At 72.4% G+C, this 114628-nt stretch carries 96 protein-coding genes and 1 riboswitch (1 of these 97 running past the window's edge); of the genes, 58 read left to right on the top strand and 38 right to left on the bottom strand.

The window, feature by feature from the left end; translation table 11 throughout:
* Positions 1–2439, bottom strand: partial view of a DNA topoisomerase (ATP-hydrolyzing) subunit A gene (locus tag ACFVYX_RS13355; protein WP_389681454.1) — the 5' portion only. 21 nt of this gene lie to the left of the window's left edge; the window shows 2439 of its 2460 coding nt (coding positions 1–2439); its start codon is at positions 2437–2439; the stop codon falls past the left edge of the window.
* 181 nt (positions 2440–2620) lie between these two features.
* On the opposite strand from ACFVYX_RS13355, the gene ACFVYX_RS13350 reads away from it, so the two are divergent.
* From ACFVYX_RS13350 to ACFVYX_RS13335, 4 genes are all read left to right on the top strand, one after another.
* Positions 2621–3979, top strand: a complete 1359-nt coding sequence (locus tag ACFVYX_RS13350) for a M16 family metallopeptidase (RefSeq protein ID WP_389681453.1) — start codon at positions 2621–2623, stop codon at positions 3977–3979.
* On the top strand, positions 3976–5373 hold the full coding sequence (locus ACFVYX_RS13345) for a M16 family metallopeptidase (RefSeq protein ID WP_389681452.1): 1398 nt from the start codon (positions 3976–3978) through the stop codon (positions 5371–5373). Before ACFVYX_RS13350 ends, ACFVYX_RS13345 begins: the two co-directional genes overlap by 4 nt.
* A 225-nt stretch (positions 5374–5598) precedes the next feature.
* Positions 5599–5763: riboswitch (cyclic di-AMP (ydaO/yuaA leader) on the top strand.
* Positions 5764–5775: 12 nt separating this feature from the next.
* Complete coding sequence (locus ACFVYX_RS13340) at positions 5776–6546, top strand: M23 family metallopeptidase (protein ID WP_389681451.1); 771 nt, start codon at positions 5776–5778, stop codon at positions 6544–6546.
* 202 nt (positions 6547–6748) lie between these two features.
* Positions 6749–7432: a GntR family transcriptional regulator gene (locus ACFVYX_RS13335; protein WP_389681450.1), complete on the top strand. Its 684-nt coding sequence runs from the start codon at positions 6749–6751 to the stop codon at positions 7430–7432.
* 142 nt (positions 7433–7574) lie between these two features.
* On the opposite strand, the gene ACFVYX_RS13330 is transcribed toward ACFVYX_RS13335, so the two are convergent.
* Entirely contained in the window at positions 7575–7856 is a 282-nt protein-coding gene (locus tag ACFVYX_RS13330; protein WP_030211756.1) for an HPr family phosphocarrier protein, read from the bottom strand.
* 263 nt (positions 7857–8119) lie between these two features.
* Here ACFVYX_RS13330 and ACFVYX_RS13325 point away from each other — a divergent pair, with 263 nt between their 5' ends.
* The 6 genes from ACFVYX_RS13325 to ACFVYX_RS13300 all read left to right on the top strand — a co-directional run bounded on the left by ACFVYX_RS13325 (position 8120) and on the right by ACFVYX_RS13300 (position 15141).
* Positions 8120–11245: a GNAT family N-acetyltransferase gene (locus ACFVYX_RS13325; RefSeq protein ID WP_389681449.1), complete on the top strand. Its 3126-nt coding sequence runs from the start codon at positions 8120–8122 to the stop codon at positions 11243–11245.
* 31 nt (positions 11246–11276) lie between these two features.
* Positions 11277–11873: a DUF5998 family protein gene (locus tag ACFVYX_RS13320; RefSeq protein ID WP_073819664.1), complete on the top strand. Its 597-nt coding sequence runs from the start codon at positions 11277–11279 to the stop codon at positions 11871–11873.
* On the top strand, positions 11873–13078 hold the full coding sequence (locus tag ACFVYX_RS13315) for an alkaline phosphatase family protein (RefSeq protein ID WP_389681448.1): 1206 nt from the start codon (positions 11873–11875) through the stop codon (positions 13076–13078). Before ACFVYX_RS13320 ends, ACFVYX_RS13315 begins: the two co-directional genes overlap by 1 nt.
* A 53-nt stretch (positions 13079–13131) precedes the next feature.
* The gene (locus ACFVYX_RS13310) at positions 13132–13782 is read left to right on the top strand and encodes a thymidine kinase (RefSeq protein ID WP_389681447.1); all 651 of its coding nucleotides are present in this window, start codon (positions 13132–13134) and stop codon (positions 13780–13782) included.
* Positions 13783–14030: 248 nt separating this feature from the next.
* On the top strand, positions 14031–14231 hold the full coding sequence (locus ACFVYX_RS13305; protein ID WP_389681446.1) for a hypothetical protein: 201 nt from the start codon (positions 14031–14033) through the stop codon (positions 14229–14231).
* Between the two features lie 112 nt (positions 14232–14343).
* The gene (locus tag ACFVYX_RS13300) at positions 14344–15141 is read left to right on the top strand and encodes a helix-turn-helix transcriptional regulator (protein ID WP_389681445.1); all 798 of its coding nucleotides are present in this window, start codon (positions 14344–14346) and stop codon (positions 15139–15141) included.
* 38 nt (positions 15142–15179) lie between these two features.
* Here the strand turns inward: ACFVYX_RS13300 and ACFVYX_RS13295 are convergent, their stop codons facing one another.
* The gene (locus tag ACFVYX_RS13295; protein WP_389681546.1) at positions 15180–16175 is read right to left on the bottom strand and encodes a helix-turn-helix transcriptional regulator; all 996 of its coding nucleotides are present in this window, start codon (positions 16173–16175) and stop codon (positions 15180–15182) included.
* A gap of 351 nt (positions 16176–16526) precedes the next feature.
* Here ACFVYX_RS13295 and ACFVYX_RS13290 point away from each other — a divergent pair, with 351 nt between their 5' ends.
* Both ACFVYX_RS13290 and ACFVYX_RS13285 read left to right on the top strand, forming a co-directional pair.
* Positions 16527–17312 (top strand): BTAD domain-containing putative transcriptional regulator, encoded by a 786-nt coding sequence (locus tag ACFVYX_RS13290; RefSeq protein WP_389681444.1) that lies wholly within the window; start codon positions 16527–16529, stop codon positions 17310–17312.
* A 74-nt stretch (positions 17313–17386) separates the two neighbouring features.
* Complete coding sequence (locus ACFVYX_RS13285; protein ID WP_389681443.1) at positions 17387–17854, top strand: hypothetical protein; 468 nt, start codon at positions 17387–17389, stop codon at positions 17852–17854.
* A 28-nt stretch (positions 17855–17882) separates the two neighbouring features.
* Here ACFVYX_RS13285 and ACFVYX_RS13280 read toward each other — a convergent pair whose 3' ends face one another.
* From ACFVYX_RS13280 to ACFVYX_RS13230, 11 genes are all read right to left on the bottom strand, one after another.
* Positions 17883–18839, bottom strand: a complete 957-nt coding sequence (locus ACFVYX_RS13280) for an LLM class flavin-dependent oxidoreductase (protein ID WP_389681442.1) — start codon at positions 18837–18839, stop codon at positions 17883–17885.
* A gap of 47 nt (positions 18840–18886) precedes the next feature.
* The gene (lanM, locus tag ACFVYX_RS13275; protein WP_389681441.1) at positions 18887–21706 is read right to left on the bottom strand and encodes a type 2 lanthipeptide synthetase LanM; all 2820 of its coding nucleotides are present in this window, start codon (positions 21704–21706) and stop codon (positions 18887–18889) included.
* Complete coding sequence (locus ACFVYX_RS13270) at positions 21703–23868, bottom strand: peptidase domain-containing ABC transporter (protein WP_389681440.1); 2166 nt, start codon at positions 23866–23868, stop codon at positions 21703–21705. The genes lanM and ACFVYX_RS13270 overlap by 4 nt, the downstream gene beginning before the upstream one ends.
* Before the next feature lie 233 nt (positions 23869–24101).
* Positions 24102–24275 carry a class II lanthipeptide, LchA2/BrtA2 family gene (locus ACFVYX_RS13265; protein WP_167346869.1) on the bottom strand — a complete coding sequence of 58 codons (174 nt, stop codon included), beginning with the start codon at positions 24273–24275 and terminating at the stop codon, positions 24102–24104.
* Between the two features lie 233 nt (positions 24276–24508).
* Complete coding sequence (locus tag ACFVYX_RS13260; protein WP_389681439.1) at positions 24509–25246, bottom strand: hypothetical protein; 738 nt, start codon at positions 25244–25246, stop codon at positions 24509–24511.
* Positions 25246–26160, bottom strand: coding sequence for an ABC transporter ATP-binding protein (locus ACFVYX_RS13255; RefSeq protein WP_389681438.1), 915 nt, complete (start codon positions 26158–26160; stop codon positions 25246–25248). Before ACFVYX_RS13255 ends, ACFVYX_RS13260 begins: the two co-directional genes overlap by 1 nt.
* 55 nt (positions 26161–26215) lie before the next feature.
* Positions 26216–28357: a peptidase domain-containing ABC transporter gene (locus ACFVYX_RS13250; protein ID WP_389681437.1), complete on the bottom strand. Its 2142-nt coding sequence runs from the start codon at positions 28355–28357 to the stop codon at positions 26216–26218.
* A complete protein-coding gene (locus tag ACFVYX_RS13245) occupies positions 28357–31296 on the bottom strand; it encodes a type 2 lanthipeptide synthetase LanM family protein (protein ID WP_389681436.1) in 2940 nt (979 codons plus the stop codon). Before ACFVYX_RS13245 ends, ACFVYX_RS13250 begins: the two co-directional genes overlap by 1 nt.
* Before the next feature lie 102 nt (positions 31297–31398).
* On the bottom strand, positions 31399–31569 hold the full coding sequence (locus ACFVYX_RS13240; protein ID WP_389681435.1) for a plantaricin C family lantibiotic: 171 nt from the start codon (positions 31567–31569) through the stop codon (positions 31399–31401).
* Positions 31570–32120: 551 nt separating this feature from the next.
* Positions 32121–33308: a PucR family transcriptional regulator gene (locus ACFVYX_RS13235; protein ID WP_389681434.1), complete on the bottom strand. Its 1188-nt coding sequence runs from the start codon at positions 33306–33308 to the stop codon at positions 32121–32123.
* 82 nt (positions 33309–33390) lie between these two features.
* Complete coding sequence (locus tag ACFVYX_RS13230) at positions 33391–33573, bottom strand: hypothetical protein (RefSeq protein WP_389681433.1); 183 nt, start codon at positions 33571–33573, stop codon at positions 33391–33393.
* A 239-nt stretch (positions 33574–33812) separates the two neighbouring features.
* Between ACFVYX_RS13230 and ACFVYX_RS13225 the strand changes: the two genes are divergently transcribed.
* The 8 genes from ACFVYX_RS13225 (at position 33813) to ACFVYX_RS13190 (ending at position 44768) form a co-directional block, all read left to right on the top strand.
* Positions 33813–34769 (top strand): DUF3068 domain-containing protein, encoded by a 957-nt coding sequence (locus ACFVYX_RS13225; RefSeq protein WP_389681432.1) that lies wholly within the window; start codon positions 33813–33815, stop codon positions 34767–34769.
* 256 nt (positions 34770–35025) lie between these two features.
* Positions 35026–36252, top strand: coding sequence for a glycosyltransferase family 4 protein (locus ACFVYX_RS13220; RefSeq protein WP_389681431.1), 1227 nt, complete (start codon positions 35026–35028; stop codon positions 36250–36252).
* A 64-nt stretch (positions 36253–36316) separates the two neighbouring features.
* Positions 36317–36994, top strand: coding sequence for a class I SAM-dependent methyltransferase (locus ACFVYX_RS13215; RefSeq protein ID WP_389681545.1), 678 nt, complete (start codon positions 36317–36319; stop codon positions 36992–36994).
* A gap of 22 nt (positions 36995–37016) precedes the next feature.
* On the top strand, positions 37017–41315 hold the full coding sequence (locus ACFVYX_RS13210; protein ID WP_389681430.1) for an alpha-(1->3)-arabinofuranosyltransferase family protein: 4299 nt from the start codon (positions 37017–37019) through the stop codon (positions 41313–41315).
* On the top strand, positions 41312–42865 hold the full coding sequence (locus ACFVYX_RS13205) for a condensation protein (protein ID WP_389681429.1): 1554 nt from the start codon (positions 41312–41314) through the stop codon (positions 42863–42865). The genes ACFVYX_RS13210 and ACFVYX_RS13205 overlap by 4 nt, the downstream gene beginning before the upstream one ends.
* Positions 42862–43656, top strand: a complete 795-nt coding sequence (locus ACFVYX_RS13200; protein ID WP_389681428.1) for a class I SAM-dependent methyltransferase — start codon at positions 42862–42864, stop codon at positions 43654–43656. The genes ACFVYX_RS13205 and ACFVYX_RS13200 overlap by 4 nt, the downstream gene beginning before the upstream one ends.
* Before the next feature lie 3 nt (positions 43657–43659).
* Positions 43660–44565, top strand: coding sequence for a DMT family transporter (locus tag ACFVYX_RS13195; protein WP_389681427.1), 906 nt, complete (start codon positions 43660–43662; stop codon positions 44563–44565).
* Positions 44562–44768: a Trm112 family protein gene (locus tag ACFVYX_RS13190; protein WP_389681426.1), complete on the top strand. Its 207-nt coding sequence runs from the start codon at positions 44562–44564 to the stop codon at positions 44766–44768. Before ACFVYX_RS13195 ends, ACFVYX_RS13190 begins: the two co-directional genes overlap by 4 nt.
* Positions 44769–44783: 15 nt before the next feature.
* Here the strand turns inward: ACFVYX_RS13190 and ACFVYX_RS13185 are convergent, their stop codons facing one another.
* A complete protein-coding gene (locus ACFVYX_RS13185) occupies positions 44784–45713 on the bottom strand; it encodes a LuxR C-terminal-related transcriptional regulator (RefSeq protein ID WP_389681425.1) in 930 nt (309 codons plus the stop codon).
* 483 nt (positions 45714–46196) lie between these two features.
* Here ACFVYX_RS13185 and ACFVYX_RS13180 point away from each other — a divergent pair, with 483 nt between their 5' ends.
* The 4 genes from ACFVYX_RS13180 to ACFVYX_RS13165 all read left to right on the top strand — a co-directional run bounded on the left by ACFVYX_RS13180 (position 46197) and on the right by ACFVYX_RS13165 (position 50537).
* Positions 46197–47081 (top strand): phytanoyl-CoA dioxygenase family protein, encoded by an 885-nt coding sequence (locus ACFVYX_RS13180; RefSeq protein ID WP_389681424.1) that lies wholly within the window; start codon positions 46197–46199, stop codon positions 47079–47081.
* 513 nt (positions 47082–47594) lie between these two features.
* The gene (locus ACFVYX_RS13175; RefSeq protein WP_389681423.1) at positions 47595–49007 is read left to right on the top strand and encodes a cation:proton antiporter; all 1413 of its coding nucleotides are present in this window, start codon (positions 47595–47597) and stop codon (positions 49005–49007) included.
* Between the two features lie 81 nt (positions 49008–49088).
* Positions 49089–49865 (top strand): diaminopimelate epimerase, encoded by a 777-nt coding sequence (gene dapF, locus ACFVYX_RS13170; RefSeq protein WP_389681422.1) that lies wholly within the window; start codon positions 49089–49091, stop codon positions 49863–49865.
* 105 nt (positions 49866–49970) lie between these two features.
* The gene (locus ACFVYX_RS13165) at positions 49971–50537 is read left to right on the top strand and encodes a nitroreductase family protein (RefSeq protein ID WP_389681421.1); all 567 of its coding nucleotides are present in this window, start codon (positions 49971–49973) and stop codon (positions 50535–50537) included.
* Between the two features lie 143 nt (positions 50538–50680).
* On the opposite strand, the gene ACFVYX_RS13160 is transcribed toward ACFVYX_RS13165, so the two are convergent.
* The 5 genes from ACFVYX_RS13160 to ACFVYX_RS13140 form a co-directional block, all read right to left on the bottom strand.
* On the bottom strand, positions 50681–51955 hold the full coding sequence (locus tag ACFVYX_RS13160; RefSeq protein ID WP_389681420.1) for an ATP-grasp domain-containing protein: 1275 nt from the start codon (positions 51953–51955) through the stop codon (positions 50681–50683).
* A 2-nt stretch (positions 51956–51957) separates the two neighbouring features.
* Entirely contained in the window at positions 51958–53163 is a 1206-nt protein-coding gene (locus ACFVYX_RS13155) for a hypothetical protein (protein ID WP_389681419.1), read from the bottom strand.
* A gap of 119 nt (positions 53164–53282) precedes the next feature.
* On the bottom strand, positions 53283–54401 hold the full coding sequence (locus tag ACFVYX_RS13150) for a M20 family metallopeptidase (RefSeq protein ID WP_389681418.1): 1119 nt from the start codon (positions 54399–54401) through the stop codon (positions 53283–53285).
* A gap of 9 nt (positions 54402–54410) precedes the next feature.
* Complete coding sequence (locus ACFVYX_RS13145) at positions 54411–54884, bottom strand: dCMP deaminase (protein WP_389681417.1); 474 nt, start codon at positions 54882–54884, stop codon at positions 54411–54413.
* The gene (locus ACFVYX_RS13140) at positions 54881–55564 is read right to left on the bottom strand and encodes a RibD family protein (RefSeq protein WP_389681416.1); all 684 of its coding nucleotides are present in this window, start codon (positions 55562–55564) and stop codon (positions 54881–54883) included. Before ACFVYX_RS13140 ends, ACFVYX_RS13145 begins: the two co-directional genes overlap by 4 nt.
* Before the next feature lie 105 nt (positions 55565–55669).
* Here ACFVYX_RS13140 and ACFVYX_RS13135 point away from each other — a divergent pair, with 105 nt between their 5' ends.
* From ACFVYX_RS13135 to ACFVYX_RS13085, 11 genes are all read left to right on the top strand, one after another.
* Positions 55670–56050, top strand: a complete 381-nt coding sequence (locus tag ACFVYX_RS13135) for an ACT domain-containing protein (RefSeq protein WP_389681415.1) — start codon at positions 55670–55672, stop codon at positions 56048–56050.
* A gap of 319 nt (positions 56051–56369) precedes the next feature.
* Positions 56370–57449 carry a guanitoxin biosynthesis L-enduracididine beta-hydroxylase GntD gene (gntD, locus tag ACFVYX_RS13130; RefSeq protein ID WP_389681414.1) on the top strand — a complete coding sequence of 360 codons (1080 nt, stop codon included), beginning with the start codon at positions 56370–56372 and terminating at the stop codon, positions 57447–57449.
* Complete coding sequence (locus ACFVYX_RS13125) at positions 57446–58240, top strand: hypothetical protein (protein WP_389681413.1); 795 nt, start codon at positions 57446–57448, stop codon at positions 58238–58240. The genes gntD and ACFVYX_RS13125 overlap by 4 nt, the downstream gene beginning before the upstream one ends.
* A complete protein-coding gene (locus ACFVYX_RS13120) occupies positions 58237–59256 on the top strand; it encodes a pyridoxal-phosphate dependent enzyme (RefSeq protein WP_389681412.1) in 1020 nt (339 codons plus the stop codon). Before ACFVYX_RS13125 ends, ACFVYX_RS13120 begins: the two co-directional genes overlap by 4 nt.
* An 18-nt stretch (positions 59257–59274) precedes the next feature.
* On the top strand, positions 59275–62892 hold the full coding sequence (locus ACFVYX_RS13115; RefSeq protein ID WP_389681411.1) for an ATP-grasp domain-containing protein: 3618 nt from the start codon (positions 59275–59277) through the stop codon (positions 62890–62892).
* Positions 62889–63623 carry a serine O-acetyltransferase gene (locus tag ACFVYX_RS13110; protein ID WP_389681410.1) on the top strand — a complete coding sequence of 245 codons (735 nt, stop codon included), beginning with the start codon at positions 62889–62891 and terminating at the stop codon, positions 63621–63623. Before ACFVYX_RS13115 ends, ACFVYX_RS13110 begins: the two co-directional genes overlap by 4 nt.
* Positions 63620–64918: an MFS transporter gene (locus tag ACFVYX_RS13105; RefSeq protein WP_389681409.1), complete on the top strand. Its 1299-nt coding sequence runs from the start codon at positions 63620–63622 to the stop codon at positions 64916–64918. The genes ACFVYX_RS13110 and ACFVYX_RS13105 overlap by 4 nt, the downstream gene beginning before the upstream one ends.
* Positions 64915–66186, top strand: a complete 1272-nt coding sequence (locus ACFVYX_RS13100; RefSeq protein WP_389681408.1) for an ATP-grasp domain-containing protein — start codon at positions 64915–64917, stop codon at positions 66184–66186. Before ACFVYX_RS13105 ends, ACFVYX_RS13100 begins: the two co-directional genes overlap by 4 nt.
* An 83-nt stretch (positions 66187–66269) precedes the next feature.
* On the top strand, positions 66270–66905 hold the full coding sequence (gene ribA / locus ACFVYX_RS13095) for a GTP cyclohydrolase II (RefSeq protein ID WP_389681407.1): 636 nt from the start codon (positions 66270–66272) through the stop codon (positions 66903–66905).
* A 22-nt stretch (positions 66906–66927) separates the two neighbouring features.
* Positions 66928–68082: a hypothetical protein gene (locus tag ACFVYX_RS13090; RefSeq protein WP_389681406.1), complete on the top strand. Its 1155-nt coding sequence runs from the start codon at positions 66928–66930 to the stop codon at positions 68080–68082.
* 38 nt (positions 68083–68120) lie between these two features.
* Entirely contained in the window at positions 68121–69350 is a 1230-nt protein-coding gene (locus ACFVYX_RS13085; RefSeq protein WP_389681405.1) for an amidohydrolase, read from the top strand.
* Positions 69351–69572: 222 nt separating this feature from the next.
* On the opposite strand, the gene ACFVYX_RS13080 is transcribed toward ACFVYX_RS13085, so the two are convergent.
* The 9 genes from ACFVYX_RS13080 to dapA form a co-directional block, all read right to left on the bottom strand.
* Positions 69573–70781 carry a 3-deoxy-7-phosphoheptulonate synthase gene (locus tag ACFVYX_RS13080; RefSeq protein WP_389681404.1) on the bottom strand — a complete coding sequence of 403 codons (1209 nt, stop codon included), beginning with the start codon at positions 70779–70781 and terminating at the stop codon, positions 69573–69575.
* 59 nt (positions 70782–70840) lie between these two features.
* On the bottom strand, positions 70841–72079 hold the full coding sequence (locus ACFVYX_RS13075; RefSeq protein ID WP_389681403.1) for an MFS transporter: 1239 nt from the start codon (positions 72077–72079) through the stop codon (positions 70841–70843).
* Positions 72079–73344, bottom strand: coding sequence for an ATP-grasp domain-containing protein (locus ACFVYX_RS13070; RefSeq protein ID WP_389681402.1), 1266 nt, complete (start codon positions 73342–73344; stop codon positions 72079–72081). Before ACFVYX_RS13070 ends, ACFVYX_RS13075 begins: the two co-directional genes overlap by 1 nt.
* A complete protein-coding gene (locus tag ACFVYX_RS13065; protein ID WP_389681401.1) occupies positions 73341–74552 on the bottom strand; it encodes an ATP-grasp domain-containing protein in 1212 nt (403 codons plus the stop codon). Before ACFVYX_RS13065 ends, ACFVYX_RS13070 begins: the two co-directional genes overlap by 4 nt.
* 74 nt (positions 74553–74626) lie before the next feature.
* Positions 74627–75655: a gentisate 1,2-dioxygenase gene (gene gtdA / locus ACFVYX_RS13060; RefSeq protein WP_389681400.1), complete on the bottom strand. Its 1029-nt coding sequence runs from the start codon at positions 75653–75655 to the stop codon at positions 74627–74629.
* A gap of 44 nt (positions 75656–75699) precedes the next feature.
* Positions 75700–76860: a 3-hydroxybenzoate 6-monooxygenase gene (locus ACFVYX_RS13055; protein WP_389681399.1), complete on the bottom strand. Its 1161-nt coding sequence runs from the start codon at positions 76858–76860 to the stop codon at positions 75700–75702.
* Complete coding sequence (locus tag ACFVYX_RS13050) at positions 76857–78080, bottom strand: aminotransferase class I/II-fold pyridoxal phosphate-dependent enzyme (protein ID WP_389681398.1); 1224 nt, start codon at positions 78078–78080, stop codon at positions 76857–76859. The genes ACFVYX_RS13055 and ACFVYX_RS13050 overlap by 4 nt, the downstream gene beginning before the upstream one ends.
* An 82-nt stretch (positions 78081–78162) precedes the next feature.
* Entirely contained in the window at positions 78163–79176 is a 1014-nt protein-coding gene (locus ACFVYX_RS13045) for an FkbO/Hyg5 family chorismatase (protein ID WP_389681397.1), read from the bottom strand.
* Positions 79177–79393: 217 nt separating this feature from the next.
* Positions 79394–80293, bottom strand: a complete 900-nt coding sequence (gene dapA / locus ACFVYX_RS13040) for a 4-hydroxy-tetrahydrodipicolinate synthase (RefSeq protein ID WP_389681396.1) — start codon at positions 80291–80293, stop codon at positions 79394–79396.
* A 72-nt stretch (positions 80294–80365) separates the two neighbouring features.
* Here dapA and ACFVYX_RS13035 point away from each other — a divergent pair, with 72 nt between their 5' ends.
* Positions 80366–81286 carry a LysR family transcriptional regulator gene (locus ACFVYX_RS13035; RefSeq protein WP_389681395.1) on the top strand — a complete coding sequence of 307 codons (921 nt, stop codon included), beginning with the start codon at positions 80366–80368 and terminating at the stop codon, positions 81284–81286.
* Positions 81287–81310: 24 nt separating this feature from the next.
* Here ACFVYX_RS13035 and ACFVYX_RS13030 read toward each other — a convergent pair whose 3' ends face one another.
* Positions 81311–81994, bottom strand: coding sequence for a TetR/AcrR family transcriptional regulator (locus ACFVYX_RS13030; RefSeq protein WP_389681394.1), 684 nt, complete (start codon positions 81992–81994; stop codon positions 81311–81313).
* 186 nt (positions 81995–82180) lie between these two features.
* Here ACFVYX_RS13030 and ACFVYX_RS13025 point away from each other — a divergent pair, with 186 nt between their 5' ends.
* The 5 genes from ACFVYX_RS13025 to ACFVYX_RS13005 all read left to right on the top strand — a co-directional run bounded on the left by ACFVYX_RS13025 (position 82181) and on the right by ACFVYX_RS13005 (position 89125).
* A complete protein-coding gene (locus ACFVYX_RS13025; RefSeq protein ID WP_389681393.1) occupies positions 82181–83101 on the top strand; it encodes an MBL fold metallo-hydrolase in 921 nt (306 codons plus the stop codon).
* 50 nt (positions 83102–83151) lie between these two features.
* The gene (locus ACFVYX_RS13020) at positions 83152–83769 is read left to right on the top strand and encodes an isochorismatase family protein (protein WP_389681392.1); all 618 of its coding nucleotides are present in this window, start codon (positions 83152–83154) and stop codon (positions 83767–83769) included.
* A gap of 255 nt (positions 83770–84024) precedes the next feature.
* A complete protein-coding gene (locus ACFVYX_RS13015; protein ID WP_389681391.1) occupies positions 84025–86559 on the top strand; it encodes a YfhO family protein in 2535 nt (844 codons plus the stop codon).
* A gap of 163 nt (positions 86560–86722) precedes the next feature.
* The gene (locus ACFVYX_RS13010; RefSeq protein ID WP_389681390.1) at positions 86723–87688 is read left to right on the top strand and encodes a glycosyltransferase family 2 protein; all 966 of its coding nucleotides are present in this window, start codon (positions 86723–86725) and stop codon (positions 87686–87688) included.
* A gap of 3 nt (positions 87689–87691) precedes the next feature.
* A complete protein-coding gene (locus ACFVYX_RS13005; RefSeq protein ID WP_389681389.1) occupies positions 87692–89125 on the top strand; it encodes a polysialyltransferase family glycosyltransferase in 1434 nt (477 codons plus the stop codon).
* 188 nt (positions 89126–89313) lie between these two features.
* Here ACFVYX_RS13005 and ACFVYX_RS13000 read toward each other — a convergent pair whose 3' ends face one another.
* Entirely contained in the window at positions 89314–90108 is a 795-nt protein-coding gene (locus ACFVYX_RS13000) for a VOC family protein (RefSeq protein WP_389681388.1), read from the bottom strand.
* A 170-nt stretch (positions 90109–90278) separates the two neighbouring features.
* On the opposite strand from ACFVYX_RS13000, the gene ACFVYX_RS12995 reads away from it, so the two are divergent.
* Positions 90279–91106 (top strand): sulfurtransferase, encoded by an 828-nt coding sequence (locus tag ACFVYX_RS12995; RefSeq protein ID WP_389681387.1) that lies wholly within the window; start codon positions 90279–90281, stop codon positions 91104–91106.
* Positions 91107–91203: 97 nt separating this feature from the next.
* Here ACFVYX_RS12995 and sepH read toward each other — a convergent pair whose 3' ends face one another.
* Complete coding sequence (gene sepH, locus ACFVYX_RS12990) at positions 91204–92256, bottom strand: septation protein SepH (RefSeq protein ID WP_389681386.1); 1053 nt, start codon at positions 92254–92256, stop codon at positions 91204–91206.
* Between the two features lie 558 nt (positions 92257–92814).
* Between sepH and ACFVYX_RS12985 the strand changes: the two genes are divergently transcribed.
* On the top strand, positions 92815–93636 hold the full coding sequence (locus tag ACFVYX_RS12985; RefSeq protein WP_389681385.1) for a hypothetical protein: 822 nt from the start codon (positions 92815–92817) through the stop codon (positions 93634–93636).
* Between the two features lie 3 nt (positions 93637–93639).
* Here ACFVYX_RS12985 and ACFVYX_RS12980 read toward each other — a convergent pair whose 3' ends face one another.
* Both ACFVYX_RS12980 and ACFVYX_RS12975 read right to left on the bottom strand, forming a co-directional pair.
* A complete protein-coding gene (locus tag ACFVYX_RS12980; protein WP_389681384.1) occupies positions 93640–94980 on the bottom strand; it encodes a D-arabinono-1,4-lactone oxidase in 1341 nt (446 codons plus the stop codon).
* Positions 94919–96184: an MFS transporter gene (locus tag ACFVYX_RS12975; RefSeq protein WP_389681383.1), complete on the bottom strand. Its 1266-nt coding sequence runs from the start codon at positions 96182–96184 to the stop codon at positions 94919–94921. Before ACFVYX_RS12975 ends, ACFVYX_RS12980 begins: the two co-directional genes overlap by 62 nt.
* A gap of 140 nt (positions 96185–96324) precedes the next feature.
* On the opposite strand from ACFVYX_RS12975, the gene ACFVYX_RS12970 reads away from it, so the two are divergent.
* Both ACFVYX_RS12970 and ACFVYX_RS12965 read left to right on the top strand, forming a co-directional pair.
* Positions 96325–97452 carry a ferrochelatase gene (locus ACFVYX_RS12970; protein WP_389681382.1) on the top strand — a complete coding sequence of 376 codons (1128 nt, stop codon included), beginning with the start codon at positions 96325–96327 and terminating at the stop codon, positions 97450–97452.
* 37 nt (positions 97453–97489) lie between these two features.
* Positions 97490–98290, top strand: a complete 801-nt coding sequence (locus ACFVYX_RS12965) for an inositol monophosphatase family protein (protein ID WP_389681544.1) — start codon at positions 97490–97492, stop codon at positions 98288–98290.
* Between the two features lie 255 nt (positions 98291–98545).
* Here the strand turns inward: ACFVYX_RS12965 and ACFVYX_RS12960 are convergent, their stop codons facing one another.
* Complete coding sequence (locus ACFVYX_RS12960; protein WP_384117957.1) at positions 98546–98722, bottom strand: hypothetical protein; 177 nt, start codon at positions 98720–98722, stop codon at positions 98546–98548.
* 359 nt (positions 98723–99081) lie between these two features.
* Here ACFVYX_RS12960 and ACFVYX_RS12955 point away from each other — a divergent pair, with 359 nt between their 5' ends.
* The 4 genes from ACFVYX_RS12955 (at position 99082) to ACFVYX_RS12940 (ending at position 102708) form a co-directional block, all read left to right on the top strand.
* Entirely contained in the window at positions 99082–99735 is a 654-nt protein-coding gene (locus ACFVYX_RS12955; protein ID WP_030146958.1) for a response regulator transcription factor, read from the top strand.
* A 4-nt stretch (positions 99736–99739) separates the two neighbouring features.
* Positions 99740–100978, top strand: a complete 1239-nt coding sequence (locus ACFVYX_RS12950; protein WP_389681381.1) for a sensor histidine kinase — start codon at positions 99740–99742, stop codon at positions 100976–100978.
* Between the two features lie 395 nt (positions 100979–101373).
* Positions 101374–101670 (top strand): DUF4193 domain-containing protein, encoded by a 297-nt coding sequence (locus tag ACFVYX_RS12945; protein ID WP_003955561.1) that lies wholly within the window; start codon positions 101374–101376, stop codon positions 101668–101670.
* A gap of 12 nt (positions 101671–101682) precedes the next feature.
* Positions 101683–102708 carry a hypothetical protein gene (locus ACFVYX_RS12940; RefSeq protein ID WP_389681380.1) on the top strand — a complete coding sequence of 342 codons (1026 nt, stop codon included), beginning with the start codon at positions 101683–101685 and terminating at the stop codon, positions 102706–102708.
* Positions 102709–102800: 92 nt separating this feature from the next.
* Here the strand turns inward: ACFVYX_RS12940 and ACFVYX_RS12935 are convergent, their stop codons facing one another.
* On the bottom strand, positions 102801–103304 hold the full coding sequence (locus ACFVYX_RS12935; RefSeq protein ID WP_389681379.1) for a DUF3093 domain-containing protein: 504 nt from the start codon (positions 103302–103304) through the stop codon (positions 102801–102803).
* Positions 103305–103362: 58 nt separating this feature from the next.
* Between ACFVYX_RS12935 and ACFVYX_RS12930 the strand changes: the two genes are divergently transcribed.
* The 8 genes from ACFVYX_RS12930 to ACFVYX_RS12895 all read left to right on the top strand — a co-directional run bounded on the left by ACFVYX_RS12930 (position 103363) and on the right by ACFVYX_RS12895 (position 110766).
* On the top strand, positions 103363–103947 hold the full coding sequence (locus ACFVYX_RS12930) for a PaaI family thioesterase (RefSeq protein WP_389681378.1): 585 nt from the start codon (positions 103363–103365) through the stop codon (positions 103945–103947).
* The gene (gene dut, locus ACFVYX_RS12925; protein WP_389681377.1) at positions 103947–104459 is read left to right on the top strand and encodes a dUTP diphosphatase; all 513 of its coding nucleotides are present in this window, start codon (positions 103947–103949) and stop codon (positions 104457–104459) included. Before ACFVYX_RS12930 ends, dut begins: the two co-directional genes overlap by 1 nt.
* 1 nt (position 104460) lies before the next feature.
* Positions 104461–105222, top strand: coding sequence for a DUF3710 domain-containing protein (locus tag ACFVYX_RS12920; protein ID WP_389681376.1), 762 nt, complete (start codon positions 104461–104463; stop codon positions 105220–105222).
* A gap of 225 nt (positions 105223–105447) precedes the next feature.
* The gene (locus ACFVYX_RS12915; protein WP_389681543.1) at positions 105448–106116 is read left to right on the top strand and encodes an ABC transporter ATP-binding protein; all 669 of its coding nucleotides are present in this window, start codon (positions 105448–105450) and stop codon (positions 106114–106116) included.
* Positions 106117–106233: 117 nt separating this feature from the next.
* The gene (locus ACFVYX_RS12910) at positions 106234–108780 is read left to right on the top strand and encodes an ATP-binding protein (RefSeq protein ID WP_389681375.1); all 2547 of its coding nucleotides are present in this window, start codon (positions 106234–106236) and stop codon (positions 108778–108780) included.
* A gap of 99 nt (positions 108781–108879) precedes the next feature.
* Positions 108880–109566, top strand: coding sequence for a response regulator (locus tag ACFVYX_RS12905; RefSeq protein ID WP_389681374.1), 687 nt, complete (start codon positions 108880–108882; stop codon positions 109564–109566).
* Positions 109567–109623: 57 nt separating this feature from the next.
* A complete protein-coding gene (locus tag ACFVYX_RS12900) occupies positions 109624–110022 on the top strand; it encodes an OB-fold nucleic acid binding domain-containing protein (protein WP_073906407.1) in 399 nt (132 codons plus the stop codon).
* A gap of 3 nt (positions 110023–110025) precedes the next feature.
* Positions 110026–110766, top strand: a complete 741-nt coding sequence (locus ACFVYX_RS12895; protein ID WP_389681373.1) for a DUF3159 domain-containing protein — start codon at positions 110026–110028, stop codon at positions 110764–110766.
* 86 nt (positions 110767–110852) lie between these two features.
* Here ACFVYX_RS12895 and ACFVYX_RS12890 read toward each other — a convergent pair whose 3' ends face one another.
* Together ACFVYX_RS12890 and ACFVYX_RS12885 are read right to left on the bottom strand one after the other, a co-directional pair.
* Positions 110853–111530, bottom strand: coding sequence for a potassium channel family protein (locus tag ACFVYX_RS12890; protein ID WP_389681372.1), 678 nt, complete (start codon positions 111528–111530; stop codon positions 110853–110855).
* Positions 111530–112198, bottom strand: a complete 669-nt coding sequence (locus tag ACFVYX_RS12885; RefSeq protein ID WP_351215763.1) for a TrkA family potassium uptake protein — start codon at positions 112196–112198, stop codon at positions 111530–111532. Before ACFVYX_RS12885 ends, ACFVYX_RS12890 begins: the two co-directional genes overlap by 1 nt.
* A gap of 244 nt (positions 112199–112442) precedes the next feature.
* On the opposite strand from ACFVYX_RS12885, the gene ACFVYX_RS12880 reads away from it, so the two are divergent.
* Positions 112443–114491, top strand: coding sequence for an APC family permease (locus tag ACFVYX_RS12880; protein ID WP_389681371.1), 2049 nt, complete (start codon positions 112443–112445; stop codon positions 114489–114491).
* The last annotated feature ends 137 nt before the right edge of the window (positions 114492–114628 follow it).

The following is a 114628-nucleotide window of genomic DNA, read 5'->3' as shown; positions in this document are numbered from 1 at the left end:
CACGTCCACCGGCTGGGGGAGCGGGACGCCCGAGCCGTCGCGGCGCGGGTCCGTCTCCGGGAGCTCCACCGGAGCGCCGTTCTTCTGCGCGGCGCGGGCCGGTGTGGTGCCCGCCCAGGCCAGGATCAGGACGTCCTCGCCCTTCAGGAAGCGCTGGCAGCGGACGCCGCCGGTCGCGCGGCCCTTGCGCGGGTACTGGTCGAAGGGCGTCAGCTTCGCCGACGTACCCGTCGAGGAGTCCAGGGTGCCCGTGGAGCCCGCGACGGTGAAGACGACGGCGTCCGCCGCCGGGTCGACGGCCGTGAACGAGAGCACCTCGGCGCCCGCCGAGAGCTTGACGCCCGCCATGCCGCCGGCCGGACGGCCCTGGGGCCGTACCTGCGAGGCCGGGTAACGCAGCAGCTGCGCGTCGGAGGTGATGAAGACCAGGTCCTCCTCACCCGTCCTCAGTTCCGTCGCGCCGACGATCCGGTCACCGTCCTTGAGGGTGATGACCTCCAGCTCGTCCTTGTTCGCCGGATAGTCGGGCACCACACGCTTCACCACGCCCTGGAGCGTGCCGAGGGCGAGCCCCGGAGAGGACTCGTCGAGCGTCGTGAGGCAGACCACGGTCTCGTCGGCCTCCAGGGACAGGAACTCGGACAGGGGCGCGCCACCCGCGAGGTTCGGGGCGCTCGCGGTGTCCGGGAGCTGCGGCAGGTCGATCACCGCGATCCGCAGCAGCCGTCCTTTCGAGGTCACCGCGCCGACGTCACCGCGCTGCGTGGCGGCCACCGCCGACAGGATCACGTCGTGCTTGACGCGCTTCGCGTCCGGGTCGGCCTCCGGCAGCTCCGCCGTCGCCGTACGGGCGAGGAGGCCCGTGGAGGACAGCAGAACCCGGCACGGGTCGTCCGCGACCTCCAGGGAGACGGCCGCGACGGGCGCGCCCGCCGATTCGAGCAGGACCGTCCGCCGGTCCGTGGCGAACTTCTTGGCGACCGCGGCCAGTTCCGCCGAGACCAGCTTGCGCAGCTCCGCGTCGGAGTCCAGGATCCCGGTGAGCTCGTCGATCTCGCCGTTGAGACGGTCGCGCTCGCTCTCCAGTTCAAGACGGTCGAACTTGGTGAGGCGGCGCAGCGGGGTGTCCAGGATGTACTGCGTCTGGATCTCGCTCAGCGAGAAGCGCTCCATCAGGCGCTCCTTGGCCTGCGCGGAGTTGTCGCTCTCCCGGATGAGGCGGATCACCTCGTCGATGTCGAGCAGCGCGATGAGCAGGCCGAGCACCAGATGGAGCCGGTCGCGCTTCTTGGACCTGCGGAACTCGGAGCGGCGCCGGACCACCTCGAAGCGGTGGTCGAGGTAGACCTCCAGGAGCTCCTTGAGGCCGAGGGTGAGCGGCTGGCCGTCGACCAGCGCGACGTTGTTGATGCCGAAGGACTCCTCCATCGGCGTCAGCTTGTACAGCTGCTCGAGGACCGCCTCCGGTACGAAACCGTTCTTGATCTCGATGACCAGGCGCAGTCCGTGGTTGCGGTCGGTGAGGTCCTTGACGTCGGCGATGCCCTGGAGCTTCTTGGAGCCGACCAGGTCCTTGATCTTGGAGATGACCTTCTCGGGGCCGACCGTGAAGGGCAGCTCGGTCACGACGATGCCCTTACGGCGCGCCGTCACGGTCTCCACGCTGGTCGTGGCGCGGATCTTGAACGAGCCGCGGCCCGACTCGTACGCGTCCTTGATCCCGGAGAGGCCGACGATCCGGCCGCCGGTCGGCAGGTCGGGTCCTGGCACGAAACGCATCAGCGTCTCGAGGTCGGCGCCGGGGTGGCGGATCAGATGACGGGCGGCGGCGATGACCTCGCCGAGGTTGTGCGGGGGCATGTTGGTCGCCATGCCGACCGCGATGCCGGAAGCGCCGTTGACCAGGAGGTTCGGGTAGGCGGCGGGCAGTGCCACCGGCTCCCGCTCCTGGCCGTCGTAGTTCGGCGTGAAGTCGACCGTGTCCTCGTCGATGGACTCGGTCATGAGCAGTGCCGCCGGGGCCATCCGCGACTCGGTGTACCGCATGGCGGCCGGCGGGTCGTCGTTGCCGAGGGAACCGAAGTTCCCGTGGCCGTCGACGAGGGGGAGGCGCATGGAGAACGGCTGCGCCATGCGCACCATCGCGTCGTAGATGGACGCGTCGCCGTGCGGGTGGAGCTTGCCCATCACCTCGCCGACGACACGGGCGCACTTGACGAAGCCGCGGTCGGGCCGGAGCCCCATCTCGCCCATCTGGTAGACGATGCGGCGCTGGACGGGCTTCATGCCGTCGCGGGCGTCGGGGAGGGCACGCGAGTAGATCACCGAGTACGCGTACTCGAGGAAGGAGCCCTGCATCTCGTCGACGACGTCGATGTCGAGGATTCGCTCCTCGAACGCGTCGTCCGGCGGCGGTGTCTTCGTGCTGCGGCGGGCCATCGCGGCTGCGGCTCCTTCACCAACAAGGTTGATCTGACGCGGACCATTGTGGACCGTGCCACCGACAACGCCGACCGCGACCCGGAAGAGGGACATCTCGCGGGGGCGGGAACTTCGCCAGGTGTCGGCGCGCTTGCATACAGTGGCAGGACTTTTTCACATCGCGATCGAAGGGACGTACATGCCCATGGGTCACACGGCCACGGCCGAGGCCGGCTCCGGCGGCCTGACAGCGACCGAGCACCGGTTGGCGAACGGCCTGCGCGTGGTGCTCTCGGAGGACCACCTGACCCCGGTCGCCGCGGTCTGCCTCTGGTACGACGTCGGCTCGCGCCACGAGGTTCCGGGCCGCACGGGCCTCGCCCACCTCTTCGAGCACCTGATGTTCCAGGGCTCGAAGCAGGTCCACGGCAACGGGCACTTCGAGCTCGTGCAGGGTGCGGGCGGCTCGCTCAACGGCACGACGAGCTTCGAGCGCACCAACTACTTCGAGACCATGCCCACCCACCAGCTGGAGCTCGCGCTCTGGCTGGAGGCCGACCGCATGGGCTCGCTGCTCGCCGCCCTGGACGACGAGTCCATGGAGAACCAGCGGGACGTCGTCAAGAACGAGCGCCGTCAGCGCTACGACAACGTGCCGTACGGCACGGCCTTCGAGAAGCTGACCGCCCTCGCCTACCCGGAGGGCCACCCGTACCACCACACGCCGATCGGCTCCATGGCCGACCTGGACGCGGCCACCCTGGAGGACGCGCGGAACTTCTTCCGCACGTACTACGCCCCGAACAACGCGGTGCTCTCGGTCGTCGGCGACATCGACCCGGAGCAGACCCTCGCCTGGGTCGAGAAGTACTTCGGCTCCATCCCCGGTCACGACGGCAAGCCCGCACCGCGCTCCGGCGACCTGCCCGAGGTCATCGGGGGGCAGCTCCGCGAGGTCGTCGAGGAGGAGGTCCCGGCGCGCGCGCTGATGGCCGCCTACCGGCTGCCGCACGACGGCACGCGTGAGTGCGACGCCGCCGACCTGGCTCTGACGGTCCTCGGCGGCGGGGAGTCCTCCCGGCTGCACAACCGTCTGGTCCGCCGCGACCGTACGGCCGTCGCCGCCGGCTTCGGCCTGCTGCGGCTCGCCGGAGCGCCCTCGCTCGGCTGGCTGGACGTGAAGACCTCCGGAGGCGTCGAGGTCCCGCAGATCGAGGCGGCCGTCGACGAGGAGCTCGCCCGCTTCGCCGCCGACGGCCCCACGCCCGAGGAGATGGAGCGCGCGCAGGCACAGTTGGAGCGCGAGTGGCTCGACCGCCTCGGCACCGTCGCGGGCCGCGCCGACGAACTGTGCCGGTACGCCGTGCTGTTCGGCGACCCGCAGCTCGCCCTCACGGCCGTCGACCGGGTCCTGGACATCACCGCCGACGAGGTGCGGGCGGCCGCCGCGGCCAGGCTGCGCCCCGACAACCGCGCGGTACTGGTCTACGAGCCCCTGACGACCGAGCAGAGCGACGAGGCCGACGGCGACGAACACGAAGAGGGAGCGGACCAGTGACCGACGCTGCCGTGTCTTTGACGAGCATGGACTTCCACCCGCAGCCGGCCCCCGGTGCCGCCAGGCCCTGGGCCTTCCCCGCCCCGGACCGCGGCAAGCTGGACAACGGCCTGACGCTGCTGACCAGCCACCGTCCCGGCCAGCAGGTCGTGGCCGTGGAGCTCTTCCTGCCGGCGCCGCTGGACGCCGAGCCCGCCGGTCTCGACGGTGTCGCCACCATCATGGCCCGCGCGCTCTCCGAGGGCACGGACCGGCGGAGCGCCGAGGAGTTCGCGGCCGAGCTCGAGCGCTGCGGCGCCACGCTGGACGCGCACGCCGACCACCCGGGCGTACGGGTCTCCCTCGAGGTGCCCGTCTCCCGGCTGCCCAAGGCCCTCGGGCTGCTCTCCGAGGCGCTGATCGCCCCGGCGTTCCTGGAGACCGAGATCGAGCGCCTGGTGCGCAACCGTCTCGACGAGATCCCGCACGAGACGGCCAACCCGTCCCGTCGCGCCGCCAAGCAGCTCTCCAAGGAGCTCTTCCCGGCGGAGTCGCGGATGTCCCGGCCCCGCCAGGGCACCGAGGAGACCGTCGAGGCGATCGACGCGGCCGCGGTCCGCGCCTTCTACGAGGCGTACGTCAGGCCCGCCACGGCCACCGCCGTGGTCGTCGGCGACCTGACCGGCGTCGACCTGGACAAGGTCCTCGCCGAGACCCTGGGCGCCTGGACCGGAGAGCCGGCCGAGCCGCTCCCGATGCCGCCGATCACCGCCGACGACACCGGACGGGTCGTCATCGTGGACCGGCCGGGCGCCGTCCAGACCCAGCTGCTGATCGGCCGGATCGGTGCCGACCGGCACGACCGCGTCTGGCCGGCCCAGGTCCTGGGCACGTACTGCCTCGGCGGCACCCTCACCTCGCGGCTCGACCGGGTCCTGCGCGAGGAGAAGGGCTACACGTACGGGGTGCGGGCCTTCGGGCAGGTGCTCCGCTCCGACGGCCAGGGGAACGGCGCCTCGATGCTCGCCATCAGCGGTTCCATCGACACCCCCAACACCGGCCCGGCCCTTGACGACCTGTGGAAGGTGCTGCGCACGCTGGCGGCCGAGGGCCTCACGGACGCCGAGCGTGAGACCGCGGTGCAGAACCTGGTGGGTGTCGCGCCGCTCAAGTACGAGACGGCCGCATCCGTCGCCGGGACGCTCGCCGACCAGGTCGAGCAGCACCTCCCGGACGACTACCAGGCCCAGTTGTACGCGCGGCTCGCCGAGACGGGCACGGTCGAGGCGACCGCCGCCGTGGTCAACGCCTTCCCGGTGGACCGGCTCGTCACCGTCCTCGTGGGCGACGCGGCGCAGATCGCGGAGCCGGTGCGCGCGCTCGGCATCGGTGAAGTCACCGTCGTGACCGGCTGATTCCGGCTCTCGACCGACTGTTCCCGGTTGCCGGGCGGCTGGAGCGGAGGACCCCGACGGCACATCGCGTCGGGGTCCTCCGCTTTGTCCGTATTGGTATCAAGCATGATCGTATGCCCTGTGGTATGTCTTACAAACTGGCGGGTCCGGTTGGTGATCGCCAGGCGATCCGCATAGCGTCGGTGCGTCTGTTCGGCAGTTGCACCCGCCGCACCCGCGGCATCCGGACAGTCATCGCCGAGTCCCCGTCAGGCGCGAGCCTGGGGAGCCGGGGACCCACACGTAGTCCCTGGGGTGAATCGGGCGCCTTCGTCTCGGCGGAGGGGCTCGTAGGAGACCTTCCTGCTCCGAACCCGTCAGCTAACCCGGTAGGCGAGAAGGAAGGAAAGGACCAGCCCCTACATGGCGTTCACCCGTGCCACCGGGAAGCATCGTGGACCGAGCCGGATGGCGCGCCGCAGCGTGGGCATCGCCGGCGCCGCGACGCTCGCCACCACCGGCGTCATCGGAACCCTCGCCTCCCCGGCGCTCGCCGCCGACGCGGAGAACCGCTCCCCCGAGGACACCGGTCTCACCAAGGTGATCACCGAGGACTCCCTCGTGGACCGGATCAACGCCCAGGCCGCCGCCCAGGAGGAGGAGGCCTTCGAGGCCGCCGCCAAGGCGAAGGCCGAGGCCGAGGCGAAGCGCAAGGCGGAAGCCCGCGCCAAGGAGATCCGCGAGGCCGAGGAGCGCGCCGCCCGTGAGGCCGAGCGCCGCCGTCTGAACTCCTTCCAGCTCCCCGTCGCCGGCTCGTACGTCTCCACCGGCTACCAGACCGGTGGCTCGCTCTGGTCCTCCGGCAGCCACTCCGGCGTCGACTTCCACGCCTCCTACGGCAGCAGCGTCGTCTCCGTCGGCTCCGGCACCGTCGTCGAGGCCGGCTGGGGCGGCGCCTACGGCAACAACATCGTCATCCGGATGAACGACGGCACGTACACCCAGTACGGTCACCTCTCCTCCATCGGCGTCTACGTCGGGCAGAGCGTCGAGCCGGGCCAGCAGATAGGCATCTCCGGCTCGACCGGCAACTCGACCGGCCCGCACCTCCACTTCGAGGCGCGCACGACCGCCGAGTACGGCTCCGACGTCAACCCGGTCGCCTACCTCCGCGCCCGCGGCGTCAACGTCTGACGCCCGGCGCGCACCACGGGGTCCCACCCCGTACCGCGTCGCAAAAGCCCCGGCTCATGCTGAGCCGGGGCTTTTCGTCGGTCAAAAGGCAGTCATATTCCGCTGAGGCATCGGAAATTCCGGCGCGCTGCAATAGAGTCGCAGACCGGGCGCAGAACAGGCGCCAAGAATTGTCTCGCGCAGACCAAGGCGGAGGTCGGACATGCGCATTCCCGCGCACTCGGTATGCACGGCGATCCGGGACGACATCGTCTCCGGCGTCTTCGAGCGGGGCAGCCGGCTGACCGAGGAACAGCTCGCCCGCCGGTACGGGGTCTCCCGCGTCCCGGTCCGCGAGGCCCTGCGCACCCTGGAGTCCGAGGGCTTCGTCGTCACCCGGCGCCACGCGGGCGCCCACGTCGCCGAGCCCACCGAGCAGGAGGCGGCCGACCTGCTCGACATGCGGGCGCTCCTTGAGCCGCTGGGGGCGGCGCGCGCCGCCCAGCGCCGCACCGAGGCGCACCTCAAGGTGCTGCGCGGCCTGGTCAGGCTGGGGCAGGAGCGGGCCAGGCGGGGACAGGGGGAGGATCTGCGCTCACTGGGCGGCTGGTTCCACGAGACGCTCGCGCAGGCCTCCGGAAGCCCGGCCCTGACGGCGCTGCTGACCCAGCTGCGCCACAAGATCGCCTGGATGTACGCGGTCGAGCAGCCCACCCAGCCGGTGGAGGCCTGGGCCGAGCACGGCGCGATCGTCGACGCCGTGGCGCGGGGGGACGCCGAGCGGGCGCGGGCGCTGACCGCCCTGCACGCGGAACGCTCGGGGCCGCTGCACCGCCTCAAAAGGCCGGAGCCGGGCCGTGTGAGGGTTTCGCAACATGCAGTCAACACGGCGAGTGCCCGGAATTAACGCGCACACCGTATACAAAGAATAGGAATTCCGCAGGCCTGTTCCGTGCTGCCCGAAAACAGTTACGTGGAAAAGTAAAAGGCCGTGTCCGCCGGAATTTCGGCGGACACGGCCTTTCGGGGTACGAGTGGGTCGGCCCGGCTCAGACGGTCTCGGGAAGCTCGTCGAGACCCTCGGCGACCAGCTTCGCCAGACGGTCCAGAGCTGCCTCGGCGCCCTCGGCCTCCGAAGCGAGGACGATCTCCTCGCCGCCCTGCGCGCCCAGGCCGAGCACCGCGAGCATGGAAGCGGCGTTCACCGGGGTGCCGTCGGACTTGGCGATCGTCACCGGAACGCCGGAAGCCGTGGCGGCACGGACGAAGATGGACGCGGGGCGGGCGTGCAGGCCCTCGGCCCAGCCGACGTTGACGCGGCGCTCAGCCATGGTGTTGCCCTTCAAGTCTCAAGCGGTTGTCTAGACCAGTCTCTCACGGGATGCTCGGTGCTCGCGCCGACCTCGGGCCCGGACCGGACCGCCCTTCGGCCCGCCCGCGCCGCGCCCGGCGTGCTCCCACCTTGCACGGGGTGCCCCCACCATGCACGGCGTACACCCCCCGCGCGACCGATGCCGACGGCCGTGTCGCGGCCTCGGGAAGCTCTTGCCGCCGAGGCCGGGCCCCTGGGCGAGTCACCCCCTAGGCTGACCCCATGGAGAGCGCGTCGGAGCAGTCGGAAGCGGCGGAACAGCCGGCGGCACCGGCGCGACCGGAAACACCGGACCACGACTACCCCGACCACTGGGAAGCCGACGTGGTGCTCCGCGACGGCGGCACCGCGCGCATCAGGCCCATCACCGCCGACGACGCCGACCGCCTCGTCAGCTTCTACGAGCAGGTCTCGGACGAGTCGAAGTACTACCGCTTCTTCGCCCCGTACCCCCGGCTCTCCGCCAAGGACGTCCACCGCTTCACCCACCACGACTTCGTGGACCGGGTCGGACTCGCGGCGACCGTGGGCGGCGAGTTCATCGCCACCGTGCGCTACGACCGCATCAACGACCGCGGACTGCCCGCCTCCGCACCCGCCGACGAGGCCGAGGTCGCCTTCCTCGTCCAGGACGCCCACCAGGGACGCGGAGTCGCCTCCGCGCTCCTCGAACACATCGCGGCGGTCGCACGCGAACGGGACATCCGGCGCTTCGCCGCCGAGGTCCTGCCCGCCAACACCAAGATGATCAAGGTCTTCACCGACGCGGGCTACACCCAGAAGCGCAGCTTCGAGGACGGGTCCGTACGGCTCCACCTCGACCTCGAACCCACCGACCGCTCCCTCGCCGTCCAGCGCGCACGGGAGCAGCGGGCCGAGGCCCGCTCCGTGCAGCGCCTCCTCACCCCCCGGTCCGTCGCCGTCGTCGGAGCCGGGCGCCTCCCCGGCGGTGTCGGCCGGACCGTCCTCCGCAACCTCCTGGGCGCCGGCTTCGCCGGCCGCGTGTACGCGGTGAACGCCGCGCTCCCCGCCGGCGAGGCGACGGAGCTCGACGGCGTCCCGGCCCACCCCTCCGTCGGTGCCATCGGCGAGCCGGTGGACCTCGCCATCGTCGCCGTCCCCGCCGAACGGGTGCCGGAGGCCGTCGCCGACTGCGGCGAACACGGCGTACGGGGGCTCGTCGTCCTCTCCGCCGGATACGCCGAGAGCGGGGCCGCCGGACGCGAGCGGCAGCGCGAGCTCGTCCGGCAGGCCCGCTCGTACGGCATGCGGATCATCGGCCCGAACGCCTTCGGGATCATCAACACCGCCGCCGACGTCCGGCTCAACGCCTCCCTCGCGCCGCAGATGCCGGGCACCGGGCGGATCGGGCTCTTCACCCAGTCCGGCGCGATCGGCATCGCCCTCCTCGCCGGACTCCACCGGCGGGGCGCGGGCCTCTCCTCCTTCATCTCCGCCGGCAACCGCGCCGACGTCTCCGGCAACGACTTCCTCCAGCACTGGTACGACGATCCCGGAACCGACGTCGTCCTCCTCTACCTGGAGTCGATCGGCAACCCCCGGAAGTTCACCCGGCTCGCCCGCCGCACCGCCGCCGTCAAGCCCGTCGTCGTGGTCAAGGGCGCCCGTCACAGCGGCAGCGCCCCGCCCGGCCACCGGGTGCCGGTCACCCGTATCCCGCACGCGACGGTCTCCGCGCTGCTCCGCCAGGCCGGTGTGATCCGGGTCGACACGGTCACCGAACTCGTCGACGCCGGACTCCTCCTCGCCGCCCAGCCGCTGCCCGCCGGGCCCCGGGTCGCGATCCTCGGCAACTCCGAGTCGCTCGGACTCCTCACGTACGACGCCTGTCTGACCGAGGGGCTGCGCCCGCTGCGGCCGCTCGACCTGACGACGGCGGCGGAACCGGCGGACTTCCGGGACGCGCTGGCGGCGGCGCTCGCGGACGAGACCTCCGACGCGGTCGTCGTCAACGCGATCCCCTGGGTCGGGGAGAACGGCGCGACCGAGTTCGGCGACGGCGAGGTCCTCGCCGCCTCCCTCCGCGAGGCCGTCGCCTCCGCGCCCGCCCCGACGAAGCCGGTCGTGGTCGTCCACGTCGAGATGGGCGGCCTCGCGGAGGCGCTCGCCATCGCGACGAGCACGAGGCCGGCGGCACAGGGCCGGGGCGGCGGCGCGGGCCCGGTGCCGCGAGCGGCGTCCGCTCCCCGGCCCGGCACACCGCCGCGCCAGGACCCCGAGCCGCCGCCCGGGCACGCGCCCGCTCCCGCGACCGCGTTCCGGCCCGGGGCGGCGGCCGCGCCGGGACCCGGGACTCCGGCCGAGTCCCCTGCCGGAGTGCCGGCCGAGGCCCCCGGAGCCGCGACCGCGTTCCGGCCCGGCGAGGTGACCGCGCAGGGACCCGGGGCTCCGGCCGGTGCGGCTCCGGGCGGGGGCGTCGTCGAGCCGGGGGTGACGGGGGGCGGGGTCACCATCCCCGCGTACCCCGCCGCCGAGCGGGCCGTGCGGGCCCTGGCCGAGGCCGTGCGGTACGGGCAGTGGCGGCGGCAGGCCGCCGAGCCCGGGCGGGTGCCCGAGTACGAGGACATCGACGAGGCCGGGGCCGCCGCGCTCATCGAGCGGGTCCTCGGCGGCGACGAGGCCGACCCGCGTGGTGTGACCCTCGACACCGAGCAGGCCTGTGAGCTGCTCGCGCGGTACGGGATCGCCGTCCTGCCGACCCTGTCCGCGCCGACCCCCGACGCCGCCGTCGCGGCCGCCGGCCGGCTCGGCTACCCGGTCGCCCTCAAGACGACCGCGCCCCACCTCCGCCACCGTCCCGACCTCGGCGGCGTCAGGCTCGACCTCGCCACCGAGGAACAGCTGCGCACGGCGTACGCCGAGATGACCGGGGTCCTCGGCAAGCCCGAGGAGCTCCAGCCGGTCGTGCAGGCCATGGTGCCGCGGGGCGTCGACACCGTGGTCCGTTCCGCCATCGACCCGGCCGTCGGGGCCGTCCTCTCCTTCGGCCTCTCAGGCGCCGCGTCCGAGCTGCTCGGCGACACGGCCCACCGGCTGGTTCCGGCCACGGACCGGGACGTCGCCGAACTCGTCCGCTCCCTCCGCACCGCCCCGCTGCTCTTCGGCTGGCGCGGCTCCGCCCCCGTCGACACCCCGGCCCTGGAGGAGATCCTGCTCCGGGTCTCCCGGCTCGTCGACGAGCACCCCGAGGTGGTCGCCGTCTCCCTGGAGCCCGTGGTCGTGGCGCCGCGCGGACTCTCCGTCCTCGGCGCCACCGTCCGACTGGCCCCGCCGCCGCCCCGGACCGACCTGGGGCCGCGCAGCCTGCCGAGTTACCGAAGGGCCTGAGGGGGCCCGGCCGCCCCGTAGGATGGAGTCCATGGCGAAGACCGGTACGACGACCCAGGGGCTGCGCGCGGCGATCGAGCGCAGCGGCTACTACCCGGCCCTCGTGGCCGAGGCGGTGGAGGCCGCCGTCGGCGGCGAGGCCGTCGCGTCGTACGTGGTGCACCAGGAGACCACCTTCGACGCGAACGAGGTCCGCCGCCATGTGACCGTCCTCGTTCTGACGCCGCACCGCTTCATCGTCAGCCACACCGACGAGCAGGCCGCCGACACCAGCTCCCCGACGCCGTACGCCACGACGTCCACCGAGTCCGTGAAGCTCGACCGGATCTCGTCCGTCGTCGTCAGCCGTGTGGTCGCCAACCCGGAGTCGTACACCCCGGGCACCCTGCCCCGCGAGGTGGTCCTCACCATCGGCTGGGGCGCCGTCTCCCGGATCGACCTGGAGCCCGCCGCCTGCGGCGACTCCAACTGCGACGCCGATCACGGCTACACCGGCAACGCCACGGCCGACGACCTCAGCCTGCGGGTGAGCGAGGCCGGGGACGGTCCGGACACCGTCCGGCAGACCCTCGCCTTCGCCCAGGCCCTCTCCGAAGCCATCGCGGCCACCGCCGCCCCCACCCGCTGATGGTGCAGCCCACCGCCGTCAGCCACGGCTGGCCCGACGATCCGGTCCCGCTCGCCCCGGCGACCGCCCCGGTCCCCGAGTACGGCTCAGGCTCCCTCGCCGACCTGCTGCCGACCCTGGTCGCCGGCCAGGGCGCGCCCGGTTTCACGCCGCGGATCGCCGAGCTGGCCCCGGCCGACCGGAACTGCGTCTTCCTGATCGACGGGCTCGGCTGGGAGCAGATCGCGGCCCACCCGGACGAGGCCCCGTATCTGACCTCGCTCCTCGGCTCCTCGCGCGGGGGCACCGGCCGCCCGGTCACCGCCGGTTTCCCCGCCACCACGGCGACCTCGCTCGCCTCCGTCGGCACCGGCCGCTACCCCGGTACGCACGGACTGCCCGGGTACACCGTGCGCGACCCCGCGACCGGCGGGCTGATGAACCAGCTGCGCTGGAAGCCGTGGACGCCGCCGCAGGTCTGGCAGCCGTACCCCACCGTCTTCCGGCTCGCGCACGAGGCGGGGATCCACACCGCCCAGGTGTCCTCCCCGATCTTCGAGCAGACCCCGCTCACCAAGGTCGCGCTCAGCGGCGGAACGTTTCACGGGCGGCTCTCCGGTGAGGAGCGCATGGACTTCTCCGCCGAGCAGCTCGCCGCCGGAGACCGCTCGCTCGTCTACACGTACTACAGCGAACTCGACGGCGCGGGGCACCGCTTCGGCATCGACTCCGACGCCTGGCGTGGCCAGCTGATGTTCGTCGACCGGCTCGTGCGGCGGCTCGCCGAGCAGCTGCCGCCCCGCTCCGCCCTGTACGTCACGGCTGACCACGGCATGGTGGACATCCCCTTCGACGAGCAGCACCGCATCGACTTCGACGAGGACTGGGAGCTGCGCGCGGGCGTCGCCCTCCTCGGCGGCGAGGGACGGGCCCGCCATGTCTACGCGGTCCCGGGCGCCGAGGCGGACGTCCTCACCTGCTGGCGCGAGGTGATCGGCGAGCAGTTCTGGGTCGCGAGCCGTGACGAGGCCATCTCCCTTGGCTGGTTCGGCGACGAGATCGACGAGCGCGTGTACGGCCGGATCGGCGACGTCGTCGCCGCGGCCCACGACGACGTGGCGATCACCGCCTCCGTCAACGAGCCCCATGAGTCCGCGATGGTCGGCATGCACGGGTCCATGACCCCCGCCGAGCAGCTCGTCCCGCTGCTCGAAGTCCGTTCCTGAGCCCTCCGGGCCCCTCACCTCCCCCCCACGACCTGAAAGGTCCCCGACCCGTCATGCCCGAGCTGGTCTTCTTCTCCGGAACCATGGACTGCGGGAAGAGCACCCTGGCGCTCCAGATCGCCCACAACCGCGACGCGCGGGGGCTCCAGGGCGTGATCTTCACCCGTGACGACCGGGCGGGCGAGGGCAAGCTGTCCTCCCGGCTCGGCCTGGTGACGGAGGCGGTCGAGGCGCCGCAGGGCATGGACGTGTACGCGTACCTCGTCGCGCAGCTCTCGCAGGGCGGCAAGGCCGACTACGTGATCGTCGACGAGGCGCAGTTCCTGGCTCCGGAGCAGATCGACCAGTTGGCGCGGGTCGTCGACGACCTCGGTCTCGACGTCTTCGCCTTCGGCATCACGACGGATTTCCGTACGAGGCTGTTTCCCGGCTCGCAGCGGCTGATCGAGCTGGCGGACCGGATCGAGCAGCTCCAGGTCGAGGCATTGTGCTGGTGCGGCGCCCGCGCCACCCACAACGCCCGTACGGTCGGCGGCGAGATGGTCGTCGAGGGCGAGCAGGTCGTCGTCGGCGACGTGAACCGTCCGGCCGAGGAGATCGGCTACGAGGTCCTCTGCCGCCGCCACCACCGCAAGCGGATGACGTCGGCCTCCTCACAGGCCGGCGCTCTTTCCCCGGACGTCCTGCCGGTCAACCACACCTGACGGCTCCGAGGCGCTCCTGTCGGTCACCTCTCGGACGGGTCTCCCCGCAGAAGGAGGGTGATCCCCTCACAGGCCACGAGCCCGGCCCACCGGCGGTGGCAGGATCGTGCACGGTGCGGAGGCAGGAGCATGCCACCGGGGAGCACTGTGGAGGAGGCGGTTCGCTGCGATGCTTCTGATGTGGTCGGGGAACTCGTCCCGGGCACCTCTGAGGAACGGCGCCCGGGGGCGCCGGGAGGGGAAGAACCATGATGCGTACCGCCACCAGCAAGGCTGCCCGAGGGATCGCGGCGGCGATGCTGTCCGCGCTGGCGACGGCAGGGGCGTTCGCCGCCCTCGCGGGGAGCGTCACACCGGCGAGCGGTGACGCCGTCGTCGTGGCGGACGGCTGTCTCGATCCCCGGAACGCGTGCTGGGTCAACGGCTGGCAGGAGAAGCCGGGCATCTGATCCTCGCGGCGAGACCGCCACGGGGGTGGGTCCGGCGGTCCGGGTGCCGAGCACGACGCGCGGACACCGCCTTTCCAGTACCTCGTCACCGACCGACCGTGGAGCACCGCCGATGCACCGCATGCAGATCCTGGGAATCACCCCTGCGGAGGAGGAGACGTACCGCCACCTGTTGAGGCATCCCGGCAGCGGCGTCGCCGAGACGGTCGCCGCGCCTTGGCACCCGTCCGGGACCGGGGCGGCCGCCGTGGGGCGACTGAAGGCTCTGGGAGCCGTGGCCGAGCGGGACGGGGCGCTGTGGCCGGAGGAGCCGAAGGCGGTGGTGGCCCTGCTGGCCGAGCGGCTGCTGGCCGAGCTGCACACCATCACCCGCAGCCTTGCCCAGGTCTACACGGTGGTGTGCTCCCTGGAGGACGAGGCGGCCGTCACCGGCCGGCCCGAGGAGGGTGACACGCCTCCGCCGGACAGCCGGCTGGTGGAGCGGATCACCGATCCCACCGTGCTGCGGGCAAGGGTGGAGGCCCTCGCCCTGAGCACCCGCTCCGAGATGCTGGTGGGTGGACTCTGCGAGGAGGCCGACCGCCGGGTCCTACGGTTGACCTTGCCGCTGGGCCTGCGGATGCTGGGCCGCGGCGTCACCGTGCGGCTCCTGGTGCGGCAGTCCGTGCTCGCCGACCCGGTGGTCGTCGCCCACCTGCGCCAACTGGCCGGAGCCGGCGCGCGGGTGCGGGTGCTGTCCTCCTCGGACAGCCCGATGGCGGTGTGCGACGGCGGGACCGCGCTGGTGCCCGTCGAGCCCTCGGACATCGCCAAGGGCGCGTTCGTGACGGCTGAACCCGGCATGGTGAGCACGGTCGTCAACCACTTCGAGCGGCTGTGGGCGGACGCCCGGGAACTCGGGGACGGCTGACGGCCGGCCACGCCCCGGCTGTTCGGACCCACCGGCTGTCAGACCCACCCTCGTTCTCGGGCCAGCAAGGCCGCATGGGCGCGGTTCTCCGCACCAAGGAGCCGCATCAGCTCCGATATGTGGCGGCGGTAGGTGCGCAGTGCGGTGCCCACCTGGCGGGCGCCGGTCTCGTCCTTGCCGACCGTGCACATCGCCCGCAGCACCTGTAGTTGCAGGTCGGTCAGTTCGGGTTCGCCCGCCGCGTCGTCGCCCTGCCCGACGAGGTCGGTGAAGTCCTCGGCCCCCGCCCACAGACGCTCGAAATTGTTGACGACGGTGGTGACGATCCCCTCCTCGCTCGAGCAGAGGGCGCCCTTGGAGGTGTTCTTCGGGTCCACCGGCACCAGCGTGGTGTGGTGGTCGTACACGATCATCAGCTCGCTCAGGTCCTCGACCACCCGGATCCGGGCCCCGGCGGCGGTCAGCTCCTGGAGGTAACCCCGCGTGGTGTCGTCCGCCACCGCGGAGGCGCGGACGAGGTTGCGCAGGACGACGCCACGGCGCAGGCAGCGCAGGTCGAGCGGGCGGGAGTGCTTGATGTTCTCCGGGGTGAGCGCGTCGTAGGGCTCGGAGGCCAGAACCTCCGTACGGGCGAAGAACGCCAGTTCGTCCAGACGCTCGCGGATGGCCGATAACCCCATCAGCCGTTCCACCGGGGCGTGTTCGGATTTCGGGCCCTGGTCGCGCGCGTCACGCGTCAGGGAGTCCACGATGGGTTTCAGGTCGGACAGCGTGCGGATGGTGCTGTAGAACTCCTCCAGGCGCTGCTGGGCCAGCCGGTTGACCACCAGGTCCGGCTTGTGCGGCCACGCCTTGCCGTCGTCCTCGCGGATGACGTGCAGTTCCCGCAGCCGACGCACCGCCGCCTCCAGGGTGAGGGGTTCCTGTCTCAACAGGACGTGCACTTCTTCGAGTTCGACGCCGGGGTTGCGCAGCAGGTGCCGGTAGAGCTCCTCTTCCGCCGCAGTGAGACCGAGGACCGCCATGTGGTGCACGAGCAAGAGGCACTCCCGTGGGAGAGGACATCGGGAAGGATCCGGGCGGCGTGTGCTGCCGGAATTGTAGAAGGGAGGTGCCCGAAGGGTAAAGGTTTCCCCAGGAGCCCCTGGTGACTCAGCAGTAGGATCTTCGGCGCAGTGACGATCAGGCCGGATCCTGCATCGGGTTGGCCGTATCTGGCCAGCAGGCTTTGTTCCTCCCCGCCTTGGGCGCTGCCATATTCGGTCGGGAGGGAGGCGTGGTGCTGGCCACACGACGCGCGGGGGGACACGATGCCGCCGCCGGCGGCTCCTGTGGCCCGGGCCGGTACCTGCCTCAGCACTCCACACGAGAGGTGGCAGAGCCAGATGCTTTTCCGACTGCTGGGGCCTGTGAGAATCGCGGGCGGTGCCGAGACGCAGTCGGCAGCCCGCCGCGCGCTGCTCACCGCGCTGCTCCTGCGCCGGGGACAGTTCGTCGGCATGGGCGAGCTGACCGAGCTGTTGTGGGACGACCCGCCGAGCTCGGCGGTGGCCAACATCAGGAGCCATCTCACCGGGCTCCGCCGCTGCCTGGACTCCGCGCAGCCGGGACTGAGCGAGCGGCTGACCACCAGCCGCGGCGCGGAGACCGGGTACGCCCTCAGCGTCGACGCGGACGAACTCGATCTGTCCTGCTTCCTCAAGCTCGCCCGGCAGGGCAGGGAACTGCTCGCCGCGGGCGACCACCTGGCCGCGGTCGGCCACCTGGACGAGGCGCTCGCCCTCTGGCGCGGCCCGTTCGGCCAACGGCTTCCGGCCACCCGGTGGTTCCACGCTCATACGGTGGGCCTCAGCAACACCCGCTTCGAGGCCTGCCAGGACTTCTTCACCGCGTGCCTGCTGACCCATCGGACCGAGATGCTGTCGTACCGCATCGAGACCGTGCTGGCCGAGGCCCCCTACCGGCAGCGGCTGTGGCAGCTGCTCGCCGCCACCTACTGCGCGCAGGGTGACGTGGCCGGCGCGCTGGGCGTGATCGAGCGCTGTCGGACCGTCTTCGCCGACGAACTGGGCCTGGACGTCCCTCCCGGCGTCGAGGCCATCCGGGCCGCCGCGCTCACCTGGGACACGGAGCGGGCGCACCGCCTGGTGGCCGAGATGGCGCGCCAGTGACGGCGGGCAGCCGGCCGGCCGGGGCTCGGGTACGACGGCGGCTTCGGTCGCTCGCGGTGGGGGAACTGGTCAACGTGCCGTTGCAGACGGTCATCTGGTTCGGCGTGGTCGGCGTGCCCGCGACCGCCGCCAACCTCCTCGGGTTCGCACTGGTCACGCTGCTCCTGCTGGAGGGCGCCGCGTACTGGACGGTCAAGCTCCGCGCCCTGTCCGCCGGCGGCGGCGCGCCGCTCCCCGGGGCGGCGGTGTTCGCCGCCGCTCGGGTGGTCAACCTGGTGCTGCTCGGGCTCGGCGTGCCGCTCACCGTCCTCGCGGTGGCCGACGACCCCGGGACCGGGAGCATCCCGGGCCTGCTCTTCACACTCTTCGCCGTCCTGGAGCACGTCAACTACTTTCATACCCAGCTGATGTACGACACCCCCGAGGACCGGCGCAGCCGCCGCACGAACGGGCGGCGCCGGGCACATCTCGCCCGTGACCTGGAGCGGGCTCGGACGCTCGGAACCGGGCAGCCATCCGCCGGTGGGACCGGTCGCTCCTGACGTCTCAGGTGAACAGTGACCTGCCCGGTCACGGCGCGGCCTTCAGGATCTCGTAGAGGTCGGACGCGGCGGCCCGGGGTCCGTGCACCGCGCCGACCCCCGTGACGTTGAGGACCACCTCGTCCACGCCGAGCGCCCGGTAGGCGTCAAGGCGCTGGTGGATCTCCTCGGCCGTCCCGTAGAGGAAGATTCCGCCGTCCACCAGCGCACGGACGTCGCCGGGCCCGCCGTCGCCGGTGATCCCGATACCGGCCCGCCGCAGGACGGCCTGGTAGTGGGGGAACTGGATGTGCCCCCCGCAGGTCGCCCGCAGCAGTTTCGCCATGTCCCGGTCGGGGCCGGCCAGCGCCACCGGAACATAGGCGGTGACCTTGACCGGCTGCTCCGGACGCCGCTCCTTCGCGCTCCGCAGAGCCGGGATCAGGAACTCCTCGAGGTACGCCGCCGAGGCCATCCAGGTGATGGCCACGTCGGCGAGTTCTCCGGCGAGTTCCGCCATCCGCTCCCGCAGGACGCCGAGGCCCAGTGACACCTCCGGCTTGTGGAACGGCATGAGCTGCGCCTTGGCGGAGAAGATCTCCCCCTCGCGGTCGCTGATCCCGCCGTCCAGCAGGTCCCGGACGATGGTGACGTACTCCCGGCAGGCGGTGAGCTGACTGGGGTAGGGCCGTCCCATGGCGCAGGTCTGCGCGGCGAGCGAGCCCGGACCGTAGCCGGCCACCACCTCGTGCCCGGTGGCCAGCGCCACCGACCGGGCCTCGATCGCCGCGTTGTACGGCGAGCGGTAGGGCATCAGCGACACCCCGAACCCGGCGGGCACCCTGATTCCGGAGCCGGCCAGCCAGCTCACGATCTGATGGCTGTCCAGAACGAGACCCTGGCCCTGCCACAGCCGGGCCGCGCCACCCCATTTGACGAGATTGGCGAAGGGGATCACCTGCTCGGGGCGGGTGGCGTTGACGGGGAGGAGGATCGAGTGCCGCATCCCGGCAGCCCTTTCGACGAGTGGTGGAGCGGATGACAGGCGGGCGGTCAGCTCGGGGAAGGCGCCGACAGCTCCAGCGGGAGGCGCAGAAGGGCCGGGTCCGCGCCGCCGAGCAGGGCATCGACCATCAGGTCGGTGTCGCCCACGCCGGCCCAGCCGAGCATGTAGCCGATCAGTGAGGTCCGGCCGGCCGCGCCGGTGAAGTAGCCGTCCTCGCGGATCCGGCCGAGGACCTCGGCCTGGTGGGCGGCGGCCCGCTCGAACAGGTCCGCGCGTCCCAGGGTGCGGCCCGCGCCGATCAGGCACTGGACGACGCCGCTGCTGCCGTGGCAGACGGAGAGGTCCACCGCGCGGCCGGGCGCCAGGGCGGTTGCCCGGCCGACCAGATCGGTCAGCCGGGACTCGGTCAGCCAGTCCTCCCGGCCCGCCGCGACGAGGATCTCCGAGCCGGCCAGGAGGAGGCCGGCCGCGCCCTTGCACCAGCCGTGCTCCGCCGGGACGCCGTCCCGCTCCCAGCGGCCGATCAGCCAGTCCGCAGCCTCCTTGGCGGTGCGATCGAGGCCCAGAACGGATCCGGTCCGGGCGGCCGCCCAGCGCAGTCCCAGTTCGCCGTGGGCCAGGTCCGACCAGTGGGTCTCCCGCTCCCTGCCCAGGTGGGACAGGGCCAGGTCGGTGAGCCGCTCGACCGTCGTGGCGTCGGCGGGGAAGGAGGAGCCGTCGCGGCGGAGACGGTCGAGCAGGACCATCAGCAGCCCGGCCGGGCCGTTGGAGAGGTCGGTCTCCAGGACGCCTTCCGCCGCGCGGTCCTGGAGGGCCTGGAGCAGGCCGGCCAGCCGGGCGGACGCGGCTGCCGGCTCCTCGGGGCGGACCAGCAGCAGCGAGGCGGCCCCTGTGAACACCGACTCGGGGCGCTGCAGCAGCGCCTCGCCGTACTCGGCGAGCAGGGTGGTGAGCCCCCGGTCGGCGCTGCCGGCCGGACCGGCCAGGCTCTCGTCGCGGGCGGCGGCGCGGTTGAGGAAGGAGACCACGCCGGCCGAGTCGTGGAAGGAGACGAAGTTGCCCGGGGTGATGGTGGAGGCGTCGCGGTCCGGGCCGATGCCGCCGACCCATCCGCACTCCTCCTGCCCGCCGGGAGCGGTGACCGGCACCCGCACCTCGGCGATCCGGCCGGCGATGGAGCGCCACCAGGCGCCGGGACGGGCCCCGGCCAGCAGGTGCCCGCCGAAGACCCCGGAGGCCGAGAGCCCGCCGGGCGTGTCCTCGCCGCACAGCTCGCCGAAGCACTCCTCAAGGAGGAAGTGGTGGTAGGCGTCGGTGCGGGCGGCGTTGTGGGCGACGCCGCGCCGGGCGAAGTCCAGCGCGGTCGCCGAATACACCCCGGGTGTCGACCCGTTGACCGTGCCGAGCGCGTCGGAGTCACCCCGGGTGACGAAGTACGGCACGTTGCCGCCGTGCAGCGAGGCGCGCTCCGCGTCCGCCGCGAAGCGTTCCGCCTCCGGGGACAGGTAGTCCTGGTGCATCTTCAGGAGTCCGAACAGCCGCTCGGCCTCCTTGGGGTCCACCAGGTACTTCGGGTGGGTGGAAGCGTCGATGAAACGACCGTAGATCATGGTGGAGCGCAGAAGGAGCCGCACCGGCACCCCGGGGTGGGCCTCAAGGACGCGGGTGACGACGCCGTCCCGCAGGGCCGTCAGGGCCGCGCGGCAGCCGGCCAGGATGGCGTCGAACCACTCGGTGGCGATCAGGTGCGTCTCGCCGAGCCGGGGCACGTTGTCGCCCTGCCGGTAGTTGAAGGGCTCCCGTGACACCGCGATGGCGTCCGTTCCCGGGTCGCGGATCACGGCGCTGGTCATGGACGACGGCTGGTCGCCCGCCACCCCGACGCCCGCCATGATGAAGTCGACCGGCGAGGTCGGGTTCACCATCGGCACCAGCATCGTGGAGGCGACGGACAGCTTGGTGTGGTTCATCAGCGCGTCGGGGAGCGAGTCGTCGCCCACCCCGGCGTCCGGCCGGAGCATGGTCTCGGTGTCGATGACGCACGGGTGCTCGCCGCAGGCCAGCAGGTTCTCGTCGTGCAGGTCGGTGGCACCGATGGAGCCGAACAGCACCGCCAGCGCGCCGATCCGGTAGAAGTAGCGGCCGGGCTGGTCCGCCCGCTCCATGGCGGCCGGCACGGTGAACTCCTGCCAGCCGTGCGTGCCCACGGTGAACGACCGGGGGACGCAGCGGGACAGCGGGTGCTCCAGGTACGGGGCGACCGCCCGGTACAGGTCGCGGACGAAGTCGTCCGCGGTGAGCGGCCGCGGCTTGAACACCAGCCGGGTTCCGTTGGCCAGGTGGAGAATGTGTACCTGACGGTTGTCGTTGTGCAGGTCGGAGCCGCTGGGCGAGATCGCGGACAGCAGCCGGCCGGCGTCGCCCGGCGCGCCGAGCAGTCCGGCCTCCGCAAGGAGCGGGTGGTCGTCGGCGAAGGCGGTGAGGAACTCGCGGTAGGCGTCCAGGGAGTGGGACAGCATCCCGGTCAGTCGCTGCCGCAGCACCGGGTACTTCTCCAGTAGGGCGTCCGGGACGCCGGGCTCCTCCAGACGGGCCGTGAAGCGGCGCAGGGCGGTGTCGCCGCCGGACTCCATCGGCAGGCCCAGCTGCTCGCGGAAGGCGTGGAACTCGCCGATGAGTATCCGATAGGACTGCGTCTCCACCGTCTTCAGCAGGGCCTCGTGGGCCTGGTCCAGCACGCTGCCGCGGCGGTCAGGGGCGGCAGCCCGCAGCAGCGGCTCGCGCAGCTCCTTCTCGACCGCGGACCGGGGGACCACATGGGAGTAGAAGGGGAGGAAGGCCTCGACGGCCACCATGCTCTCGCTCATGCCCCGGCACCTTCCACCAGCAGTTCGGCCGTCCGGCCGGCCTCATCGGCTGTCGCCGCGTACAGGTCCCGGTACACGCTGCCTCCGTCCATGAGTTCTGAATGTGTTCCTTGCTCGACGATCCGTCCCTGGTCGAACACGTAGATGAGGTCGGCGGACTCGATCGTCGACAGGCGGTGCGCGATGACGATCTGGGTGGCGCCGATTCCCTCGATCAGCCGGGTCACCCGGCGTTCGTTGACCGTGTCCAGGGAGGCGGTGGCCTCATCCATGACGAGGATGGAAGGCCGCTGCAGAAGGGTGCGCACGATGGCCAGCCGCTGCCGCTGCCCCCCGGAGAAGTTGGAGCCCATCTCGGCGACCAGGGTCTGCAGGCCCATCGGCAGGTCGTCGAGGAAGTCCAGGATGCCGGCCTCGCGGCAGAACTCCCGGACGGTCTCCTCGGGGATGTCCTGGCCCAGGGTGAGGTTCTCCAGGATCGACCGGTTGTGCAGGTGGACCTCCTGCGGGATGTAGCCGATCACTCGGCGCAGGGAGTCCCGGTCGTACTCGCCGGCGTCCCGGCCGCCGAAGCGGACCGAGCCGGAGGTGGGTTCGTGCAGGCCGCAGACGATCCGGGCCAGGGTGCTCTTGCCCGACCCGGAGGCGCCCACCAGGGCGACCCGGGCGCCGGCCGGGATGTCCATGGAGACGTCGCGGACCACCGGTTCGCTGTGCCGGGTGTAGCGGAAGGACACCTGGTCCAGTTCGACGGAAGCGGACGCCAGCTCCTCGCGGTCGCCGCCGGGGCCCTCGGGCTCGGTGCGGGTGATGTCGCTCAGACGGGACATGTAGCGGCTGGTCTCGGTGAACTCCGCGTACGCCTGGAACACGGAGGTGGAGATCGCGAAGTAGGTGGCGGCGACGGTCTGCACCGCGATCGCCCCGCCGATGCTGATGGTTCCCCGTCCGACGAAGTAGAGGCTGGCGAGCAGCAGCAGCAGCGGCCCGAACATCTGGATGGTGGCCGCCACGCCGGTCACCCGGCCCTGCTGCAGCCGCATCCGCGCCTTCATCGCGTCGAGGGAGGCGGCGTAGGTCTCGCGCCAGGTGTCCAGGTACTGCTCGGCGTAGCCGCCCATCTTGATGGTCGGGATGGAGACGATGGCGTCCAGTTGCAGCGACTGGCTCCTGCCCAGGTGGGTGATCTCCATGTCGACCGCCTCGAGGACCCGCAGTCGGGTGGCGGCCAGATAGCCGGCGTTGGCCAGCACCAGGGCGAGCGCCATCAGCCCGAGCCGCCATTCCACGTGCAGCAGGTAGCCGCTGACGCAGACCATGGTGCCGACGTCCAGGACGCCCTGGGCGACCCGGGAGGAGAGCATGTCGCGGACGGCGTTGACGCTGCCGAGCCGGAAGAGCAGCTCGCCGGGCTGACGGGTGGTGAAGAACCGGTACGGCAGCGACAGCAGCCGAGTGAAGGCGTGGTCCATCAGATGCCGTCCGAGCACCGCCACCAGCGAGGACAGCAGCAGGATCCTCAGGAGATGGAGCAAGTAGTAGCCGACGGCGGCGGCGGCCACCATGCCGATGACCCACAGATGGTCGCCGAGCTCCGTCCAGCCGGAGAACCGGTCCACGGACCACTCGGTGAGCAGCGGAATCCCCAGCACCGCGGCGTAGGCGGCCAGCGACAGCGCCCCGACACCGGCCATCCGGCGCCCCGCGCCCTCGGGCAGCAGGGGCATCGTCCGCCAGTCGGCGAAGGGCCGGCGGCGCAGCCGGCGGAACGCGGGGCCGGGCTCGGCGGTGATGACCACGCCGCTGAAGTGCCGGGCGAGTTCGTCCGAGGTCATCCGACGGCGGCCGACGGCCGGGTCCATGACGACGGCCTGATCGCCGTCGAAGCTCTCCAGGACCACGAAGTGGTGATCGTCCCAGAAGAGGATCACGGGCGAGTCGAACCGGGTGAGCGCCGCGACGCCCCGGGCGCTCAGCAGCCGGCTCCGCATGCCGCGGGACTCCAGGAACCGCGCGAGCTGCCGGGCGCTCAGGCCGTCCCGTCCCGCGTCCATGTCCTCGCGGACCTCGGAGATGCCTTCGTCCCGCCCGTAGTAACGGAGCAGGGCCACGCAGCAGCACAGACCGCACTCGGTCTGGGCGACCTGGGTGACGGCCGGCACGCGTCGCGCGGTCCGACGTGATTCCGGGCGAGCGCCCATGGCTACCGCACCTCCGGGTTGTGGGACGTCGGGCAAGGAGAGGGGGCCTGCGTTGACGGAGCGTCGGACGGGGCGGGAGGCCGGGAAGCCCGGCGCGGGTCGGACCTCGGTCCGGCCCACCCCCACCCCGTCCGTCGTGACCGACGCGGCGGTCCGGTTTCAGCGGGCCGCGCGTATCAGAGCCGTCAAGGGCTTCAGCACTGGCTGGTGCACTTGGTGGTCGGGCAGGCGGAGGCGGACACCAGGGTCGCCACGGCGGTGACGATGGCGCAGCTCCAGGTCGTACCGCCGTACACGTCCGCCTCGCCCATCTCGACGAGCTCGAACTCGTCGTAGCCGCCGAGGACGTCGGCCTGCATCTTCTCCATGGTCTTCTCCTTTTCGGTTTTCTCCCGTCGCGCGCCCGGAAATCGACAGGGGACATACGGAACGCGCATCCTCCGCCTTCGGAGGACGCCTCCCAGTCTGTCCGCCCTCAATTCGCCGAACGCATAGACCTGACGCCTTCGCACGCACACGCTGAAATGCACCGGAAAAAGCGTCGGGCCCCCACACATTCGTGTGGGGGCCCATTTCGCGGGGTCCGAGGCGCGTCGACCGGTCAGACATCCCGCCGCACAGTCATCCCATGGCCGAGCGCCACAGCCCCCACCGTCCACACGGCGAGCACGCCAAGACCGGACCGCGCTCCCAGCACCTCGTCGCCCCCCGAGCCGCGCAGCACCATCCCCCCCGCCACATCCGGCAGGAACCGTGCCACCTCCCCGACCCCCGGTATGTTGCTCAGGATCGTGGAGAGCATGAAGAACAGCGGAAGCAGAACGGAGAGCGCCGCCGCCCCCGACCGCAGCAGCGTCGCCACCCCCATGGAGAACGCCACCAGCAGCACCGTGTAGAGCACCGCCCCCGCCACATGCCCCGCCGTGGCGAGCCCCGCCGGTGCCCGGTGCTCCCCGATGGCGCTCTGCACGATCAGGAAGGCCGGCACCACGCCCACCACCGCCAGCGCCCCGCTGACCAGGCTGACAAGACCCACCTTGGCGTAGTAGAACCGGGCCCGGTCGGGGACGGCCAGCAGACTGCTCCTGATCGAGCCCGACGCGTACTCGCCCGTCACCGCGAGAATCCCCATGATCACCAGAACGATCATCCCGAGCGGTACGGCCGACAGGCCGAGCCCGACCGGGTCGAACCCCGGCGCCGTCAGCTGCCTTTCGCCGGGCACCATTCCGTAGACGAAGGCAAGTCCGATCATCAGGACGAGATAGACCGCCAGGGACCATTTCGGCGACCGCAGCGTCGTCAATTTGACCCATTCGGCGGCCACGGCGTGCTTCATCAGAATCCCCCCGTCGAAGCCCGGTATTCAGCGTGTTCCTCGGTCAGCTTCATAAACGCCTCTTCGAGTGAACCTTCGGAAGCGGTCAGCTCGAAAACGGCGATACGCTCCGCGCTCGCGACGAGCCCGACCTTCTCCACGGACACCCCGCTCACCGCCAGCGTCGCCGCGTCCCGCCGCACGGCCTCGATTCCCTGCTCCCGCAGCGCCCGCCGCATCCCCTCCGGATCGGCCACCCGGGCCAGTACGGTCCGGTCCGAGTGCGCGGCGATGAACGCGTCCACGGGGGTGTCCGCGAGCAGCCGGCCCCGGGCGACGACCACCAGATGGTCGGCGGTCACCGCCATCTCGTTCATCAGATGGGAGGAGACCAGCACCGTCCGTCCCTCCGCGGCCAGCCCCCGCATCAGCTCCCGGATCCACCGGACACCCTCGGGGTCGAGTCCGTTGACCGGCTCGTCGAACAGCAACACCTCGGGGTCGCCGAGCAGCGCCGCCGCGACGCCGAGCCGCTGCCCCATGCCGAGGGAGAATCCGCGCACCCTCTGCCGGGCCACCGCGAGCAGGCCGACCCGGTCCAGGACCTCGTCGGCCCGGGTGGCGGGCAGGCCGTGGGAAGCGGCAAGCACCCGCAGGTGGTCCCGGGCACTGCGGCCCGGGTGCGCGGCCCTGGTGTCGAGCAGTGCTCCCACCCGGGTCAGCGGGCGTGCCAGGCTCCGGTAGGGGACGCCGAGGACGGTGGCCCGGCCGGCGGTGGGCTCGTCCAGACCGAGGATCATGCGCAGGGTGGTGGACTTGCCGGCGCCGTTGGGGCCGAGGAACCCGGTGACCTTCCCCGCGGTCACGGAGAACGACAGACCGTCCACGGCGACCTTCGCGCCGTACCGTTTGGTGAGGTTCTCGACCTCGATCATCACAGCACCTCTCGTCCATGAACAGTCGTGACATGACGGCCAAGCCCACCGGCCCTCATACGGCCCCCGCCACCGGCTCCGCGTACAGCCCCGCGTACACCCCGCCCAGGGCGAGCAGTTCCTCGTGCGTCCCCCGCTCCACGATCCGGCCGCGGTCCAGGACGTGGATCAGGTCCGCGTCCTGGACCGTCGCCAGCCGGTGCGCGATGACGATCTGCGTGGCCCCGGTCTCCGCGATGATCCGGGAGACCCGCCGCTCGTTGGCGGTGTCCAGCGAGGCGGTCGCCTCGTCCAGGACGATGACCCTCGGCCGCTGCAGCAGTGTCCGCACGATGGCCAGCCGCTGCCGCTGCCCGCCGGAGAAGTTGGAGCCCATCTCGGACACCAGGGTCCGCAGCCCCATCGGCAGTTCCTCGACGAAGTCGAGGATCCCCACGGCCGCGCAGTACTCCCGGACCGTGGCCTCGCCGATGTCCTGGCCCAGGGTCAGGTTCTCGAGGATGGTCCGGTTGTGCAGGTGCACCTCCTGCGGGACGTACCCGATCTGCCCGCGCAGGAAGTCGGTCCGGTAGGCGCTCATGGGGTGGCCGGAGAACTCCACCACCCCTCCGGTCGGCTGGTGGAGCCCGCAGACGACGCGCCCGACGGTGGACTTGCCCGAACCCGACGCGCCGACGAACGCCACCTTCGCGCCGGCCGGGATCTCCAGCGAGACGTCCTCCAGCACCGGCCTGCTGTGCCGGGTGTAGCGGAACGACACCTCCCTCAGCCGTATGGAGGTGTCGTGGAGTTCCGTGCGGGGCCCGCCCTCCGGCTCGCTCTCGTGCGCCGTGATGTCGCTCAGCCGGCTCACGTAGCGGGAGGTCTCGGTGATCTCCGTCAGCATCTGGAAGACGGAGGTGCTCAGGGCGAAGAAGGTGCCCGCCACGGCCTGCACGGCGATGGCCGAGCCGATGGTCACCGTCCCCCGCGACACGAAGTGCAGGCCGGCGAGGAGCAGCGCCAGCGGGCCGAACATCTGCGTGGTGGCGGCGATTCCGGAGATCCAGCCCTGCTGGATACGCATCCGGGTGCGCATCGCGTCCAGCGAGGCGCTGTAGGTCGCCTCCCACTCGTCGGCGAACCGGCCGGCGTAGCCGCCCATCTTGATGGTGGGGACGGACACGATGGCGTCGAGCTGCGTGGACTGGGAGCGGGAGAGCAGCGCGAGCTCGGTGTCCGTCACCTCTTTCACCCGGTGCCGGCTCAACCACAGGAAGCCGCCGTTCAGCAGGAACAGCGCGAGCGCCAGGAGGCCGATGCGCCACTCGGTGACGAACAGGTAGACGCCGATGCAGGCCAGGGTCCCCACGTCCAGGACGCCCTGGGCGATCCGCGAGGAGAGCAGGTCCCGGACGCTGTTGACGGTGTTCAGGCGGAACAGAAGCTCGCCGGGCTGCCGGGTGGCGAAGAACTTGAAGGGCAGGGAGAGCAGTCTCCTGAAGACATGGCTCATCAGGTGATGGCCCGTCACGGCGATCAGCCCCGCCAGCGCGGCGGTGCGCAGCATCCACAACAGCAGGTAGCCGATCGCGGCCGCCGCCACCGCCCCCGCGATCAGCCCCGTCTGGGACAGGTCGCTCCAGGAGTCGTCCCGGTCGACGGCCCATTTGGTCAGCGCCGGTATGCCCAGCACCGCCGCGTAGGAGCCCAGGGACAGCAGGGCGACCAGGGCGATCCGGCGGCCCGCCCGGGCCGGGACCAGCGGCAGCGACCGCCAGTGCCGGAAAGCGGGGAGGGCCTGCCGGGTGAAGTCCGGGCCGGGGGAGGCCGCGATCACCACCTGGGAGAAGCCGGCCTCCAGCTCGTCGCGGGTGAGGCGTTTGCGGCCCACGGCCGGGTCCATCACCCAGGCCGTCGTGCCGTCGAAGCGCTCAAGGACCAGGAAGTGGTAGTCCTCCCAGAAGAGGATCACCGGCTCGGTGAAGCCCCGCAGGGCCTCCACGCTCCGGGCCCGGAACGCCTTGACCTCCATGCCCCGCGAGCGCAGGAAGTCCGCGAGCTGCTTGGCGCCGAGACCGTCACGGCCGGCCTCCAGGTCCTCCCGCACGGTCCGGAAGTCCTCGGTGCGGCCGTGGTACCCCATCACCGCGACGCAGCAGCACAGCCCGCACTCCGTCTGGGTGACCTGGGTGACGGAGGGAACCCGGAGGCCCATCAGAGGGCTCCGTGCCAGATCGGCGACACCCGGGGCCGGGCGTCGTCGAGGCGGCCGAGGAGGTGCAGCAGCACACCCGAGGAGCCCACCATGGCGCTGTCGGTGTGCGCGTAGCGGGAACCGGTGTCGGCGAGCTTCTCCGCGACCACGTCAGGACCCAGCCGGCGCGCCTCGACGGCGGCGGCCCGCTCAAGGAGCTCCTGGTCGTCGCCGGCGATCCTGCGGACCACGTCGATGTTGCCGAGGTCGCCGTGGCACCAGGTGAGGTTGCGTCCGAAGCCCTGCCGGAACGTGTTGTCGAGGGCCGCCTCCAGGCGCTCGGCGGTCCGTTCGTCCGCTGTCCGGGCGGTCACGGCGGACAGCGCCATGGCGATGCCGGCGGCGCCGTGGCACCAGCCGGTCGAGAACCGGCCCGGGAAGGCGGAGTTGGTGGACCAGTTCCGCTCCCGGGGCACGTAGAACGTCTCCAGACGGTCCGTCAGGAGGCCGATGGCGGCATCGACGCGGTGCCCGGTGTGGTCGGGCAGCGTGGCGAGGGCGTGCAGGACTCCCGCGACGCCGTGCGCGAAGCCCGACTGCTCCCACCAGGAGCCCGACGGCTCCTCCGCATGGCGCAGCAGCCGGCCGGTGAGCCCGTCCAGGGCCTTGTGGCTGTGGTCGCCGCCGATCGAGGCGATCATCGTGGTGATGCCGGAGATCCCGGAGATCACCTCCGGGGTGTTCGCGGGGCCGAGCTGCTCCACGACCAGCGGCACGGCGTCCTGTGCCGCCTTGACCCACCCCGGCTCCCGCAGGATTCGCCCGGCCTCGCACAGGGCGAACAGCAGGCCGGTGGTGCCGGTGTAGGCGCCGGCACCACTCTGCCGGATGCTGCGCAGCTCGTAGACGCCGTCGGTGAGGATGCCGGCGCTGCGCTCGAAGACCTGGCGTGCCACCCGTTCGTAGCGTTCGTCGCCGAAGTGGGCCGCGGCCGCGGCCAGGGCAAGGGCGGGGCCGGTGCGTCCGGTGTACAGGTCGTACCCCAGCACGCCGGAGGGCCAGGGCCGGGCGGCCTGCGCGGAGGCGAGCGGGCCGATCCAGGTGGCGGGGAGATGACCGTACTGGTCGGGGAGGCTGCCCGCGGTCAGGGCGTCGGCCAGCGACCGGGCGAGCCGCTCGAGGCTGGTGCGCTCGCCGGTGGGGGCCCGGCCGTTCAAGGCGGTCCCGCCGGAGAGGTGGTTGTCGGGGAAGCGGGAGCAGAAGGCCGAGTGGAGCAGCCGCAGCTGCCGCCGCACCGCCTGCTCGTCGAGCGCCGCGGCCTTGGCCAGCGCCCGGGAGAGCGGGGTGCGGCCGAGCCGGACGCCGGTGTCCTCGCCGTCGCAGTCGTGGACGGTGGTGCCGGTGGCGGGCACGGTGAAGTAGGGGACGTCGCGTTCGGCCATCTGCCGCAGCTCCGAGCCGACGAGCCTGCGGTCGGAGAACCGGGAGGGGATGGCGATCCTGTGGAGCAGGGCCTGGGCGAGCGCCGGGTCGGCCATCGCGGCGGCGGAGGCAGCCATCCGCAGGATCTGCGCGTACTGCGACGTCGGGTTGTGGATGTAGCGGAGGCGCATGGCAGGCGCGAGCCCCTCAAGGAGGGTGGTCCACCAGGAGGGCCGGCGCATCACCGCCTCGCAGACCTGCCGGAACCCGTCGGCCATCTGTCCGGCGAGCCCGTGGATCTCCCGCTCGGTGCTCTCCCGGACCACTGTGGAGCGCTGCTCGGACGGGCGGGCCTGGAGGTGCACCCGGATCCGGTCGGTGAAGGGGTGCTCGAAGACCATGGTCTTGAAGGGGGAGACGCCCTGGTTGTCGCCGCCGAGGAAACCGAGGTCGACATAGCCCGCGTCCTCGTCCTTGCCGGCCAGGACCAACGGGAGGATCCCGATGCCGTAGACGCTGCGGCCGATCTCGTCGTAGGCGTTGCCCTCGGCCTCCGGCGTGGGGCCGGTGTGCACCCGGGAGGGGTGCAGCAGCGTCTCGAGGTCGATCGCCACCGGGCCCCGGCGGGTGGGCAGGATGTTCTCGAAGTGCATGTCCCGCGCGTCCAGCAGGTAGAACACGGCGGCCAGCTGGCCGCAGGCCCGCATGAACGGCACGCTGAATCCGCCGATGTCCTCCTGTTCGACGTACTCGACGTATCCGTACCCGTCGCGCACCAGGGTGCGGGCGGCGGGCAGCGCGCATCCGGCCTCCGCGTTGACGCGCTCGACGACCGTCTCGAAGGCCGCCTCGCAGGAGACGTCCCGGGGCTTGTAGACCAGGCGGGCCCCCGAGGCGAACCTCAGGATGCTCACCGCCCTGCCGTGGGCGTGCGAGTCGCCGTCGGCCCCGCCGATGGACAGCAGCGGGTCGCCGGGGGAGACGCCGGAGAACCGGAAGACCTCGTCCCGGTCGGCGTGGAGGCGCCGGACGAGTTCGCGCGCGGCCTCGCGGGCGTTGCGCACCACATGGCCGGCCGCGGAGCGGAGCACCGGGAACGGCTCCAGGGCGTCTCTCCACGCCCGGGCGACGAAGTCCTGGTAGCGCTCGTGCGGGGTCGCCCCCCGCAGCAGCGCTTCGGCGGAGGCCTTGTTGACCGCGGCGACCAATGTACGGGTCGCCACGTCGCGGAGCCGGGCCTCGGCCCGGCCGAGCACCTGGAGGGTGAAGGCGTCCAGGTCAGCGACGGCCTCCGTGAGCTCCGCGGGGAGGAGCCCGCCGGCCGCCGGCAGTGCCAGCCGCCGAATCACGCGCTGGAACGGATACTCCTCCGGCTCCAGCGACCAGGCGAGCGCGGTCGGCGAGGGGGCCTCTGGAGCGACGTCGGACGGAGCCGAGAGCTTGACGTGGACGGCGGGCGCGAAAACGCTGAGGGGCTCGATGGTTTCGCGGATTTCGACGCTGTCGAGTTCTGGGTAAAGATTCGCGGGCGAGATCAATGCTCCGGCTCCCTGCGCGGAAGATGATAGATTGCCACGTTGCGCCGGGGGCGGGGAGCATGAGCCGCTCCCCGCCCCCGGTCCGTGCCCAGCCCTTCGGGCTCAGTTGCAGTTGGGCTGGCACTCCTTGGTCAGCGTGCACCAGCCGCCGTTGTTGCCGAGGAAGTCGGAGAGCGAGAACGTGTTGGTCGAGCACGCGCCATAGGCGACGCCGTCGAAGTCCTGCTCCGCGATCTCCTCGATGAGCGAGATGTCACCGTCGAAGTTGTTCATGTGAATTCACATCCAATCCGGCCGCGTATATCCGATGGGCCATTCTGCGGAAAAACCTTCGGCCCATGGTTCGTCGCCCGGCTGAGCGACGAGGGAAAGCTATGCGCGCCGATAGCCAGTCCACAACCCATCGGTTGCGGGTCGGGTCACTGAAATGCGTTTCCGGTGATGTTGGGGGAGCCCTCGACGGCACCACTGAGCTGCGGCTTTGATGCCACGTGGCCGAATCCTGCCAGGGTGCTGGCAACTTGGTGCAGTTCATTTCCCAGCGGATTCGGGCGCGGTCGTATGCGCGACCGATGCACTGGATATGCGCGGCGAATAGGGGATCGAATGCGATCGGCCAATTTTCGCTCGCGATACTTTCGTAGCCGTAGGTCATCCGGTGTCACGCCCGGCCGGTCCGCACCCGGCGGGAGGGACTGGGTCGGGTTCCACGCGGAGGGAGACGATCTCGGCCGGTCCGCACCCGGCGGGAGGTGACGCACCGCCGGCAGTGTTCCTCGCGCAGGGGACCCCGGGCTCCCCGCTTCGCCCGCGCCGTCCCGGGGTCAGCCGGGCGGTGGGGCCAGGTCCCCGCGCAGCCGCCGGGTGCGGAGCGCCAGCTCCAGCTCGAAGCGGCGGTCCGGGTCGTCCAGGTCGTCGCCCCACAACTCACGGAGCTGCCTCAGGCGGTAGCGCACGGTCTGCGGGTGGACTCCGAGCCGGGCGGCCACCTCGGGAGCACCACCCCGAGTTTCCAGCCAGGCCAGCAGCGTCTCGGCGAGCCGTTGGGCGTGCGCCGGGCCGCCGGCCTCGTCCAGCCGCGCCAGCCGCCGCCGCGCCAGATCGTCGATCAGCTCACCCGCGGGCAGCAGCACCAGCGCTTCGACGTGCTCGCCGCAGTGCAGGAGCCGCCCGCGTGGCAGCAGACCCTGCTCGATCATCCCGACCGCGGCCTCCGCCCAGCGCAGTGACGTGACGGCCTCCGCCAGCGGGACCGACGGGCCGATCGCCCCGGACCAGCCGGTCACCGCCCGGTCCAGCAGCTCCGCGCGTCCGGGGGCGTCCGGGTCCGGTACGACCAGACGCGGCTGTGTGCCCTCCATGTCGAGCAGCATCTCGTCGCCCACGGCGGGGGCGACGGCCTCCTGGGCGGGGCGGAGCAGCACCGCCACCGCCACCTTCCCGGGCAGCTGCCAGCCCAGGTCGGCCGCGCGGTCGGCGAGCAGGGCGGTCGGATCCGCGCGGTGTTCGGTGAGCAGGAGATCGACGAGAAGACGCTGCAGACGCAGGCGTTCCCCGGCCTGGCGGGCGACGGCCTCGGCGTAGCCGCGTACCGACTGGGCCACCATGACGTCGAGGTACTCGAACGCGGACGCGGCGAGCTCGTACATGGCCGAGGGCGGGATGTCGACCTGCTGGCCGATCTCCGCCATACGCCGCCAGGAGAGGCGCACGCCCAGCCGGTAGATCCCCTGCAGGGAGTCCAGACTGCGCCCTTGCGAGACCTCGCCGCGGCCGAAGTCCCGGAACAGCTCCGGGAGGGCGGGCGGCCGGGGCGACCCCGTGGCCATCTGTTCCACGAAGAGCTCGAGCGCGTGCCGGATCGCCACCAGGGCCTTCAGCTCTCCGGACTCGTCGGGGAGCAGCACCAGACCCGGATACTCCCGCCGGATCGCGGCGAGGATGTCCTGTGCCAGCTCGGGGACCTGCTCCAGGGCACGGTCGGCGAACTTCTGCACACGTTCTCGTGGCACGTCGTGCCACGCTGACGACGCTTCCACGGCACCGCTCCTGTCCGGTCCCTGCACGTTCGGGCTGCGGCCTGCATGTCCCAAACTAGTCCGCACCGGAGCCTGCCGTGCTGGACGTGCCGTCCGCGGGCGGTGGGGGGAACGTGACGAGCGGCACATTCTGCGGCTCGGGTGTGGCGTCGAGAGCGGTGACGATTCCGAAGGCGGCGCCGGCGGCCAGGAGGGCGGAGGCGGCGCAGGTCAGGAAGGCGGCGAGCAGTCTGGGCATGAGGATGATCGGCCTCTCGTTGATCGAGGTCTGTCACCCAGCGCGCCGGCCCGGTCCGGCGCGGCCAGTATGGGAGGCGCATTGACAGATGGTCAAGGGCCGCCTAATTTCGCGGTCCACAGTCACTGTTACTGCCGGGTATCCCTTTTCTGCCCCGGACAGGCTGCACCCCGTGTGTGTGCCCCCTTCCCACACGGCCCACGAGCCCCCGCACGTCGCGCCCGTATCGGAGTACCCACATGCGTCGCTCACTATCGCCTTTTTCCCTGGTCCTGCTGGGGTTCGGAGTCTTCCTGCTGGTCCTCACCCAGCTGCTTGTCTGGTACGTGGAGCCGCGTGCCAAACGGACCCCGACCGACGTGGACTCCACGACGGTCTTCACCGGTCGGGGCAGCTACTTCGACACCGGGTCCGTCTCCACGGTGGACGGCCAGACGATCACGATCACCCGCCGGGTACTGGGGGACGTCGCGGCCGGTGAGCGCAGCGGAAAGGCCATCTGGGACGTGTCGACCCAGATCGACACACCGAAGACGCGGCCGCTGCGCGACCCGCGGAAGTCCCTGCAGTGGACCACCGAGCGCTGGGTCACCGACCGCCGGACGAACCTGCCGGTGCGTTGCTGCGAGGAGAAGCCCGCGTTCGAGGGCGAGGCCTATCTGAAGTTCCCGTTCGACGTCGAGAAGCGCGCCTACTCCTGGTGGGACAGCACCCTGGGCGCCGCCGTGCCGCTGGAGTTCCAGGAGGTCACCCGGGTGAACGGCCGCGAGGGCTACCGGTTCACCGGCAGCGTCGAGGCCACCGCGACCGGCACCCGGCTGGTGCCCGGCGTGCTGGTGGGCAGCTCGAAACCCGGCCAGGTGCCGGCGGAGGAGTGGTACTCCAACGCGAGGATCGAGCTGACCGTGGACCAGCGCACGGGGCGGATCATGAACGCGCTGATCGCGCCGAAGAAGACGCTGCGGGCCCCGGGTTCACCGAAGGACGCCGTCACCCTGCTGGCCAGCGACCGGCTGGAGTTCACCGACGGGACGCGGCGCGAGCAGGTCGAGCTGGCCTCCGCGGACAGCGGCCGGCTGAAGCTGCTCGGTGAGACCGCGCCCCTCTGGGGAGGCCTCGCGGGCGGTCTGCTGGCCGTCGCCGGCACCGTGCTGCTGATCCGCGGCTCCCGGCGGGCCGAACACTCAACGGAGTGAGGAAAACGGGGCTGCCCAAAGTCCCGAAATTGTCATCCGGGTGAGTAGCCGGAACGAATCCCTGAACGAAGACTGATGTTACCCCGCGGTAAGGCGAACGTTTCCGCCTGGAGGCTGCCACGCCCGGCAGCCCCCCACCGCGGCACCCGCAGTGCCCGCCACACCTTCAGTACGAGCCAGCCCAGCGCTTCATCCCCGGAAGCCCGGCACACCCTCATGCGTATTCCACCCGCAGCCGCCGAGTTGGAGCACCCCTATGCCCCAGCGCTCGTCCGCTCTGGCCCCGGGCCAGAAGGACTCCCGTTCCGTCCCCGCGCAAGCCCGCACCGGCAGCCACGTCACCGGACCGCTCGCCCCCGACCCGCACGACGCGTCCTTCGCGGCGCCCGCGCCGCGTCGGATCACCTTCCTCGCCCGTCGTGACCTGGCCAACGAGGCCGCCGGCGGTTCAGAACTCCTCATCGACCGGATAGCCGAAGGTCTGACCGCCGGCGGCCACGAGGTCACGCTCGTGTGCGGCGGCCCGGCCGCCGCACGTGACTACCGGGTCGTCTCCGCGGGCGGCGACGCGAGTCACTTCCCCCGTGCCAAGGCGACCTTCGCCCGCGAGGTCGGCACCTGCGACCTGCTGGTCGAAGTGTGCAACGGCATGCCGTACCTGGCGCCGCTGTGGCACCGCGGAGCAACGTTGTGTCTGGTCAACCACGTGCACACGGATCTCTGGCAGATGCGCTACCCGGGTCCGGCGGCACGCCTCGGACGCAGACTGGAGCACTGGGCACTGACCGGTATCCACCGGGACAACCTGATGGTGGCCGTCTCCGAGTCGACCGCATCCGAACTGCGCGACATCGGCGTGGCCGCGGACCGCATCCGGATCGTCAACAACGGCGTCGAAGACCCCGGCCCCCTGCTGCCCGAGGCGAGGGAACCGCTGTTCCTGGCCGTCGGCCGGCTGGTCGAGTACAAACGCATCGACCTGCTCCTCCGCCTGTGGGAGCGGGTGCGCCCCGTCACCGGCGGCCGACTCGTCATCGTGGGTGACGGCCCCGAAAGGGAACGGCTCGAAGCCATGGCGGGCCCCGGCGTGACGTTCGCCGGCCGGGTGTCGGAAGCCGAGAAGCACCGGCTGATGTGCGAGGCCTGGCTGCTGCTGCACCCCTCCCTCGTCGAGGGCTGGGGCCTTGTCGTCACCGAGGCGGCCGCGCGGGCCACCCCCGCGATCGGATTCGACATACCCGGCCTGCGTGACTCCGTCGAGGACGGCAGGACCGGGGTCCTCGCCCGGGGCGAGAGTTCGTTCGCCGCCGCGTGGTGCACCCTGTCCCTCAGTTCCGAGCGGCGCGCGGTCATGGGGCGTGCCGCCGCCCACCGAGCCCAGCGCTTCCGCTGGAGCGCGACGGTCCGTCAGTTCCAGGCCGTCGCCGCCGAGGCCGCGGCCCGCGCCGCGACCCCGGGACGCGGCGGGAGCGGCCGTGGCTGAGACCACCGACCGCTGCTTCAAGGATCCCTCGCTGAGGCGATCGGCCGCCCTCTTCCGGGCGTTCATGAGCGAACCCCGCGATCCCGAGCGGTGCTACACCCTGCTGGCCCGTGACTCGGTCGCACAGGTGGCACGCCATGTCGACCTGACCGGCAAGATCGTCGTCGACATCGGCGGCGGCAGCGGCCACTTCACGGAGGAGTTCCGCCGCCGTGGCGCGCAGAGCTACCTCTTCGAGCCCGACCCGCGGGAGTTGAGCGCCCGCGGCGCCGTCACCGAGGACGCGGTCCTCGCCGACGGATATCTGCTGCCGCTCGCCGACGGCGCCGCGGACGTGTGCTTCTCCTCCAACGTGCTTGAGCACGTGGCGGACCCGCAGACGTTCATCAGCGAGATGGCACGGGTCACCCGCCCCGGCGGACTGATCTACCTGTCGTTCACCAACTGGCTCTCGCCCTGGGGAGGCCACGAGACCGCGCCGTGGCACTACCTCGGAGCGGACCGGGCCCGCGCGCGGTACGAACGGCGCACCGGCCGGGCGGCCAAACACACGCTCGGCGACAACCTCTTCCCCGTCCACATCGGTTCCACCCTGCGGCACGTCCGCGGTCGCGACGACGTGCAGGTCGTGACAGCGCGGTCACGCTATTGGCCGTTCCTCGCGAGCACGATCACCCGGGTGCCGGGACTCCGCGAGATCGCCACCTGGAATCTGCTGCTGATTCTCAGGCGAAGCCCATGAGCATGCGAAGCGAGGAACGGTCATGACCACTGTGGTCCAGGCGCCCCCCCGGGTGCCGCAGCCCGGCCCGACGCCGCCGGACGCGTCCGGCGAGCCGCGCGGACGACGTCTCTTGTTCGGCTTCTGGGCCGTCGTCCTTGTGGCGTTCCTCGCGGTGTCGCCCGGGAAGATGACGTTCGAGACCAAACTCGGCGTCGCCCTCGACCCCTGGCGCTTCCTCGGCGACCTCGGTTCGCTGTGGAACGGGAACGTCGGCCTCGGCGGCATAGCCAACCAGTACGTCGGCTACGCCTTCCCGGCGCTTCCCTACTACGCCCTCATGGACCTGCTGCAGGTCCCGGTCTGGCTGGCCGAACGGCTCTGGCTCTCGGTCATCGTGACCGCCGCCTTCTGGGGCGCGCTCAGGCTCACCGAGCGGCTGCGCGTGGGTACGCCCGCGACCCGGGTCCTCGGCGCCGTGGTCTACGCGCTCTGGCCCACCTTCACGATCGTCATCGGGTCGACCTCCGCCGCCGCGCTGCCCGGCGCTCTGCTGCCCTGGGTGCTGCTGCCGCTGACCTCGGCGGCGCTGAGCCCCCGGAAGGCCGCCGCCCGTTCGGCCCTGCTGATCCCCTTCATGGGCGGCGTGAACGCCGCTTCGACACTGGCCGCGCTGCTGCCCGTGGGCCTGTACCTCCTCAGCCGCCCGCCCGGCCGGCGCCGCCGCGCACTCCTCGGCTGGTGGGCACCGGGTGTCGTGCTCGCCACCGTCTGGTGGGTGGTGCCCCTGCTCCTGCTCGGCAGATACGGCGAGAACTTCATGCCGTACGTCGAGCAGGCCGACACCACCACCGCCACCATGTCCGCGACCGAGCTGCTCCGGGGCGCCGGCAACTGGGTGGCCTATCTGAACTTCGGTGAGGCGTGGCTGCCGGCCGGCTGGACCGTCGCGACCTCCGTCGTCACCGTCCTCGGCTCGGCGTTCGCCGCGGCCCTCGGCCTCGCGGGCCTGGCCCGGCGGGACCTGCCGGAGCGCCGCTGGCTGCTGCTGACCGTCCTGGCCGTCGTCCTGATCGCCCTCGCCGGGTACGGCGGAGCCTTCGGCGGTCCGTTCCACGGTGCCGTCCAGGACTGGCTGAACGGTCCGCTGAAGCCCTTCCGCAACATCTACAAGTTCCAGCCGGGACTGGCCCTCGCGCTCACCCTCGGCCTGGCCCATCTGACAGCCGTACTGTCCGAGAGCAGGGGTTCTCGCGCGCTCCGCGGCCGCCGCTGGGTGCCCGCGACGGCGGCGGTGCTGGTCCTGCCGGGTCTCGCGCTCCCGTACGTCAACGGATCGATCCTCCAGCCCGGGGCGTTCACCAAGCTCCCCACCCACTGGGAGCAGGCCGCCGGCTGGCTCGAGAAGAACGCCCCGAACAGCCGGGCACTGGTCGTCCCCGCGACGGCGCACGGCATCTACACCTGGGGTTCCCCCATCGACCAGCCCTTCGACGTCCTGGCCGACACCCCCTGGGCGCAGCGGGACTTCGTCCCCTTCGGCACCCCCGGAGCACGCCGTATGACGGACGCCGTCGAGCAGGCGCTGCTGTCCGGCACCGAGGTCCCGGGCCTCCGGGCGTACCTCGCACGGGCCGGCATGCACGAGGTGGTCGTCCGCAACGACCTCGACCCCGACCAGATCGGCTACGTCCCGCCGCAGACGGTGAAGCGGACCCTGGAATCGTCCGGCTACCGCAAGGCCACCGGGTTCGGCCCGCTGGTGACCGGTGGACGCATAGCGGCCGACACCCCGCTCCAGGTGCAGGGGCTCTATCCGCGGCTCCAGGCCGTGGAGATCTACCAGCCGCAAGGCCAGGACGCGCGGCCCGGCAGGGTCGGTGTCACGGCCGTGGCCGACACGGCCCTGGTCAGTGGTGGGCCCGAGGCGCTGCTCCAGCTGTCCGCCGACGCCTCGATGGCCGGGCGACCGGCCGTACTGGCAGGGGACAGGCTTCCCCAGGGCGTCGTCGCACCGGTGAAGGCGGTCGCGGACGGTCTGCGCCGGGCCGACACCCGGTTCGGCCTGGTCAACAACAACACCTCGTACACCTACACCGCGGACGAGCGGAACCACTCCGGCAGCATGCAGAACCCGGGTGAGAACCCGAAGCAGATCCTGCCGTCGGAGGGCGCCGACCATCAGACGACGGCGGTGCTGCGCGGCGCCAAGGCCGTGACGGCATCCACCAGCGGCAACTGGCTGTTCCACCTGCCGCAGTACGACCCGGTGAACGCCTTCGACGGCAACCCGGACACCGCGTGGGCCGAGGGCAGCCCGGGCAAGCCGGTCGGACAGTGGCTCCGCGTGGACTTCTCCCGGCCGACCGACATCCCGGCCTCCCTCCAGCTGACACCCCTGCCCGGCGACGCCATGCGCGCGGCGCCCACCCAGGTGCGGATCGAGACCGACCGTGGTTCGGCCGACAGCCCCCTGCAGACGAACGGCCTGCCGCAGACCGTCAAGGCTCCCGCCGGCGAGGCCTCCTGGATGAGGATCACCGTCCTCGCCGCGCAGCAGGCGCGCCCGAGCCTCTCCGGGGCGGGATTCTCCGAGGTGTCGATTCCGGACGTGCAGGTGACGCGCATGCTGGTGCTGCCCGCCGACGCGGCGGACACCGACGCGGCGGCGACCGTGTACTCCCTGCACCGTGGCACCGACGCGGGAGGACTGTCTCCCGCCTCGGCCGAGGTGGGACTGCACCGGCAGTTCAGCACCAAGGAATCGGGCGAGTACCAGGTGTCGGCGCGAGCCGTCGCCGTGCCCGGCGGCGCACTGGACGAACTGCTCGACCGCGCGGCCCCCGGATCGAAGAACCGGCTGACCGCCGCCGTGGACTCCACGAGCCGCAACGGCGCGTCGCTCGGCGCCCGCAACCTGGTCGACGGTGATCTGACGACCGCCTGGATCGCGGGCGACCGGCCGGTCGTCCACCTGAGCTGGCCCGGGAAGAAGAAGATCGACGAGATCATCCTCGCGGCGGCGGGCGGAGTGTCCTCCCGGCCCGAGCAGGTGATGATCAGCTCCCCGTACGGCGCCGCGGTGGCCGACGTGGACGAGAACGGACGCGCCCACTTCCCGGAGATCGAGACGGACCGGCTCGACATCACGATCACCAGGGTCGCGCCTCTCACCGTCCACAACCCGGTGGCCGGCGCGCAGGTGCAGCTGCCGGTCGGGCTGAGCGAGGTGCACGTCCCCGCCCTGGCCGATCTGCGGGTGCCGCGGCCGAAGCCGTCCGCGCGCTTCTCGCTGCCGTGCGGCGAGGGCCCGGACCTCGCCGTCGGCGGTGTCCTGCACAAGACGAAGGCCTCCGGACTCGTCCGGGACCTCACAGAGCGGCGCCCCGTCACCGTCACCCTCTGCGCGGGCGAGGAGAAGGACGGCACCCTGGAGCTTCCTTCCGGCGACCACGAGGTGGAGGCGGCCGACGCGGGCCCGCTGGCGATCACCGGCGTCACGCTGACCCGCGGCACCCCGCGGGCGCTGGAGGGAGCGGTGGGCCGTGAGGCCACCGTCACCCGGTGGACCGACGACCACCGGACCGTCTCGGTGTCGGCGGGCGCCGGCGAGGCCGCCTATCTGCGGACCCACGAGAACGCCAACGACGGCTGGAAGGCGACCCTGGACGGCACGGAGCTCGAGCCGGTACGCCTCGACGGCTGGCAGCAGGCCTGGGTGATCCCGGCCGGCGCGTCCGGCACGGTGACCATGGAGTTCGAGCCCTCCGGGTCGTACCGGGCAGCCCTGATCGGCGGTGCGTTCACCCTGGCCGCCCTGGCGGCCCTGGCCTTCGCGGGCCGCCGGCGCGAGGACCACGGCGCCGAGGAGCGGCTGCCCGAACCGGCGGCCCCGGGGATGCTGCTCGGCACCCTGGCGCTGACCGCGGTCGTCGCGGTGGCGGCGGGGCCGCTGGCCCTGGTCGTGCCCGTGCTCGCCGTGGCGTCGCGGTTCCGGCCGGGCGTGCTGATGCCGACAGCGGCGGCGGCAATGGCCGGCGCCGGGCTCGTCGCGGCCCTCGGCGCCGGGGAACCGGTCGCCGACGGGGCGGGAGCGTTCAGCGGTCTGGCGCAGGTGCTCACCCTTGTGGCTCTGTCCGCCGCGCTGGTGACGGCGGTACGGCCGACGGCCGCGCCCGCAGGACGCGGGGACGACGACGGGCGTGAAGACGACGACGGGCGTGGAGGTGACGGAAGTTCGCCGGAAGCGGGACCGGTGGTCACGGCAAGGCCGCGCAGCACCGACGGCGGGCACCGGCCCGAGACGCCCCTCTGGCGGCCGGAAGGCGGTGGCCCCTCGTGACAGCACCATGGACCGCCGCCGGGAGGGGGACCGCCACCCCTCCCGGCGGGGTCCGGATTCCCTTTCCGACCGTCGACGAGGTGTCGCGCCACTGCCTCAGCGACGACGAACCGGAGACCGTGCACATCGAGGTCCACCTGCCCGGAACGCTGGATCCGGAACGGCTCCGGGCCGCGTTCCGGGGGGCGCTCCTCGCACACCCCCGGGTGCTGGCACGCGAGGTACCGGACCGTGGGCACCGGCGGTCCTTCGCCTGGGAGCTGACCGGTCGGCCGGACACGGATCCGGTGCGCATCGCGGCGCCGGGACCCGACGCCCTGGCGCGGGCCCGGTCCCGGGCCCTGACGGAGTGCCCGCCGCTCACCCTGTCGCCGCCGATGCGCCTGGAAGTTGTCCGGGTGGACGAGGGAACCGGGGGACAGGAGCCGTCGGCGGTGCCTTCCGGCACCGGGACCGTGCTGCTGCTGACGACGCATCACACGGCTCTCGACGCGCCGTCGGGGCTGCGGGTGCTCGCCACGACCGCCGAACAGTACGGCGGCACGGCAGCCCTCCCGATAGCCGGGCGGGTCCGGCCGGGGCGCTCGGGTCCGGCTGTGAGCGGGACCGGCGGCACCGGCCGCACCCTCCGGGCGCGACCCGTACGGGTCGCGCCGGACTCCCGGCCCGGCCCGGTACGCGCCCGCGCCGTGGGCAACGGCATGGTGCAGACGGACCTGCCCCTTCCGGGGCGTGCGGCGCGGAACGGGGACCTACCGCCCTGGACCGTCAACGACCAGCTCCTGGTCGCCGCCTCGCTGACGGTGGGCCGCTGGAATGTCTCACGAGGCCGGCCGGCCGGGCCGGTGCGGATCACGATGCCCGTCGACGACCGTCCGCGCGGCGCGGAGATGCCGATGGGCAACGGGACCCGGCTCGTCGAGGTGGCCATGGCCCCCGAGGACCCGCGCGACACGGAGCTGTTGCTCGGTGAGGAGCCGGACCCGGAGGCCGTGGCCCGGCTGCTGCGCACCACCGCACGGCGCACCCGTGCGCTGAAGTCGGCCCAGGGCGCCCCCATGGGCGCCGGGGCGAGTCTGCTGACCGCACCGCTGCTGCCGGTCGGTGTCCGGGGAGTGCTCACCCGTGGCGCACGGCGAGCGGCGGCGTCCTGGACGTCGACGGCGCTGGTCACCAACATCGGACGCGTGCCGTACGCACTGGACTTCGGCGACGCCGGCCGGGCGACGGCCGTGTGGTTCTCCGCACCGGCGCGGATGCCGCGCGGGCTGAGCGTGGCCGCGGCCTCCACCGGCGGGCGACTGCATGTGTCGCTGCGCTGGTCGCGGGCGCTGCTGGGTGACGCGGCCGGTGCGGAACTGGCGGATCTGTTCGCGGAGTCGCTGTCGACGACGTCTCTCACCGCGGACGGGGGCGTCTCGGCGGTGGGCGCCTCGGCCGAGGACGCCGCCGAGATCCCGGACGGGCCGTACCGCCGCGACACACCGCGCCCGGACACGACGACGGCGGGGACCCGCTCCCCCCAGGACAACCACAAGAGGCCGTCATGACCCGCTCAGCCACCGGCTCGGCAGCAACCGGCACGTCGCCCGAGGCGGCGGTGACGTCGCCGGGCCGGCGCGTCCCCGGGCTGCGGGACTTCTACGAGAACCCCACCGTTCCCGTCGCCTCCGGGGAGGCACGGACACTGCGGCAGGCCCGGATGCTGGCCGAGGCGCTCGGACCCGTGGGGCCCGGCTGCCCGGCCGCGACCGTCCTCGACGTGGGCTGCGGGGACGGCTCGGCGGGCGCGACCGCCGCACGCGTGCTCGACGGGCACCGCGTCGTGGGGATCGACTGGTCGCAGGACGCCCTGCGCCGGGCGGCGCCCCGCCTGAGCGAGGTCGTCCGCGGCGAACTGACCGGCGGCGGGCTGCCGTTCGCCTCCGGCAGTGCCGACGCCGTGCTGTTCAGCGAGGTCGTCGAGCACCTCGTCGACCCCGACAGCGCCCTCGACGAACTGCACAGGGTCCTGCGACCCGGCGGGCACCTCATGCTCTCGACGCCGAACCTCGCCGCCTGGTACAACCGCGCGCTGCTGCTCGCCGGCGTCCAGCCGGTGTTCTCGGAGGTGAGTCTGCGCCGCATCCACGGCCGGCCGGGCAGCGAGGTCGTGGGCCACCTCCGGCTGTACACGGCGCGTGCGCTCCGCGCCTTCGTGGCGGCGTCCGGGTTCGAGGTGGTGAAGGTCGCCGGTGCGCCGTTCCACGGAGTCCCGCGCCCGCTCCGTCCCCTGGACCGGCTGGCTTGTGGGGTGCCGTCGCTCGCCTCCATCCTGCTCGTGCACGCGAGAAGGGTGTGACCCGTGGTGTGGGGTGTGGCCGCGGCGCTGGTGGCGAACGTCCTGTACAGCACCGGCTTCGTCCTGGAGAAGCGGGCGCTGGCCGGCATGCCGCCGCTGAGTGCCGCACAGCCGGGCCGGGCCCTCCTCCTGCTTGCCGGCCGTCCCCTGTGGATCTGCGGGGCCATGGCGCTGGCGCTTGGGTTCGCCGCTCAGCTGGCCGTCTACCGCACCCTGCCGATCGCCGCCGCCCAGGGCCTGTTCCTGTCCGGTCTCGTCCTCCTGCTCGTGCTCTCGTCGGTGGTGCTCGGCGAGCGCCCCTCCGGCCACGAGCGGCGTGCGGTGGCCGTCATCGGCCTGGCGCTCGTGATGGTGGTGGCCTCGCTGTACGAGACCAGCGAGGAGATCAGCCGGACCGCTCCCACGGGCATCCTCCTCGCGCTGAGCCTGCCCACCCTCGTGGCCGGTCTCGTGCTCTACGCCGCGGCGGAGCGGCGCGCCCGCAGGCGCCATCGGCAGCCGACCACCGGAGTGGCCTACGCGGTCGCGGTCGGTCTGATCTACGGCGTCAGCTCGCTCGCGGTCAAGGGCGTCTCCGGGCACCTCGACACCTCCGACCTCCTGGGCTCCGTCCCCGCCGTGCTCGCCTCCCCGTACCCGTACCTCCTGCTGCTCACGGGAGTCAGCGGCCTCGTGCTGTCGCAGACCGCGCTGCAGCGCTGCCGTGCGTCGCTCATCGTCCCGGTGTGCTCGACGGTGACCTGTGTGTTCACCATCGTGAGCGGCACGATCGCGTTCGACGAGCCGCTGCCCGACGACCCGTTGCGGCTGTTACTGCGTCTCGGTGGCACCGTGCTCGCCCTGACGGTCCTGCTCACCCTGCCGCGCCACGACGAGAACACCCCCACATCCGAAGGAACCCGGCCATGAAGCCAGACAGCCCGCTGCTGAAGATCCTCGCCTGCCCGCTCGACAAGGGGCCGCTGCTCCTCGACGAGAGAGGGGGCGCTCTCTACAATCCGCGCCTGCGCCGGAGCTATCCGATCGTCGACGGCATCCCGCAGCTCCTTCCCTCCTCGGGGGTGCCCGCCGTCGCGGAGGAACCCGCCGTCGAGAGCGCGCACGACGCGTGAGGCTGAACGTCGCCGTCAGAGGGTGGGCTCCTCGGCGTCGGTGTTGAGGAGCCCCGTCCTGCCCACCAGGTAGGCGAGTTGGGCGCGGCTCTTGCTGCCCAGGAGCTCCGAGGCCTTCCGCACGTGGTTCGCCACGGTCCGGGTGCTCATCCCCAGGCGGGCGGCGATGGACTCGTCGGTGTAGCCGTTCACCATCAGCTGGAGGATCGCCTGGCGGGTCTGGTCGGTGAGCAGCGGCGGCCGGTGCTCGGTGGGAGCGTGGGCGAGGGCCGTGGCGCGCTCCCAGGCGTGCTCGAAGATCCCGACGAGGTAGCGGATCGTGCCGGGGTGCTCGATGGCGAGGGCGACCGTGTGGCGTTCCTGGGCGGGGTCGGGGATGAAGGCGATCTTCCGGTCCACCACGATGAGCCGGTCGAAGACCTCGTTGAGCGTACGGACTTCGCCGCCGGCCTCCAGGACCCGCTCGACGTAGGACAGCGTCGGGCCGTGCGAGCGGACGGTGTGCTGGTAGATGGTGCGCTGGCGTACCCCGCGGCCGAGCGCGAGCAGATCGCTGGCCAGGGCCTTCTCCAGGAGTTCCCGGGGGCGGCCGCCGCCGGGCTGCGCCGTGAGGAGCTCCTCCTGGGCGGAGCTGACGGCCGATGCCAGGGCCGCGCTGATGACCGGGGCGCCGGTGATCTCGCGGACCGGCGCGCTGCTGGTGCGGTAGCTGGACCGGTAGATCTCCTCGGCGCGGTGGATGGACGCCCGGGCCGCCGCGAGGGTGCGCTGCTTCTCCGCGATGACCGCTTCCAGGGGGCGCATCAGGGTGTCGGCCGCCAGCCCCGGAGGGATGGGGACGAGGGTGCCGTCGGGCGCCCGCTGGAGGAGTCCCAGGGTCAGCAGGCATTCGGGGCATCCCTCGGCGGACGGGGTCGCCGTCCATGCCTCGGAGTAGAAGAGCAAGCCCTCTTCGCAGACTTCGGAAGCACTGGTTCCTGCCCCTATGTCTGATTTTCTACACATCTGTTCATCCTTCAGGTCCCTGCGTTGCTGGATCATGATCCTTCATCTCGCTGGGTGTGGCGCGGAAGGGGGCGCATGATTCTTGTCACGGGCCAAAACGAGTTGGCCGACCAGCCGTTCAGGGGGACGAAATGCAGAAGAAGAACGCTCTCCATCGCATTCTCGGAGCGCTCGCAGTCACTTTCCTGGTGGCTCTCGGAGTCTCCGTGAACACCGGTGGGGTCATTGCGGACGGAACCACCGCCACGAGCGCGCTGACGGACGACTCGCAGTGGGGCTGACTTCCGGTTCTCGCCGTAGAAATCAACTCCGCGCCCGTTGATTCCTCATGTTCAGGAGATGGTGCGGTGCGCTGTCTCGACAGTTTGCAACGATCTGGGATTCCACGTGATCAACCCGAATTTCTCTGTCACTGAAGAAGATGTGCTGCACTTCAAGAAGCACGGCTTCGTGAAGCTCCGGAACATCTTCTCGCCCGAGCTCATCGAACACATGCGGAAGCTGGGCACCTCGCAGGTCAGCGCGCCGTCCGACAACTACGGCGCGGGCTTCAGCCGGCTGAAGTACGACATGTGCAACGACGACCCGACCATTCTCTCGCTGATGGGCGAGCCGGCCTTCGCCGAGATCATGGCCCAGCTCATCGACCACCAGGTCTTCTTCACGCAGGGCCTCGGCTTCGAGCTGGAGAAGAACAAGAGCACCGGCGCCCCCTGGCACGTCGGCAGCCAGAGCTTCGGCTACCAGCGCCGCGAGGACATGGGCTACACGGTCTGGACGCCGCTGTGCCGCATCGACCCCACCGACCAGCGCGGCGGCATGAAGTACGTCTCCAAGGAGCTGCTGTCGGGCGAGTTCGTGTACCAGCAGATCAACCTGGTGCCGGAGTACCTGAAGGACCAGATCGAGTCCGGCAGCGAGCTCACGTACGAGCACTTCAGCGCCATGAAGAACGGCCTGATCAACTCTCCCGAGATGATGTCCCTCCTGGACCACTTCGCGGTCGAGGACTCCTTCGAGCCGGGCGACGTCCTGCTGTTCGACAAGTACGTCCTCCACAGCAGCGTCCCGCTGGGCGACGGGCCGATCCCGTCCCGCCTCGCCTACGTGCTTCGGTTCTCCGCGGTCGACGCGAAGTACGACAAGAACCGCGTCGAGCAGCTCGCCTACCCGCGTGCGGTCTTCAACTACACCGTCCCCAGCGACTACAACGAGCGGGTCGCCTCGGTCGACGGCGAGCAGGTGTACGCCAGCTCCTACTTCGACGAGACCCGCGAGGCCCGCACGCTGGCCCGCGAAGCCGTCTGAGGCACCGCCACCCGGAGCGGCCCGCGCTCCCCGGACGGCGCGCCGCGGCCGACGTCCGCGCGCCGGTGCGAGAACCGCGTTCCGGAATCCGGTCGTTCCCCCTGTCCGGACAGGGGGAAACGGCCACCGGTGCTCCGGCCGGCCTCCGCCGTACTCCCCGGAAATCCCCGCGCCGTCGCCGTGGACGGATTTCCGGACCCTGAAAGGCGGGCGGCTCGCGAGCGGGCCGCCCGCCTTCGGCATACGACGTCTCCCGGCGTCGTGAGCCCTTCCCGTCGTGAACCCCTTTCCGACGTACATCCTTTCCGGTCGTGAACCCTCCCGTGCGACGGCAATGCCATCGGCGTCGCATCGAGTCGAGACCGAGCCGAGGCCCACAACGCGGCGCGTCGCATCGAGTCGTCTCCGCGCCGCGTCGAGTTCGAGCCGAATCCGACGAACCCGATGGATCTGCCGCCGGATCGCCCGGAATCCGCGTCCGAATCCCTTGACCCTTCCTCTCCTGGAGAGCCGATGGCAACGAGTGCCCTTGACCCCCTTCCCGACATCCTTATCGCCCTGCCGGTCGTGATCCTGGCCTGCAAGGCCGGCGCCCAGCTGGTCCGCCGCATCGGCCAGCCGCCCGTGGTGGGCGAGATCGCGGTCGGCATCCTGCTCGGTCCCTCGCTCCTCGGCTGGCTCTGGCCACAGGCCGGGGCCTGGCTGTTCCCCGACTCGGTGCTGCCGTACGTCGGGGTGCTGGGCAACCTGGGCCTGCTGGCCTTCATGTTCCTGGTCGGTCTCGAACTCGACCTCGGCTCGCTGCGCGGCCACAGCAGGACCGCGGTGGCGGTGAGCCAGGCGAGCATCGCCGTGCCGCTCGTCCTCGGCTCGCTGCTCGCGCTGGCCATGTACGGCTCCTTCGCGCCCGAGGGCGTGGGGAAGCCGCAGTTCGTCATGTTCATCGCGGTGTCGATGAGCATCACCGCCTTCCCGGTCCTGGCCCGCATCCTCACCGACCGTGGGCTGTACCGGACCCGGGTGGGAGCGCTGGCGATGGCCTGCGCCGCGGTGGACGACGTCACCGCGTGGTGCCTTCTTGCCGTGGTGGTCGCCGCGGCGCAGAGCAGCTCGCCCTTCGAGGCCGTGACGACCGCGCTGGCGGCCCTGGCCTTCACGCTGGCCATGTACTACGTGGTGCGGCCGCTCCTCGCCCGGTGGGCGCGCCGGGCCGAACGGGCGTACACCGAGAGCCTGGTGCTCGTCGTGCTGTTCAGCGGTCTGTGCCTCTCCGCGTTCGGCACGGACGAGATCGGGGTGCACGCCCTCTTCGGCGCCTTCCTCTTCGGCGTCGTGACACCGCGGGGAAGCCGGGTCATCGAGCGCCAGGCCGCGCGCCTCCGGGCGTTCACCGTGCCGGTGCTGCTGCCGTTGTTCTTCGTGACGACGGGCCTGAGGACCGACCTGACGCTGCTGGCGAGCGACCCCCGGCAGTGGCTGTGGGCGGCCGCGGTCATCGCGGTGGCCGTCCTGGCCAAGTGGGGCGGCGCCGCGGGCGCGGCCGGCCTCGCGGGACAGAACCGGCGTGACGCGATGTCCATCGGCGCCCTGATGAACTGCCGGGGCCTCACGGAACTCGTCGTCCTGAACGTGGGGTTGAGCCTGGGCGTGATCGGCCCGGACCTCTTCTCGATCCTCGTCCTGATGGCGCTGCTGACCACGGCCGTGACCTCGCCGGCGCTCGACCTGATCCGCCGGGGCCGCTCCGGGGAGGAGCCGACGGCGCCTCCGGTCGACGGCCCGGACACCGTCGGCGCCGCGCACGCCGGGGATGCCGTGGCCGGCGGGGACGTCGTGGCCGGTGCGGACGTCGTCGCGCCCGCGGACCCGTCCGAGGCGTCGGACGCGTCCGGCCGTCCCGTACGCCGTCCCGCCGGGGTCCGCTGACCCGGTCCCGCCGCCGGCCGGGGGCCCGCACCCCCGGCGGGTGGCGGGCCCCGCGCCGGCCCTGCCCGTAAGGGGAAATTGGTGAAGTTTTCAAAAGGACACGGAACCGAGAACGACTTCGTGATCGTTCCCGATCCGGAGGGCCGCCTCGACCTGCCGCCCGCCCGCGTGGCCGCCCTGTGCAACCGGTACACGGGCATCGGAGCGGACGGCGTGCTGCGCGTGGTGCGCGGCGAGGACGCCGAGTGGTTCATGGACTACCGCAACGCCGACGGCAGTGTCGCCGAGATGTGCGGCAACGGTCTGCGGGTCTTCGCCCGCTACCTGGTCGACCAGGGGCTCGCCGCCCCCGGACGGTTCGACGTCGCGACCCGGGCCGGACTCCGGACCGTGGAACTCGGCGCGAGAGGCAGCGTGACCGCGGACATGGGGCCCGCCGAGGTCCTCGGCACCTCCAGCGCGGGGATCGGCGACCGGCGGGTGTCCGGCCTGCACGTGGCCACGGGGAACCCGCACCTGGCGTGCGTGGTCGAGAACCCCGTATCCGCGTTCGACCTGAGCGTGGCGCCGGACGTGGACACGAACCGGTTCCCCGAGGGCGTCAACGTCGAGGTCGTCCGCATGGTCGGCCGCCGTGCCGTCGAGATGCGGGTCTACGAGCGGGGCGTGGGCACGACGTCGTCGTGCGGGACCGGGGTGGTCGCCTCCGCCGTCGCCGCCGCGCGCGCCGCGGGCGAGGACCGCGGTGAATGGGAGGTCCGTGTGCCCGGCGGAGCACTGACGGTCATCCTGGGCGCCGATTCCACCTACCTGCGGGGCCCGGCGGTCATCATCGCGGAGGGCGAGACCCTGCTCTGACCGCCCGTCCGCCCCCCTTGGACCTCCCGCCCGGGGGTACCGCCGTGCGCGAGGGGCGCCGGCGGCCCGGGCCCCCATGACACCGATCATTCAAGGAGTCTGACCATGGACGTCATGACCGCTGTCCTGACCCGTCGCAGCCGGCACGTGCTGCGGGAACCGGCCCCGGGTGACGCCGAGTTCGCCTACCTCCTCGGCGGCGCGGCGGCGGCGCCCGACCACGGGAACATCCGTCCGTGGCGCTGGATCCTGCTGCGCGGGGAGGACCGGGAGGCGCTCGGCGCGAGCCTGGCGAGCGAGGTGCCGCCGGAGCAGCGGGACCGGGTCGCGGGAAAGACCCTGCGGGCACCGCTGATGGCGGCGCTCGTGTTCCGTCCCGCCGTCGGACACAAGGTTCCCGAGTGGGAGCAGATGGCCGCCGCCAGCTCCGTGGCGTACGGGCTGATGCTGCTGCTCCACGCGCGCGGGTACGGCAGCATCTGGCGTACCGGCCGGCTGTGCGAGAGCCCCGCCGCGTACGAGCTCCTCGGTCTGGCACCGGAGGAGCGGCTCCTCGGGTCCCTGGACATCGGTACGCCCGGCGGCCCGGAAGCCCCGGCGCGGCGGCGGATCGGCGATCTCGCCGACCACGTCACCACCTTCACCTCCCGGCACGCACCCGCCGGGGTCTGAGGCATCGGTCTGAGCCATCGGTCTGAGGCATGGACGAAAGGGCCCCTTCCGCTCGTGAGCGGAAGGGGCCCTTCGCCGTGGGCGCCCCGGCCGGGACCCCGGACGGCCGCGTCAGGGGCGCCCGGGGCCGATCGGCCGCAACGTCACCGCCCGGAGTCCCCGTGCGGCGCGGTGGCCGGCTCCGGCAGGGGCTCGATGACGGTCTCCGACTCGATCCAGGCCCTCAGCTCCTCGATCGTCCGTACCGCCTCCGCCCGCGTCCCGCCCACCACCAGAGCCGAGGCGAAGTTCTCCACGCTCGTGTGCGCCGGACCCAGCAGGGTGCCGGCGGACGCCGACACCCTGACGTCGGTGACACCGGGGATGCGGCATTCGCCGGGGACGGAGTGGAGGAGGCCGGGGCGGGGTGGGAAGAGGGCGAGTCCGCCGATTCTGGCGGGTTCGGTGGGAATGCGGGGGAGTGGGCCGCCGGTGAGGGCTCGGACGTACAGCTCGGGGAGGTGGACGCCGAAGCCGAGGCGGATCTGTTCCTCGATGCGGCCGCCGGCCATGCGGCAGGCGATCTCGTTGAAGAGGAGTCCGTCGGGGGTGCCGAAGATTTCGGCGTGGAAGATGGTGGTGGGGGGTGTGGGGAGGGTGTTGAGGGCGGTGGTGGTGAGTGTGCGCAGGTCGTCGAGGCGGGGGTCGTCGGCGTCGAGCATGGTGCTGTGGAGCATCTGGCCTTCGAGCATGCCGAGGCAGGTGGTGGTGCCCTGGGAGGACGGCCACATGAGCTGGATCTTTCCGTCGACGATGAGGCCGTCGATGTGGAAGAGCTCGTGTTCGACGTGGCTTTCGACGAGGAGCGGGGAGGGGTCGTCTGTGCCGAGGCCGGGGAATCGGGTGGCGTAGTCCCAGAGTTGGTTCTCGTCGTGGAGGACTTCGACGCCCATGGAGCCGCCGCCGCGGCGTGGCTTTACCACGACGGGGAAGCCGTGTTCGCGGGTGAAGCGGACCAGCGAGGTGGCGTCCGGCACCGCCGCGTACGGCGCCAGGGGGACGCCCGCAGCCGCGAGCAGGTCCTTCATCACCAGCTTGTCGCGGAAGGCCGTGGCGCTCTCCTCCGTCTGGCCACGCAGCCCGAGCAGGTCCCGCAGCCGGGCGGCGCGCAGCAGATCGAACTCGGACATCGCGATGATCTCGTCGAAGCCGAACTCGGCGTGCAGCCGCAGTGCTTCGCGCTCCACCGCGACGCTGTCGTGGAAGTCGGCGAGCGCGACCGTCTCGTCGAAGGAGGCGAGCTGCTCCGCCCGGACGGTGCCGTCGGCGCTCAGCGCGCGGGCGGGGTCCGTGAGGAGGACGAGCCGGTGGCCCTCGCCGATCCACTCGCGGTAGGGCCGGGTGGCGAGCGGACTGCGGTTCAGGATCAGGTAGTTCATGGTCACACGGCCTCGATCTCGATGCGGAAGGTCTCGTACACGCGGGCCACCGCCGCCTCGGCCTCCTCGGCGGAGTCCGCCCGCAGGAAGACCAGGGCACTCGCGGCGCCGGAGCTGAGGCGCTCGGGCACGACGTCACCGACCTGGCTGAGTATCTTCACGTCGATGACGGACGGCAGGGCGCGCAGGTCGTCGGCCCCCGACATGGCGACGATCCGGCCGGGCCGGAGCGGCAGGTAGCAGTGCGCGGTGACGCCCCGCTCGGGTACGGGGTCCACCTTCGGGTCGAGACCGAGCGCGAGCTGGAGACTCGCCCGCCACACGTCGACACCGCTGTGCAGAGCCAGGGCGTGGGGGATGCCCCCGCCCGCGGCACGGCAGGCGATCTCGCCGACGACGAGGCCGCCGGCGGTGTCGAGGAACTCCATGTGCGTGACGCCGTCGACGAGTCCGAGGGCGGCGACCGCGCGGGCGTGCAACTCCTCCATGCGCGCGCGTACCGGGTCGCCGGCCGGGAGTGTCATCGAGCCGAACACCGTGCCGCGGCCCAGGACCGGTGCCAGGTAGCGGGAGGAGGCGGCGAAGACGACCTCTCCGTCCTTCACCACACCGTCGCAGTGGTACTCGGCGGCGATGTCGACGAACTCCTCGACGATCAGCGGGCAGTCCAGCGCCCGGATCGGGTCGGCTTCGGGCGAGGCGGAGAACGCCTCGAACCGCTCGGCGGAGGGGAAGACGCAGACGTCCATGGACCCGCCGCCGACCATGGGCTTGGCGACGACCGGCCAGCCGAGCTCGGCAGCGGCCTCGGCCACCTGGTCGAGGCCCGCGGCGAGCCGGAAGCCCGCGACCGGCAGCCCGGCCCTCAGCATCTGCTGCTTCATCGCGTACTTGCTGGAGAAGGCGTGGGCGACCTCGGGGCCGGTGCCGGGGATGCCGAAGTACGCGCGGACGTGTCCGGCCTGCGCCTGGCCCCGTTCGAACGGGGCGAAGATCCGGTCGATACGGCGCTCCCGGAGCAGCTTCAGGACTTCGAGGCGCAGCAGTTCGGGGTTCTCGACGCTCTCGACGAGACGGACGTCGACCTCGGGGCCGTACCGCTGTGTGTGGCCGGGCTCGGTGATGACCGTGAGGTGGCCGATCTCCGGGGCGGTGCGGACGTGGTCCGGCAGCAGGTTGTTCTTGACGTGGACGAACAGGACGTTCAAGGCTGGTCACCTTTCACCCGGCGAGGCCGGGACAGGGAGATGGCGGGATGGGCGGGCGGGCGTCTTCCCGGTTACGAGGCGCGGACCGCGTCGATCACGAGGCGCGGACCGTGCGTCGATTACGAGGCGCGGACCGCGTCGATGAGGCCGGCGACGAGGTGCGCCCGCTCGGCCATGGCCCCGACGATCAGGTACTCGTGGTCGGCGTGCGCGCCGCCGCCCACCGCTCCCAGACCGTCGAGGGTCGGCACCCCGAGGGCGGCCGTGAAGTTGCCGTCGCTGCCTCCGCCGACGGCCTTGCCTTCGAGGCCTGGCAGGAGCGTCCTCGCCAGCGCGAAGAGATCCGCCGACGCGGACTCGGGCATCGGAGGCCGGCCGATGCCGCCCCGCACCGAGAGCTCCGCCCCGTCGAGGTGCGGCCTCAGAGCCGCGAACGCCGCCTCGACGCGATCCTTCTCTGCCGCCGTCACGACCCGGACGTCGACGACGACGCTCGCCCCGGCGGGCACGACGTTCTCCACGGTCCCCGCCCACGAGACGGTCGGGGTGACGGACGTGCCGGCCTCGGGCCGTCCGAGCGCCACGATGTCCAGTACCTGGTAGGCGGCCTCGACCAGGGCGTTGACGCCCTCTTCGGGTTCGAGTCCGGCGTGGGACGCGACACCCTTGACGGTGACCTCGAACGTGCCGCAGCCCTTGCGGCCCGTCTTCAGGGCTCCGTCCTCGGCCGCGCCCTCAAGGACGAGCACGGCCCCGCAGGCCAGAGCCCGTTCCTCGATGAGCGCCCGGGAGGAGGGCGACCCGACCTCCTCGTCGCAGGTCACCAGGATCTCGACGCCCGAGGGGTCGTCGAGCAGTGCCACGCCGTGCACGGCCTGCACGATGCCGCCCAGCATGTCGAAGACCCCGGGGCCGGTGGCGCGCCCGTCCTCGACCCTGAACGGGCGGCGCGCGAGGGTCCCGAGCGGGAACACCGTGTCATGGTGCCCGAGCAGCAGCACCCTGGGGGTGCCGCCGCCGGACCAGCGGACATGGGGTCCTGACGGGCTCTCGACGAGGACGGCCTGACCGCCGAGACGGCTCTCGATGACACCGGCGACGGCCTTGGCCGACGCCGTCAGGGCATCCAGGTCCCGTGACGGCGACTCGACTTCGACCAGGGTCCTGAGGTCCTCGATCAGGGCGTCGGTGTCCACGGCGTCGGGCGTACGGGGGGCGGTGCGGGGTGTTGTCTTCACGGAGGCCTCTCAGAAGCGAAGATGGGCGTTGGCCGCCCGGGCGGACTCGGCAAGGGCGGGGATCTCGATCACGTCCACGCCCGCTCCGGCCATCAGCCGCACCCCCTGGCAGTCCGCCACGAACACGTCCGGCTCGCGCCAGGCGATGACGACCCGTCGGATGCCGGAGGCGATGACGAGCTCGCTGCAGGGGGTGGGCCGGGAGCTTCGGCGGGAGCAGGGTTCGAGGGAGCTGTAGAGGGTGGCGCCGGCCGGCGTGGCCGTATCGGGCACTCCGGCGAGCGCGCACTCCTCGGCGTGGAGGTCGGGTGCGAGCTGCCGGCTGTGACCGGAGGCCAGCTCCCGGCCGTCGGCGTCGACGATCACGGCACCGACGGAGAAGGCGGTGGCCGACGGCGGGCACGCGTACGCGAGGTCGACGGCACGGCGCAGCCAGTGGACATCGGCCTCGGTGTACGGGGAGCGGGAAGCGGAAGAGGTCATCGGGCCGACTCCTTGGCGGCGTAGCGGAGGACGACGACGTCCCCGAGCGTGGTGGTGCCGAGGAGGCGCAGCCGGCGGCCGGGGCCGCCGGGGAACTCGGCCGGGTTGAGGAAGCGGGGCGCCGACCGGTGGCCGACGAGGAGCGGGGCGACGGCCATGTGGACCTCGTCCGCGAGGCCTTCGGCGAGGAAGCGGGTGTGGACGGTGCCGCCGCCCTCCACCATGAGCCGCCGGACACCCCGTGCGCCCAGGTCGTCGAGGAGCGGTCCGAGCTCGACCGCGGGTCCGGTCCCGACGACGTCCGCGCGGTCCCGCAGCGTCCGGCTCAGCTCCGGCCGTGCGGCGTCGGTGGTGTACACGACCTTCCGCCCGCCCGTGTGCCAGAACCGCAGGTCCGGGTCGAGCCGGCGCCGGGACGTGAGGGTCACCTTCAGCGGATGCTCGGGCCGGCCGGACTCCCGGCGTCCGGCGCGCAGCGCGGGGTCGTTCACGAGCAGCCGGGGGTTGTCGGCGGACAGGGTCCCGCTGCCGACGAGGACGGCGTCCGCGTCGGCGCGCAGCCGGTCCACCCGCGCGAAGTCGGCGGTGTTGGAGAGCAGCAGGCGTTCGGGTGAGGCGTCGTCTATGTATCCGTCGAGGGATACGGCGACGCTGAGAAGCACATGGGGGCGACTGCCCATGAATGGGTCCGTTCATGTCAGCCGGGCGCTTCGGCGCACCGGCTTCGACTCCGATTGTTCGATGGGGGTTGTCAATGTACAGCCGAATGTCCCTACGATGCACTCATGATTACTGCGACTCCCCAGCATCTGCGGGTACTCAATGGTTCTTTTGTTGTCGAACACGCCGAGGACGAGGCGAATTCTCTCGCCGGTCCCTGGATTTCTCTGGTCCGTGCCCCCGAAGGCCTGACCGTCGTCCGGGAGTGGCGCGCCGGAGACACCGTCGAGGACGGTGACGTCTGGGTCGCCCTCTACAGCGGCGACACCGCGCACGGCCTCGACGTGCCCGGCATGCTCGCCCTGCTCCTGTCGCCCCTGGCCGAGGGCGGTGTCCCGGTCTTCGTGGCCTCCACGTACAACGCCGACCTGATCCTGGTGCCCCGCGACCGGGTGCGGGACGCCGCCGACGTCCTGCGGGCACGAGGGCACCGCATCGACCTCTGACCCGGCTCACGCGCTGCGGCCCACCTCGGACGAGGTGGGCCGCAGCGCTTTTCTTTCGGTGCGTGTGTCCGCTTTTGTATTGCTTCGCTCTTGGTTCGTGATCCTGCAACGCAGACACCTGCACACGGTTTCGCTCACGACTCGCCGACCGTGTGCCGGAATATGGGTGAGGCGCGGTCCGTGTCGTGCCGCATCGCACGGACCGAGTGAATCCAAAGCCTCCGCGAAAGCAATGCCGGCGGCCCGGAGAACACCCTGAATCGGGTTCCTCGGTGTTTCGCCGAGAGCCGTGACGGATTGCAATGAATGGAATGAAGTGATGCAAGCCATTGCCCCCCGAATGGGCGAAGAACTGCCGCTGCGACCGGCGGACGGAGTTCCTTTCCTCGAACTGACCGAGGAGGAGAGCCAGGCCCTGCGGACCCTGGCGGACGACGTCCTCGCGGCCGCGCCCGACGTCCCGCTGGAGGAGCGCCTCGACCAGCTCGCCGTCGTCGCCCACGACGTCCCCGAGCGCGTACGGGCCACCCTGGTGAACTTCCGCCTGACGGGCGGCGGCGGTGGCCTCGTCCTCTCCCACCTGCCCGTCGACGAAGCGCTGGCAGGCCCGACCCCGACCTCCTACACCGACGAGGTGACGAGCCCGGAGGCCCGGCGCGCCGCGGCCCTGCTGCTCATCCTGGGATCCCTGCTCGGTGACCCCGTCTCGTACCTGAGCCAGCAGCGCGGCCGCATGGTCCTCGACCTCTTCCCGATCAAGGGACACGAGGAGCAGCAGCTCGGCTCCAGCTCCACGGTCAACCTCGAATGGCACAACGAGGACGCCTTCCACCCGCTGCGCGCCGACTGGATCATGCTGCTCGGCCTGCGCAACCACGACAGGGTCCCCACGACCTTCGCCGCGGTGGACGACGTCGTCCTCGACGAGCACGTCCGTGCCCGGCTCTTCGACGAGGACTTCGTCATCCTCCCCGACGAGTCGCACACCGCGGCCTTCAACAGCGCCACCACGGGCGTCGGCGGCGACGGCAAGCAGGAGGAGGCCTTCCGCAGGATCACCGAGATGAACGAGCAGCCGCGCCGGACGGCCGTGCTCTCGGGCGACCCGGAGTCCCCCTTCATCCGCATCGACCCCGCCTTCATGCCGGGCGAGCTCCAGGGCGAGGCCGTGACGGCGCTCGACTCGGTGACCAAGGAGATCGACGCCAACCTCCGCGACGTCGCCCTCGCCCCCGGCGAGCTCCTCATCGTCGACAACAAGCGCGCGGTCCACGGACGCCGGCCCTTCGCCGCCCGCTACGACGGTACGGACCGCTGGCTGCGCCGCATCAACGTGATCGCGGACCTCCGCCGCGCGGCCGGACGGCGCTTCGGGGAGAACGGGCGGGCCCTCGTATGACCGACGTACAGGAGCGGCCCGTGACGGCCGCCCCCGGACCGGCCTACGTGGTCGGCGGCCCCACCGGCTACGACGAGGTGGTCGGCTTCACCAAGGTGCTGCCGGCCATGCGTCCCCTGGACGAGCTGCCGCACCCCGACTTCCTGCTCTTCCAGTCGCTGCACGTGATGACCGAACTGTGCTGGTACAACATGCACTTCGAGATCAACCGGGCGGCCCGGGAACTCGACGGCGGCACGTACGGCGAGGCGACCCGGCTCCTGGAGCGTGCCGTACGGCTGCAGCGGCTGGCCTCCGACCACATCGACCACCTGCGGGACCTGATCACGCAGGCCGACTTCCTCCAGATCCGGGGCAGGCTGCCCGGCAACGACAGCGGCACCGACTCCCCGGGCGCGCGCAACCTGCACCGGGTCTGCCGCCACGTGTGGCTCCGCTTCTCCGACGCCGTGCACCGCCAGGGCGCCGCGCTCCCCGACCTGTTCGGCACCGGGCCGTCCGAGGCGGCCCCCCGGGACGGCGAGGTGTCCGGACTCGCCGCCGTCGCCGGGGCGCTCATGCAGCTCGACGACGCGCTGCTCGACTGGCAGCAGGTGCACCAGCGGCTCGTGTGGTCGCGTGTCGGCGGACACCCCGCCTTCCGGGAACGCCACGAGGACGCCGACCGCCCCACCGGGATGTCGGGCCGCCCGGTGGACCTCCTGGACAAGTTCGCCGTACGCCTCCACTTCCCCGACCTGTGGCGCGAGGCCCAGGCCGTGGCCTCGCACGAGGCGGCGCACTACGCATGATCCAGCCCCTGGAGGCGGAGCTCTCCGCCGGCCCCGTACGCCTGCCCGACTTCCCGGCGCTGCACCGGGCCCACCCGCGCCTCGCGGCGTTCGCGCGACAGCTCGGCGGCACGTCGCTGCGCGAGGTCCCCGGCCCGCCCGGTGGCGCCCGGATCCTGGCGAAGTGCGAGTGGGAGAACCCCGTCGGCTCGGTCAAGGACCGGGTCGCCTACGCCCTGATCTGCTCCGCCCTCGAGCGGCACGGCGAGCGGGACCTCTCCGAGCTGCGCCTCCTGGAGTACTCGGGCGGCAACCTCGCCCGCGCCCTGGCACACCTCGGCGCGCTGCTCGGGATCCACATGAAGTTCGTGGTCCCGTCGGTCACCCCGCCGAGCCTCCTCGGCCGGCTGACCGAAGACGGCTTCGACTACGCCCTGGTCGACAAGGAACGCGGCTTCCTCGGCGTGATCGAGGAGGCCCTGGCCCTGGCCGCGGCCGAGCCCGGGTGGACCCTGCTCTACCAGCACCGCAACGAGGTCAACCCGGCGTTCCACGCGGCCACCACGGGCGCCGAACTCGTCGACCAGCTCGGCGGCGTACGGCCGGCCGCGTGGGTGGCGTCGATCGGCTCCGGCGGCACGCTCACCGGCGTACGGTCCCGGCTGATCGAGGTGGCCCCAGGGCTGCGGACCGTGGGCGTCACCCCGGCGGAACTCCCGTACGGAAGCCCGCTCCCGCCCAACGGACTGCCCAAGTACACCGGGGCCACCGGCCTCGGCAACGGCCTGCACCAGCCGTTCGTACGCCGCCACGACACGGCGGTCGAACACCGCCGGGTGTCACGCGACGAAGCGCTCGACGCCATGGTCGCCCTGCACGACCTGACCGGACTGCGGGTCGGCAGCTCCGGCGCCGCCAACTGGCTGGCCGCCCGCTCCGTCGCGGAGGAACTCCCCTCCGACGCCGTCGTGCTCACCGTCTTCCCCGACGCCGGCTCCCCCGAGGACTGGGACCTCGCCCGCTCCCGTCGCGCGTGACCGAAGAGAGAACCCCTCATGCACATCATCCTGATCGAGACCACGTCCGTACGCGGCTTCGACATCGTCAAGTCGCTGGCGGAGTCCGGAGTCGAAGTCACCTTCGTCGCCGACACCATGGACTTCTTCCGGGGCGACCTGGGGTACGAGAACGTCGAGTACGCGACCCGTGTCGTCGAGGTGCCCGGCCTCGCGGAGGCCTGGGACCTCGCCGAGCGGCTCGAAGGAGCGATCGGACCCGTCCCCCCGGACGGCGTGATCTGCCGCGTCGAGGACTACCTGCCGGTGGCCAGCGAACTGGCCCGCACCTGGGGACTGCCCCACGACAGCCTCGACGCCACCCGGCTCCTCGCCGACAAGGACGCCGTCCGCGCCCGGCTGGCCGAGCACGGCATCGGCTCCCTGCGGTGGCGCGGCGTGCGCGACGGGGAGGAGGGCATGGCCGCGGTCCGCGACATCGGCCTGCCCGTGGTGATCAAGCCCGCGTTCGGCGGTTACTCGGTCGGCGTGTCCATCGCCTGGACGGAGGACCAGGCACGGGCCGGCCTCGCGCTGCTCTTCGACGCGCCGGACACGCCCTGCCCGAAGGCCGTCGTCGAGGAGTACGCGTTCGGCCGGCACGTGAGCGCCGAGATCATGGTGCAGGAGGGCGAGCCGATGCTGCTCGGCTTCACCGAGCAGCGCGCCCAGCCGCCCGGCGTCACCGCGGAGATGGGACGCCACTTCCCCGCCGTCTTCGAAGGACGGGGCAGGGCGGGGGAGTTCGCTCTGGACGCGGTACGGGCCGTGGGCATCCGCAACAGCGCCGTCCACATGGAGCTGGTCATCACCCCGACCGGCCCCGAACTCATCGAGATCAACGGCCGGATGGCCGGGCACGTGGTGACGCACCTGATCAGCCGCGCCCTCGACCGGTCCGTCTTCTTCGACCTGGTGGCCCTGGCCACGGGCGAGCGCCTGAAGGAGGTGCTCGCGCCGCTGCGCACCGTCGCCCTGCGCCACCTCTGGAGCGAGACCGCCGGCACCGTGGCCTCCGTCGAGGCGCCGGCCGAGCTGCCGCCGGGGACGGAGTGGTACGAGCTGTCCGCGACGCCCGGCTCGCAGGTGTCGCTCCTGCGCAACAACTGGGACCGCATCGGCTACCTCGTGGCATCGGGCGAGAACGCGGCCGAGGCCTGCGAGACCGCCGAGACGGCGGCGGCCGCCATCCTGAACGGCATCACTCTCACGCCGGACGCGGTGCCTGCGGCGGCCGCCGTACCCGCGCCGGTCGCCGTACCCGCGTCCGGGGGCGTGTCCGCGTCCGGCGTCGCCCCCGCGTCCGGGGTCGCGTCCGCGTCTGCGGCCGTGCACGCGTCCGGCATCGCGCCCGCGTCCGGGGGCGTGTCCGCGTCCGGCGTCGCCCCCGCGTCCGGGGCCGCGCCCGCCCCGGCGGCCGTGCCCGGAGCCGTACCCGTGCCCTCCTCGCCCGGTGACGCCGGCTCCGCCGACCGCCCCGGCGGACATCTGCTCCTGCTCCTCGACGGCGACGGCAACGAGCTCCTGTCCGCCCGCGCGCTGGCCGCCGCAGGCGTGGCCACCGGCCGCGTGAGCGTCGTCTGGACCGGCCCGGCGGGGAACGCCGCCCCCTACCGCGCACGCTGGGAGCGCCAGTACCTGGGCCGGTGGCGTCAGGCCGCGCACGTCGACGAGACCCCCGACCTCGCGCGGGAGATCCACCGCGCGGAACCGGTCACCGCCGTCCTGGCCCTGACCCCCGGACTCGCCCGGCACGCGGAGGCCCTGCGCGCCGAGTTCACCGGCACGGGCACGGGCACGGACTCCCTGGCGGCCGTCCCCGCGGGCCGACCCCCCTACGCCGCGGGACACGTGGTGCTGTCCTTCGTCACCGGTGACGACGTCCGGCACCTCGGCATCGCCGACGTCACCGAGCAGGCCACCACGGGGACGACCGACTGGACCTTCCCCTCGGCCCTCCCCGAGGCGGAGCGGCAGCGGCTCCTCACCGCCGCGGGCGCGTACGCCGCCGGCTGCGCCGACGGCGTGGTGCAGTCCTGGTTCCCCGCCGACGGCGACGGCATCGCGGCCGAGCCGGTCCTGCGCTGGGGGCTCACCGAGGAACTGCGGGCGCTGTTCGGCGCCGGGTACGACCGGGACGCCATCACCGTGCTGGTCCGCGCGGCCGCCGGCGGAGAGCAGGGGCTCCCGGCGCGCCGCCCCGGGCACACCCGGCTGCGGGTGCTGACCGCCCCGGCCGGCCACGCGTGGACCAACGCGCCGGCCGCCCTGGAGACGGCGTACGCCTTCCCCGAGGTGTGCTCCGCCGCCGTGGACCCGGCCCCCGGCACCGGCCGGCTGCTGTTCACCGTGACCGCGACGGGCACGGAGGCCTGCGCGGCGGTCGCCGACCGGGTCACGGCCGCACTCGGCCTCGCCCACGAGCCCACCGGCCGCACCCACGTCCTGCTCGTCGACCGGACGCTGCCCGCGTCGCTCCTCGGAGACGACGGCGAGCCGCTCTTCCCGGCCGACCGGTACCGGCTCACCCTCCTCGGCGGTCCCGCGACGGGGAGCGTCGCGCCGGCCGAACTGGCCATGACCGCCGACGTCTTCGACGACGCCCTGCTGACCCGGCTCGCCGACACGGCCCACGCCGTCGCGCCGGTCGACCGGGTGGTGTGCCTCTCCGAGCGGCTCCTGGAGCCCGCGGCGCGGCTGCGCCACCGCTTCGGGACACCGGGCGACCCGACCGCGTACGTCCGCTCCTTCCGGGACAAGGCGCTGATGAAGCAGCGCGCCGCCGCGGCCGGCATCCGGCACGCCAGGGGCCATGTGCTGCACTCCGCCGACACGCTGCGGACCGCCTTCGACCGGTACGGGGCCGTCGTGGTCAAGCCGCGCTCCAGCGCCGGTTCGCGCGGGGTCTCCGTGCTGCGCACGGCGCCCGCGGTCGAGGCCTGGCTGCGCACGGAGTTCGTGCCGGGGGTCCACCTCGTGGAGGAGTACGTCGACGGGGCGATGTGCCACATCGACGCGGTCGTCCAGGGCGACTTCCTCCGCTGGGACGTCTCCGCGTACCGGCAGGACACGCTCTCGCACACCCGTGGCGCCCCGCTGTCCTCGGTGACCGCGGAGGACGGGGCGCTGCGCGCGGCGGCCGGTGAACTCCTCGGCGCGGTCGTGCGCGGCTGGGGCGTCGAAGCGGCGGTCCTCCACCTGGAGGCGTTCTGGGACGGCTCTGCCCTCACCTTCTGCGAGGTGGCGGCGCGCCCCGGCGGCGGCGGGGTCCTGGAGGCCTTCCGCGCCACCCGGGGCATCGACCTGGACCACGCGAAGCTCCTCATCGACGCGGGGGAGGACGTGCGCCGGCTGGCCGGCGACCCGGTCGCCGGGCACGCCGGGTGGACCGTGCACTACGCCCCCTCCGGGGTCCTGCGCGCGTACGACGACTCCGCCGTCGGCGGCGCGGCGCTCGCCCGCCGGATCACCGCGCGGGTCGGCGACACCTTCGCCCTCTCCGGCTTCGCGGGCACCGGTCTGTCGACGCATGTGTTCGCCGACGACTCCGCGGACAAGGTCGCCCGGCTCGTCGAGTCCGCCGAGCGGGACATCACGATCGTGGTGGACCCCCGGTGAGGCCCACGACGGGGAAGCCGACGCCCCCCGCGCCCGTGAACCCCGGGTGCTCGGCGGCCACCACGCCCACGGCGCCCACCCCGACGCCACCCGCGCCCACGGCGCCCACCGCCGCGCCCGCGAACCCCGCGTGCACGGCGGCCACCACCCCCACGGCGCCCACCCCCGCGCCCACCGCGCCCCCCGCCCGGCGGCCTTCCCTCGTCCGGCTGATCGTCGAAGACCTCCGTACGGTCCTCGACCGGGACCCGTCCCGGCTGAGCATCGCGGAAGCCCTGCTGCACGCCCCGTGGCGGGGGCTCGCGCTCCACCGCGTGGCCCACCGGCTGCACTCCCGGGGTCACCGCCTCCTGGCGGGGCTCCTCACCCACGCGTGCCGCAAGTCCTCGGGGATGGAGATCCACGCCGGCGCCCGCCTGGGCCGCCGCGTCTTCATCGACCACGGATTCGCCGTCGTCATCGGCGAGACCGCGGTGGTCGGCGACGACGTGACGATCTACCACCAGGTGACGCTCGGCTCGCGCGGCTGGTGGCGGGACGGCAGGGCCGGCCAGCGGCGCCACCCCCACATCGGCGACCGGGTGCTGATTGGCGTCGGCGCCTCCGTGCTCGGCCCGATCCGGGTCGCGGACGACGCGCACATCGCGGCCCACCGCGTGGTGGTCGAGGACGTGCCGCCCGTACGGCGGCCGTCCGTCACGGCCGCCGGCCGCGAGGGAGCGGTCCAGTGACGCTCGGCGTCGCGGCGGCCCCCGTCCGCGACCGGGGGCCCGCCGGGCGGGCGGACCGGACCCGGGCGGGACAGCTGCTCCTCGGCACGGGCATCGACGCCCTCGGCAGCGGCCTGAGCGCCGGCGCGGCCATGCTGTACTTCGTCACGATGGTCGGCCTCGCCCCCGGGGCCGTCACGCTCGCCATGTCCGCGGGAGCGGTCCTCGGCATCCTCACCCCCGTCCCGGTGGGCAGGCTCGCCGACCGGTACGGCCTGGTGCGGGTGTACGTCGCCGCTCTGGTGCTGCGGGGCGTGGGCGTGCTGCTGTATGCGGGCGCGACCTCGTACCCGGCCTTCTTCGCCTTCACCCTCTGGCTGATGGCACTGGAGACGACGACGTTCCCGCTCCAGCAGTCGCTGCTCGGCCAGGTCTTCGCGGAGGACGCGCGCGTCCGGCTGATGACCCGGGTCCGCGCGGTGCGCAGCGCGGCGTTCGGCGTCGGCGCGGTGATCGCCGGCCTCGCCCTGGCGAGCGGCTCGCGCTCCCTCGTCGTCGTCCTGCTCATGGTCAACGGGGTGTCGTTCCTCGTCCTCGCGTGTACCGTCCTGCTCGTCGGCGGGAAGGCGCGGGCCGCCGGGGACGGGAGCCCCGTCGCCGCTCCGGTGGAGCGCGGCCCGGCCCCCGGACGGTCCGTCCTCAGGGACACCCGGTTCCTCGGCCTCTGTTTCGCCAACGGCCTGCTGTCGCTGTACGAGACGGTCCTGCTGGTCCTGATGCCCCTGTGGCTCGTCACGGAACTGGGGCTCTCCCCGGCTCTTCCCGGCATGCTGACCGCCCTGTACACGGGCCTGACGGTGGTGATCCAGCTGGTTCTCGGCCGCATGCGATGGTCGCCGGCCACCTCGGCGCGGGCCCTGCCGGCGGCCGGCGGACTGCTCGCCGCGGCGTGTTTCGTCTGCGCCGCCGCCGACGGGCTCACCGGCGCGGCACTCCAGGTGCTGCTCTGCGTCCTCGCGGTCGTCCTGCTGACCGTGGGCGAGAACCTGCAGATGGTCGCCGCCTGGCAGACGGTCTTCGACCTCAGCCCGCAGGAGCGGCGCGGCGAGTACATGGGGGCGTTCAACACGGGCTCCGGCGTCCAGAGCGTCATCGGGCCGACCCTGGCCTACCGCGTGGTCCTCCCCCTGGGGCCCGCGGGGTGGCTGCTGCTCGCCGGTCTCTTCGGCGCGGCGGCCCTCGGGTTCCGCCGTCTCGCCCGGGGCGCTCAGGTGCCCCGTACCTCACCGTCCGAAGCGAAAGGAGCCCACGCATGACCGGGCATCCGCATCTGCTGTGTGTCGGAGGCAGCCGGGAGTTCCCCGACGTCCTCCGGGAACTCTCCGCCGACGTCCGCCTGACGGCCCTGTGCGGCATCGGCCTGGTGGGCCGCCTGAGGTCCCTGGACCGGCACCGGCGGGTGATCGCCCTCGGCCCGGACGCCCCCGTCGAGGAGTGGATCGAGCACGCGCGGGCGGTGCACCGCCGCGACCCCTTCACCCGGGTCGTCGCGTTCGGCGAGTGGGAGCAGGACCGGGCCGCGGCGGTCGCGGCGGCCCTGGGAGTGCCGGCGCACTCGGAGCGGACGGTGAAGCACGTCCACGACAAGCGGGCGATGCGCGAGGAGCTGGCCCGCCGGGGCGTGGACACCACGCCGTCCCGGCTCGTGACCTGCGCCGCCGACATCGCCGCGTTCGCCGGCGACCACGGCTACCCGTGCATCGTCAAGCCCGTCTCGGGCGCCGGCAGCGCGCGGGTGCGCAGGGTCGACGGACCCGACGAGGTCGCCGCGGCCCACGCCGCGGTCTCCGCTCCCGGGCCGTTCTCCGCCGGAGGCGTCCTGGTCGAGTCCTTCCACCAGGGACCGCAGTTCAGCGTGGAGGCCTTCTCGGAGGGCGGCCGGCACGAGATCGTCTGCGTGACCCGGAAGTTCTCCGACCCGGAGAACTTCGTGGAGCTGGGCCATGTCGCGCCCGCCCCGCTCTCCGACGCCGACCGCGAGGCGATCACGGCCCATGTGGCCGACGTGCTGACGGCCCTGGAGATCGGGTTCGGCCCCACGCACACCGAGGTCGTCCTCACCCCTCACGGGCCCCGGCTGATCGAGACCCATCTGAGGCTGGCCGGGGACGACATCCCGCAGCTGGTGCGCGAGGCCCTCGGCGTCGACCTGTTCCGGTACACGGCCCGTCAGGCCCTGGGCGCGACCGGGCTCCTCGACGAACTGCGGGCGGAGCTGGCCGAGGCCGGTGAGCGGACCCCGCGGTACGCGGCGATCCGGTACGCGACGGCGGTCGCCCACGGTGTCGTGGAATCGGTCTCCGGAGCGGAGGAGGCCCGCGGTCTTCCCCAGGTCGACGACGTCCGGCTCTTCTTCGGCGCGGGTGACCCGCTCGATCCCGTCCCGTCCTCCGACAGCCGCCTGGCGATGGCGCGTGCCCACGGGGCGACACCCGAGGAGGCGGCGGAACGGGCGCGGGAGGCCGTGGCCGGCATCGCCTTCCGCTCGCTGCTGCACAACCGGACGGGCACCGAGCTGATCTGACGAACAGTCAGATCACTCCTCCGCCCGCCCCCTTCACTTTCTTCACCCCTCACCAACACCGACATTCGGAAGAGAGATTTCCCATGAGCGTCCTCGACGGCTACGCCACCACCACCGCCCTCGCGCCGGCCGCCATCCGCGCCCGCGTCCCGATCGGCATGGACCGGGGCCGTCCCGTCCGGGCCGACCTGATCAGCTTCGGAGGACTCGCGGACAGCGGCGAGCACGTCGCCGTCGAGGTCCCGACGGAGACCGGCCGGATCCCGCTGGTCCGCATCCACAGCGAGTGCCTGACGGGCGACGTGTTCGGCTCGAAGCGCTGCGACTGCGGCCCGCAGCTCGACGAGGGCCTGGACGCCGTCGCCGAGAACGGCGGCGCCATCCTCTACCTGCGCCAGGAGGGCCGCGGCATCGGCCTCTACAACAAGCTCGACGCGTACATCCTCCAGGACACGAACGTCGACACCTTCTCCGCCAACCGGATGCTGGGCCGCGGGGACGACGAGCGCCAGTACGCCGTGGCCGCCCAGATGCTGAAGGCGCTCGGCCTGGAGCGGATCCGGCTGCTCACCAACAACCCGGAGAAGGTGCGCCAGCTGCGGGAGTACGGCATCGAGGTCGTCGACGTGGTGCCCACGCGCGTGCACTCCAACCCCGACAACGAGCGCTACCTGTGGGCCAAGGCCTCGCTCGGCGGCCACAACCTCGCCGTCTCCTAGTACGGCGCGGGACGGAACGGCGATGACTGTGCACAGCATGCTCGCGGCGGACGCCGACGTACGGGACGAGAACCTCGGCCGGTGCGCCGATGTACGGGACGAGAACCTCGGCCGGTGCGCCGATGTACGGGACGAGAACCTCGGCCGGTGCGCCGACGTGCTCGACGAGAACCTCGGCCGGCTGCGGGACGCGGGCCCCGAGTACGGGGGAACCCTCACCAACCACGCCCCCATGGTGGCGGAGGCGCTGATCGCCCTGCGGCGGCCCGCGCTCGTCGAGGACTGGATCACCGGCTACCTCCCGCAGCTCGACGAGGCCCCCGGACCGCTGGAGCCGATTCCCGCCACCCGGTGGCACACGGCCCTGGGCGACCTGCGCCGGGTCACCGACTGGCAGGCGTTCTTCGCCGGCGAGATCGCGCGGGACGGCTGGCGCCCCGCCCTGCACCGGTGGTGGCCCCGGCTCCTGCCGGGCGTGGCCGCGGGTGCCACCCACGGGGTGATCCGCACCTCGCACGCCGTCCGCGGTCTGGCCGCGGGCGACACCGAGGAGCGCCGCGCCGAGTTCGCCACCGCCCTCGCCTACTGGGCGGCGCGCTACGCCCCGCTCCCCGGCGGTCCGACCGGCGCCGGGCGACTGCCCCTCGCGCGGGCGATCGAGGGGCTGCCCCTCCATCCGGGAGGCGTGCACCCGGGCCTGATCCGCGACCGCCTCGACACGGTGGCCGGCATCGACGGGTTCCCGGCGGCCGTGTCGGCCCTGCGGTCGCCCGGGGACGCCGGCGCGGCGATGGCGGAGCTCGCCACCACCTTCGCCGGGGTGTTCCTGACCCGGGGCCGCCGCTGGCCGACCGCCTTCGTCCACGCGGTGACCGCGCCCGTCGCGGCCGGATCGGTGCTGCCGCTGCTTCCGCCCGCCGCGCGGCGGGACACGTACGACGCGCTGTGGCGGCTGGCCGCCGGGCTGTACGCCGTACACGCGCCGGACGCCGTGACGGAGCCGCTGCCGCAGGGCGCCCCGCCGGCGGAGGACGACCTGATCGACCGGGCCGTCGCCAACGGCGACGAGCACGCCATCAAGCTCACGGAGGCCTGTCTGCGCGCGTACCGGTCCACCGGTGACGCCGTGCTCCTGCACGCCGCGGAGCACGGCTTGACGCTGCTGCCCGAAGTCTGAGCAGCCCAGGTACGGGAACGAGCGAAGAGGAGAAGCGTGTGAACGACCTTGTACTCCGGTCCGGTCGACTGTGGGGACGGACCGGGACCGAGGACGTCGTCGTCCGCGACGGCCGGATCGCGGGCATCCTCACGCCCGGGGACCGGATTCCCGGCGCCGGCCCCGGGACGACGCCGCCCGCGACCGGCGAGAGCGGAGCCGGGGAGAGCGGAGCCCGGGAGATCGACGCCGGGGACAGGATCGTCCTGCCGGGCCTGATCAACGCCCACTGCCACATCGACAAGACGATCTGGGGCGGCCCCTGGGTCCCCAACACGGCGGGCACCGAACTGCACGGCATGATCGGCAACGGCCGCCGGCGGCGCGCGGAGCTGGGCATTCCCCACGAGGGCCGGATGGCCGGCCTCCTCGCCGACATGGCGGCGGCGGGCACCACGCACGTGCGTACGCACACGGATGTCGACCCGGACATCGGTCTGTCCGGTGTGGAGGCCGTCATGGCGGCGGCGGAGCGGGTCGCCGGCTCCCTCACCGTCGAACAGGTGGCGTTCCCCCAGAGCGGCCTCCTCGTGGAGGGCGACACCGTCGAACTCATGGAGGCCGCCCTGCGGATGGGCGTGCAGACGATCGGCGGCCTCGACCCCGCCGGGGTCGACGGCGACCCGGTGGCCCATCTCGACGTGGTCTTCGGGCTGGCGGAGAAGCACGGGGCGAAGGTCGACATCCACCTCCACGACGGCGGCACCCTCGGCCTGTGGCAGGTGGGTCTCATCGCGGAGCGGACCAAGGCGCTGTCCCTCCAGGGGAGGGTCGCGATCAGCCACGCCTTCGCCATCGGCGAGGAACCCCGGCCGCAGCAGGAGCGCATCGCGGACCTCCTGGCGGGCGCGGGAATGGCGCTCTTCACCTGCGCGGGCTTCAGCGACCCGATTCCCTCGCCCGCCGTCATGCGGGCCGCCGGTGTGCCCATGGGCCTCGGCACCGACGGCATCAGGGACCTGTGGAGCCCGTACGGCTCCGCCGACATGCTCGTACGCGTCGGCCAGCTCGCGGTCCGCAGCGGATTCAAGAGCGAGGAGGAGATCGAGCTCGCCCTGTGGACGGCGACCGAGGGCGCGGCGGCGGCGCTCGGCCTGGAGGAGTACGGGCTCCGCGTGGGCGCTCCGGCCGACTTCACCGTCGTCGACGGGGCCTCGGCGGCCCACGCGGTCGTCGAGCACGCCCCGCGCCGCCACGTCGTCAAGGCGGGCCTCCCCCTCGCCCTCTGACGGCCGGCTGGGGCGCCGCCCTCCCGGCGCCCCGGCCCGCCCCGCGGGGTGCCGCCCTCCCGGCGCCCGGTCCGGCGCCGGGAGGGCCGCCCGACGCGGAAAGCGGCCTTCGCGCCGGACAGGTGTTCCGTACGGGGAACACGCCGTCCGGCACGAAGGCCGCCGGGTCATGCGGACCGCCGGGTCATGCGGACCGCCGGGTCATGCGGACCGCGGGGTCACTCAGGCGGTCCGAAGCCCCCCGTCCGCCGGCCCGGCGGGGAACCCGGTGAACAGTTCGGCCACCGCCCCGGCGAGGGCCAGCGTCTGGGCCCGGTTGAGGCGGGGGTCGCACGTGCTCGTGTAGCGCTCGGTCAGATCCGCCTCGGTGGCGGGTCCCGGGCCGCCCACGCACTCGGTCACGGCGTCCGGGCTGAACTCGAGGTGGAGCCCGCCCGGCCAGGTGCCCAGCTCCCGGTGGACCTCGAAGAAGCCCCGTACCTCGTCGAGCACGTCGTCGTAGCGGCGCGTCTTGAGGCCGTTGGCGGCGGTGTACGTGTTGCCGTGCATCGGATCGCAGACCCACAGGGCCTCGACGCCCTCGGCCCGGGCCTTCTCCACCAGGACCGGCATCAGGTCACGGACCTTGTCGCTGCCCATGCGGGTGATGAAGCTGAGGCGGCCGGGGACGCGGTCGGGGTCGATCCTGGCGGCGAGCGCGAGCACGTCGTCCGGTTCGGCGGTCGGCCCCAGCTTGACGCCGACCGGGTTGGCGACGCCCGCCGCGAACTCCACGTGGGCGCCCTCGTACTGCCTCGTCCGCTCGCCGAGCCACAGGTAGTGGCCCGACAGACCGTAGGTGGCCCCGCTCGCCGCGTCCCGGCGGGCGAGGGCGTCCTCGTACTCCAGGATCAGTGCCTCGTGGCTGGTGAAGACCTCCCGGCCGGACCCCTCGCGCGCCGTCAGGACGGCCTCGCGGGCGTGGTCGTACGCGCGGAGCAGCCGCGCCGGGTCGGGCCGCCGTGAAACGGGCGTCGGCTCGGACCCGTTGACCATGTCGCCCCGGTAGACGGGCAGGGACACGCCGTCCACCAGCTCCGTCGGCCGGGAGCGTGGCTTGGCGAACTGGCCCGCCATGCGGCCGATGACGGTCACCGGGAGGCGCAGGGCAGACTCGATCAGCGCGGCGGTCTCGGCGAGCAGCGCCGTCTTGGCGCGTACGGGGCCGGGCGCCGTGTCCGCGAAGGTCTCGGCGCAGTCGCCGCCCTGGACGAGGAACCCGTGGCCCGCGGCCGCCCCGGCGAGCAGGCCGCGGAGCCGGTCGCACTCCTCGGGCCGGACGAGCGGGGCGCGGTGGGACAGCGCGGTGGCGGCGGCCCGCAGGGCCGTGCGGTCCGGCCAGTCGGGCTGCTGGGCGGCGGGCCGCGGCGGAGCGAGCGTAGGGGGTGTCATGACAGTGGTCTTTCCGTGAAGGGGTCGGGGCGCGACGGCGAGGAGGGGAGCGGCGCTGGTCAGCCCGCCACCCCCGCCTCCTGGCCCGCCGGGGACGCGGCGGCGGCCGCGCGGCGGGGCGCCGTGGCCCAGGTGATCAGGGCGAGCAGCGCGGCGACGGCGAGCAGCAGCAGCCAGTAGCCGGAGCCGTTCCGGGCCGGGCCGAACGAGGAGGCCGCGGCGGCGTTGGCGAGCGTGCCGCCCACCGCCATGCCGAGGCCGACCATGCCGAACGCGGTGGCCCGCTGCGCGGCGGGGACCGCCTGGGCGACCTCGCCGTCGAGCCTCGGGTCGACGATCACCTCGCCGATGGTGAAGAGCACCACGCCGAGCAGCAGGAAGGCGACGGAGCCCTGGCCGAAGAGGCCGAAGCCGACCGCCATCGCGCCGAGGCCGAGGGCGATGACCGCCGCCGAGTTCGTCAGCCGGCCGAGCCGGGCGGAGAGCACGAGCTGCAGGAGCACGACGGCCACGGCGTTCACCGTGTACAGGACGCCGACGAACGCCTTGCCCTGTTCGGCGGCGGTGATCGGCATCGCGTACTCGATCTGCACGTAGCAGAAGCCGAACACGACCGCGGTCGCGACGATCCAGATCATGCGCGGGCAGGTGCGCAGCACCTGGAACATGCCGGGCTTGGCGACCGCCGTGCCCGCCGCGGCCGGCGGCGCCGGGGTGTGCGGGATCCGGTGGCGCAGCTGCCAGAACGGCACGATCAGAACGAGGAACAGGGCGGAGGCGGCCAGGAAGCCGAGGCTCGGCGAGGCCAGCAGCAGGAGCAGTCCGCCGGCCAGCGGGCCGAGGGCGGTGCCCGCGTTGTTCGCGGTGCTGCGCAGGGCGAAGATCGACGTGGTCGCCGCCTGCCCCTCCACCAGGTGGGAGAGCGCCGCCTTGCCGGCCGGGATGTACAGGGCGCTGCCGAGGCCCAGGAGGCCGCAGGCGACGACGGCTCCGATGTCGGTGGCCGCGGTGACGACCAGCACGTACGACAGCGCGCGCATCAGCAGGCCGAGGCACATCGTGGGTACGGTGCCGATCCGGTCGGCGATCGAACCGCCGAAGACCATCAGGCCCTGCTGGGCCCAGAGCTTGGCGGTGAACGCCGCACCGACGGCCCAGGGGGAGACCCCCTGCTCAAGGGTGAGGTAGACCGCCAGGTACGGCAGCACCAGATTGCTGCCGAAGGTGATCGCGAAGTTCCCGAACAGCAGCAGCAGACAGCCGGGGGTCTTACGGACGAGGGCGAAGGTCTCACGCACTACTTGCTCCCCGTCGCTTCGGTGCCGGGTTCGGGCTCGGATTCGATGACGGTCTCCGCCTCGACCCACGTCCTGAGCCGGTCGACGGCCTGCTCGACCTCGGCCCGGGTCGCGCCCACGGCGAGCGCCGAGGCGAAGTTGTCCACACTGGCGTGCGCGGGGCCCAGACGGGTCCCCGCCGCCACCGACACCGTGAAGCTGCTGATGCCGGGGATGCGGCATTCGCCGGGGACGGCGTGGAGGAGGCCGGGGCGGGGTGGGAAGAGGGCGAGTCCGCCGATTCTGGCGGGTTCGGTGGGGATGCGGGGGAGTGGGTGGCCGGTGAGGGCGCGGACGTAGAGCTTGGGGAGGTGGACGCCGAAGCCGAGGCGGATCTGTTCCTCGATGCGGCCGCCGGCCATGCGGCAGGCGATCTCGTTGAAGAGGAGTCCGTCGGGGGTGCCGAAGATTTCGGCGTGGAAGATGGTGGTGGGGGGTGTGGGGAGGGTGTCGAGGGCGGTGGTGGTGAGTGTGCGCAGGTCGTCGAGGCGGGGGTCGTCGGCGTCGAGCATGGCGCTGTGGAGCATCTGGCCTTCGAGCATGCCGAGGCAGGTGGTGGTGCCCTGGGAGGACGGCCATATGAGCTGGATCTCTCCGTCGACGAGGAGGCCGTCGATGTGGAAGAGCTCGTGTTCGACGTAGCTTTCGACGAGGAGCGGGGAGGGGTCGTCTGTGCCGAGGCCGGGGAAGCGGGTGGCGTAGTCCCAGAGTTCGTTCTCGTCGTGGAGGACTTCGACGCCCATGGAGCCGCCGCCGCGGCGTGGCTTGACCACGACGGGGAAGCCGTGTTCACGGGTGAAACGGACCAGCGAGGTGGCGTCCGGCACCGCCGCGTACGGCGCCAGGGGGACGCCCGCAGCCGCGAGCAGGTCCTTCATCACCAGCTTGTCGCGGAAGGCGGCCGCGCTCCGCTCCGTCTGGCCGGGAAGCTCCAGGAGCTCCCGCAGCCGGGCGGCGCGCAGCAGGTCGAACTCGGACAGGGCGATGATCTCGTCGAAGCCGAACTCGGCGTGCAGGCGCAGCGCTTCGCGCTCCACCGCGACGCTGTCGTGGTACTCGGCGAGTGCGACCGTCTCGTCGAAGGAGGCGAGCTGCTCCGCCCGGACGGTGTCGTCGGCGCTCAGCGCGCGGGCGTCCGTGAGGAGGACGAGCCGGTGGCCCTCGCCGATCCACTCGCGGTACGGGCGGATGGCCAGGGCACTGCGGTTCAGGATGAGGTAGTTCACCGCTGCGCCGCCTCGATCTCGATGCGGAAGGTCTCGTACACGCGAGCCACGGCCGCCTCGGCCTCCTCGGCGGAGTCCGCCCGCAGGAAGACGAGGCCGCTCGCGGCGGCGGAGTTGAGGCGCTCGGGCACGGTCTCGCCGACCTCGCGGAGCATCGTCACGCCGACGACCGACGGCAGCGCCAGAAGTTCCTCGGCCCCCGTCATGGCGACGATCCGGCCGGGTGTCAGCGGCAGATAGCAGTGGGCCGTCACACCGTGCTCGGGTACGGGGTCCACCTTCGGTTCCAGGCCCAGGGCGAGGAGCAGGCAGGACTGCCAGACGTCGACACCGGTGTGCAGCGCCAGCGCGTCCGGGATGCCGCCGCCGGCCGGCCGGCAGGCGATCTCCCCGGCGACCAGCCCGTCGGCCGTCCCGAAGAACTCCATGTGCGTGACGCCGTCGACGAGTCCGAGGGCGGCGACCGCGCGGGCGTGCAGCTCCTCCATGCGCTCCCGCACCGGGTCGCCGGCCGGGAGCGTCGCCGAGCCGAACATCGCGCCGTGGTCGAGGACCGGCACCAGGTAGCGGGAGGAGGCGGCGAAGACGACCTCTCCGTCCTTCACCACACCGTCGCAGTGGTACTCGGCGGTCATCTCCACGAACTTCTCGACGACCAGCGGCACCCGCAGCGCCCGGATCGGGCCGGCCTGCGCCGATGCGGCGAACGCCTCGAACTCCTCAGGGCCACGGAGCACGCACACGTCGATGGACCCGCCGCCGATCATGGGCTTGGCCACCACCGGCCAGCCGAGCTCGGCAGCCGCCTCGGCCACCTGGTCGAGGCCCGCGGCGAGCCGGAAGTCCGCCACCGGCAGCCCGGCCCGGCGCATCAGCTGCTTCATCGCGTACTTGCTGGAGAAGGCGTGGGCGACCTCGGCGCCGGTGCCCGGGATGCCGAAGTAGGTGCGGACGTACCCCGTCTGCGCCTGGCCGAGCTCGAACGGGGCGAAGATCCGGTCGATCCGCCGGTCCCGCAGCACCCGCAGGACCGCGAGCCGCAGCGCCTCGGGATCCTGTACGTCGTCGATGAGGCGGACGTCGACCTCGGGGCCGTACCGCTGGGCGTGACCGGGCTCGGTGATGACCGTGAGGTGGCCGATCTCCGGGGCGGTGCGGACACGGTCGGGCAGCAGGTTCTTCTTGACGTGCACGAGAAGGACATTCATCGCTGAGGGCCTTTCATCCGGCCGGGGCCGGGGGTGTGGGGGTTCGTGGTCGTGCGGTTCCGTCGGCTTCCGGGTCATTCCGGGCTGTCGCTCCGCCGCTCCTCGCGCCACAGGCCGAGGGCCCGCTGCGCGGCCTGGTCGGAGTAGCTCATGAGCACCGACTCCTCGTCGGCCTCGTGGCGCACCCAGGACCAGCTCGGCACGACGACGACGTCACCGGCCTCCCAGTCGAGGACCTGGTCGCCGATGCGGGTGCGGCCACGCCCCTCGATCACGAGCAGGACGGTCGCGTCGGTGGAGCGGTAGGCGGCGGAGTGCCAGCCGGAGGGGAGGAGCTGGGCCCAGGCGGACATCGTCGGGAGGACGTCGCCGCCGGTGAGCGGGTTGGTGAAGGCCACCTTGACGCCGTGCCAGGGGTCCGGGGCGTCGGTCTTCGCGAGCCGGGTGAGGACCTCACGGGTCCGGGCGTACGGGTAGGAGGTGATCGGGGAGGCGTTGCCGCCGGGCCGGCTGCCCACGGGGAGCAGGGCGGCGCCGTACCGGGTGAGGGAGTCCCCGTCCGGGCGGGTCACCGCGCGCGCCGCCTCGGGGGAGCGCTCCAGGAAGGAGGCGTCGAAGAAGCCGACCAGCGGGATGTCGAGGGCGTCCAGCCAGATGGTCGGGCCGTCCCCCTCGCTTCCGTGGTCGTGCCAGGTCATCGGGCGGGTCAGCACCAGGTCCCCGCGCTCCATGGCCACCCGCTCGCCGCCGACCACGGAGTACGCCCCGCTGCCCTCGACGATGACGCGCAGCGCGGACTGGCTGTGCCGGTGGCTCGGGGCGATCTCGCCGGGCAGGACCAGCTGCATCCCGGCGTAGAGCGAGGTGGTGACCTTCGAACTGCCGGGCAGGCCCGGGTTCTCCAGTATCAGGACCCGCCGCTCGGCCTCCTCGGCGGTGATGACCTCGCCCGCCGCGAGCAGGGCCGGCCGCACGTCCGCGTAGCGCCAGCGGTGGGCGCGGCAGTCGCTGCGCGGCTGGGGGGTGATCAGGTGGGAGAGACGGGTCCACAGTGCGGCGAGGTGGTGTTCGCCGATGCGGTCGTAGTACGCGTCGAGACTCATCAGGTGTCTCCTGTGGGGAGTGGACGAAGGGGTCCTGCCGGAGCTCAGTGCTCGTACAGCCAGGACATCTCGTGGTGCAGGGCGGCCTCGTCGAGCGCGGTGATCATGGCGTCGCGGGCCTCGGCGGCCTGTCCCTGCGGGTGGTAGAGCTCCTTGCCGAGCCGGCGGGAGACGGTCTGCACCCGTGCCGTACGTTCCCGGCGGTCGGCCACGTAGCGGGCGAACGCCTCGGTGGGGTCGGCGGACGCGCCGCCGACGTGGTCGCTGAGGCAGGCGGCGTCCTCAAGCGCCATGCAGGCGCCCTGGGCCGCGTACTGCAGCATGGGGTGGGCCGCGTCGCCGAGCAGCACCACGCGTCCGTCCTGCCAGTCCCGCAGGGGCGGCCGGTCGCAGAGCACCCAGCGCCGCCAGTCGCCGCCGGCCTCGACGAGCGAGCGTGCGTCGCCGCACACGGCGGCGAACTCCCGGGCCACCTCGGCGTCGCCGACCGGCTCACCGGCCACGGCCTCGGTCGCCCCGCTGTCGCGGGTGATGACCGCGTTGTAGTACGCGCCGCCGACCAGCGGATAGTGCACGAGGTGGCAGCGGGGTCCCGCCCACAGCACCGCGGCCGGCAGCCTCAGCGCCGCCGGCATGCGGTCGGCGGGGATGAGCGAGCGGTAGGTGACGTGACCGGACACCACGGGCGGGCCGTCTCCCGCGAGTTGCCGCCGCACCGCGGAGTGCAGGCCGTCCGCACCGACGAGCGCGGCCCCGTCCAGGTGCTCGCCTCCGGCGAGGAACACCCGGACGCCGGTGTCGTCCTGCTCGTACCGCTCCACGGCGCAGCCCGGCCGCAGGACGACACCGGCCTCCCGGCACGTGTCGAGGAGGGCGCGGTGCAGCTCGCCGCGGTGGACCACCGCGTACGGGGCGCCGAACCGCCGCCGGAAGGTCTCACCCAGCGAGAGGCGGGCCAGCGGGCCCCCTCCGACCGCGTCCATGACGCGGAGCTCCTCGATGAACACCGCGCAGTCGTAGGGAAGTTCGCCGACGCCGAGCCGGGTCAGCGCCCGGAAGGCGTTGGGGCCGAGCTGGATTCCGGCCCCGAGCTCGCGGAACTCCCCGCTGCGTTCGAGGACCACGACCGGCCGGCCCGCGCGGGCCAGACCGAGGGCGGCGGCGAGACCGCCGATGCCGCCGCCCGCGACGATCACGGGAGTCATGAGGACGCCACCCCGATCTCGTGGAGCACCGGCGCCAGCCGGGTCAGCGCGGCGGCCGTGTCCTGCGCGCCGTGCACCATGGCGAGCCGCAGGTGCCCCCTGCCCGGGTGGGAGCCGTCCCAGCCGGCGGGCCCCAGATAGCCGCCGGGCACGCCGCGGACCGCGGCGTCGCGCCACGCCCGCACCGCTGCCTCCTCGTCGTCGCGGACCCGCAGCCACAGGAACATCCCGGCCTCGGGCTTCCGGTAGCCGGGGACGCCCGCCAGGACCTGGTCGGCGGCGGCGAAGGTGTCCCGGTAGCTCTCCCTCACGGCCTTGACGTGTGTCTCGTCGGACAGCAGCCGGGCGGCGGCGGCGAGGTTCGGCAGGGGGGTGGTGCCTCCGATGTAGGAGCGAAGCGCGATGAAGTCGGCGATCAGCGCGCGGTCGCCCGCCACGATCCCGGTGCGCAGGCCTGCCGCGCTGGACCGCTTGGAGAGGGAGTTGACGACGAGGACGTTGCGGAACGGGTCGCCGTCGCCCTCGTGCATGTCCTGGCAGACCCGCAGGGCACCGGTGGGCTCGTCGCCCAGGTAGATCTCGGAGTAGCACTCGTCGACGGCCAGGATGAAGCCGTACGTCCTGGCCAGGGTGATCGCCCGGCGCAGATAGGCGGCGGGGGCGACGGCGCCCTCGGGATTGCTCGGTGTGCAGAGGATCAGCATGGCGGTGCGCGGCCCGCGGTCCTCGTCGATCAGGTCGAGGTCGGGGAGGTAGCCGTTCGCCGCCCCGGCCGGCATGTTGAAGGCCCGCAGTCCGCACAGCGCGGCGGCCGCGCGGTAGGGCGCGTAGTGCGGGGTGGGCATGGCGAGCAGGCGCCGGTCGCCGTCGGTGGCGTCGGCGAGGAGCCCCAGCTGGAAGAGCGCCTCACGGGCGCCGGAGGTGGGGAAGACCGCGTCCGTACCGACGGTGCCCGGTGTCAGGCCGAAACGGGATTCCAGCCAGTCGGCCGCGGTGCGGCGGAACCATTCGGGGCCCTGGTTCGGCGGGTACTTGCCCAGCAGGTCCTGCCGGGCGCCGAGGGCTTCGCCCAGCCACGACGGCGGTGCGAAGCGGGGTTCACCGATGGTGAGGTCGAGCGGGGCGACGCCGGGGACGGGGTCGATCCCGTCGAGGAGGGCGGCGATCCGGGGGAAGGGATGCGTGCCCAGGGCGGGCACGGCGGGGTTCGTGGAGATCACGGGTCGGACGTTCCTTCTGCGGTGGGGGCGGAGAGGGGAGGTGGCCGGGCCGTGTGGCCGGCCGGACGTCAGGACTCCGCCGTCAGAACTCCGGCGCGGGGACGATGCCCTCGATCTCCACCAGCAGGTCGTCGCGGCAGACGTCGACGTTCAGGAACACCACGTGCGTCTGGGGCGGGAACACGTCGGCGCACGCCGCGCGCACCGCCGGCAGGTGCTCCTCGTGCCGCACGTACGCCTTGACCCAGCGCAGCTCCTTCAGGTCGTGACCGCCGTCCAGTCCACCGAGCCGCAGATTGCCCGAGCCGACGAGGTGGGCGATGTTGTCCAGGGTCAGCTCGCACTGGGCGTCGATGTCGCCCGCGTGCAGGGTCTCGTGGCCGGTGATGCTCGCCGTACCGGAGACGTAGACCGCGCCGCGCGTCTCGTCCTCGCCCGCCGGGACGAGCCGGGTCGCCCGTGCGAAGCTCGGCGACTTGGGGCCGTACTGCCGCGGGTACTCGAACGCGGGCACCTGGCGCCGGTTCTCGATGTTCTGGGTCGTCCCCGTACGGGTGGCCAGGAAGAAGAAGGCGATGCCGCGGCCACGCGAACCGATCCCGGTCGCCGCCGGCATGCAGGTGACCCGCTCGGGCTTCGCCTCGAACGCCTCCGCACGTCCGACGCAGAAGTCCCGGTAGATCTCCAGGCCCTCGGAGTTGTCGGAGTTGATCCCGCCGATGAAGTTCCACATCCGGAAGACATGGCGGTAGTCGAGTCGGTCCATCACCTCGAAGGCGGCCTCGTACGCCTCCCGGGTCGGCTCCCGGTACGTCGCGCCCTCGGGGATGACGCCCGCGCAGAACAGGTACTCGCCGTCGTGGGCGTAGACCAGCCCGCGGTGCTCGCCGGTCTCCGCCGGGGCGTCCGTGCTCCAGACCTCGGTGAAGCTGTCGAATCCCGGGGAGGCCATGTGCAGGCCGATCTCCGGGACCCCGTCCCGCACGGTGGGGGCGGCCGTGGCCTCGCCGAAGACGACACGGCCGAGGACGTGCCTCCCCGCGGCGGTCTCGGCCCGTTCGCCCTCGTAGTGGAAATCGCAGTCGATCTTGTTCATTTTCATCATGCTCTTTTCGACACCGGACGGCGGGGGTCTTCCCGCCGGACCGGAAACAGACAGGTTGGTGCACCGGGCCGATGACGCCGGGATGAGGGCGACGCCCTTGTGGGGCGATACGCACGGCGATCGGTCCGGGATGGAACGTGGGTGACATGGGGGTGAGCGAGCGGGGCGCCCGCTCACCCGTCGCAACCGCCCTCCGCGGGCGGGCGTTTCAGAGGCCGAGCGCGTCGTGGGCGCTCAGCGCGTCCGCGACCGCGTCGGGACCGGCCGGCAGCAGCGGCAGCCGGACGGCGGCGGAGGGGATACGGCCCTGGGCGTGCAGCACGCCCTTGATCACCGTGGGGTTGGGCTCGGTGAACAGCGCGGCGGACAGCTTCGCGAGCCGGTGGCCGAGTGCCGCGGCCGTGACCGCGTCTCCCGCGTGCCAGGTCCTGACCAGATCGGCGAACGCGCCGGTGGCCAGGTGCGCCGAGGCCAGGATGCCGCCGTGGGCGCCCATCGCGAGGAGGGGCGAGAAGAAGGCGTCGTCGCCGGCCATCACGGCGAAGCCGTCCGGCAGATCGGCCATCAGCTCGACGGTGGCGGCGGTGATGCCGCCCGCCGCGTACTTGACGCCCGCGATGCCCGGCAGCGCGCCGAGCCGGCGCAGCGCCTGCGCGCTGAGGTCCTGACCTGTGCGGTACGGGATGTGGTAGATCACGATCGGTACGGGGGAGGCGGACGCCAGCTCCGTGAAGTGGGCGACCACCCCCGCCTCGGAGGGGCGCGTGAAGTACGGCACGAGCGCCAGCGCCGAGCCCGCCTCCGGGACCGCCTTGAGGGCGGTGAGCGCCTCCAGACTGGCCGCGGTGTCGTTGCTCCCCGCGCCGATCATCAGGGGCGCACCGCGTTCGCGGCAGACCCGGGCGACCACCTCGACGACGCTCGCCTTCTCGGCGGGGCTCAGGGTCGCCACCTCGGCGGTCGTGCCGAGTGCCACGAGGCCGGCGGCTCCGTCGGTGAGGAGTTCGTGGGCCAGGCTCTCCAGTGACTCCAGAGCGACGTCACCGGCGGGGGTGAACGGTGTGATGAGCGGGATGTGAACTCCGCTCGAAAGCTTGTTTCTTCCCATGTATTCGATCTTGGCCCCGTCCTCCCCCGGGCGTCCATTGGGGATTCCTGATGACACTCGTAAGCTGGGCTGATGCTCAACCTGCACCAATTGCGCCTCCTGCGTGAGCTCGCCCATAGAGGGACGATCGCCGCAGTCGCCGACGTACTCGCCTACACCCCCTCCGCTGTCTCCCAGCAGCTGTCGGCACTGGAACGGAAGACGGGAGTGAGCCTCCTCGAACGCACCGGCAGGCGTGTGGTCCTCACCCCGGCCGGCGTGAACCTGGTGCGTCACGCCGAGGTGATCCTGGAGCACCTGGAGACGGCCGAGGCCGAACTCATGGAGGGCAAGGGGGTCGCGGGCCCGCTGCGCGTGGGCATCTACCCGTCGGCGGCAGGGTCCCTGGCGGCCGGCATCTTCGCGGCACTGCGCCGCTCCCACCCGAGGCTCGAGCCGTGGATCCAGGAGATCGACCCCTCCGACGCCTCCAACGCCCTGCGCGGCGGCCAGTTGGACCTGGCACTGCTGCACTCCTACGAGGGGCTGCTGCCTCCCGTGGAGCCGGGCATCCACAGCAGGCCGATCTTCACCGAGCGGATGCTCCTCGCCACCCCGTCCGACCCCTCGGAGCTCGGCTGGAAGATCGACGAGACGGAAGATCCGGTACGCAGGTGGAGGGACGCGCCGTGGATCCTCCCCGCACCGGGGACCCTGTGCCACACCGTGGTGGTACGGCTGTGCGAGACCAACGGCTTCCACGTCTCCTCGTGGCACCGGGTGGACGACTACACCACCACCCTGCGGCTTGTCGCGGCGGGCGCGGGCGTGGCCATCGTGCCCGAACTGAGCGCCCAGGCGCTGCCGGAGGGCGCCATGGTGACGCCGCTCCCGCTGCTGCGGCGCAGCTCCGTCGCGTTCCGGGTCGGCGGGTCGGCCAAGCCCGCGATCAACGCGTTCATCGGTGCTCTGCTCGACGTGCTGCCCGAGGGGCTCACGGCCACGGACGCGTGAGACCGGGCCCGAAGCCGCGGGAGGTCAGCGCGGGTCCGACGGCGGCCTGAGCGCGCCGGCCAGCTCTTCGAGGGCCGGCCCGCTCACGGCCGCCGTCCCCGTGAGGGTGCCGACGAGGGCCTGCGCGAGGACGGTGGCGGTCCCGATCCGCGTGTCCTCTCCCTCGTCGCCCGTGACCTTCCCGATCACGGCGTCACGTACCGCGTGCGAGACCGCCGCGTCCCCGAAGAGGTCGGGGAAGGAGAGCGCCATCATGCAGACGCCCACGTTGGCGGCGAGGATCGACTGACCCGCGAGCCCGGGGGCCGTGCGCAGCCGCCCGGCGTCCCGGCAGCGCTCCACCGCCGTCAGCAGGATCGCCTGGGCCTCCGTGATCGCCCGCGGCTTGGCGTCGCCCGTCGGCGTGAACATCAGGCGGTAGAGGTGCGGGTTGCGCAGCGCGAACGCGACATGGCTGTCCCAGGCCGTACGCAGATCCGCCACCGGGTCGTCGGTGAGCGGGTTTTGCCGCTTGGCGGCGAGGAACCGCTCGAAACCGATGTCGGCCGCCGCCGTGAGCAGCCCCTGCTTGTCGCCGAACTGGCGGTAGATCTCGGGCATGCCGACCTTCGCCCGGTCGCAGATGGCGCGGGTCGAGATCGCCAGGGCGTCCTTGGTGGCGAGCAGTTCCCCGGTGGCTTCCAGGATGCGCTCTCGGGCCGTCGACATGGCCCCCACGATAACAGCGCTAACACGGCGGACCTGGGTGTATCGCCGTCCGGGGCGGGGGCCTCAGGGGCTCACCCGCTCGGTATGTAATCACTGCTTACGAGTCGTGTTAGCGTTGATACGCCTCGGGGGCCGGCCGCCTCCGGGGCGTCCGACCGTCCGCCACGAGAGAGCTGGTGTTCCTCCATGAACCGTTCGACGTTCCGTCGCGCCGCCACGGGTGCCGTCGCGGCCACCGTGAGCCTGACCCTCCTCACCGCCTGCGGGGGCAACGAGGAGGACGCCGCCGACTCCCCGTCGACCGCCCCCGCCACGAAGGCCGCCACCCCCGCGTTCACCGCCACGCACATCGGCGGGCCGACCACGATCCTGGAGGTCGGAGGCCTGCGCATCCTGCTCGACCCCACCTTCGACGCGCCGAAGAGGTACAAGAGCGGCCTGGAGAAGCTCCGGGCACCGGCCTTCGGCGTCGACCGGCTCGGCGAGATCGACGCCGTACTGCTCTCGCACGACCAGCACGACGACAACCTCGACGACACGGGCCGCGCCCTGCTCGCGGACGTACCCGTCGTTCTCTCCACCCCCGGCGCGCGGAAGCGTCTCGGCGACCACGTCACCGGCATGAGGAGCTGGGACTCCCACGAACTGACGGCGGCCGGCGGCACCGTCACGGTCACGGCCGTCCCCGCCCTCCACGGACCCGACGGCGTGGACCGCGGCGCGGACGGCGAGGTCACCGGCTTCGTCCTCAGCGGCCGGGGCGTCCCCACCACCTACATCTCCGGTGACAACGCCTCGGTCGAGGTCGCCCGGCAGGTCGGCGACCGCGTCAGGAAGGAGATCGGCCCCATCGACACGGCCGTCCTCTTCGCCGGCGCCGCCCGCACCCCCGCCATCCTCGACAACGCCCCGCTGACCCTGACCTCCGAGCGCGCGGCCCAGGTCGCCGCGTACCTCGACCCCCGCAAGGTCGTCCCGGTGCACACCGACAGCTGGAACATCTACTCCGAGGACATGCGCTCCCTTGTGAAGGCGTTCCAGGACGAGGGCGTCGAGGGCAAGCTCGTCGACCTCGCACCGGACGGCGCCGAGAAGAGCCTCTCGTGAGCGCCGCTTCCCTCCCCGCACCCCTTCACCCTCCGCGAAAGGAACCCGCCATGACCCCGTCCCCCACCCTGCGCGATGTGATCGGCCTGCCCCAGGAGCTGCCGCGCCTGGGCGACTCGACCCTGATCATGATCGACTTCCAGAACACCTACCGCACCGGCGTCATGCGGCTCGACGAGGCCGAGCAGGCCGTCGCCGCCGGCGCGCGCCTGCTCGCCGCCGCCCGTGCCGCGGGCGCCCCCGTCGTCCACGTCGTCAACGACGGCGGCGAGGGCACGCCCTACGACATCCGCGCGGAGATCGGCGCGATCAGCGGGGAGGTCGCCCCGGCCGAGGGGGAGAAGGTCGTCGTCAAGCAGTTCCCCGACGCCTTCCACGCCACGGACCTCGAAGACGCCCTGAAGGACCTCGGGGCCGGCGGAGACCTGGTCATCGCCGGGTTCATGACGCACATGTGCGTCCTCTTCACCGCGCAGGGCGCCTTCCACCGCGGCTACCGCCCGACCGTGGTCGCCGAGGCCACCGCGACCCGCTCCCTGACGGCGCCCGACGGCACCGTGCTCCCCTCGGACACGCTGGCGGCCGCGAGCCTGACGACGGTCGCCGACCTGTTCGGCACGGTGGCCCGCACGGTCGACGACCTCGTCGCCCCGACACCGGCCGGCTGACCCGGCCACCCGGCGGACGCGCGGGCACCACCCGGCCAGTGGGCGGACGCCCCGGCACCGGCCGGCTGACCCCATCCGGTCCGCCGACACCGGCCGGCTGACCCCATCCGGCCCGCCGGCACCGGGAGTTCACCCGAGGTGTACCGGAAGACCGCCTGATGATCGGTTGCGGGTCGCCCGTCTCGGCGGTAATGGCGGTCGGCCCGTGACGCGTCACTCCGGGCGCTCCCCGTTCCATGTGCCCCTGGAGGACGTGTGCCCCCCGCCGCCGAGACCGTGCTCGACGAGGTCGACGGCGAGGAGGGGGCGGGCGGCGCCCCGCCCCGCCCCGGCGGCCCGGCGCGCGGCCCCCGTTCCCCGGCCGTCGCCGGCCCGCTCTCCGCCGCGCTGCTCACCGCCGTGCTGTTCTGCCTCGCGACCCGGCTCTCCCGCAGTCACCCCTTCGGCCCGGTGACCAGGAACACCGTCGACCTCGGCCAGCAGTACCTGCCGTTCCACGCGTACTGGCGGGCCTTCCTCCTCGGCGACACCCACGGCGACGCGTTCCTCAACTGGAACTCCGGCTTCGGCTCCAACTTCCTCGGCGACATCGGCACCTATCTGAGCAGCCCCTTCGGGCTGCTCGTCGTGTTCTTCCCGGCGGACCACGCCGAACTCGCCCTGTACGCCGTCACCGCCGCCAAGATCACCACGGCCGGAGCGGCGATGGCGCTGCTGCTCCCGCGACTGCGCCCCGGCCCCTGGCCGGTCGCCGCCGTGCTCGGCACCGCGTACGCCCTCTCCGGCTGGACCTTCAACCTCGGCGCCTCCGTCCCGATGTGGCTCGACGGGCTCGTCGCCTTCCCGCTGCTCTGCCTGGTCGGGGAGTGGGCCCGCACCGCGCGCCGCCCCGTCCTCGGCCCCCTCGTCGTCGCGCTGGCCTGGACCGCCAACTTCTACACCGCCTACATGGCCACCCTCGGCGCCGCCGTGGTCCTCGTCGTACGGCTCCTCACCGCCGAGGAGACGGCCACCGCCCGGCAGCGCCTCGCCGGGGCGCTGCGCGCCGCGCGAGGTGTCCTCATCGGCATCGGTCTCGCCGCCCCGCTCGTCACGGTCGTCTTCCTCGCCACCAGGGGCGCCGACCCCACCCCGGAGACCACCTTCGAGCCCGTCGCCTGGACGGACGTCCTCGCCCGCTTCCTGCCGGCCACCGCAGACGTCGACAGCCCCGCCCTGTTCATCGGTACGCCCGCGCTCGCCCTCGCCCTCACCCTGCCGTTCAACCGGGCCGTCACCCCGCGCGTCCGGGCGTTCTGGTCGGCCGCGACCGTCCTGGTGACGCTCTCCCTCCAGTGGGAGCCGACCCATCTCCTCTGGCACGCCGGCGCGTCACCGAACGGCGCTCCGTACCGTCAGACCTTCGTCCTGTGCGGGCTGCTGCTGATCGCCGCCTGGTTCTCGGCGGCCCGGGGCGTGCCCCGGCCGGCCGCGCTCCTCGCGGGCGGCGCCCTGCTCGGGCTCCTGGCCTGGGCTGCCCGGGGGAGCGTGGACATCGACCGCTGGACGTATCCCACCTTCGCGGTGGCCGGGGCCCTGGTGCTCGCCGCCGTTCTCCTCGCGCTGCGGAACGGGCGCCGGAACACCGCGCGCGTACTGCCCGCCCTCGCCGTGGCCCTGCTCGTCCTCGCGCAGGCGGGCGAGACTGCCGTCACCGGCAAGCGGATCGAGGAGCGGCAGCGCGGCGAGGTCGCCTGGTCCCCCCGGCTCGGCCCCTGGCACACGGCCGTGGCCGAGGAGGTGGCCCGCGCCGACGCCTGGCCCCGGCACCGCACGGACCCCGGAGAAGTCCCCGGCGGCAACGACGTGTTGATCGTCGGCGGCCAGGGCCCCGACTACTACAGCAGCCTCACCGCCGAGGTGACCTCCCGCACCCTGACGGACCTCGGCTTCGGCCACTACGCGAAGGGCCGGCATCCGGTCACCCTCGACAACCCGGTGACCGACGCCCTGTTCTCCATCGGTACGCGTGTCCGTTCGCGGCCCACGGAGCCGCTGCGGCAGGACGCGGCGCCGCGCGCCACGGTCTCCGTCACCACCACCCCCGTACCGCCGCTGGTCACCGTCCGCGCACCGGACCGGCGGGGCACACGCCCCGGGAACTCGGCCTTCGCGGAGCAGGAACGCCTCCTCGGCGCCGAGGTGTACGAGCTGCCGGCCGTCGCCCGCACCGGACGCACCCTCACCGCCCGCTGCCCGGCGGGGTCCCAGGTCTGGTTCTGGGCGCCCGAGTACAAGGGCACGGCGGCGCTCCTCGGGGAGTGGTCGGTGGACTTCGACGGCAGGCCGCCCGCTGTCCGCGCCCCCATGCAAGCCCTCGGCACCGTGCCCGCGTCCGGGGACGTGCGGGTGGAACTGACCCCGGCGGCCACGCCGCGGCTGCCCCGCCGGCCGGTCGGCTGTCTGCTCCGGGACCGGCTCGACTCCGCCGTACGGCAGTTGACCGCGACCGGCGCGACCCGCGTGCGCACCACCGGACACACCGTCACGGCCGAACTGCCGCCGGGCAGCAGGGGGTTCGCCGTGCTCGCCGTACCCCGCGTCTCCGGCTGGCGCTGCGCCGCCGGTGAGGCGGAACCACGGCCCGCGCGCGCGTACGAGGGGCTCATCGCCGTTCCGCTCGACGGAGGGGCGACCACGGTCACGTGTTCCTTCCGGCCACCGGGGCTCCGCCTCGGCGGCGCGGCCGGCGCGGCCGCGCTCCTCGCCCTGGCTGTGACAGCGGTCCTCCACCGCCGGGCCCGCCGGTGAGACGGACTGCGCGCGGACGGGGACGGCGACGCCGCGGACTTTCCACGGGGGACGGCAAGAGTTCACCCGGAGTGCACGCGCGGATCGTTCGCCCGGAGATCGGGAGCGTTACTGTGCCCGCCGTAGCGGCGTTTAATTGTTCGATTCAGTATGGGGATTCCGAGTGCCGAAACTGTCCGTCGTCGTACCGTTCCACAATGTCGGGGCATACGCGCCCGACACCCTGCGCAGTCTCGCGAACAACGCGGATCCGGAATTCGAGTTCCTGCTGGTCGACGACTGCTCGACGGACGACACCCCGGAAATCCTCGACCGCTGGCGCGACCGTCTGCCGAACGCCACCGTCATCCGGCACGAGACGAATCGCGGCGTCGCCCAGGCACGGAACACGGGAATCGACGCGGCACGCGGCGAGTACCTCACCTTCCTCGACGGCGACGACTGGTACGCGCCGGGCCACCTCGCCTCCGCCGTCGCCGCGATGGACCGGCTGGGCTGCGATTTCGCCCGTACCGACCACGTCCTCTCGGAGGGCCGGAAAAGGCAGATCCGATACGCCCCCGCCAAGCTCCGCGACACGGTGATGGACCCAAGGGACGGAATCTCGCCCGCCAGCATGGTGACGATGGTGGACTATCCGTTCGTGCCCTTCGGTATCTACAGCGCCCGCCTCTTCGAGAACGGCTCCTCGCGTTTCGACACCTCCCTGAGAACGGCCGAGGACCGCCTCTGGGTCTGGCGGCTCCACCTCAAGGCCCGTACCTTCGCCGCGCTTTCCCTGCACGGGGTCTTCTACCGCCGGGGCGTCACCACCTCGCTCACCCAGATCACCGACAACCGGCAGCTGGACTTCATTCCCTCGTACGACACCCTGCTCGACGACGTCTCCCGCGACGCGGAGGCCGACCGGTTCCTCCCGAAAGCGGTCCGCACCTACTGCGCGATGATCGCCTTCCACATGGGCAAGGCCGGCAAGTACGAGCCCGCTGTCGCCGAGCGGCTCCGCGCCGACGTCGGCGACGCGCTGCACCGGATGCCGCAGCACGTCCTCGACGAGACCCTGGCCACCATGGACACGCCCCGCAGCACCCTCCTCCGGAGCCTGCGCGACACCGGAAGGACCGCCTGACCCATGGCTCCCGAAGAGGCCCAGACCCCTGACACGGCCGCCGGACGGGCCACGTCACCGGTAGCCGTCCCCGTGCCGCCCGCCGCCCCGGTCACCGACCCGCGGCCGGTCCAGATCTTCCAGGTGTCCACCCTGTACGGCGCGGCCACCCTCGCCGCCTCCCTCGACGCCGGGCAGTTCGGCCCCCGCGAGGGCGCCCGCCGGCTCCTGCTGATCTCCCGGAACGCCGAGATCCCCGAGACTGCGCTCCGTCTGGAGACCATGACGGGGTACGAGCGGATCGCCGCCCGCTTCGACGGCACCCTCGACTGGAACGAGACGATCCACCCGTACCACCCCGCCGCCTGGGCCCCGCGCCCCGAGGAGGCACCGCTCTGGCAGCGCGTGCTCCGCACGGCGTGGGACCTGGGCACCGCTCCGGTGGAACTCATCGTCGAATCCATCCAGGTCAACCCCGCCAAGGCGCTGGCCGGCACCTTCCCCGAGAGCGCCCTCCACGTCTACGCGGACGGCCTCATGAGCTACGGCCCGACCCGCACCGACCTCGCGCAGTCGATCGCCTGCCGCATCCGGCGGGTCCTCCACCTCGACCTGGTGCCGGGCCTGCGGCCCCTCCTCCTGAGCGAGTACGGTGTCGAGCCCGAGCTCGTCCCCGACGACGCCTTCCGCGCGGTCCTCGCCGAGATCGCCGAGGAGGCCGCCGACGACCCGGACATCGCGCGGGCGGCAGCCGCCGGACCCACGGCACTGCTCCTCGGCCAGTACCTCGCCGCACTCAACCTGCTCACCGCGGAGGAGGAAGAGGAGCTCCACGTGCGGATGCTGCGCGGGGCGGCGGCGGCAGGACACCGCTCGATCGTCTTCAAGCCGCACCCCAGCGCACCGGCGAGCTACTCCCAGCTCCTCCACGAGGAGGCGGAACGCTCCGGCGTACGGCTCACCGTCCTCGACGGGCCGCTGCTCGCCGAGACGTTCTACGAGCGGTGCACGCTCCGGCTCGTCGTCGGCTGCTTCTCCACGGCGATGTTCACCGCCGCCGTCTACTACGGCGTCCCCGTCGCGCGCGTGGGCACGGTCGAGGTCCTCGAACGGCTCACCCCCTTCGAGAACAGCAACCGGATCCCGCTCACGGTCGTCGACCACCTGCTCGCCGATCTGGAGGCGGGAGAGGAGCCCGCGGTCCCCGGGTCCGCGCCCGACTCGCTCACCCCCCTGGTCCGCGCCGTCGGCTACTGCATGCGGCACAAGAGCCACCCGGGGATGCGGGAGGAGGCCGCCGGCTTCCTGGCCGCGCACCACGCCGACCCCGGCGTCGCCCACCACTTCACCGCCGAACGGCTGACCCAGCTGGGCCTCCCGGGCGGAACGGAGCCCCCGGTACAGGGCGCCACGTCCTTCCGGCTCGGCCGGGGCCTCGTACGGTCGAAGCGGGGCTGAGCGGCCGGAGGGGCGGGGCTGAGCGGGCCGGAGGGCGGCCCGGAGCGGGCTCTGGGGGGCCGCACAGCGCCCCCGGAGGCCGGGCCCGCCCACAACGTCGCGCCAGGGGCGGGTGAGCGCACCACGCCCGCTCCATGTCACCCCGCGGGCCCCACGTCGCCACCCGAGCCGTACCTCACCACGCGGCCCTACATCACCACGTGGGCCCCGTCGTCCCTCGGGGCGGACCTGACCAGGGTGAAGACCGCGCCCTCCGGGTCCGCCACCTGGGCGAGCCGCCCCGCCGTGCCCTCGCGCGGCGGGCGCAGCACATGACCGCCGAGCTCCACGACGAGCCGCGCGGCCGCGTCCGTGTCGGCGACCTCGAAGTACGTCATCCAGTGCGGGCCCCGGTCCCGGGGCAGCGCGTTGCCCACGCCGTGCAGGGAGGCCACCGGGAGCCCGTCCACATGGAGCGTCGCGTAGTCCTGGTCGGCGGACACGACCGGCTCCACCTCGTAGCCGAAGACCGTCCGGTAGAACTTGCCGACCGACGTCTCGTACGTGAGGAGCTCGTTCCACACCGGGGTCCCGGGCGGGCCGGCCGTCGCCGTGCCGTGGTGCGCCTCCGCCTGCCAGACGCCGAAGACCGCGCCCGTCGGGTCGGAGCAGATCGCGAGACGGCCGGCCTCGCCCGCGTCGAGCGGGCCCACCGCCACGGTGCCGCCGCAGCCCCGGATGCTCTCGGCGGTCTCGTCGGCGTCGGAGGTGGCCAGATAGGGCGTCCAGGCGATCCGCAGATGCCGGTCGGGCGGCAGCCGGCCGATGCCCGCGACCTCCTTGCCCTCAAGGAGTGCCCGCACGTACGGGCCGAGCTGCTGCGGCCCGGGCACGAAGTCCCAGCCGAAGAGCGCGTTGTAGAACTCCAGCGTGGCGTCAAGCCCGTGCACCATCAGGCTCACCCAACAAGGTGTGCCGGGTGTGCGCCGAGTCGCCTCGGTCATCGTGACTCTCTCCTCGGACCGTCGTCGTGCCCGTGCCTGTCCGATGGTGACACCGACGGGGCCCCGGCGCGCACCGGTCCCACCAACGAGTGGCGTGATCCCGCGGTGCTGACGCGCGAAGGACGCCGGGTTCGCCCTCCGCGGCCGTGCGGCTGCGCGAGGATGGCCCCATGAAGCCCATCATCTCCGCAAGCGAACTGCTGAGCGAGTCGGCCGGGCCCCGGCCGCCGGTCCTCCTGGACGTCCGCTGGACGCTGGGCGGCCCGCCCGGCCGGCCCGCGTACGAGGCCGGGCACCTCCCCGGCGCGGTCTACGTCGACCTGGACACGGAACTGGCGGGCCCGGCCGGAGGCGGCGGACGGCACCCGCTCCCCGACCCGGAGGTCTTCGGGGCGGCGATGCGCCGGGCGGGTGTCTCGGCGGACACGCCGGTCGTCGTCTACGACGGAGGCCTCGGCTGGGCAGCGGCCCGCGCCTGGTGGCTGCTCCGCTGGGCGGGGCACCCGGACGTACGGGTCCTCGACGGGGGCCTCGCGGCCTGGCCCGGGGAGCTCACGGAGAAGGCACCCGCGCCGGAGCCCGGCGACTTCCGGCCGGAGCCGGGCGCGCTCGGTCTGCTCGACGCCGACGGTGCGGCGGCCCTCGCCCGCGCGGGGCTGCTCCTGGACGCGCGTGCGGCCGAGCGGTACCGCGGGGACGTGGAGCCGATCGACCGGGTGGGCGGCCACATCCCGGGCGCGGTCTCGGCCCCGACGACGGAGAACGTCGACGCGGAGGGGCGTTTCCTGGAGGCCGGCGCGCTGAGGGACCGGTTCGCCGCCCTGGGCGCGGCCGAGGGGACCCCGGTCGGGGTCTACTGCGGCTCCGGTGTCTCCGGTGCCCATGAGGTCCTGGCCCTGGAGATCGCCGGCGTCCCCGCGGCCCTGTACGCGGGCTCCTGGTCGGAGTGGTCCTCCGACCCCGCCCGCCCGGTGGCCACGGGCCCCGAGCCGCGGTAGAGCGAAGGAAGCGCAAGAAGGGAAGGGGCCCGCACCGATCCGGTGCGGGCCCCTTCCCCGTACGACTACGACTACGACGCGGTCATGGCTTCCGCCGTCAGTCCTGCTTCTTCCGCCGCGTGCCGAAGACGATCTCGTCCCAGCTGGGCACGGCCGCCCGGCGGCCGGGACGGACGCCGTCCGCCTCGGCCTGGCGGTCCGTGGTCCCCGTGAGCCGGTCGCGGTGACCGGAGACGGCGCGCGGCATCAGGACGTCGGCGTACGCGGAGCCCGCGCCCGCCGAGGCGGCCGGGGCCGGCGGCTCCTCCGCCTCGGCCTCTTCCGAGGGCTCCGAGTCCGCCGGCTGCTCGGGCACGACCATGTCGCCGCGGAAGCTCGGCACCGCCTCCAGGAGGCTGGTCAGCGAGTCGCGCTCCTCCTCCGGCTCGGCGGACGCGGACGCCCGCTCCAGCTGGCGGTCGGGCCGGTCCGGCCGGTCGATCTGGCGGTCCAGGGCGCGGTCGAGCGGCCTGTCCCGGGGCAGCCGTGCGATGCGCGGCACGAAGGGGAAGCTAGGTTCCGGCGCGGCGGCGATCGTGTCGTCCGTCTCGCCGATCAGGGCCCGTGCCTCGTCGTCGACGGCCTGGACGAGCCGCCGGGGCGGGTCGTACGTCCAGCTGGCCGTGTGGACCTCGCCCGCGACCCGGTAGACGAGCAGCACCTCCCAGGTGCCGTCGTCACGCCGCCAGGAGTCCCACTGCACGGTGTCCTTCTCGGCGCCGCGCAGCAGCAGCCGCTCCTGCACCGCCTCGCCGAGCTGCGGGCCGCTGTTCTCGCCGGGCCTGCGGACCGGCGTTTTGCGGGCCCGCTCGGCCATGAAGGCGCGCTCGGCGAGCACGGGGCCCTCGAAGCGGCGCACGCGGTCGACGGGGATGCCGGCCATCTGGGCGACCTCCTCCGCGGAGGCACCGGCTCGTATCCGTGCCTGGATGTCGCGGGGGCGGAGGTGGCTCTCCACCTCGATCTCGATCTGGCCGAGGCGCGCGCGGTCGTTGCGCACGGCGGCGCGGAGCCGCTCGTCGATCGGAAGTGTGTACTCCGTGCTGTCAGCAGCCTTCAGCACCAGTCGTGTGCCGTCGTTGGAGACGGCCACGACACGCAGTTCGGGCATGGGGACCTCCCGGGTGGTGCCTGCCGACGTCACGTGCGTCGCTGCTTCCGCTAGTCGAGTGTGGCCTGCCCGGGTGCAGCCTGCCACTACCTTGCCGAGTTGCCCGGCGTGTCGGGCGTGGACCCTGGAACGCCGTTATGACACGGTGACCTGTTGGCTACCCGGAGTGACAGGCGGTCACTCTGTGCAGTCGGTTCCCGTGCGCTGCCGCGGCGCCGCCGGTTCGAGCGCCGTGTCCGGCCCCCTCCCCTTGATCCAGGGCACCCGTGAAGGCGTCCGGACCCAGGGTTCGCCAATGTACTCCATTCGGGCCACCTGGGTGGACCGGCGCGCCGCCCAACTTCTCGGGCGGTACGGGAGTTGAGTGTCCGCGATCTTCCCTCGTACGTGTCACTCTTCACAGAACCAGCGGAAACGGAACTATTCGCTTCGCCCATATGTCCCTTCTGGGTGCAAGGTGAACGGAAGAGCCGTCAGGGGTTGGAGATGCGTCAGAGGCCGGAAACCGCCACGGACGAACCGGAGGAGGGGAGCGGCAGGAGAAGAATCGACCTGAGCGTGGCTCAGGTCTCGGGCAGTGCGCTGGCCGCGGTCATCGCCGCCAAACTCGCCTCCACCCTCGGCGTGTACGGCACGATCCTCGGCGCCGGCGTGATCAGCGTCATCGCGACCTGCGGCGGCCCGCTCTTCCAGCACCTCTTCCGGCGCACCGGCGAGCAGGTGCGCGACGCGACCGCCGCGGCCAAGCCGAAGGCCCGTCAGATGCCGGTGGGCGCCGGGCCCGAGGACGGCCGCACCCTGATGCTCCGGACGGTCCCGGCCCCCCTCGCGCACGACGAGGAGTTCGGTGCGGCGACCACCCACGGCACCCGCGTCCGGGGCTGGAAGCGCCCGGCCGTCGCCGCAGCCCTCGTCTTCGGCGTCACGATGGGCGGCATCACCGCCTACGAGCTCGTCTCCGGACAGGACTTCAGCGGTACGCGGGGGACCACGACCTTCGGATCCGTCGTCCGGGGGAGCGGCGAGCGGCAGGCGCCGGCCGAGAGGAACGACCCCGCGCCCACCCCGTCCGGATCCGCCGGGGACACCGACGGCCCCGGGGACGGCGCCGTCGGCCCGTCGGTGGGCGGCACCCCGGCACCGGACGGGCCGGACACCGGGACCGGCACCGCGACCCCCTCGCCGGAGCCGACCTCCACCGACGCCACCGGCACCGAACCGACCCCCACCCCGTCGGGCCCGACGACCGACCCGACGACGGAACCGGTCGAACCCACGAGGGAACCGACCGCCGGGACGGGCCTGCCCGAGGTCCCGGCCACCCCGACACCGGCCGCGCCGGGCACCGGAGCCGGGGAGAGCACCGCGGGAACCGAATGACCGTCAGTCGCCCAGTACCCGGCGCAGGTAGTCGTTGCCGAACAGCCGGTCCGGGTCGAGACGGTCGCGGAGCGCCGTGAACTCGCCGAAGCGCGGGTAGGCCTCGGAGAAGTACGCGGCGTCGCGCGTGTGGATCTTGCCCCAGTGGGGGCGGCCGCCGTGCGCCGTCATGATGCGCTCCACCGCGGTGAAGTACGCGCGGTGGGGCGTTCCCCTGTAGAGGTGGACGGCGATGTACGCGGTCTCCCGCCCCGAGGCCGTGGACAGCGCGATGTCGTCCGCCGGAGCCGTCCGCACCTCCACGGGGAAGCTCACCTTGAGCGGCGAGCGCTCGACCATCGCCTTGAGCTCGCGCAGCGCCGCGACCGCCGCCTCACGCGGAAGCGCGTACTCCATCTCCAGGAAGCGCACCCGTCGCGGCGAGGTGAAGACCTTGTACGGGATGTCGGTGTACGTACGGGCCGACAGGGCCCGGCTGGAGACCTTGGCGATCGAGGGGATCACCGGTGGCACCGCGCGCCCCAGGGAGCAGGCCACCTGGAAGAGCCCGTTGGAGAGGAGCTCGTCCTCGATCCAGCCGCTGACCCGGCCGGGGGGAGCGGCGGGGCCCGCGCTGCGGTTGTTGCGCTTGGTGTTGCAGTTGTCCGTGTGGGGGAACCAGTAGAACTCGAAGTGCTCGTTCTCCGCGTGCAGCGCGTCGAACTCCGAGGTGACCCGGTCGAAGGTCATCGGCTCCTCGCGCGCGGTGAGCAGGAAGACCGGCTCCACGGCGAAGGTGATCGCCGTGATGACGCCGAGGGCGCCGAGTCCGATCCGGGCCGCCGCGAAGATCTCCGGATTCTCCTTCTCGGAGCAGGTGAGGAGAGTTCCCGAGGCCGTCACGAGCTCCAGCTCGCGGATCTGGGCGGCGATCGACGCCGACTCGCGGCCCGTGCCGTGGGTGCCGGTGGAGGTGGCCCCGGCGACGGTCTGCACCATGATGTCGCCCATGTTGGTGAGCGACAGACCCTCCCGGGCCAGCGCCACGTTGAGCCGCTCGAGCGGGGTGCCCGACTCGACCGTGACGGTCATCGCCTCGCGGTCGATCCGCCGGATCCCGGTCAGCAGACCCGGCCGCACGAGGACGCCGTCGGTGGCCGCGATCGAGGTGAAGGAATGGCCGGTGCCGACCGTCTTCACCCGCAGCCCGTCCTCGGCCGCCCGGCGCACCGCCTCCGCGAGCTCCTCGGCGGAGGCCGGGCTCACCTCCCGCACGGGGCGGGAGGTGACGTTCCCCGCCCAGTTACGCCACGGGCTGCTCGCCGTCCTGGCGCTCCCCGATCCCGCTGCTGTCGTCCCGCTCACGCTGCCCCTCCCGGTTCGGCGCCGGCCTGCGGAGCCGGCGGTGTCCGAGGAGACCCACCGCGACCGCGAGCGCGCCCGAGACGACGGGCACCACGTACCCCGCCTCCGCTCCCGACGCGTCGACCACCCAGCCGGCGGCCGAGGAGCCGAGCGCCACGCCGACCGCGAGCCCGGTACCCGTCCAGGTCATGCCCTCGGTCAGCTTGGTGCGCGGTACGTGCGCTTCGACGAGGGCCATGGTGGTCACCATCGTCGGTGCGATGGACAGGCCCGCGACAAAGAGCGCCACGGCCAGCAACGGCAGGTTCCCGGCCAGTAGGAGGGGGATCATACTCACGGCCATCGCACAGATACCCAGGAGCCAGCGGCGGGACGGCTCTCCCTTGAGGTGCAGCAGGCCGAAGACCGCGCCGGCCAGACACGAGCCAAGGGCGTAGACCGCCAGCACGAGACTGGCGGCGGCCTTGTGCCCCTGCTCCTCGGCGAAGGCCACGGTCACCACGTCCACCGAGCCGAAGATGGCTCCGGTGGCGACGAAGGCGAGGGCCAGGACCTGGAGCCCGGGGGAGCGGAGCGCGGAGACGCCCTTGGTGCCCCGCTGCTGCGGGTGCGGGGCCGGCTCGGTGGCGCGCTGCGAGGTCAGCCAGAAGACGCCGACGGCGAGGAACACCGCGGCGAAGAGCGGGCCGGCCTCGGGGAACCAGGCCGTCGACAGACCGATCGAGATGATCGGGCCGAAGATGAAGCACACCTCGTCGACGATCGACTCCCAGGAGTACGCCGTGTGCAGGCGCCGCTCCTCGCCCCGGTAGATCTCCGCCCAGCGGGCCCGGGTCATGGCGCCGACGCTCGGCACGCAGCCGATCACGGCCGTGAAGACGAAGAGCGTCCAGTCCGGGGCCTGCTGCTGCACGCACAGGAGAAGCCCGGCCGCCGCCGCGAGCGAGACCAGGGTCACCGGGCGGAGCACCCTGCGCTGCCCGTGCCGGTCGACCAGCCGCGAGACCAGGGGGCCGAGCACGGCGGCGGACATGGCGAGCGTCGCCGACAGCGCGCCCGCGAGCCCGTACCGGCCGGTGACCTGCGAAATCATGGTCACGATGCCGATGCCCATCATGGACAGGGGCATCCGGCCGAAGAACCCGGCGACGGAGAACGAGGTGGTGCCGGGCGCCGTGAAGATCGCGCGGTAGGGACTGGGCAAGAGGCGTCCTTGGTCAACACGTGTAATTAACTACTAAAGCCTACGGCGTTGAACTCGATCGGTCATCCCCCTTTTCCGGACGAACGGCCACGGACGGGCCGCGCCGTCCGGTGCCGGGGGCGGATGGGAGGATCGGTGCCATGTCCGATCAGCACGATCCCGCCCCGTACGACGCCCTGCTGCTGCTGTCGTTCGGCGGCCCCGAGGGCCCGGACGACGTGGTCCCGTTCCTGGAGAACGTGACCCGCGGCCGAGGCATCCCGAAGGAACGGCTCAAGGAAGTGGGGCAGCACTACTTCCTCTTCGGCGGCGTCTCCCCGATCAACGACCAGAACCGCGCGCTCCTCGAAGCGCTGCGGACGGACTTCGCGGAGGCCGGCCTCGACCTCCCGGTCCACTGGGGGAACCGGAACTGGGCTCCTTACCTCACCGACACCCTCCGCGAGATGATCACCGACGGCCGGCGCCACATCGCCGTCCTCACCACCAGCGCGTACGCCTCCTACTCCGGCTGCCGCCAGTACCGCGAGAACCTCGCCGACGCGCTCGCCACCCTGGAGGCGGAGGGACTCCCGCTGCCCCGGGTCGACAAGCTCCGGCACTACTTCAACCACCCGGGCTTCGTCGCACCCATGGTCGAGGGCGTCCTCGCCTCCCTCGCCGCACTCGACCCGGCCGTGCGGGACGGCGCCCACCTCGCCTTCACCACCCACTCCATCCCCGAGTCCGCCGCCGACACCTCGGGACCGGTCTCGGAGCACGGCGACGGCGGGGCCTACGTCAAGCAGCACCTCGACGTGGCGCGGCTCATCGTGGACGCGGTCCGCGAGGCGACCGGGACCGAGCACCCCTGGGAGCTCGTCTACCAGTCCCGCAGCGGCGCCCCGCACATCCCGTGGCTCGAGCCGGACATCTGCGACCACCTGGAGGCCCTGCACGGCGCCGGAGCGCCCGCCGCCGTCATGGTCCCGATCGGCTTCGTCTCCGACCACATGGAGGTCCTCTACGACCTCGACACGGAGGCCACGGCCAAGGCGGCCGAACTCGGCCTGCCCGTCCGGCGCTCGGCGACCGTCGGAGCCGACCCCCGCTTCGCCGCCGCCGTCCGCGAGCTCCTCCTGGAGCGGGCCGCGCGCGAGCGCGGCACCCGGGCCGAGCCGTGCGCCCTGGGCGCGCTCGGCCCCTCCCACGACCTGTGCCCGATCGGCTGCTGCCCCGGCAGAGCGGAGCGCCCGGCCGCGGCCGGCGCCGACAGCCCGTACGCCTGAGGAGACCCCTGTGACCGACACGACCGAGAGGGCCGACGTGGCCGACCCCCTGCTCACCGAACTCCTCGACCTCGCTCTGCGGGCCGCGCACAGGGCCGGAGCGCTGCTGCGCGACGGCAGGCCGGAGGACCTGGGCGTGGCGATGACCAAGTCGAGCTCCATCGACGTGGTCACCGAGATGGACATCGCCGCCGAGAAGCTGATCACCGGCTTCCTCGCCGAGCACCGCCCGCAGGACGGCTTCCTCGGTGAGGAAGGCGCCTCCAGCCCCGGCACCAGCGGGGTCCGCTGGGTCATCGACCCGCTCGACGGCACCGTGAACTACCTGTACGGCCTGCCGACCTGGGGGGTCTCGATCGCCGCCGAACGGGACGGCGAGACCGTCGTCGGCGTCGTCGACGCCCCGATGCGAGGCGAGACGTACCGAGCGGTCCTCGGCGGCGGTGCGTACATGGGCGACCGGCGCCTCGCCGTCCGCCCCTCGCCCGCCCTCGACCAGGCACTCCTCGGTACGGGCTTCGGATACGTGCAGTCCCGGCGCGCCCGTCAGGCGGCCGTCGCCCAGGAGGTGATCCCGCTCGTGCGGGACATCCGCCGCGGCGGCTCGGCCGCCATCGACCTCTGCGACGTCGCCGCCGGCCGCCTCGACGCCTACTACGAGCGGGGCCTCAACCCCTGGGACCTCGCGGCGGGCGCCCTGATCGCCCGCGAGGCGGGTGCGCTGACCGGAGGACGTCCGGGGGAGCCGGAGTCGGGCGAGCTGACCGTGGCGGCCTCTCCGGGCCTCTTCCGGCCGATCCAGGACCTCCTGGAGGAACTGGGCGCCTGGCACGACTAGCGCACCGCCCACGGACGCGCGAGGGCCCCGGTGCCGGGAGGCGCCGGGGCCCTGCTGGTGCGCGGGTCGAACGGTCGGACGGGTCGGGGGTGGTCGTGCGTCGCAATGGTTCGTACGGGCCGCACGGTCGGTCTGGTCGTACGGGCGGGCTGGTCGTACGGTCGGTCTGATCGAGCGCGTCGTACGGGTCGGGCGGGTGAAGCGAGTCGTGCGGTCGGGCGGTCGAGCGAGTCCTGGTGGGTCGGGGAGGGCGGGTCAGACGCCCGGCACGGCGACCTGCACGCCGTGCTCGGCGGCCAGCCGGTGCAGGTCTTCCAGCTCCGCCTGCTCGACCTCCGCCAGGTAGTCGTCGCCCGTCTCACGAGCCCGCGTGAGGTCCGTCTGCGTGGTCCTGATGCGGTGCAGCAGGCCTGCGGTGAAAGCGTCCATCATGCGCCCCCTCGTCATGGGTCCGGTGGCACGGGGGTGTGCCGAGGGTGGGTGGATCACGCACCGCGGTCTCCCGGGAGCGGAGAGCGGTAGGTGGCGCGCCACATACAGGGCGTGATCACGGGGTGTGCAGACGTCCTCCCCAGCCCTTTCCTCAGAGAAACCTCAACTGGGCCGTGAATCCGGTGAATTCTCGGGTTCCGGCCGTACGCCCCCGTCCCGCGCCCCCGCCCGCCCCTGGCCCCGCACCGCCGTCTTACAGCCGGTTTACGCGCGTACGGGGCAGGATGGACGCGCACAGTCAGTGCTCAGATTCAGCCGGTCCCACCGCGGACCGAAGCCCAACGGGAAGGATGTACCCCGTGCGCGTACTCGTCGTCGAGGACGAGCAGCTGCTCGCCGATGCGGTGGCCACCGGACTGCGCCGGGAGGCCATGGCCGTCGACGTCGTGTACGACGGCGCCGCCGCCCTGGAGCGCGTCGGGGTCAACGACTACGACGTCGTCGTCCTCGACCGTGACCTGCCCCTCGTCCACGGTGACGACGTCTGCCGGAAGATCGTGGAGCTGGGCATGCCCACCCGCGTCCTGATGCTCACCGCGTCCGGCGACGTCAGCGACCGCGTCGAGGGCCTGGAGCTCGGCGCGGACGACTACCTCCCGAAGCCCTTCGCCTTCACCGAGCTCACCGCGCGCGTGCGGGCCCTCGGCCGCCGCACGAGCGTGCCCCTCCCGCCGGTCCTGGAGCGCGCCGGCATCAAGCTCGACCCCAACCGGCGCGAGGTCTTCCGCGAGGGCAAGGAGGTCCAGCTCGCGCCGAAGGAGTTCGCCGTCCTCGAGGTCCTCATGCGCAGCGAGGGCGCCGTCGTCTCCGCCGAGCAGCTCCTGGAGAAGGCCTGGGACGAGAACACCGACCCCTTCACCAACGTCGTGCGCGTCACGGTGATGACCCTGCGCCGCAAACTCGGCGAGCCGCCCGTCATCGTCACCGTTCCCGGCTCCGGGTACCGGATCTGATCCGATGGCCCCCACTTCGGCGCCCCACCCCCAGGCGCCCCCGAAACCGACCTGGGATCCCAGGGACCCGGTCCGCCCGCTGCTGCGGCCGACCATCCGGATACGGCTCACGCTGCTGTACGGCGGGATGTTCCTGATCGCGGGCATCCTGCTGCTCTCGATCATCTACCTCTTCACCGCGCAGGCGCTCAGCGACAGCACCGCCGAGCTGCCCTTCAAGTTCGTGAAGGGCGAGGTCCAGCCCACCACGTCCTGGTGCGACCTGCCCACGACGGGCACCGGCGAACAGTTCAACGACGCCGTGTCCGTCTGCCTCCGGCAGCAGAGCGACCGGGCCACGGACGATCTCCTGCGCCGCTCCCTCTTCGCCCTGCTCGGACTGAGCATCATCGCCTTCGCCTTCGGCTACGCCATGGCGGGACGGGTGCTCTCCCCGCTCGGCCGGATCACCCGGACCGCCCGCCAGGTGGCCGGTTCCGATCTGTCCCGGCGGATCGAGCTGGACGGTCCCGACGACGAGCTCAAGGAGCTCGCCGACACCTTCGACGAGATGCTGGACCGTCTGGAGCGGGCCTTCACGGCCCAGCAGCGCTTCGTCGCGAACGCCTCGCACGAGCTGCGGACCCCCCTCGCGATCAACCGCACCCTCCTGGAGGTCCACCTCTCGGATCCGGGGGCACCGGTGGAGCTCCAGCAGCTCGGCAAGACCCTGCTCGCCACCAACGAGCGCAGCGAACAGCTCGTCGAGGGCCTGCTGCTGCTGGCCCGGAGCGACAACCAGATCATCGAGCGCAAACCCGTCGACCTCGCCGAGGTCGCCTCGCGGGGTGTGGACCAGGTACAGGCGGAGGCGAGGGCCAAGGGCGTCGAGATCCGGGGCGAGCGCGCTCCGGCGGTCGTCCAGGGCAACGGCGTCCTGCTCGAACGGATCGCGCTGAACCTGCTCCAGAACGGCGTCCGGTACAACGTGCCGGAGGGCGGCTGGGTGGAGGTCACCACCGGCGTCGAGAACGGTCAGGCGATCCTGGTCGTCTCGAACACGGGCCCCGTGGTCCCCGCGTACGAGATCGACAACCTGTTCGAGCCGTTCCGGCGGCTCCGGCAGGAGCGGACCGGCAGCGACAAGGGTGTCGGTCTCGGCCTGTCGATCGCCCGGTCCGTGGCCCGCGCCCATGGGGGCCGTATCATCGCGGAGCCTCGCGAGGGCGGCGGCCTCGTGATGCGCGTCACTCTGCCGATCTGACACACTGCAGGAGCCGACCGGTTCCGTTCGCTTTGCGCGGAATTCCGGGTCCTCGATTCTGAGACGCTCCTGTGTGATCGATCACAGGGCAAGGTGTCCGCACCTCCACTCTCCGTGACCGGGAAATCCCTCGGAAAACCAGGAAAAGTCCGGGTTTCCAGGCCCTGGAATGACGGGAAGTACACGGGGTGGCGCCTGCCGGAGGTGCCCGCAGGACCGTGTACGGTCCGGTTCGCCACCCGAAGCCGATCACTCGTGAGAGGACGGGACGGGTGTCGATTGAGTAACAGACCTTGATGTGAGGCAAAATCTCCGCCTCAGGTCGGGCACAAGTCCGACCTCTCACGCGTTACGTGCGCTGGAGACACCGCAACCACCCAGAGGGGGAGAGCGACATGGCAACGGATTACGACACCCCACGCAAGACCGATGACGACGTCGATTCGGACAGCCTTGAGGAACTGAAGGCCCGCCGGAACGACAAGTCGACCTCGACCGTCGACGTCGACGAGTTCGAGGCCGCCGAAGGCCTGGAGCTTCCCGGCGCCGACCTCTCGAACGAGGAGCTGGCCGTCCGGGTCCTGCCCAAGCAGGCCGATGAGTTCACCTGCATGAGCTGCTTCCTCGTGCACCACCGCAGCCAGCTGGCCAGGGAGAAGAACGGCCAGCCGATCTGCCGCGACTGCGACTGAGATCGCTCGGCCGTGGCAGGCGACACACCGTCCCGGAAACGGCGTCTGAGGCTCCCCGGGAGCCCGCGGACGCACAAGGGCGGCTCAGGCCCGGCAGAGGGCGCCCAGGAGGCCCCTGAAGCCGGTCGCACGGCCTCCCCGTCCTCCCCCGGCGCACGTGACGACGAGCGAGGCCACCCGGCCTCGCTCGAGGCGGTCACCGAACCGGACCCGGCACACCTGCCGGTGGAGGTGGGAGAGGGCGATGCGCCGGTCGGGGCGCCGGACGGACGCTTCGGCGCCGTCAGGCGGCTCGCCGATCCCGCACGCGCCCGACTCGACAAGATCAGGATCGACTCCGACCGGATCGACGCCGTCAGGCGCGGCGTCGTACAGGGCGTCAAGCGCGGCGGAGGCACCGCCAAAGCCGGTCTCGGCCACCTGGCCGACCGGTTGATCGACCTCGCCCCGCGGATTCCCGTCCGCGATCTGGCGACCCTCCGCAAGCAGTTCCCCGGGCTCGGCCCCGAGGCGCTCGCCGACAAGCTCGTCGCCGGAGCGGCGAACGCGAGCTCGACCGTGGGCGCCGGCATCGGCGCCGCCGCCATGCTCCCCGTACCCCCGGCCATGCCGGCGGAGCTCGCGGCGGAGATCACGGGCGTCGCCGCCGTGGAACTCAAACTCATCGCCGAACTGCACGAGGTCTACGGGCTGCGGCCCCCCGGCCGGCTCAGCCAGCGCTCGGCGGCCTACCTGACCTCCTGGGCGGAGGAGCGGGGCATCGACCCCACCAAGCCCACCACGGTCAACGCGGCGCTCGGCGGACAGCTCAAGCGCGAGCTGCGCCAGCAGATCATGAAACGCATGGTGCGCAACCTGCCGATGCTCACGCCCTTCATGGTGGGCGCGGCCGTCGGCGCCGTCATGAACCGCCGCGACACCAGAAAACTCGCCGAGCACATCCGCAAGGACCTGCGCCGGCGCCAGATCCCCTGGGACAGCCTCAGGGAGCTGCCCCCGCTGGAACAGCCGGAGAACCCGAAGGAACTGGGCTTCTAGAACGCGCCGGCGGCCGGGACGGCCGCAGCGCCTCCGGAGCCAGGGCCTGTCTTTTGGATCAGGCTGGGCTCGCCGTCGCCCGCGCCTTCCGGTCAGTCCCCGGTGCCCGCGCGTTCGGCGTCGAGCGCCGCCGCCAGGGCCTCCGGCTCACGGCTGGACAGGTACACGTACGGCGTCGGGTCCGCCGGATCCGTCACCTCGACCCGCACCGCCCGCGGCACATAGCTGCGCATCAGCATGAAGGCGCGCGGGTCGGCCTTGTGGGTGCGCCAGGCGCGCGCCTCCTCCGCGTCGAGCACCTCGGCCGCCCCGAGGGCCGAGACCGGGATCCGAGCGTCGCCCGCCACCAGCGAACCGGCCACCACCCGGATCCGGGCGGAGCCGTACGAGGAGACCGCGGCCCCCGCGAGCACCCCCGCCACGATCAGGCCGCCCAGCAGCGGGACCGTGCCCAGCGGGAACATGATCAGGCCCCCGGAGAGCCCGAGCAGGCCCGCGATGAGCCACCACGAGCGGGGCGCCGTCAGCCGTTCGTCGAAGCGCGGCGCGGCGGGGGCCGCGGGGGAGGGGCCGGGGGACGGTGCGGAAGGCTGCATGTGTCCAAGCTTGGCACGGCGCGACCTGCGCCCATCCGCGCGGGTAAGGTCTGCGGCTGTGACTGCAACATCTGCCGCCCTCACCCCGCCGGCCGACGCCATACCGCCGGTACGCCACCCCGAGGCGCCGGCCCCCGGCGAGCCGCTCGGTTCGCACTACGCGCACTGCTTCGGGTGCGGCGGCGGGCAGCCCCACGGCCTCCACCTGGAGGCACGCGCGGGCGAGGGCGTGACCGTCACCGCCGAGTTCACGGTGACCCCCGACCACCAGGGCGCCCCCGGTCTCGCGCACGGCGGCGTGCTCGCCACCGCGCTCGACGAGACCCTCGGCTCCCTGAACTGGCTGCTGCGGGTCATCGCCGTGACCGGCCGACTGGAGACCGACTTCGTCCGGCCCGTCCCGGTGGGCACCGTGCTCCACCTGGAGGCCGCCGTCACCGCCGTGTACGGCCGCAAGATCTTCTCGACCGCCGTCGGCCGGCTCGGCGGACCCGAGGGCCCCGTCGCCGTACGCGCCGACGCCCTCTTCGTCGAGGTCAAGGTCGACCACTTCATCGACAACGGCCGCCCGGAGGAGATCCAGGCCGCCATGTCCGACCCCGACCAGGTCCGGCGCACCCGCGCCTTCGAGGTGAACCCCTGATGCGCAACCCTGTCGACGTACTGATCCGGCGAGTGGACCCCGATGTGCCGCTCCCGGCCTACGGCCATCCCGGCGACGCCGGGGCGGACCTCGTGACCACCGAGGCCGCCGTACTGGCCCCCGGGGAGCGCGCCGTGCTGCCCACCGGGGTCTCCATCGCCCTCCCGGACGGGTACGCGGCCTTCGTTCACCCGCGCTCCGGACTCGCGGCCCGCTGTGGAGTGGCGCTCGTGAATGCCCCGGGGACGGTGGATGCCGGGTACCGTGGAGAGATCAAGGTGATCGTGGTCAATCTCGACCCGCGCGAGAGTGTGCGGTTCGAACGATTCGACCGGATCGCCCAACTTGTCGTCCAGCAGGTCGAGAAGGTGCGCTTCCACGAGGTGGCGGAGCTTCCCGGTTCGGCGCGGGCCGAGGGGGGCTTCGGGTCCACCGGCGGTCATGCCGCCGTGGGCGGCACATCGGGTGGGAATCGATACGCTTCGGTCGTATCCGACCGGGAAGGACAGTGACGTGTTCGGACGTCGCAAGAAGAGCGGTGCCGCGGAGGACGCGGCGAGCGAGGTCGAGCAGGTCGACGCGGTGGACGGCGAGGACGCGGACGACGCGGCCCCGCGCCGGGTGAACCTTCCGCCGGCGCCCCGGCCCGACGGCCCCTGGGACATCTCCGAGGTCACCAAGCCCGACGAGGGCCGTGTTGACCTGGGCGGCGTCTTCGTGCCCGGAGTCGAGGGCATGGAGCTGCGGGTGGAGGTGGCGGGCGACGCGATCGTCGCGGCCACCGTCGTCCTGCGTGACAGCGCCGTGCAGCTGCAGGCGTTCGCCGCGCCCAAGAACGAGGGCATCTGGGGCGAGGTCCGCGACGAGATCGCCACGGGCATCGTCGAGCAGGGCGGGGTCATCGACGAGGTCGAGGGCCCGCTGGGCTGGGAGCTGCGCGCGCAGGTCCCCGTCCAGCTGCCGGACGGCAACCGCGGCGTGCAGCTGGTCCGCTTCGTCGGTGTCGACGGGCCCCGCTGGTTCCTGCGCGGAGTGATCTCCGGCCAGGGCGCGGTCCAGCCCGAGGCGGCGGGTCTCCTGGAGCAGATCGTCCGGGACACCGTGGTCGTCCGCGGCGACGGCCCGATGGCCCCGCGTGACCCGATCGTCCTGAAGCTGCCGAACGACGCGCAGATGGTGCCGGACGGCGTGCAGCAGGAGGAGCAGGAGAACTCCCGCTTCTCCGGCGGCATGGGCCAGCTCCAGCGCGGTCCGGAGATCTCCGAGATCCGCTGACCCGTCGCACCCCCGGTGGGCCGCTGCCCGTACCTGTGTACGGGCAGCGGCCCACCGCCGTTTTCCACAGGCTCGTTCTCCACAGGCCCGGCCTGGGGCTCTGGTCCTCGGACCCCGCCCCGGACCATACTGACGGCGCACATGTTCGAGGAGGGGGAGCACAGGGTGAGTGAGAGCAGCACGAGGTCCGCGACGGCCCTCACCGAGGACCCGGCCGGCCCGCCGATGGTCCGCGTCCGGGACCTGCGCCGCTCGTACGGCACGGGCGAGGCCGCCGTCCACGCCCTGCGCGGCGTCTCCTTCGACATCCCGCGCGGCGAGCTCGTCGCCCTCAAGGGCCGCTCGGGCTCCGGCAAGACGACCCTGCTCAACCTCGTGGGCGGCCTCGACAGCGCGGACGGGGGCTCGATCGTCATCGACGGCGTCGACCTCTCCACGCTCGGCGAGGAAGGGCTCCTGGAGCTGCGCCGCGACCGGATCGGCTTCATCTTCCAGTCCTTCGGTCTGCTCCCGATCCTCTCCGCCGCCGAGAACGTGGGCGTGCCCATGCGGCTGCGCAAGGCGGATCCGAAGGAGCGCGAGGAGCGGGTGGCCCTCCTCCTCGGCCTGGTCGGCCTCGCCGATCACGCGGCCCAGCGGCCCGGTGAGCTCTCCGGCGGCCAGCAGCAGCGGGTCGCCATCGCCCGGGCCCTCGCCAACAAGCCGGCGCTGCTGATAGCCGACGAGCCCACGGGCCAGCTGGACGCGGAGACCGGGCTCGCCGTCATGCAGCTGCTGCGCGCGGTGGTGCGCAGCGAGGGCTGTACGGCCCTGGTCGCCACCCACGACCCCCAGCTCCTGGGCCTGGCGGACCGGGTCCTGGAGCTGAGCGACGGCGAGATCATCGAGCACTGAGCGGGACGACGGGACAGCGGCGGACCGAGCGCCGGGCTCTATCAGGATCACGTCAAGACCACACCGGCCCTTTCCCCGCGTACGGAATGTCCGATTGGCTGGACGTATGGTCGTCCCATGGGACGCGGCAAGCTTCGGATCTACCTCGGCGCTGCGCCGGGCGTCGGCAAGACCTACGCGATGCTCTCCGAGGGGCACCGCCGGGTGGAGCGCGGCACGGACTGCGTCGTGGCGTTCGTGGAGCACCACGGGCGGCCCCGTACGGAGGTCATGCTGCACGGCCTGGAGCAGGTGCCGCGCCGGAACCTGGAGCACCGGGGCGCGGCCTTCACCGAGATGGACATCGACGCCGTCCTCGCCCGCCGCCCCGCCGTCGCCCTCGTCGACGAGCTCGCCCACACGAACGTCCCCGGCTCCCGCAACCGCAAGCGGTGGCAGGACGTCGCCGAGCTCCTCGCGGCCGGCGTCGACGTCATCTCGACCGTCAACATCCAGCACCTGGAGTCACTGGGAGACGTGGTCGAGGCGATCACGGGCGTACGGCAGCGGGAGACCGTCCCCGACGAGGTCGTCCGACGGGCGGACCAGATCGAGCTGGTCGACATGTCCCCGGAGGCCCTGCGGCGACGGATGGCCCACGGAAACGTCTACACCTCGGAGAAGGTCGACGCCGCCCTCTCCAACTACTTCCGCCCCGGCAACCTCACCGCCCTGCGCGAGCTCGCCCTGCTCTGGACCGCCGACCGGGTCGACGAGTACCTCCAGCGCTACCGGGGCGAGCACAACATCCGCTCCACCTGGCAGGCCCGCGAGCGCATCGTTGTCGGCCTGACCGGCGGCCCCGAGGGCCGCACCCTCATACGGCGCGCCACCCGGCTCGCCGAGAAGGGCGCGGGCGGCGAGGTCCTCGCCGTCTACATAGCCCGCAGCGACGGGCTCACCGCGGCCTCCCCGAAGGAGCTGGCCGTCCAGCGCACCCTCGTCGAGGACCTCGGCGGAACGTTCCACCACGTCATCGGCGACGACGTCCCCTCCGCGCTCCTGGAGTTCGCCCGCGGTGTCAACGCCACCCAGATCGTCCTCGGCTCCAGTCGCCGCCGTACCTGGCAGTACATCTTCGGCCCCGGCGTCGGCCAGACCGTGGCCCGTGACTCCGGAACCGACCTCGACGTCCACATCGTCACCCACGGCGAGGTCGCCAAGGGGCGCGGCCTGCCCGTCGCCCGCGGGGCCCGCCTCGGGCGCTCCCGGATCATCGGCGGGTGGGCGGTCGGCGTCGCAGGACCCGCCGCCCTCGCCCTGCTCCTCACCCATGTCGAGGCCGACCTCGGTCTCGCCAACGACATGCTGCTCTTCCTCGCCCTGACGGTCGCGGCCGCCCTGATCGGCGGGTTCCTGCCGGCGCTGGCCTCGGCCGCCGCGGGCTCCCTCCTCCTCAACTGGTTCTTCACCCCGCCCGTCCGCCGGCTCACCATCGCCGACCCGAAGAACATCGTCGCCATCGCCGTCTTTCTCGGCGTCGCCATGGCGGTCGCCTCGGTGGTGGACCTGGCCGCCCGGCGCACCCACCAGGCCGCCAGGCTGCGCGCCGAGTCCGAGGTGCTCTCCTATCTCGCCGGCAGCGTGCTGCGCGGCGAGACCAGCCTGGACGCACTCCTCGAACGGGTCCGCGAGACCTTCTCCATGGAGTCCGTGGCCCTCCTGGAGAGGGTGGACGAGGTCGAGCCCTGGACGCGGGCGGCGAGCGTCGGCCCCCATCCGGCGGCCAGGCCCGAGGAGGCGGACGTCGACATGCCGGTCGGCGACCACCTCGCCCTCGCCCTGTCCGGCCGGGTGCTGCCCGCCGAGGACCGGAGGGTCCTCGGCGCCTTCGCCGCCCAGGCCGCGGTCGTCCTCGACCGCCAGCGGCTGGTGGGCGAGGCGGAGAAGGCCCGGAAGCTGGCCGAGGGCAACAAGATCCGTACCTCGCTGCTCGCCGCCGTCAGCCACGACCTGCGGACCCCGCTCGCGAGCATCAAGGCCTCCGTCTCCTCCCTGCGCTCCGACGACGTCGAGTGGTCCGAGCAGGACCGCGCCGAGCTCCTGGAGGGCATCGAGGCCGGCGCCGACCGCCTCGACCACCTCGTCGGGAACCTCCTCGACATGTCCCGCCTCCAGACCGGCACCGTCACCCCCCTGGTCCGTGTCGTCGACCTCGACGAGGTCGTCCCCATGGCGCTCGGCGGAGTGCCCGACGGCAGCGCCGAGCTGGACATCCCCGAGACGCTGCCCATGGTCGAGGTCGACAAGGGCCTCCTGGAGCGGGCCGTCGCCAACATCGTGGAGAACGCCGTCAAGTACAGCCCCGAGGGAACGCCCGTGACGGTCGCCGCCAGCGCCCTGGGCGACCGGGTCGAGCTCCGGGTCGTCGACCGCGGCCCCGGCGTGCCCGACGAGACCAAGGACGGCATCTTCGAGCCCTTCCAGCGGTTCGGCGACGCACCGCGCGGCTCCGGGGTCGGCCTCGGCCTCGCGGTGGCCCGCGGCTTCGTCGAGGCCATGGGCGGCACGCTCGCCGCCGAGGACACTCCCGGCGGGGGCCTGACCATGGTGCTCACCCTGCGGGCCGCGAGGGGCGGCCCCCCGGCGCCCGCCGCGGACCTCCCGGCGCACGCCGTGACCTGACCCGCCGCGCTCCCGTACGCCCGTCCCGTCGGCCGGCACCCGCCCCGCCCGCGCCCCCTCCCCGTACAGCAGCACCCCAGCAGAAGGAAGGCCCCCTCCATGACCCGGGTTCTCGTGGTCGACGACGAGCCGCAGATCGTCCGCGCCCTGGTGATCAACCTCAAGGCGCGGAAGTACGAGGTCGACGCCGCCGCCGACGGTGCCACCGCCCTCCGGCTCGCCGCCGAACGCCACCCCGACGTCGTCGTCCTCGACCTCGGCCTGCCCGACATGGACGGCGTCGAGGTCATCAGGGGCCTGCGCGGCTGGACGCGCGTCCCGATCCTGGTCCTCTCGGCCCGGCAGACCTCCGACGAGAAGGTCGAGGCGCTCGACGCGGGCGCCGACGACTACGTCACCAAGCCCTTCGGCATGGACGAGCTGCTCGCCCGGCTGCGCGCCGCCGTGCGCCGGGCCGAGCCGGTCGGCGGCGCCGAGGACGGGGCCGTGGTCGTCGAGACCGAGGGCTTCACCGTCGACCTGGCGGCGAAGAAGGTCCACCGCGACGGCCGGGACGTCCGGCTCACCCCCACCGAGTGGCACCTCCTCGAAGTCCTGGTGCGCAACAGCGGCCGCCTCGTCAGCCAGAAGCAACTGCTCCAGGAGGTCTGGGGACCCTCGTACGGGACGGAGACCAACTACCTCCGGGTGTACATGGCGCAGCTGCGGCGCAAGCTGGAGAGCGATCCCTCGCACCCGCGGCACTTCGTCACCGAACCGGGCATGGGCTACCGCTTCGAACGCTGAACGGAAGGGTCGGCCGGGGCCGGTCCCGGTGACAGCGGTGGCCGGTACGCTTTCTGTATGAGTGCTGCACCGCGTACAGAGAAGCCGGCCGGCAGGTTCCGCCGGATGCTCGACCGGCTCTCCTCCTCCCCGGAGGACCTGGAGTCGGAGGAGCTCCAGGAAGACGCCGAGGCCTCGGGGTGCACGCGTATCTGCGACTGCTCCGACCGCCAGATAGTCAAGGTGACTGGTACCTTGCGCACGGTCACGCTGCGCCCCCGGGCCGGAGTGCCCGCGCTGGAGGCCGAACTCTTCGACGGCACGGCACCGCTCGACGTCGTGTGGCTCGGAAGGCGTTCCATCGTGGGCATCGAGCCCGGCCGCAAGCTGATCGCCTCCGGCCGGATCTCCATGAGCCACGGCCGGCGGGTCCTCTTCAACCCCAAATACGAGCTCCGACCGCTCGGACAGGAGTAGCCGGTGACGTCCCTCGACAAGCCGACCACCACGGACCAGGACGCCCAGGCCTCGAAGGAGGTCACCGAGGCCGCGCTGTTCGAGGCCTTCGGCGGCCTGCGGGGCATGGTCGAGACGGTCCTGCCCGGCCTGCTGTTCGTCACGATCTTCACGATCAACAAGGACCTGCACATCTCGGCGATCGCCGCGCTCGCGGTCTCGCTGGTCCTGGTCGCCGTCCGGCTGATCCGACGGGACACCGTCAAGCACGCCTTCAGCGGTGTCTTCGGTGTCGCCTTCGGCGTGGTCTTCGCGATGATGACCGGCAACGCCAAGGACTTCTACCTGCCCGGCATGCTGTACACCCTGGGCCTCGCCCTCGCGTACATCATCACCACGATCGCCGGGGTCCCGCTGATCGGCCTGATCCTGGGCCCGGTCTTCAAGGAGAACCTCTCCTGGCGCACCCGTAACCCCGGCCGGAAGAAGGCGTACGCGAAGGCCAGCTGGGCCTGGGGCCTGATCCTGCTCGGCAAGTGCGCGATCCTCTTCCCGATGTACTGGTGGGCCGACACCACCAAGTTCGGCTGGGTCCTCGTGGCGCTCAAGATCCCGCCGTTCCTGCTCGCGGTCTACCTCACCTGGATGTTCCTCGCGAAGGCTCCGCCGCCGATCGACGTCTTCGCCGAGATGGAGGCCGAGGAGCGCGCCGAGAAGGAGCGCGAGGCGGCTGCCGCCGCCCGGCAGAGCCACCCCGAGGCGTGAGCCGCTGAGCGTACGCGGAAGGGCCCGGACCTGATGAACAGGTCCGGGCCCTTCCGTACGACCGCGGCTGGGGGAGCGGCGAGGCGTCAGGACTCGGAGTCGGCCCGGCGGACCTGGAGGAGTTCCTCCAGCTGCTCCTCGCGGGCCTGCGCGGCCACGAACAGCAGCTCGTCGCCCGCCTCCAGGGTCTCCTCGGGGCTCGGCGTGAGCACCCGCGAACCGCGGATGATCGTCACCAGCGAGGTGTCCTGCGGCCAGGCCACGTCCCCGACCGTCGTACCGGCGACCGCCGACTCCGGCGGAAGCGTCAGCTCGACCAGGTTCGCGTCGCCGTGGCTGAAGCGGAGCAGCCGGACGAGGTCGCCGACGCTCACCGCCTCCTCCACAAGCGCCGACATCAGGCGCGGGGTCGAGACGGCGACGTCCACGCCCCACGCCTCGGTGAACAGCCACTCGTTCTTCGGGTTGTTCACCCGGGCGACGACCCGCGGCACGCCGTACTCGGTCTTGGCGAGCAGCGAGACGACGAGGTTCACCTTGTCGTCCCCGGTCGCCGCGATCACCACGTTGCAGCGCTGGAGCGCCGCCTCGTCGAGCGAGGTGATCTCGCAGGCGTCGGCGAGCAGCCACTCCGCCTGTGGCACCCGCTCCACCGAGATGGCGGTCGGCGCCTTGTCGATGAGCAGGACCTCGTGCCCGTTCTCCAGGAGCTCGCCCGCGATGGAACGGCCCACCGCACCCGCGCCCGCAATAGCGACACGCATCAGTGACCGCCCTCCTCGGGACCCTCGGCGAAGGCCTCCTCGACCTTCGCGATCTCGTCCGTACGCATCATCACGTGCACCAGATCACCTTCCTGGAGCACCGTCTGCGAGGTGGGGATGATCGCCTCGCCGAGCCGGGTCAGGAACGCGACGCGCACTCCCGTCTCGTCCTGGAGCCGGCTGATCTTGTGACCGATCCAGGCCGGCGAGGTGTGCACCTCGGCGAGCTGCACCCCACCGCTCGGGTCCGTCCACAGGGGCTCCGCCCCCGAGGGCAGCAGGCGCCGCAGCATCTGGTCGGCGGTCCAGCGGACCGTCGCGACCGTCGGGATGCCGAGGCGCTGGTAGACCTCGGCCCGGCGCGGGTCGTAGATCCGCGCCGCCACGTTCTCGATGCCGAACATCTCGCGCGCGACCCGCGCCGCGATGATGTTCGAGTTGTCACCGCTGCTCACCGCGGCGAAGGCACCGGCGTCCTCGATCCCGGCCTCGCGCAGCGTGTCCTGGTCGAAGCCCACGCCCGTGACGCGCCGACCGCCGAAACCCGACCCCAGACGACGGAACGCCGTCGGGTCCTGGTCCACGACCGCGACGGTGTGCCCCTGCTGTTCGAGGGTCTGCGCGAGAGCGGCTCCCACTCGCCCGCAGCCCATGATGACGATGTGCACGTCCCCTTACCCCGCACTCCTGATCGCCCTACTGACCTGCGAAAACACCCTGCTCACAACTTTCCTCGCCCGATGCGCCCGGGCAGCGGCGGGCGACACCCTGCCGGTTCGCCCGGTCCGAGCTTATGCGGCAACGCCGAACGGGACCGCATCAGAGGTGGTCGACGGAAAGATTCCGTATGGATCCGCGGGGAGAGGGGGTCGCGGTGAGCTTGGCTGTTTTCGAACGCTTACGATCCTCTGCGTGTCCAAACTGACCGACGTGCCCAAACGGATCCTGATCGGGCGGGCCCTGCGCAGCGACAAGCTCGGAGAGACCCTCCTCTCGAAGCGGATCGCCCTCCCCGTCTTCGCCTCCGACCCGCTGTCCTCGGTGGCGTACGCACCGGGCGAGGTTCTGCTCGTCCTCTCCGTCGCCGGCCTGTCGGCCTACCACTTCAGCCCCTGGATCGCGCTCGCGGTCGTCGTGCTGATGTTCACGGTGGTCGCGTCCTACCGGCAGAACGTCCACGCGTACCCGAGCGGAGGCGGCGACTACGAGGTCGCCAACACCAACCTCGGGCCGAAGGCCGGACTCACCGTCGCGAGCGCCCTGCTCGTCGACTACGTCCTGACCGTCGCCGTGTCGATCTCCTCGGGCATCGAGAACCTCGGCTCCGCGATCCCCTTCGTCGTCGAACACAAGGTGGCCTGCGCGGTCGGCGTCATCGTGCTCCTCACCGTGATGAACCTGCGCGGGGTGAAGGAGTCGGGCAGCCTCTTCGCCATCCCGACGTACGTCTTCGTCGCCGGCGTCTTCCTCATGATCGTCTGGGGCGCGTACAAGGGGATCGTCCTCGACGAGACCATGAAGGCCCCCACCGCCGACTTCGAGATCAAGCCCGAGCACCAGGGCCTCGCCGGATTCGCGCTCGTCTTCCTCCTCCTGCGAGCCTTCTCCTCCGGCTGCGCCGCCCTCACCGGCGTCGAGGCCATCTCCAACGGCGTCCCCGCCTTCCGCAAGCCGAAGTCGAAGAACGCCGCCACCACGCTCGCCCTCATGGGCGGCCTCGCCGTCACCATGTTCTGCGGCATCATCTTCCTGGCCATGGCCACCGACGTCCGGATGGCGGAGAAGCCCGCCCACGACCTGCTCCACAACGGCGTCCCGGTCGGCGAGAGCTACGTCCAGGACCCGGTCATCTCCCAGGTCGCGGCCGCCGTCTTCGGCGACGGGACGTTCCTCTTCGTCGTCCTCGCCGCGGCCACCGCGCTCGTCCTCTTCCTGGCCGCCAACACCGCGTACAACGGCTTCCCCCTCCTCGGCTCGATCCTCGCCCAGGACCGGTACCTGCCGCGCCAGCTGCACACCCGCGGCGACCGCCTCACCTTCTCCAACGGCATCGTGCTCCTCGCCGGCGCCGCCGCCCTCCTCGTCTGGGTCTACGGAGCCGACTCGACCAAGCTGATCCAGCTGTACATCGTCGGTGTCTTCGTCTCCTTCACGCTCAGCCAGACCGGCATGGTCCGGCACTGGAACCGGCACCTGAAGACGGAGCGCGACCCGGCCAAGCGCCGCCACATGATCCGCTCCCGCGCGATCAACGCGTTCGGCGCTTTCTTCACCGGCCTCGTCCTCGTCGTCGTCCTCGCCACCAAGTTCACCCACGGCGCCTGGGTCGCCCTGCTCGGCATGGTGATCTTCTACGGCACGATGACCGCGATCCGTAAGCACTACGACTCCGTCGCCGCCGAGATCGCCGCCGCCGAGGAACGGCCCGACGAGTACGTACGCCCCTCCCGCGTCCGCTCCGTCGTCCTGGTCTCCCGGCTCCACAAGCCGACCCTGCGCGCCCTCGCGTACGCCAAGCTGCTCCACGCCCATGAGCTGGAAGCACTCACCGTCAACGTCGACCCGGCCGAGACGAAGGCGCTCAAGGAGGAGTGGACCCGCCGCGGCATCAACGTACCGCTCAAGATCCTCGACTCGCCCTACCGCGAGATCACCCGGCCGGTCGTCGAGTACGTCAAGAACATCCGCCGCGAGAGCCCGCGCGACGCCGTGTCCGTCTACATCCCCGAGTACGTCGTCGGCCACTGGTACGAGCACCTGCTGCACAACCAGAGCGCCCTGCGGCTCAAGGGGAGGCTGCTCTTCACCCCGGGCGTCATGGTGACCTCCGTCCCCTACCAGCTCCGGTCCTCCGAGGCCGCCAAGAAGCGGGCCCGGAAGGGCCAGGACTGGAATGCGCCGGGCTCCGTCCGCCGCGGCCCGGTCGAGAAGCGCCAGAAGGAACCCGCGGCCAAGGGCTGAGGGCGCGTTCCGCCCTCACCGGCACGTAGACTGGTGGGGGGGGGGCCGCGGGGCGGGCCGCCCCGTCCAATTGATGTTGATGAACGGCCGTCCGCGAAGGACCCCCCCCCCGTAGGCGCAGCATCGGGGGGGGGTCG

Source organism: Streptomyces sp. NPDC058326, from assembly GCF_042879855.1.
Classification (GTDB): domain Bacteria; phylum Actinomycetota; class Actinomycetes; order Streptomycetales; family Streptomycetaceae; genus Streptomyces.
Note: the sequence above shows the minus strand (reverse complement) of the source record. Positions and strands in the feature narration are given on the sequence as shown.

What these genes read in the sequence shown, in the direction of transcription:
- ACFVYX_RS13240 (WP_389681435.1), bottom strand. Translation starts at nt 31,569, where the DNA reads ATGAACAACTTCGACGGTGACATCTCGCTCATCGAGGAGATCGCGGAG.
- ACFVYX_RS13210 (WP_389681430.1), top strand. Translation starts at nt 37,017, where the DNA reads ATGACCACTGTGGTCCAGGCGCCCCCCCGGGTGCCGCAGCCCGGCCCG.
- ACFVYX_RS13230 (WP_389681433.1), bottom strand. Translation starts at nt 33,573, where the DNA reads ATGCCCAGACTGCTCGCCGCCTTCCTGACCTGCGCCGCCTCCGCCCTC.
- ACFVYX_RS13340 (WP_389681451.1), top strand. Translation starts at nt 5,776, where the DNA reads ATGGCGTTCACCCGTGCCACCGGGAAGCATCGTGGACCGAGCCGGATG.
- ACFVYX_RS12970 (WP_389681382.1), top strand. Translation starts at nt 96,325, where the DNA reads ATGTCCGATCAGCACGATCCCGCCCCGTACGACGCCCTGCTGCTGCTG.
- ACFVYX_RS13255 (WP_389681438.1), bottom strand. Translation starts at nt 26,160, where the DNA reads ATGATCGAGGTCGAGAACCTCACCAAACGGTACGGCGCGAAGGTCGCC.
- ACFVYX_RS13030 (WP_389681394.1), bottom strand. Translation starts at nt 81,994, where the DNA reads ATGTCGACGGCCCGAGAGCGCATCCTGGAAGCCACCGGGGAACTGCTC.
- ACFVYX_RS13325 (WP_389681449.1), top strand. Translation starts at nt 8,120, where the DNA reads ATGGAGAGCGCGTCGGAGCAGTCGGAAGCGGCGGAACAGCCGGCGGCA.
- ACFVYX_RS12910 (WP_389681375.1), top strand. Translation starts at nt 106,234, where the DNA reads ATGGGACGCGGCAAGCTTCGGATCTACCTCGGCGCTGCGCCGGGCGTC.
- ACFVYX_RS13135 (WP_389681415.1), top strand. Translation starts at nt 55,670, where the DNA reads ATGATTACTGCGACTCCCCAGCATCTGCGGGTACTCAATGGTTCTTTT.
- ACFVYX_RS12915 (WP_389681543.1), top strand. Translation starts at nt 105,448, where the DNA reads ATGGTCCGCGTCCGGGACCTGCGCCGCTCGTACGGCACGGGCGAGGCC.
- ACFVYX_RS13120 (WP_389681412.1), top strand. Translation starts at nt 58,237, where the DNA reads ATGATCCAGCCCCTGGAGGCGGAGCTCTCCGCCGGCCCCGTACGCCTG.
- sepH (WP_389681386.1), bottom strand. Translation starts at nt 92,256, where the DNA reads ATGCCCGAACTGCGTGTCGTGGCCGTCTCCAACGACGGCACACGACTG.
- ACFVYX_RS13090 (WP_389681406.1), top strand. Translation starts at nt 66,928, where the DNA reads ATGACTGTGCACAGCATGCTCGCGGCGGACGCCGACGTACGGGACGAG.
- ACFVYX_RS13350 (WP_389681453.1), top strand. Translation starts at nt 2,621, where the DNA reads ATGCCCATGGGTCACACGGCCACGGCCGAGGCCGGCTCCGGCGGCCTG.
- ACFVYX_RS13055 (WP_389681399.1), bottom strand. Translation starts at nt 76,860, where the DNA reads ATGACTCCCGTGATCGTCGCGGGCGGCGGCATCGGCGGTCTCGCCGCC.
- ACFVYX_RS13025 (WP_389681393.1), top strand. Translation starts at nt 82,181, where the DNA reads ATGAACCGTTCGACGTTCCGTCGCGCCGCCACGGGTGCCGTCGCGGCC.
- ACFVYX_RS13265 (WP_167346869.1), bottom strand. Translation starts at nt 24,275, where the DNA reads ATGGAGAAGATGCAGGCCGACGTCCTCGGCGGCTACGACGAGTTCGAG.
- ribA (WP_389681407.1), top strand. Translation starts at nt 66,270, where the DNA reads ATGAGCGTCCTCGACGGCTACGCCACCACCACCGCCCTCGCGCCGGCC.
- ACFVYX_RS12945 (WP_003955561.1), top strand. Translation starts at nt 101,374, where the DNA reads ATGGCAACGGATTACGACACCCCACGCAAGACCGATGACGACGTCGAT.
- ACFVYX_RS13215 (WP_389681545.1), top strand. Translation starts at nt 36,317, where the DNA reads ATGAGCGAACCCCGCGATCCCGAGCGGTGCTACACCCTGCTGGCCCGT.
- ACFVYX_RS12905 (WP_389681374.1), top strand. Translation starts at nt 108,880, where the DNA reads ATGACCCGGGTTCTCGTGGTCGACGACGAGCCGCAGATCGTCCGCGCC.
- ACFVYX_RS13000 (WP_389681388.1), bottom strand. Translation starts at nt 90,108, where the DNA reads ATGACCGAGGCGACTCGGCGCACACCCGGCACACCTTGTTGGGTGAGC.
- ACFVYX_RS13140 (WP_389681416.1), bottom strand. Translation starts at nt 55,564, where the DNA reads ATGGGCAGTCGCCCCCATGTGCTTCTCAGCGTCGCCGTATCCCTCGAC.
- ACFVYX_RS13290 (WP_389681444.1), top strand. Translation starts at nt 16,527, where the DNA reads ATGCTTTTCCGACTGCTGGGGCCTGTGAGAATCGCGGGCGGTGCCGAG.
- ACFVYX_RS13250 (WP_389681437.1), bottom strand. Translation starts at nt 28,357, where the DNA reads ATGGGCCTCCGGGTTCCCTCCGTCACCCAGGTCACCCAGACGGAGTGC.
- gtdA (WP_389681400.1), bottom strand. Translation starts at nt 75,655, where the DNA reads ATGAGTCTCGACGCGTACTACGACCGCATCGGCGAACACCACCTCGCC.
- ACFVYX_RS13300 (WP_389681445.1), top strand. Translation starts at nt 14,344, where the DNA reads ATGCACCGCATGCAGATCCTGGGAATCACCCCTGCGGAGGAGGAGACG.
- ACFVYX_RS13190 (WP_389681426.1), top strand. Translation starts at nt 44,562, where the DNA reads ATGAAGCCAGACAGCCCGCTGCTGAAGATCCTCGCCTGCCCGCTCGAC.
- ACFVYX_RS13005 (WP_389681389.1), top strand. Translation starts at nt 87,692, where the DNA reads ATGGCTCCCGAAGAGGCCCAGACCCCTGACACGGCCGCCGGACGGGCC.
- ACFVYX_RS13125 (WP_389681413.1), top strand. Translation starts at nt 57,446, where the DNA reads ATGACCGACGTACAGGAGCGGCCCGTGACGGCCGCCCCCGGACCGGCC.
- ACFVYX_RS12960 (WP_384117957.1), bottom strand. Translation starts at nt 98,722, where the DNA reads ATGATGGACGCTTTCACCGCAGGCCTGCTGCACCGCATCAGGACCACG.
- ACFVYX_RS13225 (WP_389681432.1), top strand. Translation starts at nt 33,813, where the DNA reads ATGCGTCGCTCACTATCGCCTTTTTCCCTGGTCCTGCTGGGGTTCGGA.
- ACFVYX_RS13100 (WP_389681408.1), top strand. Translation starts at nt 64,915, where the DNA reads ATGACCGGGCATCCGCATCTGCTGTGTGTCGGAGGCAGCCGGGAGTTC.
- ACFVYX_RS13220 (WP_389681431.1), top strand. Translation starts at nt 35,026, where the DNA reads ATGCCCCAGCGCTCGTCCGCTCTGGCCCCGGGCCAGAAGGACTCCCGT.
- dut (WP_389681377.1), top strand. Translation starts at nt 103,947, where the DNA reads ATGCGCAACCCTGTCGACGTACTGATCCGGCGAGTGGACCCCGATGTG.
- ACFVYX_RS12950 (WP_389681381.1), top strand. Translation starts at nt 99,740, where the DNA reads ATGGCCCCCACTTCGGCGCCCCACCCCCAGGCGCCCCCGAAACCGACC.
- ACFVYX_RS13335 (WP_389681450.1), top strand. Translation starts at nt 6,749, where the DNA reads ATGCGCATTCCCGCGCACTCGGTATGCACGGCGATCCGGGACGACATC.
- ACFVYX_RS13045 (WP_389681397.1), bottom strand. Translation starts at nt 79,176, where the DNA reads ATGAACAAGATCGACTGCGATTTCCACTACGAGGGCGAACGGGCCGAG.
- ACFVYX_RS12900 (WP_073906407.1), top strand. Translation starts at nt 109,624, where the DNA reads ATGAGTGCTGCACCGCGTACAGAGAAGCCGGCCGGCAGGTTCCGCCGG.
- gntD (WP_389681414.1), top strand. Translation starts at nt 56,370, where the DNA reads ATGCAAGCCATTGCCCCCCGAATGGGCGAAGAACTGCCGCTGCGACCG.
- ACFVYX_RS12890 (WP_389681372.1), bottom strand. Translation starts at nt 111,530, where the DNA reads ATGCGTGTCGCTATTGCGGGCGCGGGTGCGGTGGGCCGTTCCATCGCG.
- ACFVYX_RS13320 (WP_073819664.1), top strand. Translation starts at nt 11,277, where the DNA reads ATGGCGAAGACCGGTACGACGACCCAGGGGCTGCGCGCGGCGATCGAG.
- ACFVYX_RS13035 (WP_389681395.1), top strand. Translation starts at nt 80,366, where the DNA reads ATGCTCAACCTGCACCAATTGCGCCTCCTGCGTGAGCTCGCCCATAGA.
- ACFVYX_RS13200 (WP_389681428.1), top strand. Translation starts at nt 42,862, where the DNA reads ATGACCCGCTCAGCCACCGGCTCGGCAGCAACCGGCACGTCGCCCGAG.
- ACFVYX_RS13145 (WP_389681417.1), bottom strand. Translation starts at nt 54,884, where the DNA reads ATGACCTCTTCCGCTTCCCGCTCCCCGTACACCGAGGCCGATGTCCAC.
- ACFVYX_RS13165 (WP_389681421.1), top strand. Translation starts at nt 49,971, where the DNA reads ATGGACGTCATGACCGCTGTCCTGACCCGTCGCAGCCGGCACGTGCTG.
- ACFVYX_RS12935 (WP_389681379.1), bottom strand. Translation starts at nt 103,304, where the DNA reads ATGCAGCCTTCCGCACCGTCCCCCGGCCCCTCCCCCGCGGCCCCCGCC.
- ACFVYX_RS13280 (WP_389681442.1), bottom strand. Translation starts at nt 18,839, where the DNA reads ATGCGGCACTCGATCCTCCTCCCCGTCAACGCCACCCGCCCCGAGCAG.
- ACFVYX_RS13260 (WP_389681439.1), bottom strand. Translation starts at nt 25,246, where the DNA reads ATGAAGCACGCCGTGGCCGCCGAATGGGTCAAATTGACGACGCTGCGG.
- ACFVYX_RS13160 (WP_389681420.1), bottom strand. Translation starts at nt 51,955, where the DNA reads ATGAACTACCTGATCCTGAACCGCAGTCCGCTCGCCACCCGGCCCTAC.
- ACFVYX_RS13115 (WP_389681411.1), top strand. Translation starts at nt 59,275, where the DNA reads ATGCACATCATCCTGATCGAGACCACGTCCGTACGCGGCTTCGACATC.
- ACFVYX_RS13305 (WP_389681446.1), top strand. Translation starts at nt 14,031, where the DNA reads ATGATGCGTACCGCCACCAGCAAGGCTGCCCGAGGGATCGCGGCGGCG.
- ACFVYX_RS13310 (WP_389681447.1), top strand. Translation starts at nt 13,132, where the DNA reads ATGCCCGAGCTGGTCTTCTTCTCCGGAACCATGGACTGCGGGAAGAGC.
- ACFVYX_RS13080 (WP_389681404.1), bottom strand. Translation starts at nt 70,781, where the DNA reads ATGACACCCCCTACGCTCGCTCCGCCGCGGCCCGCCGCCCAGCAGCCC.
- ACFVYX_RS13065 (WP_389681401.1), bottom strand. Translation starts at nt 74,552, where the DNA reads ATGAATGTCCTTCTCGTGCACGTCAAGAAGAACCTGCTGCCCGACCGT.
- ACFVYX_RS13175 (WP_389681423.1), top strand. Translation starts at nt 47,595, where the DNA reads ATGGCAACGAGTGCCCTTGACCCCCTTCCCGACATCCTTATCGCCCTG.
- ACFVYX_RS12995 (WP_389681387.1), top strand. Translation starts at nt 90,279, where the DNA reads ATGAAGCCCATCATCTCCGCAAGCGAACTGCTGAGCGAGTCGGCCGGG.
- lanM (WP_389681441.1), bottom strand. Translation starts at nt 21,706, where the DNA reads ATGAGCGAGAGCATGGTGGCCGTCGAGGCCTTCCTCCCCTTCTACTCC.
- ACFVYX_RS13020 (WP_389681392.1), top strand. Translation starts at nt 83,152, where the DNA reads ATGACCCCGTCCCCCACCCTGCGCGATGTGATCGGCCTGCCCCAGGAG.
- ACFVYX_RS13330 (WP_030211756.1), bottom strand. Translation starts at nt 7,856, where the DNA reads ATGGCTGAGCGCCGCGTCAACGTCGGCTGGGCCGAGGGCCTGCACGCC.
- ACFVYX_RS13315 (WP_389681448.1), top strand. Translation starts at nt 11,873, where the DNA reads ATGGTGCAGCCCACCGCCGTCAGCCACGGCTGGCCCGACGATCCGGTC.
- dapA (WP_389681396.1), bottom strand. Translation starts at nt 80,293, where the DNA reads ATGGGAAGAAACAAGCTTTCGAGCGGAGTTCACATCCCGCTCATCACA.